This window comes from Paenibacillus sp. GL_099_B, assembly GCF_057835695.1.
Genome location: NZ_CM174430.1, coordinates 1,499,458 through 1,614,800, shown reverse-complemented (window position 1 = coordinate 1,614,800; position 115,343 = coordinate 1,499,458). Strand labels below are relative to the sequence as shown.

The window sequence follows — 115,343 nt, the reverse complement described above, 5'->3', positions numbered from 1 at the left end:
GAAAAGCCGCACCTACCGATGCACCGGACGATACGCCCAGGGTAAACGGATCAGCCAGAGGGTTACGAAGAACCCCCTGGAATCCAGTTCCGGCAATCGCCAGCGATGCACCTACAAGCACGGCAAGCAGTACACGTGGGAATCTGACCTTCCATATAATCTGTTCTGCTGCTGTATTCCAGTCAGGAACAATCCAGTCGCCCAGCCAGGGAATGCGATGAAGCAAGATGCCCGCAATGTCCCGAACAGGCAGGGCAACCGAACCGATGCCCGTGCAGATCAGCACGGTTAACACAAGCAGTACAATTCCGGCCGTTCCGTACACTGCCAGCTTTTTACTCATTTGAACAGATCAGGGTAGATCGCTTTGGCTACTTCTTTCAGACCTTGGGTTACCCGTGGTCCCGGACGGCTCAGCAGGTTGGCATCCAAACCAATGACTGCATCATTTTTCACAGCCGTGATTTGATCCCATCCGCTGCGTGCTTTGATGATTTGATCCAATGTTTTGTTATCTTCCACTACATCGTTCGCATACAGAATGACGTCTGGATTAGAAGCAATAATGTTCTCTTCATTAATCTGGTTCCAGCCAGTCAAGTCAGAAGCTACGTTGTTTCCTCCGGCCAATGTGATCAATTCATCCATGAATTCGCCTTTACCCACAGTCCAGCCTGGGGAGAACTCAACATATACTTTTTTCTTTTCTTCCGGTTTAACTGCCTTCACAGCTTCAGTTACATCAGTCACATCCTGTTTCATCTGGGTGGTGATCTCCTGTGCTTTTTCCTGATGATCCGTGATTTTACCAAATGTTTCAATGTTATTCATCACATCATCCACTGATTTAGGATCTGTTTTGAAAATGGTAATGCCCAGATCGCGCAGTTTCTTAACAGACTCTTCGCTCATCGAGATACCTGTAAATACGATATCTGCTTCAGCCGCAATGATAGACTCTTCATTAGGCTTTGTTATGCCGCCCATTTTTGGTTTCTTTGTTGCTGCTTCCGGATAGTCGTCATAGTCGGATACCCCTACGATCTGCTCGTCCAATCCGAGTGCGAACAGGGATTCCGTTTCAGCTGGAGATACAGATACGATTTTGGCTGGTGCTTTGTCAAAGGTAAATGATTCACCCGTAGCATCTGTAACCGTGAGTGGATATTGTGTTTTGAGATCTGTCTGCGCCTGTTCCTGGGATTGCTCCTGTGCAGGTTGCGAGGTTCCTGTGCCCTCGTTCGTTGTTGTTGTACCACATCCGGCCAACGTCAGTGCCAGCATCGCTGCGCTCAGCAGTGACGCTACGCCTTTCCATGTCTTGAAATTCATTGTGTTCATTCTCCCCTTCTCTATCCATTCTAGTGAGTAGTGCTCCTGTCCCAATTCCGCTTGAATTTGTGTTCCGAAAAAATAAAATCCCCAATCCTTGGGTCAGGATCAGGGATGACGTCTCGCATGTGGCGATCTATGCATGGTCAGCTTGGCGCTGTATATGCACAGAGAACTGCCCGAAACGCTGTCCTTTCCTCGAAGGAACACCGGTTTGTACGTCCAGGGCAGGTAACCTGACTTACAGGAATTCATCCTGATTTACAGTGGCGGGACCGTGCCGGATTTACACCGGCTTCCCTATTTCACCCGTTTGCCGTTCATGGCCTCATATGAACCCATGAAACATTGCTGCATGCACGCGGGACCCTTGGTCGCTAATATTGTTCAACCATTCAAGTGAGCATCTTGCATCCTTGCTAGAGCTTGTTGAGCCTCCATCAATGACGCACTTGCTAAGTCACACTTCTGTTGTGATTATAGGTTATATTGTACATCCTTACAACCCGATTTACGGAAAAGTCAATCTGGTTCCAACCCAGCTATCCCCATCGCCATCAAGCCGGATCTTTATCGCTTGTCCTGGTACCACCTGCGTATCCCAGAAATCTTGATTCGGAATGAGACGTGACACCATATAACGAATAACACCGCCATGGGTAATTACGGCTACCTTTGGCGCGTTTAAGCTGCGAGAGTGCAGTATTGGTGAAAAGGACATCAGACTCTCTTCCATAAATGAATCAATACGCTCTGCAAATGCTGTCCAAGGCTCGCCATTCGGTGGCGTTACCTCCTGCGGCGCATCGATCCAGTCTCGATACTGTGGATTGTCCTTTAGTTCATCGTAGGTCAACCCCTCCCACTGACCAAAATCGATCTCCCTTAGTCGGGCATCAAGCTTGGCTTGTCCAGTTTGGGGTGATGCAATGTGTGTAAGTGTCTGCTGACAACGCAGCAGATCACTGCAATACAGGGCTTCGCATGTGATATTGCTGAACTCTTCGCGCAGCGAAGATAGCTCCTGCTTTGCTTCAGGCAACAGTCCGATGTCAGTATGCCCAAGATACCTTTTTTCCAAGTTCCACGCCGTTGTACCATGCCGTATCAAAATAATCTCACGGCTTTGCATGCCACCATGTCCAGCTTCTATCTCCATAACAGTGCACCTCCAGCAGACCATATCCCTAAGGTGACCAACCAACATAATAAAACAAAAGAACCTGCCGACCAGAACATAAGCCGTGTTGTTCGTAAAATATCTTCTGCTTCCATCCGCCTTGTAGGCTCGCCCATATATGCGCGAAATGAAGCCACACCGTGATATACGTTATGTCCACCAAGTCTTATGCCCAGCGCTCCGGCCACCGCTGACTCGGGAAAACCGCTATTCGGGCTTGGGTGAAGTCTTGCATCTCGGGACACCATGCGTGCTGCCCCTCTGGCATCCAGCTTCATGAACCAGGCTCCAATAATCAACAGCAAAGCGGTAAGCCGTGCGGGAATCCAGTTGGCCCAATCATCCAGACGGGCTGATGCCCAGCCGAGGTGAAGATATTTTCCATTTTTATAACCCACCATGGAATCCAGTGTATTCACCGCCCGATAGGCCATGGCAAGTGGTGCACCACCAATCAGGGCATAAAACAGTGGAGAGACGATGGCATCCACGATATTCTCTGCAACAGTCTCCACCGTTCCCCGCACAATTTCCGGTTCATCCAGATGAGCCGTATCACGCCCTACAATCATACCAAGTGAACGTCTCGCCGCAGGCCAATCCTGTTGACTCAGATGGCGGTAGACTTCATTGCCCGCATCCTTCAAACCTTTGGAAGCAATGGTGGTTGCGATCAGCGCCACTTCAGCCACAACCGCAACAGCCGGATGAATAAGACCCAGCACATAGATTAATCCCCAAGTCAGTGCAAAAGAACCGCCTGCAATCAAAAGGGGAAATAATACGCCAGCTCTTTTGAGAGCCTGGTTCGAGTCCACTCGCGACCTTATCGCCCGCTCAAGTGCAGAGATGGCCTTTCCCATGCCAATCACCGGATGAGGAATCCAGCGTGGATCTCCGATACAGCGATCCAATATGTATGCTCCTACAATAATCCAGGCTCCAGCTATTCCCGTCCAGATCGGCCAGGTAGCCCATTGATGCAGCAGAGATGTCATTGCTTGTTATTCCTCTCTTTCCACTCCTGCGCAGCTTGCAGGCTTTCCGTTATCGTGTCATACACCAGCCTGCCGATAGCTGCACCCATGACCGTAGCCGTCCCGGCATAACTGATGAGCGGTTTATTTACTTCAGCCTGACTTACCGCGAGCACGATGGCATCCGTTGTTGTTCCGGTTGCGGTCAGACCATTCTCTGAATCCACCACACCGAAATCAGCTAACGCAGCGGCCTTCGCCTCTACCGCAGTCTGAATGGCATTCACCATCGCTCCAGCAGTCATACGCCCATTTATCCACAACATGATATTGATCGTACCGGGAGTATAGGTTGAAGCCGAAACCTTCCCTATTTTCTGGGACACCGTCCCATTGCTCATCTCATTTCCCGCAGCATCGAACACCGTTCTTGCAGAACCTGCCCTCGCAGCATTGGATACTCCTGCTGTAGTGCAACAAAGTAATCCGAACTCATCGCTTTCATATTCCTGGATCGCTGTATGCTCCAATCGAACCGCAGTCAGAAGACCGGCACATTGATCCTGCTGCTCCTGCCATTCACTCAACAGATCGGCAATATCACGTGGTGGATCGTCACAGCGATAATGTCTGTCCACATAGATGTTAAATATACGATCCAGTTCAATCATGCCGCCCCCATACACGGCACTGGAAAGTGCTGTTACAACAGAAGGGCTGGATGCTTTAATATGCCGTTCATGTGCAGAGACGAATAATCCCGGCCACACAGAAGATCTGTATTCGTTCTGGTCCTTTTGTACATGGGAGTAATAATTATAGAATGGCAGTGCCATCGTCGTGTCCCCCTGCCTCTAATCCCGTTGTCGGATTAGTCTCAATTACATTTCCTATTATTTCTAGTAAACGTCCGTTAGCCTCTGCGTCCTTGACCGCAAAACGTACATGTCGTTCCCCAAGTCCGGGGTACATCGCGCAGCTTCGGATCAGTATACCGCGTTCACCGAGAGCAGCCTGCATGGATGTAGCTGTCCACGGTTCTGGCAGAGCTGCCAATATAAAGTTCGCTTCCCCTCGCGTCACCTTACACCCCAAAGCCTCTAGGCCTTCCGTTAAACTCTCCCGCTCGTGTGACACCAGTGCCAATGTCTCCTGTTCAAAAGTTTCCCCGCTGCGCAGACAGGCTTCTCCTGCGATCAGTGCCAGCCCGTTCACACTCCAGGTGACCTGTTTCTCTGTCATGGCACGAATCAGTTCGGGACGACCCAACGCATAACCCAGACGCAGTCCCGGAATCGCATAAAACTTGGTCATGGAGCGAATGATGATCACTTGCGGATACTCTTTCAAGCTGGGCGCAAGCGATTGCCGCTGAGATTCAGGAATAAAATCGATAAATGCCTCATCGACAACCAATATCGTGCCTGTTGTCTCCGCTTTACGAGCAAGCCGTTGCAGAACTTCCACCGGATACTGTACCCCATTGGGGTTATTGGGCTGTCCAAGGAAAAGCAAGTCCACCCGCTCCATCAGCTTTTCGATATCTTTCGGTTCTGCTCGCCAGTCCAGTTCTTCCCGTCCTTGAACATGATGGACTTCTGCTCCAAATTGTCTGGATAATGCACTGTACTCCGAAAAACCGGGCTCTACCGTACCTACTCTACGAGGCGCGATTCCAAGTAAGATTAAAGCCATGCTTTCCGCCGCCCCATTACCCACAGATATGTGATCCGGGGTTAAACCCAGTCGGTCACTGAGCAGCATTTTGAACGCCCGATGGCCCGGATCCGGGTAACGAAGTACCGTATGCAATCCTTGCTCCAGAGCCTCCAGCACTTCCCGAGGTGGACCCAGAGGATTAATATTCGCGCTAAAATCGAGAAAATCCGCAGGATTCCCTCCAAAACGTGCCGCGGCCGTCTCCACATCACCGCCATGTCCGAAAACTTCAATTAAACCGGTCATTCTGTCCGTCATCCTTTCTGCATGTCCTTTTTATTATGGATGTCGTGGCAGGCAGGGGTCAATCCTGATTTGACTATTCAAGCCCTTTGCGGCTTCAATTTCTTTGTGTCCTTTCGACAATTCGTTTACAATAGAGAAGGAATTTCGATTCCGTAAAGCATCACTACATAAGGGATATACATCCCTCACATACATTAATGGAGGAATGACCATGCTGTTTGTTGATAACCAGGGCATTACAGATCCTTCTGTAAACCTCGCCATTGAGGAATACATTCTGAAGCATCTGCCGATGGATGACAGTTACTTGCTGTTTTACATCAACCGCCCGTCCATTATTATCGGAAAACACCAGAATACCATTGAAGAGATCAACATTGAGTATGTTCAGGATAACGGTGTTCAAGTCGTACGTCGTCTTTCGGGAGGCGGAGCCGTTTATCACGATCTGGGCAACCTCAATTTCAGCTTTATTACCAAGGATGACGGACAATCCTTCCACAACTTCCGCAAATTCACGCAGCCTGTGGTGGAAGCCTTGCAAGAGCTTGGTGTCAATGCCGAACTGACGGGACGTAACGATCTGCAAGTCGGAGAGAAGAAAATTTCGGGCAACGCCCAATTCTCTACGCGTGGCCGTATGTTCAGTCACGGCACATTGATGTTCAACCTGAACCTCGACCACGTGCAGGCTTCACTCAACGTTAATCCGGAGAAGTTCAAATCCAAGAGCACCAAATCCGTACGCAGCCGTGTTGCCAATATTCGTGATCTGATCGACAGCAATCTGACCCTTGAACAATTCCGGGACGAGCTGTTGCGTCACATTTTCCGTATGGAGCCACAAGACGTTCCTCAATATGAACTCACAGAGAAAGACTGGGACAAGATCAACGAAATCTCTGCTGAGCGTTATAACAATTGGGACTGGAACTACGGGCTTTCCCCGGAAAGCAATGTGAAGCATACACGTAAATTCCCTGTCGGCATCATTGATCTGCGCATGAATATCAAAGATGCGCGCATTGAAGATATCAAAATCTTTGGTGACTTCTTTGGCGTAGGCGATGTGGCGGATATCGAAGACATGCTGCGAGGCAAGCGTTACGAGGAATCTGAGGTGCGTACTGCACTTGAGGGTCTGGATGTAAAACATTACTTCGGTAACCTGGAGCTGGAGGACTTTATTGGCCTCATTTTCCTGGAGGAGTAGGTATATAAGTTCAACCCAAGAAAGTTTACACCTGCCACTCCAATGACAGAATAACCTTCCGATCGCTGTTATCCCCAGATTTTTTTGATTCCCTTCTTCAAAGGAAAAATCCGGGGATAAAGGCGAACGCTCCGCTTCTTCAGGTTTTTTCTGTCCTCTCCGTTCTCGTGTAAAAAGTTTAGTTGAACTGATATAGATTAAGTTGGGTATAGATACAGATAAAAAGGAGAGAAACACAGATGACCTACAAATTAATCGCAATTGACATTGATGATACTCTGATTAACGACAACAAGGAAGTAACGCCTGCAACACAGACTGCCCTGGAACAAGCGGTAGCTCATGGTGTCGTTGTAACACTGGCAACTGGACGTGCTTACGCTTCTGCCCAAGCACTCGCTCGCCAAACGAAGCTGAACGTGCCAATCATTACGTATCAAGGCGCTTTGGTGAAAAACTTGCTGGACGAAAAAGTACTCTACGAGCGCTACGTTCCACAGGACGCTTCCCGCAAATTGTACGACTACTGCCTGGAGCATAATCTGCACCTGCAAACGTACATTGACGACAAACTGTACGCTCGTGAAGAAAACGACAAGCTGCGTGACTACGCCAAACTGAATGGTACTCAGTACCACATTGAACCGGATTTCATCAAAGTCATCGAGCAAAAAACACCGAAGCTGCTCATCATTGATGAGCCGGATTACTTGGATGAGGTTGCGGTTGCCCTGCGCGAACTGCTCGGATCAGAAGTACACATCACCAAGTCCAAGCCATACTTCCTTGAGATCATGCACCGCGAGGGAACGAAAGGCCATGCACTAACCTTCCTGGCAGATCACTTCGGTCACCAATTGAGCGAGTGCATTGCCATCGGGGATTCCTGGAATGACCATGAGATGCTGGAAGTCGCTGGTCTTGGTGTAGCGATGGGGAATGCCATCCCTGCTCTGAAAGAGCTGGCAGATTACATTACCGCGAGCAATAACGAAGACGGCGTGAAGCAAGTGATCGAGAAGTTTGTGCTGAACGCAGAGTAAGCTTTTAAGAGGTCAAGTCCAAATAAAACGTGTTATTTCAAAAACAAAATTATACAGCCCTGCACAGTGATGAATCGCTTGTGCCAGGGCTGTTTCTGTAATAAAACTGTTAATTATTCTGATTACCATACTTCTCGTCAAATTCGCGGTTCCGCTCACTGATCTCCTTCATTAATCTCCCTTTGGATAAATCCGCCAATGGCCTAGGGAGCAGGAGCGTAACTCCTGTAATAAATAAAAGAATGGCCAAGACAAGTCCAATGATGCCACCCGTTTCAAAAGCGGCTTGCAGATAACGGCCCCATTGATTGGACCAGATCGTTACGTCCGGTAAATGAATAATGGTCCCAATATGGATAATGCCATACAGCACAATTCCCGCAAACAATAAAACAGCACCGATTCCCTGTCTATTCAAATGGATGTCTCGCCTCATTCCTGCGCAGAATATATATTCCCTATTTTACCATGGATTTGGAAGTCTGACTCAAAGAAGTTGTGCGTTTGCCTCTCTTGATCCACCCCATCACTTTCTCATTCATCGTCAGCAAACCCGAGACAATTAGAGCAACTCCCAACCAGGTAATCCAGCTTACATGCTCATTGTAGAGAACCGCCCCAAGCCCAACCGCAATCGGAGGGGAGATGTACAACCAGGTCGCCGGGAATAACGGGTTGGTACGAGACATGATCCAGTAGAACAAGCTGTGCCCGACCATCGAACCGATTACCGTCAGATAGATCAGGGATGATACCGCTGGCATCCAATCCAGTCCAGTAGTGTTCCATGATTCCGTCACCGCCGAAAGCGCGGATAACAGCAATCCTCCGTACATCATTTGCACCGCATTGATCGCTACAGGATTAGCCTCCTTAAACTGATTAATGACCTTTTTGGAGTACAACGCACCTGCCGAGTAACAGACTTCACCCACCAATACGGCAATACAGCCCCAAAGCCACAGGGAACTACCACCAATCGATACACCCGGCAACACGACGAGGATAACTCCAGCAAAACCGATCAGGCATCCCGCAATCATGCGTGCAGACGTTTTTTGACGCAACAACGCTGTCTGCATCACCATAATCATCAGTGGACCTGTTGCTGACAGAATCGCACCAACACCCGAACTCACATATTGTTCAGCCCAATACAAAGTCGCAAAGGTCCCGAACGTCAATCCGGCCCCCGTCAAAAGCATCTCTTTCCGCCATAATAAAGACAGGTTCACTTTCCCTTTCATCCACATCCATGCAAACATTAGAGCACCTGCAATGATAAAGCGTAGTCCGGCCGACAGAAAAGGCGGCATGCCTGCCTCCACGCCAATTTTAATCGCTAGAAACGTTGTTCCAAAAATAAGACACATTACGGTAAATGCTACTGCAACCATGCTAGCCCCTCCTTCATCTGTTCTCCATCATATAGCACTGTCTACAGAACAGAATGAATAAAACAGAACAGTTTGTTCCCGTTTGCTGTTACAATGGAGTTCAAAAGGAGCGTGAGCCGGGTGGGCAAAGCCATGTTGATGACAGATAACAGCCTGAAACTATATGAGCAAGTGGTACATTATCTGGTTGTACGGATCGAAGCCGGAGAGTGGAAAGAGCATGAGAAACTGCCGTCCGTGCGGAGCCTGTCCGAGCTGCTCGGTGTACATCGCCTTACCGTTTTTAAGGCCTATCAGGAATTAAAGGAACGGGGGAACGTTTACGTCAAGGATAAGTCCGGTTATTATGTCAGTCCTGCTGACCCTTCTCCCGTGACAGATCAGGCCGATGACCCGGCAGTGTCTGCCTGGCTGCATTGGGATTCACTTGCCCGCGTGCAATCCCTTGAGGCGGAATACCAATTTTCCAAATCATTGATCGACCCCGCCTTGCTGCCAAACCGATATTGGGGAGAATTGATGCGGGATTTGCTGGATCTATATCCCCGTCTGCTTGGCACATATTCCACGATTCAGGGAGATCTGGAGCTGCGTAGTGCCTTGGCAAGCCATCTGACGACAAGGGAACGTTTCTACATCTCGGCAGATGAAGTACTGATTACTTCAGGTGCACAGCAGGCCATTGATGTGATCTCCCGAAGTCTCGTCAGACCCGGTGACCGTGTGCTCATGGAGAGGCCAACGTACGGCCCTGCGATGGAAATTTTCCGCAAACAGGGTGCCAAGTTAATTTTTACGGATATTCATCCTGATGGCTACGATCTGGAACAGATTGAACGCCTGATGAAGCAGGAAAAGCCGAGAGTGTTTTATATGACGCCGACCTTCCAAAATCCTACGGGTATCAACATCCCGACCGAGCAACGCAAACAATTACCTGAGCTGGCGGAACAGTATGGATGTTTCCTGGTGGAAGATGACAGTACCTATGATATCTATTTCAAGGAAAAACCTCCCGCGCCGATCTTCACATACGATACTACAGGGCATACACTCTATATTCGCAGCTATAGCAAATATGTCGTACCGGGTCTGCGGATTGCCGCCATTATGTGCCGTCCTCGATTTATGCCAGGATTACAGGCCGTAAAAGCACTGACAGATAACGGATCACCTCTGCTGAACCAGAAGCTTTTCCTTCGTTATTTCCAGTCCCCACGCATGCACCAGCACCTCTCCAAGCTGCGTACCGCTATTCAGCTACGGATGGAAGTGATGGAACAGTGCCTTCAACAAACTGATTGGACGTGGACTCGTCCTGAGGGTGGACTTAACATCTGGGCGGAGCTTCCGGAAGGTGTAGATACGGGGCGCTTGCTTCACCGATGCATGGAGCATTCCGTCGCTTTTGTGCCGGGAACGGTATTCGATCCTTCCGATGCAAACGCCAGTCGCAAACTGCGTCTCTCCTTCTCCTATGCTCACGAGCAGCAAATCCGGGAAGGCATGAGCAGGCTGATTGCGTTGGCTAAACATATAGAATAATCCTTTTAAATGATCCTTTTGCAATAATCCGCATTTGCAGATTAACGATAGCTTGTCTGGCAGGTTGCAGATTTTAAATCTTCTGTAACACAAAAAGTCGCCGTATGGCGACTTTTTGGGCTGCTGCTGTTCTCGACTGGCAAGTAAGTTAGAAAGTTGTTTTTTTTATTGAAATCCTTCTTCATTCATCCTATAGGTCTTTCCTTGCAAACAGACGGACCGTTACAAAATAGGAGGCAATGAACAACAGAAGAATGCAAACTGAAACAAATACATAAACCGAAGCACGAGCCATTCCGTTCTCGCCTGCCATATTCATGAGCGAGGCAACAGGTTGCGCTAAAATAATAAGAACGATCATGAAAACCGTATTAATTATTCCCGCTCCCTTTTTACTAAGGGCGTAAAAAAGAGGCATATAGATCGAAATTAAAACCAGCACCATTCCAACCGAAATCAGGATGTCCAGTACCGATAAGTCCGGCTTGTTCAGTTCGGGAAAAAGAAAGTTAACCAGCCAGTGAGCGCCTGACGAAGCGAAAACTCCAAAAAGCGTATAGAGAATGGCAGACAGATACTTCGCTTGCACAATGTTTCTGCGGCTAAGCGGGAGTGTGACAAGAAATTTATGATTATGGTTTTTGATATCAATCATGGTTGCAAGCATAATCGAACCGAAAGCGGTATAGATCCCTACAAAATACATCGACATTTCCACTGTCGGGATAAATGCGACACTGAATACAACAAAATAAAAAAGGATGGACCATAGCGAGCTTTTCAAAGCGATATAATCTTTGCGAAGCAAGTTAAGCATGATGCCGTTCCCCCTTGGCCGTAAAATAGATAAGGTCTTCGAGGGAGGGTCTATGTAAAAGAGCATAATTGCCAAATAATCGTTCTGCCTCCGCCCTGTTATCTGCCAAGCCTTCAAAACCAACCGCTGTCTCACGGATTCCGACGAATGGCCTTCTCGTGTCCGCATCAAGCAGCTTCATGTCCCCTTTTACTATCGTGTACCTTTCAAGCACATCATCCTTTGCTTCATTAAACACAATCTTTCCTTTATTAATGAATGTAATATAATCTGCTATACGCTCCAAATCCGTCGTGATATGAGTCGAGAAAATAATGGATCGAGTTTCGTCCTGTATCATATCTGCAAGCAGGTCAAGCAGTTCTCTCCGAAACACAGGATCAAGCCCGGATGTAGGCTCATCCATGATGAGTAGCTCAGCATCGTGAGATAAAGCGATAGCCAGTGAAAATTTTATTTTCATGCCTTTGGACAGTTCTTCAATCTTCTTTTTGGAAGACAATTCGAATTGCTCCAGGTAGTTGTTAAATTGCTTTTCATCCCATTTCTTATAAAAAGGAGCAATCATGCTTTTCATTTCACGTATCGTAAGATGCTCATAATAGAAACATTCATCTGAAACAATGCCAATGCGTTCTTTAACGTTAACTTCCTGAGCAGGCATCTCTTTTCCCAATGTCTTGATGCTCCCGGAGTCAGGACGAATCAATCCGGTGATCAGGCTGATCAGTGTGCTTTTCCCCGCCCCGTTCGGGCCGATAAGTCCGGTAATATAACCTTGTTTTACATCCAACGTTATCTGATCCAGCTTGAATAAGGGGTACGTTTTTGATAGGTTGCGCAACTCAATTGCGTTCATCATGCGTCTTCCTCCTCCACTAGCAATATAAAATGCTTAACTACATCTTGAACACTCATGCCCAGTTCCTTGCTCTCACGAAGGATATCGAGCATTTTATCTTCGATTCGTTTCAGCCGCTGTTCCCGAATAAACTCCTGATTGGCCCCGGAAACGAAGCAGCCTTTGCCTACGACAGAATCAATCAGTTTCTCTTTCTCCAGTTCTTCATAGACACGTTTGGTTGTAATTACACTGACCTGCAGATCCTTCGCAAGTTGACGGATGGAGGGGATACTCTCCCCTGCAACCAGTTCCCCGCTTAAAATGCTCTGTCTAATCTGGGTCAGAATCTGCATGTAGATGGGATCGCTTGATGCGTTTGATATTAGTATGTTAATGTTCTCTCACCTCACTGGTTTCAACAACCCAATCCATGTATAGTGTATATATATAATATACACACTATACATGGATTTAGTCAATATTCGTAGATTTTTTTCCAATCCAGATAAGACAGCAAAAGCCCGAAAAGTCGACTGACCTTCCGGGCTACTTTGTTGTTCATTTTTCTTGCTTTTCTTTAGTCGTGTTTCTTGGCACGTATTGTACCTTTTTTTCTTACGTACTGGATATCACCTTATCCACAAGACCATACTCGACGGCTTCTGCAGCGGTCAGGAAGTAATCTCTGTCGGTATCCTTTTCAATCCGCTCCATCGGCTGTCCCGTATGATCGGCAAGTAGCTTGTTGAGCCGTTGACGGTGCTGGATAATCCGGTTGGCGTGAATCAGCATATCCGAGGCCTGCCCCCGTGTTCCGCCAAGCGGCTGGTGAATCATGATTTCACTGTTTGGCAACGCCAGCCGTTTTCCTTTTGTTCCACCAACCAGCAAGATCGTACCGAAGCTGGCCGCCATGCCTGTGCAAATCGTAGAAATGTCAGGCTTCACGAATTGCATCGTGTCATAGATGGAGAATCCGGCAGTCACGGAACCACCAGGACTGTTGATATACATCTGAATATCCTTCTCCGGGTCCTCTGCGGTCAGAAACAACAACTGGGCCACAATGGCATTGGCCATCTGATCCTCAATTTCGCCAGATACCATAATGATCCGATCTTTCAGCAAACGAGAATAGATATCATAGCTCCGCTCTCCGCGGGCTGTCTGTTCAACAACATAAGGTACCACGTTCATGCATTTTGCCTCCCCGGTTTACGCAACCATGCTGACCGTATATCCTCCCCCATACGACATAGAATTCGTACCGGAGCTTGAATAACTGTACATCACTGGTTGCATCGATTGAGACGGCAGAGTCTGCTGCAAAATCGTTCCCGCCACAGCCATCGGATCATCAGTCTGATTCAGGCATAGATCAATTAAACGGGCTGTATCACCGCTGCGGAACGCCAGTAAATAACTGCGCAGTTCCTCCCGATTTTGCAGATGCTCTTCCAATTGATTGGTCTGATCAGGATCCGTTTCGTTCAGGCTGTGCCTCACTTTCGCCAGAGCAGAGCGGGCACGACTCAGGGCAGCTTTGACCGCCCCTTCCGTCGTGTCCAACAGTTCAGCAGTCTCTACCGTCGTGTATCCCATCAAATCACGTAACATATATATCGCTCGCTGCCACGGTGGCAGTTCATCCACAAGGATTTGAACAGCGGACTCGACTTCCTCGAATCGCTCTTCTTCCTCACATTCTTGCATAAATGGCTTCATGCTTTCCAATTTGCTTGCCAAGTTCTCACGCTTCCGTATGGCGTCAATCCAGGTGTTGCGTGCAACACGGATGAGATAGGCTTCCCAGTTCATGTCCTCTGTCATTCCCGTTCTTCGGGTAGCTGAAAAAGATAATGCTTTAACACATGTATCCTGGACCAGATCCTCCGTCTCCCAGACTGAACCAGTCAATGACATGCAGTAGGCGTACAACGAGCCCAGCAGGTTCGGAAGCGCAGCTTCAATCGTTTGCTCTAACGTATATCCGGTTTGAACACCGGAATGGCTATATGGTTCAACCTGTTTATCATCATGTGGTCTGTTGATTCTGCAATCCACGGACTTCACAAAGGCCATGTTTGGGGCCCCCCTTTGTTGGTTCCTGATTGACCTTGCTTCAATTCACTTGCTGTAATTGCCATACACTATGTAAACGAAGAACCTCCGGCAAAGGATACGCTCTTCTGAATTTATTTTTAGCATTGTTGTCCTATTCTCCCAGCTTCACCTTCAGACCGGTAAGTGCCAGCGTAATCCCCTGATCCAGATCATAATTCTTGCGCACATCGACGTCGTGAGACATATGTGTAAAATAGGTCTGACCCGGCTTCAAATCCTGCAACAGCGCCTGCGCCTCAACCATATCGTACACCGAGCGTGTGGAAAATTTCGCAAGTTCATGAACAAAGCTCGTTCCAAGTACCAGCAGATCGAGCCCATACAACGGCTGCTTCTCCGAATCCTTCAGATCAATAGCATCCGAGCAATACGCCCAGGTGTATCCTTCACGCTCCAATCGATACGCATACGAATAGCCATTATGACCGTGGCAAACTTTCCAGGAGTGCACCTTCCATCCACCAAGCTCGATATCCGCATCCGTTTCCAGGAAATTCATATGACGACCGAGCCATGGAAATTGACTTTGAATAGTCTCGATCACCTCCCGTGGTGCATACAACTGCCCTTTTACACCCAACCATCGACACGTATCTGCCCATTCGGGCAAGCCTCCAATATGATCAAAATGCGCATGAGTGATCAGCAGCGTCTGCACCATCCGCATCCCCTGGTCTTCCATCTGTGATCTCCAGTCCGGTCCGCAGTCAATCATGAAAGGCTCGTGCTCACCATCACTATGAATCAAAACAGCAGCACGTTTGCGGCGGTTGATCCCCGTAAGCCGAGCTTCTGTGCAAACGTCACAATCACAATACACCCGCGGAACACCCATCGCATCCCCGGTTCCCAGAAATGTTAGCTGATTCATTATGAAAGTCCCCTCTCTATCCCGGAAGCAATGCATCCCAAATTCATGTTCCATCCGATTAATGATATGTAAATTGTAATCTGCCACCTCTATTTTTGCAAAAAAAAGACCATCCCACCGCAGTTATTCACTGCAAACGGGACAGTCTATTGTTTCATTAAACCAAAGCCCGCAGCTTCAACGTCAGCTCTTGGCCCTCAGGTACATCTTTGGATTCGGTAATCACCCAGTTTGATGCAAGGCGTTTTGCCAGCACATCTGCCTGCTCCTGTTTTAATTTCAACCCGGTTACGATGCCTTCGCCCACAGTGAAGTCTTTCTCCGGCTGTAATCCGAAGGACTTTTGCAAGTAGATGCCGAGACCACCACGAGTGTTAAAGGTAATCCGGTAGCCGTCTTTAACCGCACCTTCCAGATTCTCGCCATGCTCGTCCGCATAGGAGAAAAGATCATCATATCTGTAGTGATCTTCAGACACGGCATCAAAAGCAGCCACATCTTTGGCTTGTATCGCTTCCAATAAAGCTGCATCCGACATGCCTTTGCTACGAGCCTGTTCCAGCCGAATGGCTGTATTTTGGGACAACTTAAACTCAGCGCTCATCCAACTCACACCTTCCTGTCACTATATATCATTATTCCATTGATATTCCTAATCCATTATATCCTGTCTCGATAGCCGGATACAAAGTGTCCTGGTGAAACTTCCATCCACTCCGGTTCTTCATCCCGTCCTCGAGCGGATGGGTCGGTATCCCCACTGTAGATTGGTGGCATAACGTTCCGTACCGTTGGATCAGGTACAGGTATTGCCGCCAACAATGCCTGGGTGTACGGATGTACCGGATTACGGTACAGTTCTTCTGTTGGTGCTACTTCTACCAGCTTACCGCGATACATCACACCGATTCGGTTCGAGATGTGACGTACCATCGACAGATCATGGGCAATGAACAAATAGGTCAGTCCCAGCTCTGCCTGCAAATCTTCAAGCATATTGACCACCTGTGCCTGTACAGACACATCCAGGGCGGACAACGGCTCATCACACAAAATGAACTCCGGGTTCACCGACAATGCACGGGCAATGCTGATCCGCTGACGCTGCCCTCCACTGAATTCATGTGGATAACGCTCCGCGTGCTCTGGCTTCAGGCCCACACGGTTCATCAGGTCAAGCGCCCGCCCCTTCATCTCTGTCTTGGAAGCATAATTATGAATTTCCATGGGTTCACTAATAATCTGCAGGACATTCATACCCGGATTTAGTGAAGAATAGGGGTCCTGAAAAATCGTCTGCATCCGTTTGCGGAATGGCTTCAACTGGCGTTCATTCATCTTCGCAACGTCCTGTCCGCCAAACATAATGCTTCCATCCGTCACATCATAGAGTCTCACGATGCTTCGTCCAGTTGTTGATTTGCCACAGCCGGATTCACCGACCAGTCCGAACGTTTCTCCCTTGTGAATATGAAAACTGACGTTATCCACGGCTTTCACGACGTCTTTGCCTTTGCCAGCACCACGTACCGGAAAATGTTTTTTCAGGCCACGCACGTCCAGCAGCACTTCACGCTGATCGGTTCCTGTACTCATTGCTCCACCTCCTCTGACGATGCTCCTGTTTGTAGTTGTTGTTGTTCCCGACCCTCATCGTCCAGCAACCAGCATAGCGCTCGATGACCAGGTGCAGTCTCGGTATACGCAGGCATCTGTTTGCATACTTCCATGGCGTGTGGGCAACGTTCCATAAACGGACATCCAGTTGGTGGATGAAGCAGATTAGGCGGTGTACCTTCAATGGTTGCCAGCCGCTGGCGTCCACCTTCCTCGCCGTGCTTCGGAATGGAGCGCAGCAATCCCTGAGTATACGGATGCTGCGGATGAGCGAAAATACGCTCCACTGGCCCCTCCTCCATTATGAGTCCACCGTACATCACAATCACTCGGGTACAGACCTGAGCAACGACACCAAGGTCATGCGTAATCATTAGAATGGAAGTCTGCGTGGACTCTTTCAGCTCCTGCATCAGCTGCAAAATCTGTGCCTGAATGGTCACATCCAGCGCTGTCGTCGGTTCATCCGCGATCAATAACTCCGGCTTGCAGGACAGAGCCATGGCGATCATTACCCGCTGTCTCATGCCTCCGCTGAACTCGTGTGGATATTGGTCAATCCGTTCTTCCGGAGAAGGAATGCCCACTTGCCGCAGCAACTCAATCGCTTCCTTGCGTGCAGCCGACTTGTCCATTTTCCGGTGACGACGAATGACCTCTGTCATCTGTTTGCCTACACGAACCACTGGATTAAGTGATGTCATCGGATCCTGGAAAATCATCGAGATGCGGTTGCCCCGGATTTTGCGCAGCTCCTTGTCCGACTTGGTCAGCAGATCCTCTCCACGGAACAGAATCTGACCATCCGTAATCCGGCCCGGGGACTGGATTAGCCGAATCAGCGAACGGGCGGTAACACTTTTGCCACTACCGGACTCGCCGACCAGTCCAACCACTTCGCCTTCTTTTAACGTAAAACTCACTCCCCGGACGGACTGTACCTCACCTTCCCGGGTTGCAAAGGACGTTTTCAGTTGTTTGACCGATAATAAATCTGTCATTTTGTATTCACCCCGCTGTTTACATGATATGGGTTGTCGACTATATAAGTTAAAAGATTAATTTCACACTGGATCACTACGCGATCAGAACAACTTCTATATTCCAAAAACATTTGGCAGTAAACAATTATCTATCGCTTATTCGCTTTAGGCTCGAAGGCTACGCGGAACACATCCCCCAAGAAGTTAAACGACAGCACCGTCAGCAAAATAAACAGTCCCGGGAAAATCGCCATATATGGCGCTTCACTAATAAAGCCCTGCGCATCGTTCAACATGCTGCCCCAAGAAGAGCTCGGTTGTTTAACACCAAGTCCGAGGAAGCTTAGCGACGATTCCATTAGGATCGCACTCGCGATGTTGATGGTTGCTGCGACAATAATGGTTGGAATAATGTTGGGAATGATGTGCTTCATTATGATCCGTCCAGGCTTTTGACCCGATACACGCGCATACAGTACGTATTCCCGTTGCTTGACTGACATTGCTTCAGCCCTGACAATCCGGGCAATATTCATCCAGCTCAGCACCCCAATAATGACAATAATCGTACCGATCCCCGGCTTAAGATATGCGTTCAGGATCAGCATCAGGAAGAAGGATGGAATCGACATGAGCACATCAACAATACGCATCAACGTATTATCTACCCAGCCGCCAAAATAACCACTAACCGTACCTACAAGTGTTCCCACAATAACGGCGATTGCCATCGAGAGGAAACCTACGGCGAGAGACACCCGTCCCCCGTATAAAGCCCGAGCCAAATAATCCCGTCCGTAATCATCCGTACCAAACCAATGATCTGCACTTGGCTGTTGAAGCCGCTCCATCACTACAATTTCATTAGGATCATGTGGAGACAGAAACGCAAACAGGGATGCGAGCACAAAGATGCCCAATATGATGACAGCCGCAAGGCCCAGTTTCTGCTGTCGGAACTGCGTCCGTAAATTACGCCAGCGCATTGAATTCATTTTTGTCTCACCCCGTTGTCTTGATTCGTGGATCTACCACGCCATATAAGATATCAGCTACCAGGTTTCCGACGACCAGCAGCACAGAGGACATCATCGTAATGCCCATAATAATCGGATAATCTAGGCCATGAACGGCCGAAATCCCGAGAGATCCCATTCCCGGCCATGAGAAAACGGACTCCGTAATAAACGCTCCCGCAATCAGCTCCGGCAAAGACATACCGAGAATGGTGATTACAGGCAGCAGTACATTTTTGAGTACATGACGAAGCAGTACCGTTCCTTTGGTTGCGCCGTAGGCATACTGGATTTGAACATAGTCCTCTTCCAGTTGACTGATTGTATTCGAGCGAATATACCGCATGTACACGGACACGTTCATGAAGGTCAATACTGTACATGGCAAAATGCCATGTTTGATAATATCCCAAGCGGAGTCCATACCAACCGTTCGCATACCCATACTTGGCAACCAGTGCAGCTCTACTGCAAAGAAATAGATCAGCATCATACCGAACCAGAAGCTAGGAATCGATATCCCGATATACGAGATTAAGCTGAGTCCACGGTCAAACAGACTGTTCTGACGCGAACCCGCAATCATGCTCAGCGGAATGGAAATCAGCAAAGACAATAATAGCGATGCTCCCATTAAACCAAACGTAGCGGGCAATCGTTCAATAATCATTTCGGCAACCGGGCGATGGTTCACCAGTGAATACCCAAGGTCGCCAGACAGTACATTTTTGAGCCATACGACATATTGCACGTACATCGGTTGATCGAGACCGAGGTTTTGCCGAATACGCTCCACATCTTCTGCACCCATATTCGGGGTAACAAATGAAAGCACCGGATCGCCCGGCGCCAGCTTGATCAAGGTGAACGATACGATGGAGATTACAAAAAGAAGAGGGATCGCTTGTGCGATCCTTCGGACAATATAGTTGTTCACATGGGCACCTCCGAATCAACGCCGGCCTCGCGGCCGGCGTTATTGGCTTGTAACTTATTTTTTAAAGATTTTGGACAGATCTTCAAGCATCACGACTGGTTTCGGATTTGCATCTTCAACACCGCCGTATGTGTTATCCACAGCCACTACAGCTTTCGTGTAGGCGATTGGATATACAGTCATTTCGTTTGCTACAGTTTGTTGGATTTGTTTGTACAAATCGCCACGTTTCGTTTCGTCAATTTGAACGGCTGCTTCATTCCACAGCTTGTCAAAATCGGCATTTTTATAATGGGAGTAGTTATATGCCGCATCGCTCAAGAAGAGAGATTTATAAGCATCTGGCTCATAACCCATGATGTATCCACCAAAGGACAATTCAAAGTCTGTATTGTTCATGTCCAATGTACGGTTACCGTAAGCCGTTCCATCCATCGGCAGCAATTCTACTTCAATGCCCACGTCTTTCAGCTTTTGCTGAATGTACAGCGCTTGGCTTGTTTGCGGTTTGTTAGTGTTCGTGTAAGCAAGACGCAATTTCAGGTTGCTAACGCCTGCATCAGCCAGCAATTGTTTTGCTTTTTCCACGTTGTAGTCGTATTTCTCGACATCGTCCGTTTGGTACAGCGTGTCCGGTGTCAGAATCGACGGAGCCGGCTCAGCAAAATCAGCTGAAGAATACGAAGCGGTGATCAGTTCATTTTTATCCAAAGCATAAGCGATGGCTTGACGAACTTCTTTCTTTTGCATCGAAGGCACGTTCAGGTTGAACACCATGTATTGCAAGCGGCCTTCCGGATAAGTCAGCATGTTGAATTTGCCTGTGTCGTTCAATTTGTTGTAATCCTGTGTGTCGACCATACGCATTTGAATCTCGCCGTTTTGCAAAGCCAGGTTCGCTGCATTTGGATCTTTCGCTACACGATATGTCACGCTATCCAGATGAGCTTTGCCTGCAAAGTAGTCATCAAAACGTTCCAGTGTTACGTATTCGCCCGGACGGTATTCCTTGAACTTGAATGGACCGGAACCGATCGGGTTGTTGTTTTTGTCGCTTTTCTCAATATCGGCTTCGCCTTCGAAAATGTGTTTAGGGATTGGAGAGAAAGAAACCAATGCTCCTTCAAAAGCAGCAGATACTTCCGGCAATTTGAATTCTACCGTCAGGTCATCGACCTTGGTTACTTTAACCGGTTTGCCATCAAAAACATATTGACTACGGGAAGAACTGTGCTGTTTCTCATCAAGGATGCTATCCATTGTAAACACAATATCATCCGCTGTCAGAGGCTGTCCGTCATGCCATTTCAGACCGTCTTTCAGCTTCAATGTATACGTCAGGTGATCATCAGAGAAGCTGTCGCTTTCTGCGAGCACATACGTTTTTTTGCCATCATTCACGTTGAACAGTGGAGCATATAAAGATTGATCAATCGTCAACGTTACACGGTCACCCGCATAGATTGGATTCATCACTTTAGGATCATCCTGAACGGCAATAATGATGCTTCCGCCATCTTTCGGTTGCCCATCATCCGTTGTCGCTGTATTTTCTGCGGTATTAGACGAAGAACTTGTTCCGTCACCGCTGCTTCCGCATGCACTCATGATTGCTACAACCAGAACCAGCATCAATGACAGCCACATTTTTTTCGATTTCATTATGATATTTCCCCTCGCTGTAATTTAACGTTCTGTTAGATAGTATAGGCAAGGGATCGACAAATTGCAACGATTTTTTCCAACTTAACCTATCGGGTTTAAATGAAATAACATTATTGTCTAGAAATGAAAAAAACCTCCAGATCACATTGCATCGTGAATGAAGGTTTGAATGACAATTAATCTACTGAAATTCAATAACAGGATGATGCTCTTACGGGCTTACAACCCGGCCAATACCTGGTACCATACGCCTCGTTTGGAATACAGTGTACTGCGTACCTTGTCCCATCCGCCGAGATAGTTAATATCGAACAGACCTTCAGGCGTTGGGAACGAGGACTTCGTCTCTGCAAACACATCCGGGTCTACCGAACGGAAACCATGCTTGGCAAAAATGCGCTGTGCTTCCGGTGTTCTTAGATAGGCTACAAAAGCCTCCGCCAATTCACGATTGCCATGCTTGTCTGCATATTTGTCCACAACAACCGCCGGATTCTCAATCAGGATCGTGTTTTTGGGAACCACAATGTCATAATTTACACCCTTGGCAATCCGGGCAAGCAATTCATTTTCATACGTGACGATAACGTCTCCCACGCCATATTCGAAAGCCGCCATGGAGGATCGACCACTCTTATCCAGTGACTCGACATTCTCATGTACTTTTTCCAAAAAGGCTTTAGCCACGGCAGGATCTTTCTTCCCTTGCTCCTTCTCAGATAACTTCAACCCTGCACCATAGATGGCATTAATGTCCCACTGTGCTCCGCCTGACGTCTTGGGATTAGGATAAAGCACCTTAACACCCGGCTTGGTCAAATCTTCAAAATCGCGAATACCCAGCGGGTTGCCTGCTCTTGTACCCAGAACAACGATCGAGCGGGTGATCATGCCATCATTCGGTGCCTGTTTCCAATTGGAGCTGACCAGATCGGCTTTGACCAGCTTATCGATATCACTTTCCATCGCCAGAAGTGCAACATCAGCTTCGAATCCACCAACAATGGCTCTTGCTTGTGTCCCGGAGGCTTCATAGGATTCTTGAAAGTGAACCGTCTGTCCAGTCTTGGCTTTCCATTCCTCCTGGAATTTGGGCAATAATTCTCCGACGGCGTCTTTGGCTACACTGTAAGCACCGATAACCAATGTATTGGATTGGTCGTCTGTCGAGGTTCCGTTCTGTCCACTCGCATCCTCCTGCCTGCTACATCCAACGGTCATGCAGACGAGCAGAAGCATGAGGACAACATATAAAGGGGTGATTTTCTTCTTCCTCGTCTGCATGGGCAGCACCTCTCTCCAAAATTCTAGAACATTTCTGAACCAAATGATCTTCTGATTAGATGATGACCGGCATTGGATCTTCCTTCAATCGGTTCTCAACAACCCAGCTATCGTTATCATTGAACAGATATGCCCGATGCACGAGCACTCGAATCTGTTGACCGACTTGCAGGGTTGTTTTCTCCAGGGAACGATACGTAATAAGTTTATGGCCCTCAACTTCCACTTCCACCATCCATTCACTTCCGCGGAAATGAAGGTGTTTGACGATACCCTTTTCAGTAGCGGACAGCATGCTAAACTCGTTTTTCAAACCGATCTCGATATACTCAGGCCGGATCAGCGCACGTGTGCGCTCCCCTTCCACCGCATGTTCGAAGCCCTTAAGCTGTGAAGCATCCTCCACGACGGTGGATTCCCCGATAAATGTGGCAACAAAAGGCGTCTCTGGATTTTTGTAAATATCCCATGGCGTGCCCTTCTGCTCCAACTGCCCTTGGCTGATAATCATGATTTCGTCGGCAACTTCAATCGCTTCATCCTGGTCATGGGTTACAAAAATCGAAGTGATGCCTACACGTTCAATTAGCTCTCTCAGCCATGAACGCAATTCCTGCCGGATCTTGGCATCAATGGCGGCAAACGGTTCATCCAGCAGCAGCAGCTGTGGCTCAGGGGCCAAGGCTCTGGCAAAAGCGACACGCTGCCGCTGTCCACCAGACAACTGATGTGGATAACGCTGTTCGAAACCTTTCAGCCCCGTCAATTCCACCAGCTCCATGACCCGATCGCGGACCTGGGCTTTGGGTGTCTTTTTGACCTTGAGTCCAAAGGCGATATTATCAAATACCGTCATATGTTTGAACAAAGCATAGTTCTGAAATACAAATCCGATTCCCCGCTCCTGCGGAGGCAGATGGTTTACGACTTTTCCGTGAAAACGAATCTCCCCGGAACCCGGATTCTCCAGCCCTGCCAGCATACGCAGAATGGATGTTTTCCCACCTCCGCTGGGTCCCAGCAAACCGATTAGATGGCCTTTGGCAATATCGAACGAGACATCTTTTACCGCATGAAAATCACCGAAATGTTTGTTCAGATCACGGACTTCCACATGCATCTCAATGCACTTCCTTTCGCTTCTTGGCCCATTCCATCATAAGCAGCAGCCCGACGGAAAAAGTAACCAGTACCAATGCCACACCATTAGCGGCAGCAACGTTAAAATTCTCTACATCCTGATATACAAGCGTTGTGGCCGTCTGCGTTTTGTTCATAATGTTACCCGATACAACCAGCACTGCACCGAATTCCCCAAGTGAACGGGCAACAGTCAACACAAGACCGTACACAACCGCCCAGCGGATGGAAGGCCAGGTAACACTCCAGAACGTTCTCCAGCCGTATGCACCAAGCGTTGACGCAGCCTCTTCCTGCTGAGATCCAAGCTCCTGCAAGACAGGCATTACTTCTCGAACCATCAGTGGAAAAGTGACAAACAACGTTGCAATGACCATGCCCGGGAAGGCATACACCACATTGAATCCAATTCCTTCAAAAAAAGCGCCCATAATGCTGTTGGGACCCAGCAGTAGTACAATCATCAATCCGCCAATGACGGGCGATACGGCATAGGGCAGATCCACGATGCTGTTCAGCAGCCCTTTCACCCGGTCACTCAGCCATCCGGCACGAACCAGATAAATAGCCATCATAACGCCAAACAATGTATTTAACAGCGTGACAACAAGTACAACAAGTCCTGTCATCATCAAGGCATGCAGCGCCTCAGGGCGCAACAGCCCCTCCAGGAATCCTCCTGCCCCGTCTTCAAATGCACCAATAAAAATACGTCCAAGCGGGATGATCAGCAGTACAATGAACACCGCAAACGTCAGTCCGATTAATAGTCGCCTCATCGTCTTCTCCCCCGCATCTGCACCAGATTAATGAGCCAGAGGATCAGGAAGGAGAGTGTTAAGAGCAGTACGGAAACGGCCGCGGCACCGGTTGGATTGTCACTTTCGATCTCTCCGTAAATAAATACGGAAGCCGTCAATGTTCTTCCCGGAATATTGCCTGCCACCAGCACAACAGCCCCAAATTCGGCCAGTGCTCTGGAGAATGCGAGCATTCCCCCACTAATCATACCAGGAGCCATGGACGGAAGAATGACCTGCCTGAATGTGCGCGCCTTCGATGCTCCCATCGTGTAGGATGCCTCTTCCTCTGAAGAATCGATCTCCTCGAGCAAAGGCTGCACCGCACGAATGACAAAAGGAAACGTAACAAAGGTCATCGCGATCACAATCGCAGGCTGGTGAAACACAATTTCAACCCCCATGGATTCCGCCAGTTTGCCAATGGCACTAATCGGGCCCAGGAGCAGCATAATCATCAGGCCACCAACGGCTGTTGGCAGAGCAAAAGGAAGATCTACCAGACTGTTAAGGAATGACCTCCCAAAAAAGCGATAACGTGTCAGCACCCAGGCAATCATGGTCCCCAAAATGACGTTAATCACCGTGGCTATAACGGCCAGTCGGATCGTTAACAGCACAGCTTTCCATGCAATCGGGTCCATAATGCTTTGGATAAAGTTACTCCATCCTTCAGAAAAGGAATTGACGTACACACCGATGATTGGAAGTACAATGAGTACGATAAAATATAGCAATACGGTACTGCGGAATCCCCAAGTCCATCCCTTGTGACGAAGAACGGTATTCATTGCTGCATTCCCTCCCAGCCTCCGGTTCTATGTCCGGTCGGCAGTCTTCCTGCTTTGGTACAACCATTTTCCTAAGTTGGATTTTATGACTTTAATATTATTCCCATTAGTCTACTTGGTTTTTACTTATCTGATACTTTACCAGTTTGCAGTGCTAATCGTCAATGCTTTTATTGAATAAAATCGGCGTACATATGAGATGGATTCATATGTAATTACACTGCCTGCTACATGGCCAGAACAACCTTCCGATCGCTGTTATATCCAGATTTCTTTGATCCTCTTTATTTAAGTGGTTTGTTTGGTACGTAGTGGTTAAGGTACAATTTAGGGGACAAATTTGGAGCAAAAGGAGTGGAGTAATATGTTATATACGAAGAATTTATCGACATCCCGACGGGATGAGATGAAGGATATTACGCGGGAAGTGGAACAGGCTGTCCGTGACAGCGGTGTGCAGAATGGGACTGTATTGATTTATTGTCCACATACGACAGCAGGCATTGCGATTAATGAAAATGCAGACCCGGATGTCAAACATGACGTACTGCTTCGTCTGAACGAAGTGTATCCTTGGGAACATCCCGAATATCGGCATGCTGAGGGGAATACGGCTTCTCACTTGAAATCAATCACAACCGGACCATCACAAACGGTGATTATACATGAAGGCAGATTACTGCTTGGCAGATGGCAGGGCATCTATTTTTGCGAATTTGATGGTCCTCGTCAACGGGAATATTTCCTTAAAATCATGGAAGGTTAGCTCCATTTCAACCCCATTTCTAATGATGATTCGCCATCAATCGAAATAAAAAACAAACAGGCGGTCCACCCTATTTTAGGGATGTAACCCGCCTGTCATGGTCTTCTTCCCGCAAAAACTTTCGCGAGACAACGTTATAAAGAATTAATGTTATGACAATTCACCGCCCTGAAGTGTGGAGTGCGACAAAAGCGCCTTATTGGACGCCAGGCTGGTGTTGGAGATTACGGCAGAGTACTTTGACATGAGATAACGCAGCCGATTCAATCTCTGCAAAGGTTAAACGGTCCTGAATATAATATGATATGAATCCGTGCATGGACAAAAATAGCGTACGTGGTACACATTGAATATCCTCTTCCGTACAGCCCTCTTCATTCATGTATTGCCGAATAATGGAGGCGAACAATTCAAAGCATCTTCCTTGCTCCGTACGACAATACGATAGCAATTCCTCATCCCGAATCATGAACATGATCTCGTACTGATACGGATTCTCCAAACCAAAACGAATAAACTCCATCATGATATGTTCTACCTTGCTCACGCCGCCCATGACTGGCCTGACCATGGCTTGCAGCAGCAAATGCCCCAGATGATTGAAATCTTCAACCACGATGGCATAAAACAGCTCTGCCTTTTCCTTAAAATGATAATACAGCGACCCATGACTATAGCCCAGATGCTGGCCGATGCTTCGCATCGAAATGGCACGGTATCCTTTGGTAATAAAAAGATGCCTTGCCGCCTCCAGTATCCGCTCCCTCGACAACTCCTGTTCGACTGCTCTTCTAGCCATATATTTTATTCCCCTTCAATAAAATAAAGCCGCTGTCCCTCCGTGATCCGGGATTGCCCTTGCGTCAAATCTGTGATCCAGGCCACAAATGCCTCGGTTTCACTATCCGGCGGAAGACAAGTCAACGTAACCTTATCGGTGAACCCAGTTTCACCTGTACGGACTTCCCGGCTCCTTAATTCATTTTCCACTTTGCCCAGCCATGTATAATCCAGTTCAACAAACACTTCACGATGGAGCACTTTGGTAATCGCTTCCCCGGCTTCTATGGCTGCAACTGCTCCATCCGTATAAGCACGAATTAACCCACCTGCTCCAAGCATAATTCCCCCAAAGTAACGTGTAACAACGATAGCCACATTTTTCAATTGCTGATTTTTGATGACTTCAAGAATCGGTTTCCCCGCGGTTCCGCTTGGTTCGCCATCATCGGATTGCTTCTGGATCTCATCCCGCTCACCAATCATGTACGCGGAGCAGTTATGAGTAGCATTCCAATGTTTTTTCTTGATTTCATCAATAAAAGCGTTGGCTTCTTCTTCCGTCGTGACCTGCATAATATGACCGATAAATCGCGACTTTTTGATTACAATTTCCAGATTGCCCGGTCCTCGAACCGTGCGATAACGTTCAATCATCCCTATCCAACTTTCCACCAATTTGATCCATTTTACAAGAAAGCAGTTCCCCGCGCGCACGCGGACGAACTGCCTTTGTTTAACATCCGGGAAACCATTGCTTCACAATGACTCCCCGAATGTAATTACATTACCTTATTTAACTATATGAGCAGACCGATGAATTATTCGGAAAGTCTCGCTTCCAGCGCTGCTTTCTCTTCTTCAAAGCCTGGTTTGCCCAGCAAAGCGAACATATTTTTCTTGTAAGCTTCCACGCCTGGTTGGTCAAATGGATTGACTCCCAGCAGGTAACCACTAATGCCGCATGCTTTTTCAAAGAAGTATACCAGATATCCGAAAGAATATGGAGACATATCTGGAATGTTCACAATCAAGTTTGGTACTTGACCATCTGTGTGTGCAAGCAGTGTTCCTTGGAACGCTTTTTTGTTAACAAAGTCCATCGTTTTACCTTCAAGGAAATTCAGACCATCCAGATCATCCGGATCTGCTTGGATCGAAATATGCTCCGATACTTCAGCAACCTGAATCACAGTTTCGAAGATGTTCCGGCTACCCTCTTGAATGAATTGACCCATGGAGTGCAAGTCAGTCGAGAAATCAACGGATGCAGGATAAATCCCTTTGTAGTCTTTACCTTCACTCTCTCCGTAAAGCTGTTTCCACCATTCGGATACAAAGTGCAGGGATGGCTCGTAGTTGACGAGGATTTCTGTTCCTTTACCTTTGCGATACAGTGCGTTACGAACAGCTGCATATTGATACGCTTCATTCTCAGCTACGTTCGGGTTGCTGTATTCTTTGGAAGCGTCAGCCGCACCTTGCATCATTTCTTCGATGCTGATGCCAGCTGCTGCGATTGGCAGCAAACCTACAGCCGTCAGAACGGAGTAACGTCCACCTACATCATCCGGGATAATGAAGGATTCATAGCCTTCTTCATTCGCCAGTTTTTTCAGTGCGCCGCGCTCTTTATCTGTTGTAGCATAGATACGTTTGCGAGCTTCTTCTTTACCATATTTTTTCTCCAGTGCTGCACGGAAGATACGGAAAGCAATCGCTGGCTCCGTTGTTGTACCGGATTTGGAGATAACGTTAACGGAGAAGTCTTTACCTTCAACCAGATCCAGCAAATGAGTTACATACGTGGAGCTGATGTTGTTTCCTGCAAAGTAGATTTCAGGCGTTTTGCGTTTGTCTTTAGGCAGATTGTTGTAGAAAGAGTGCGTAAGCATCTCAATCGCTGCACGTGCACCAAGGTATGATCCACCAATACCGATGACGATCAGTACTTCAGAATCGCTTTGGATTTTAGCAGCCGCTTTTTGAATACGGGAGAACTCTTCTTTGTCATAAGCGGTAGGCAGGTCAATCCAGCCCAGATAATCCGATCCGGTTCCCGTTCCGTTGTGGAGCTGCTCGTGAGCCAAACGAATCGGTTCAGCGAAATAGTCCACTTCATGCTGATTGACGAATTGCAGGGCAGTGCTGTAGTCAAACTTCACTTTTTTTGCCATGATCTATAAAACCTCCTGATATCGGTAGCGTATTTTTTTCCGTTTTCCATTCTAAAACAACTTAGCCTAAGGATACTTCAAATCCACAGGGCTGACAAGCTTGCAGCCCGAACTTTGTCGTTAGAGTTTAAGAAGCAAAAAGGGTTAACCGAATCCGCGAGTTGCGGTTCTGGTTACCCTTCTTGTATTATTCCGCCGGGTACGAACAGCAGTAGTCGGTAACGCTGCGTATCTCCAGTTTAAATTTGGATTCGGCAGGCACGTGGAACGTAGCTTGACCTTGAATCTCTTGCCAATCTTCTTCTCCAGGAAGTAATACTCTCAGATCGCCGGACAGAATTTCCATAATCTCACGGGAATCTGTACCGAACTCATAACTGCCTGGAAGCATAATACCCAGAGTCACCTTGCTGCCATCCCCCAAAATAACTGTTCTGCTAGTTACCTGACCCTCATAATAAATGTTGGCCTCTTTCACTACACTGACTTGATCAAACTGTGACATGCGTACCCGCTCCCCCTGAAGTTAATCAAAACAAAAGGCAAAACAGATCAGGGCGGTTGCCCGCCCATTAAATCTGCCGGAAATCACTTGCTGCTAGGCAGGACAGAAATTAAACTGTACCTCCTGCAGCATTTTTCAAGCTATTACAGCAATGCTTTTACGCGATTAACCACGTTTTCCACAGTGAAGCCATACTCTTGGATAACACGGTCTCCAGGCGCGGATGCACCAAATGTGCTGATTCCGAGAATGTCGCCGTGATCGCCGACATATTTTTCCCAACCCATTGGGTGAGCCATTTCAATCGCCAGACGAGCTTTAACATTCGGAAGCAGGACGGATTCTTTGTATGCTTTGTCCTGTTTCTCGAACAGATCCCAGCTCGGCATGCTGATTACGCGAACTTGGATGCCTTGTTCAGCAAGTGCTGCTTGGGCTTTGACAGCCAGTTGCACTTCGGAACCTGTAGCGATAATTTGGGCAACGGCTTTGCCTTCTTTTGCATCAGAGACAACATACGCACCACGTTTCACGTTTTCACGGGAACCTTCCACGGTACCTTCCAGAATAGGCAGGTTTTGACGAGTGAGTACGAGTGCAACCGGATTGCTCTTGTTCTCAAGCGCATAAGCCCATGCTGCAGAAGTTTCATTACCGTCAGCCGGACGAATAACTGTCAGGTTAGGAATGATACGCAGGGATGCCAATTGCTCGATTGGTTCGTGAGTAGGACCGTCTTCACCAACAGCGATACTGTCGTGAGTCAGGACGTAAGTTACAGGCAGACCCATCAGTGCAGCCAAACGAACAGCTGGACGCAGGTAGTCTGTAAATACGAAGAATGTACCTCCGAATACTTTCACACCACTGTGCAGTGCCATACCGTTCATTGCTCCAGCCATACCGAATTCACGGATACCGAAGTAGATGTTGCGACCGGAGTAATCTTCAGGTGAGAAGTTCTCCAGATTGTTCAAGTGAGTCATTGTGGAGCTCTCAAGGTCAGCAGATCCACCTGTCAGTTGTGGCACGTTATGAGCCAAACCGTTCAGTGCATTACCGGATGCTACACGAGTGGATACAGCTTTGTCTGTTGCTGCATATTTAGGCAGATCGCGATCCCAACCTTCTGGAAGGTCGCCATTGATTGCCGTTTCGAATTGAGCTGCCAGCTCAGGGAATGCTTTTTTGTACTCAGCAAATTTCTCGTCCCATGCTTTGTTAGCAGAGATACCACGATCTTTCACTTGTGCAAAGTGTTCGCGAACTTCAGTTGGAACGTGGAAATCTTCCTGGTAAACCCATTTGTAAAACTCTTTAGTCAATTTGGCTTCGTCTGCACCCAGTGGAGATCCGTGAGTACCGCCGTGGCCGCCTTTACCTTGTTTGTTCGGGCTACCGTAACCAATTACAGTTTTAACTTCAATCAGTGTAGGACGAAGCGTATCTGCTTGACCTTCTTCAATTGCTTTTTGGATTGCAGGCAGATCGTTACCATCTTCAACGCGCAGCACTTGCCAGCCATAAGCTTCAAAACGCTTCGCGATGCTTTCAGAAGAAGACAGGTTCAATTTACCATCCAAAGTGATGTCATTGGAGTCGAACAACATGATCAATTTGCCCAGGTGCAAACGTCCAGCCAGGGAAGCTGATTCATGGGATACGCCTTCCATCAAGTCACCGTCACCACAGATTGCGTAAGTGTGGTGGTCAATTACGTTGAATTTGTCTTTATTATATGTTGCGCCCAGTTGAGCTTCAGCCATAGCCATACCTACAGCCATTGCAATACCTTGGCCCAGTGGTCCAGTTGTTGCGTCAACGCCTGCAGTATGTCCGAATTCCGGGTGACCCGGAGTTTTGCTTCCCCATTGGCGGAACTGTTTCAATTGTTCCATAGGCAGGTCATACCCGCTCAGGTGAAGCAAGCTGTACAGCAACATGGAGCCATGTCCCGCGGACAGAACAAAACGGTCCCGGTTAACCCAAGTTGGGTGGTCCGGGTTATGTGTCATCGTTTTTGCAAAAAGTTGGTACCCCATTGGAGCGGAGCCCATAGGCATTCCCGGGTGTCCGGAATTTGCCTTCTCGATTGCATCAATCGCCAGTGTACGTACGGTAGTGATCGACAGGTTGTCGATGGTGTTGTTCTCTTCCTTTTGAATCGCTTCGTTCTTGTCAGTCATGGTTTGTCCTCCTCATGTCTTTAGATAAGTCGGGTTGCGCAAGCGAATCCCTCTCATCATACAAGCAAACCGAATTTCACAATAAGTGAATCCGCTTGAGTGTTTCATTTTGACTTATTCACTTTTGTATTGTATCACTTGGCGTGAAGGTTTTCCATAACCTTCTTTTAGAAGATCGGGAAAATTCGGCTGTTTATGACGAGGGATTTGTTTCCAGTTGCGCAAAAAGAGTGTCATACTGAGCATTTCAGCATATCTTCTAGCTCAGCCAGCATCGCAAATCCATCGGATGAAGTATAACCTTTAAGCGGAAAACCATACTCTTTTTAGATATCGAAGTTGATTTTGCATATAATGGTCCTTGATCATGATTGGAAAAATCGGACTTTTGTGCACATCAGGCTGTACTTCATATGGAAAGGAGGATTCGCATATGCCGGAACATTTGGCTAAGTCACCAAAGTCGCTAAAGCACATATTACCCTGGAAAGCCGGGGTTTTAACAGGTCTTACATCCGGACTTTTGCTCGGGTTCTTTTTAAAGGCTATTCAGACTTACACTGGTGTAAAAGTCTATACCTTGCTGCTGAACATTGATTTTGTTCCATGGCTTCCGCCCACGCTACCTGAGTTCATTGAATTTGGGCTGCATCTTATCGTTTCCATAATGATTGGCATCTTCTACATATGGTGGATTCAGCGTTCAGGTCATCCGATATCCAAAGGCGTTCTGATCGGCGCGCTCTCTTCCCTGCTGTATATCCCACTCTCCCAGCTGTCGAGCCGTGTGCCTGATCTATATAATATAAAAGCGATACTTTACTGGCTGGCAGGGCATCTGTTATTTGGCATGGTCGTTGGTTGGTGCGGTCATGTATGGAAGCACAGCCAAAAAGGCGATCCCCCATTCAAACACTAGTAGGGAATCGCCTTTTCTTTTTTTTCGGAATAGAACTGAACTGTATCTTTCCGAATCAACCTTGCGCAGTATTAAAGCATTAGCTTAAAACACAACGGTTTTATTTTCATGAACCAGTACACGGTCTTCAACATGCCATTTGACCGCACGGGCAAGAACTACACGCTCAATGGTACGTCCGATGCGTTTCAACTCGGTTACATCATCCCCGTGGCTTACACGCTGAACGTCCTGCTCAATGATCGGTCCGCCATCCAGCTCTTCCGTAACATAGTGAGCCGTCGCACCGATAATTTTAACACCACGGTTGTACGCTTGGGCATATGGTTTACCACCGACAAAGGCAGGCAGAAACGAGTGATGAATGTTAATAATACGATTGCGGTAATGCTCAATGAACATCGGGGAAATGATCTGCATGTAACGGGCAAGAATAATTACATCAATATCATTGCCAATGACGTCCAACTGACGTTGTTCCGCTTCCTTCTTCGTATCTGCTGTAACAGGAATATGGTGATAAGGAATGCCAAATGATTCTACATAGTCCTTCATATCCAGATGATTGCTCACAACAAGTGAGATGTCTGCATCCAGATCGCCAGCTTGCCATTGCCACAACAGCTCGACCAGACAGTGATCCTCCTTGGATACAAAGATAGCAAGTTTCTTCTTGCGGCTAACCGCAGAAAGACTCCAATCCATTTTGAAACGGTTTGCCACTTCTTCAAAATCAGCTTCCAGCTTGGGCAGGTTCACCGATAATTGTGGAAGATCGAACTCGATCCGCATAAAAAACATGCCGCCAGCCGGGTCCATTGTGTATTGGTCCGACTGTACAATGTTTGCACCATGCTGGTGCAAGAAATGGGATACTGCGGCAACAATTCCCGGTCCATCCGGACAGGAAATGAGCATCCGCGCCCGATCGGCGCGGTTTTTAACATCAGGACGTACTTGTTTAGCGTGAATCTCCATCGGGTTATTCTTCCTCCTTCAACTAGGCCGTGACAAAAATTTCTTTGCCTGCAAGCCAGGCGATCAAACGATGATTCAGTTGTTCTTCATTCAAATGTGGGAACAATGCGGCTTCAGCCACGAGGTCATACAGACGTTCCAACGGCTCACGTGGATCGGCTTTCTTCGCTTTGGCATCATTTTTGAGCAGCGTCCAGATATCCAGAACATATGAACGAGACTCAATCTCTTTTCCTTTGAAGAAATGATGCAGTTGTTCCACTTCTGTCAGGAATTCGGGACCAAATCGACCAGCAACATCCCCGCGAAGCAATGCAATCTCTGCTTCATACATAGGACGCTGAGTTTTGGCCTCTTTGCCGATCCAAGGCGTTTCCAAAATAAACGGACGGCCCTTAAGAGCTTCGTGATGCACGATGCGGTTAATTGCCTCAAAACCAATCCAGCCAGAGCCAATCGGTGTATGACGGTCTTTGTGCGCACCCACAGGGTTCTTACTATCATTAATATGCATTACGGCAATGCGGTTAAGCCCTACCGTACGATCAAATTGTTCAAGAACACCGTCCAGGTCGTTCACGATATCATAACCTGCATCGTGAATGTGACATGTATCCATACATACAGTAAGGCGTTCATTGTGTGTAACCTTCTCCATGATCTGAGCAATCTCTTCGAAGCTGCGGCCCATCTCAGTTCCTTTGCCAGCCATCGTTTCCAGAGCGATATTAACATCCGTCTCTTTCACACCATCTAGCACTTCATTCAAGCCTTCAGCAATACGTCCGATGCCGTAGTGAGCATCCTTGTCCGTAAATGCGCCGGGATGCAGCACGATATTTTTGACACCAATCGCATGTGTACGACGAATCTCTTCCTGAAGGAAACTGACGGCCAGCTCATACGTGTTTTCTTTGTATGATCCGAGGTTAATAATGTATGGCGCATGGACAACGATATCTTCCATTCCGCCCTCTTGCATCGCAAGCTTGCCTTCCTCAATAAACATGGACTCAATAGGCTTGCGGCGGGTATTTTGCGGTGCACCCGTATATATCATAAACGAACTAGAACCGTACGAGGACGCTTCCTTCGTTGCACTCAATAATCCCTTGTCCGAAAAGGACACATGGGAGCCGATTTTAAGCATCATTAATCCCCCTTTTTCTGAATTATCCCTTATTCTAACGCGATTATCGAAATAAATCTAGAAATGCGCTATAATTCGGGATATAGGCTATTTTTTACAGCTGTAATTTGGAACATGGGGGGCGGAATCCGTCTTTCCGTGAAAATCAATAAACCGAGGTGACTCCGCAATGATTTTCGGCTCCTACGCTTTGACGTTGACAAGTAGTTCCCCCAGCAATTGGTTTATGAACACGATTGCATTCTGGACAGTTCTTTTGCTTGGAAGTATGTGTGTTGGCGGATTTTTTATGATGCGCAAGTTTTTGAAAGTGCTTCCGAAGGCAGACGGGAAGTCGAAACTCGATTGGCAGAATCACTGGGTTGAAACCAGCCGTCATTTATGGACAGATGAAGCAAAAGCTTTCCTCGATCAACTTGTAGAACCCGTTCCCGGACCATTTCGAGATATCGCCAAACATTCCATTGCAGCAGAGATCGGCAAAATTGCGTTCGAAAATAATGCGCCTGAAGTATCCAGAGATCATTGCATTAAAGGATACATTATAGCCACACCGAAGCGGGATAATAAGTTTCTGGTGAAATTTTTGGAGAAGAACCAAATTGATTATTCGCCTTATAAACATTTGATGAATAAATAGATCAATGAATTCAGACGAACATGTATTTGGCTTACATATGTGCAAACATGCTCCGTCAGGTAAGTCATTCCCAGCAAGGCAGTGCTTACCGTCGGGGCTGTTTGTCGATTCGATAATACATGTCAGTACAGTCAACATAACAAGGGGGTCGCCAAGATGAAGATTGCGATTTGCGGAGGTACCGGTTTTGTCGGAGGAGCAATCGTTGATTACTGGCTTCAGGCAGGCCATCATGTGAAAGTTATTACACGCAAACTGCCGAATTTACATAATCCCAGCCAAAACCTTACTTATATCTCATGGGAACAGGTAGAGGAACAGCCTCATTTGCTGGAGGGAATGGATGCCTTGGTGAATCTCGCCGGAGAAACGTTGAATCAACGTTGGACAACCAAAGCGAAACTGGAGATTGTTGAATCAAGAGTGACTACTGTAGCACGCGTAGCCAAATTGATAGATTCACTGGAACACAAACCGGAGGTGGTCGTACAGGCATCTGCCATGGCAATCTATGGCACCTCTCCTACAGAAACATTTGATGAGAACAGTCCTCAAAAATCGGTGAATTTCCCATCCCGCGTTTCTCAACAATGGGAAATTGCTGCTGATGCCATCAAACATGTGAGACTCGTGAAAATCCGCGTTAGCCTCGTGCTTGGTCATAAAAAAGGTGCTTTTCCATTAATGAAACTGCCTTATATGCTTGGTGTTGGGGGCAGGGTGGGAAGTGGCAAACAGTGGACCAGTTGGATTCATATTATGGATATTGTGCGTTTGATTGATTTCACGATCCAAAATAAAGAAATCTCCGGTCCAGTGAACGCCTCTTCGCCCACCCCAGTTACCAACGATGAATTCGGACGTACGGTAGGCAAAGTGTATCATCGTCCGCACTGGTTCCCCGTACCCGGAATTCTGATCAAAACACTGGTCGGTGAACTCTCTGTCGTGCTGCTTCAGGGACAGCGGGTTATCCCGCAAAAAGCGTTGGATCACGGATTTCAGTTCACCTTCCCTACATTAATCGATGCATTGGAAGATCTAAAACACCGGGGTCTATCCGACTGATCGATACGTGTAAACAGACTCAGCCAACGCAAAGGTATCTCCATCTTCCAGTGGATATTCTTTGTATGGAGCAAGAACATCGCCTTTGAGAATGGTTCCATTCACAGAACCCAAATCCTTAATGACATAGCCCGATTTGTTCCGGCTCAATTCCACATGAGCACGGGACACACCGGTTGCTGAATCTACCCACTGGACCATGTCCGCAGATCGGCCAATAACAAACGATGCTCCACGGATATCCATCCGTTCATTTTTGTCCCCTGTTGCTGATCTGCGTTCAAGATAAAAAGAAGGTGCAACTGGACCTGCTCCTGTAATGCTTCCGCCAGCAACACTTTGCAAGTTTACAGTTGCATCAGCCGCCGCATGATGACGAACAAGTTCCGATGTTGCAGCCACGGATTCGACAGCATGCTGAACAAAAGGTTCATCAGATACTTCGGATGGTATATGTAGATTTTGAAAGCGAGAATTCCCTGCTACAGATGACCTAGATTCAAAAGAGTGCCTCCGTCCTGATTCAGAACTTTGCATATCACCAGAGCTCTGTTGACTCGTGTAACCTTGTGCATAGGCGTTACCTTCTGGTGACTTTTCAGATGCATTCCAACGCCAGCTCTCCTGAAACATCTCTTCTTCGCTTTCTTTCTGCTTATCTTTGCCTCTTCCCAAGCCAAAAAAAGCAGATCTCCTATTGGTAGAGCCCTCTTGTAATTCGCCATCTGTATATTCTTCATTCGGCATCTTTTTGCTTAGCAGATTGGATTTCGAATTTTTGAATTTCCCTTTGGTCACCCATGCCCAACCCGCGATCCCAAGCAACCCAGCACTTAATGCTGTAGATAGAATCATTTGTGTCTGCCCTGATTGTTCCATATAGATGAATCTCCATACCAGCGCCATGGCAATCATACAGCCCAGAATGATATAGGTCGTTTTGGAAGAATCCTGCTTCTTGTCCTTCTCATCCTTTTCCATATCATCGTCCTGTATTGAATCAAAAGTTTGGCGCTGTGACGGATTTTCAATACCTTTCGCTTGCAATGAGGACTCTATCGGTGAACGTCTGCCTGAAAATCCTGAAAAGGGTTTGTTAAGTGGTTTATCATCCTCCGCAGTATGTATCCTAGGTTGATGATTTGATTTCAACTGCTGCCCAGCTTCGCCATTTCGATCCAACTGACGATACTGATCTTGCCCACTTCTATTAGAAAACGGATCATTTCCCTGCTCTGGAACTGCAGAAAGTGGCATTCCAAAATGATGATCAGTTGTGCCGGATGACCCACGTGAAGACATAAACGATGCCTGGCCTGAACCACTCTGCTCATCTGCATATAATTCAAGCAAAAGTTCACGCAGTTGTCTGATATCCCATTGTTCAACGTTGCATAGCTGGAGGACACGCTGAATTCCTTCGCCCTGAAGTTCCTGAACATGGGCCATTAGCCTAATAACCAGTTCCCGGAATTGCTGAGGGGTCGGATCGACCTCAACTGCATCGACAATCGGGATGTATACCAAACCAAGTTCTCCCAGTTCAAGTGAACCATTTATGAATATGTACTCTTCCTGAATCTGTAATTTACGTGAATCCAACATATATTGTCTACATTCCGTAAACGTATCTGCCAGCTGAAACAATAGACCATATAACACACGCAGCTTGATTTTTCCTGACTTCAACATTTGAGGTAACATCTTATATCCCGAAATATCATATTGTAACGTTACATTTCGGTCTACCTCTCTAATATGAACGGGAAGAAGACGGGGAATTTGATTGGAAGACAGCATGCCCATCTGCACACGGCTCAGTTCGTCCATTCGCAGCCCTTCCGCTTTCTCCAAAACCATAAACGATCCGCCGTTTCGAATGAAATCTCTCGTTAATCCATACATGCCAATCCTCTCTTTCCATTGCTTAGTTAAGTCATGTAGATATAGGCGCTAATGAATCCCGGTAATACGGCCAGCATAAAAGGAAACTTCAGTGTCTTTTCCTGATTAACCAGTTTGAGCGAACCGAGCATGAAGAAACCGGCAAGATTCCCTGCCATGCCACGAATCCGCTTCGCTGAATCCCTGCGGAACAATAGAATGACTAATCCAATTGCCCCTGCATACAAAACGGAGTAAATAATAACGTGAACGCCAAAGGCCAGCCCTGTCCAAGCTCCAATTCCTCCAAACAATTTAACATCTCCCGCGCCCACTGCCCCTATCAGATACATTAAGAATAAGACACCAAACCCCATCGCGAATCCAGCTGCGGAGAACAGAAACCCCTCCCATCCTCCCCAGATAATATGGACCAGCACTCCCGCGACAGTCACTGGTAAAGTCAAACGATTTGGAATTTTCATCGAACGAACATCTGTAACAAAAGCTGCAATCACATAAAGACCACAGGCCAGGTAAAACCACTCCACCTCCATCATCTCCTTCCTTATTTTCTGGAAGCCACATTAAACTCGGTCACCGTCTTGGCACCATCCGCAGTCTCTACAACAAATGTCCATGTGCCCTCCGTTGTACGTGTACCAACAAACCAATTCCACTCAATCACACCATTTTCATCGGCAGTCGCCCACCCGATATGTTTGGCTGAACTTTCACCGGACTTGTAAAATATCGTTAAGTTCGCTGTAGCTCCAGGCTCCACTTTGACCTTAATTGATGCATTATTGCCTATGTATGCTGGCTCCGGCTTGGATAACACGGTTACTGTTCCTGCAGAATCCGCTTCTCCTCCATTACCATTGGAGCCTTCTCCGGTATCTCCGATCCATACCCGTTCTGCCGCAGCCGCTTGAATGCGTAAAGATTTCCCTAGAAAGGGGACCTTAACAGGCAATTCATAGCTCAATTCAAGCCGAAAGTAAGGGTTCGTTTTATTTTTGAGATCAGGTATGGAAATACCGTTAACATGCACACGCTCTACATCCAATACAGAAGTATTAATAAAAGGCTGAAGCAGCGGTTTAACAGTCGGATCAAGTACTGTCTCAAGAACGGATGTCTTGATCTCCTGTAATGGTTGTTCACCTCTGGCAGCGGCAGCACGTACCCAATCGCTTAGCGGCTCTGGTAGCGAAGAGGCATACTCTTCGGCCCATTCCGTTAGTGACAGCTCCGGTATTTTCCATCCACCCTCCGAGCCTCCACTACCTGCGGAATCAGAGGGGCTGAATACAAGGGAGACCGGATATATTTTCGTGGATAACTGCTTTACTGCTTCTCCTGCCGTGCTCTGCAACGCTGTTGATACTAACGTCATCTGTACGATGTAAATGAGGAACATGACAAAGAACAGGAATACAGGCAAAACCAGTGAGGCTTCCAAAACGATGCTGCCCTGTTCTCTTTTTGGAGAATGCACCTTCTGGATAGAACGTATCTGCTTAGTCAGAGATTTCAATCTTTCCAGTCTGTTTATTCGTGTTAGTCGATTGTGCAAAGATGCCAAAACTTTTTCCTGCTGATGCTGCTTATCCATAATCCCTCCACCGAAACGACCCGGATTATTCAATAGGAATAATCGGCCTTCCGATCAATGAAAAATCGCCCATCTTCTACCTGGTCTGCACTACCCATGACTGCACCTATACTTCTAGTGACTCCCGGTAAGAACCATAATTTGATACTACTGCGCATATTTCCCGAAGCGTATGTCTGCTTCTCATCTGGATTCACGCCGGTATTCAATCGGATCAAAGCCAACATTCTGGACATTTTGCGTTCATTGTTGCTATGCATTAATAGGAACAAACGGAGATGGTCCCTGTATGTAAGTTTGACTTTGATATATTTGGACAATTCCACACTGCCGTCTTTGGCCAGTTTCACCATATCTGCTATAGCGTTTGTAATTCCGTATAAAATTGCAGCAGATAATACAAGTAGTGGATTCCCAAGCTTGCTATTCTCAATTAATCCTTCTGCAGTTCGAATCGCCAGACGCATGCCAAAGATCTCCGCATATGCAGCGGCAATGTTCCCAGAAGGATTATGAAAACCATAGACGATGTACTCCAGTTCCTGATTCTCCAGTTTGAACACTTCACCAGCATCTCCACTACCTTCAGTCCAGCCCAACAACTGTCCAAAATCCATTGAGTTGAAATACGCCAGTGCATACTCATTCTGGAACAATTCATCGCCAAGGCTATCCAGCAAATTGGACATCCCGCCGAACAAACTGTCCATTCCGTTCATGGCTTCACCACCGGAGTCATACGGATCGCCAGCAATCTCTGCCTTTTTGGCTTCCTCACGACTAGCTTTGTTAAAAGCGATGTTGGTGTTGTAGTACTCTTCCAGTTGCTTGAAGGCTTCCATTGAGCCGGAGCTTCCCTTTTCAATTTGTGATAATATGCGTTTAACATCCTTCAACTTCCCTTTGGATTCCTTGTCATTCGCTTTGCGCTGGGCATCAGATCCGCGACCGCTCTCCAACAGCTGTTTGCTTTGAAGAATGACATTGGAGGGTCCACTTCTCACGTAAGTGTCCATGTATCGTTCCGTGACCTGGCTAGCCTGTCTAACCGCTGGTTTAATGGAAACACCACTCATTACCGTAACAGTGCGAAGCTGCGTATTAAGCTCCATACTTTCATTGCTGACATTGGTAAAATCCGAATTTTGTGAGCGTACACGTGCATTTAACTGATCGAATAGTGTGTCGGCTCTTACAAGTTCCGAAGCAAGGGAGCGTGTACTCTTGGCTTCGCTTCCCGATCCGGTAGACGGAGGGCTCGTCCCAGGCAGCGTTGAGTTGCCTACTTTTTCATAACTGGCATTCTGTGAACGGTTCTCCCCTTCAGCGATTACCCGCTTCATTTCCTCATTGATCTTGCGAGCTTCTTCAATCTTGGCTTGTGCTTCCTCCAGTTTCGTCTGGTGAGCCTGCAGTGCTGGCTGTATGATCATGCTTATGCCTATCGCCACATTCCCTACGCCTGTTCGATAACGAGCCAGCTCTAGCATGTACTGTTGCTCGTTGAATGGCAGTCCCTCATCCATTTGTTTTTTATTTAGATAATCCGCATAACGCGCCGCTACTTCGGCAGCTGTCTCAGGCGTCTCTCTTAACATTTCATCGTAAATGGCAGAGGAAGGCGGATTCATGATCAGTGCGGGCAAACCCTTCAGCTTATCGGCAGATTCCGTCTGATTGGCGATTGCTTCGTCCAGCAATTCCTCACGTTTGTCATACAGTTTTTGCAATTTTTTGAGCAGATCCACAGTATGAGCAGCTTCTTTCATCTCTTCTGACATCGGCTTAAAACGATTGACCACTTCCAGGGTAAAATCAACCGGCGCTCGATATTTCATATCCTCCTGAATCTGGCGATTAAAAATATCGTATCTGCCCAATTCACGCTCCATGCTTAGTGAAGTTGTATCCCACTGGATATCCAAAATTGGAAATCCATCTTTCACAGCTGAAGGCTTCACACTATCATTCAACACTTTGGCCATGATAGCCTCACCACTGCTGTCACCGTATCCAAATAGACCGTATTCCCGCAGGGACGGATCATATGCTGACATCACAGATCTCATCGCCGCATGCGTCATTCGTTCTGCCTGTACTTTGAAAGCAGCAATACGTGCATAATCAATGAATATGGAAACAAACATAAAAATTCCAGCCAAAATCAAGATCAAGAACACGGTTACGGCTCCTGATTCACCGTCTTTTTTTCTGAACAGTGCTTCCTCCTCCTTTCCTCATTTTTTGGTTTTGCCAAAATGCTGTACAACCTGTCCCGCTTCAGCGGCAGTACTGGCTGCGGCCCCGCCCTTGCCTTTAAACTTGGCTGCATAATAACGGACCAGATCCACGGTTCGGATGAATTCCGTCGGCTCTACAACTGCAGATGACCCTTGTGTTAGTACACTGTTACCTGAATCAAACAAAAAAGAAGGCAGCGGTAAAGAAATCACCTGCTCCAGCTTAGTCGTTACTTTTCGCTGGATCAGCGAGTTCTGATATTCAATTGTTCCGTTCATGCCAGAAGGCATGCCTTGTGCGGCTTGGGACAGTTTCTTTTCCGATAGACTTCCGCCTTCCCCTGCGGGTACTGACACAATAACCTCATTGTCCGCTCCCGCCCAACCAAACATTGCTCCGAGCAATCGATCATCAGTCAGTCTCCAGTACAGGTTGTCATATTCCCCAGCCACAACTTCACCCGTCGTCGCCTGCTTGTGGCTGTTGTCCCAACTGTAGGCGGCACGTTCAGAGGCTGCATAGGCATGTTGGTTCAGAAATGTCTTTTGATACATATACATGGAGAAAAATAAAAGCAACACGAGAATAAACAACACAATAGGGAAGACCAGGGAGGCTTCAATGGTGAAGCTCCCTTCTTCCTTTTTGAATTTGTTATTCGAAGAACTCATTACTTTTGTCGCTAACTTGACCAAGCAACCTGGTTACCAACGTTTTAATTTGATCTTTGAATATCAATGCAATAATGATAATAACGCCAATAATCAGAATCAGCTCCAACGTACCAAGCCCGTCCTCTTCCTTCCAAAATCCAGTTACTTTGCTTTTCATCAATTCCAGCATCCCAATTCCTCCTACATATTCATCATCATAAAAGCAGGTGCTCCGATCATCACCACAATCGAAAAAAAGATCAGTACCATCGGAAACACCAGTTTGGAAGAAGCTTGTTCTCCCTTAGCCCGACTAACGGCCTTACGTTTCTCCCACAACACATGGGACAGATCCCGCAGGGCCAATACAAAGTCACCTCCCCCTCGCCGGAAATTCAGCAGCATTGTTGTTGTAAATATCGTAACTTCCTGCACACCACAGCGGCGACTGAACTGTTCAAAGGATTGTTGAAACGAGTAACCGTTGTTCCAGTCGTCCACTGTCTTTCGTAGCTCATTATAGAGGGGGTGATCCCGTTCTCTCTGACTGGCTACACAGTGAACAATGGCACGCTGTACCGTTTCTCCCGCACCAACCAGCAAGACAATTCGGTTCAATAACTCCGGCAGCTCCATGAGTATATCCTGATCTCTTCGCTGTACTTTGGTGTTAAGGTCTTTGTAAAGGGCGAAGGGCAGTGCAACACCCAGTGCCAATCCACCTACCATACCGCCAAGCCCCATGTCCCCAACGAGCGACAAAAGGCAGCCTACGAGCAACATCAGCCATGAGTAAGTCAGCATTTCAGCACAGTAGAGCATCGTTTTCTCTCCACTGTGCTGTATGCCATACATTTTCTGAATGGCATGCTGCATGCGGAACATGAGCACAGGCAACCTACGGCCCACCTCGAACTTGTCCAGTAAATACAAAAAGGGTCCATGCAGCTTCTTCAGACGTAATCCTTCCATATCCAGTTTGCGCAAATGTCGGTAGGTCTGCCCTCGGGTTCGATCCAGCACCAGCCACCCTGCTCCGAGCACCCCTCCGAAAATAACGGGAAGCAGCATCGTGTCAGCTCCTTATACTTTGATATCCATAATGCGTGTAATCCACAAATAACAGCAGGCAAGTAACGCCAATGCCCCGCTGGAGATCATATATCCCATCCCGCTGTATAACGGCTCCATAAAATCCTTTGCCGTAAAGTTCAGAAAAATTAGAAAAATAAATGGAGCGGCAAACATCACTTTGGATTCAAACTTCTTCTGTGCCACTGCTACCATGATGTCCTGCTGAATATCCAGCTTCTCACCAATGACCGCAGAGGTTCGCCTCACCACTTCGACCAGATCTCCACCCGTTCGCTTACAAGTGATGAACACATCGGCAAAGTTTGTGATATCCTCAATTTTGGCCCGATCCGAGAAGTCTTGCAGCGCCTCTTCAATGGGCTGGCCATACTCCATCCGCGTCCTCAAAATGGTGAATTCACGAATGAGATCTGTATCCGCCTCAGGATTCAGCATGCGCAGATCCTCTACTGATTCCTTAAATCCATTCTCTACCGATTTTCCCGCAGCCAGCGCGGAGGACAACGCATATAATGCCTGCTTAAAATGTAAACTGAGAGTCATTCTTCTTCGTTCCAGCAGTACTTTGGTCCAGTGTTTTGGTACCAATATACACCCCGCAGCCAATATCAATCCGGCCAACCAGTGATGATAGAACAGAATACCGACACCAAAGAACAACAAACCACTAATCAGCATGCAGACAATCCGCTGTCTCCGGGATAGCACATATACGGTGTAGTCCGTTAACGCCTGCCTGGCCTCACCCAACTTCATCACCTACCAATAAAATCATCTAATTTACGTTGTTATCCGATTCATCTTACTCATCACTATTGCGTTCTATGTACTCGTTCAGCCATTCCCCTAGCCCTGCTATCTGGATTTTATCAACTTGTCTCAGCGTTCCAACTTGAACGAGTCCGCCAATAATCTTGCCTTCTTTTTCTTCGATTTCCTGGAAACGAAACAGTGGATTGAGCAGTACTTCTCCGTCCTGCATGCCAATCACTTCGCTAATCTCGGTCACCCGACGTGAACGGTCGCGCAGCCTGGATAAATGTACAAAGATATCAATGGCCGAGCTGATTTGCTGCCGAACAACTGCAATGGGAAGATCCGATCCGCTGAGCACCATGGTTTCCAATCTGCTGATCATATCGGAGATCGTATTTGCGTGTCCCGTGGACAACGAGCCATCATGTCCAGTGTTCATGGCCTGCAACATATCTATTTAAAGGTAAAAAAATACGACCTCCAGTTTATAATTTCTACTGTAGATCGTATTTTTTAATCAGTTCCAAATATACTCATGCCTGTAAAGCAATTCAAATTTATCTTGATCATTTTTCTTGTCGAATATGTAACTTACAATGTCACTCTTTAAACAATTCTCTAGGAATATAATTGTATTAACATTAGCAAATGTTACTGATTTACCTACAGCTTTATATATAGCTCCTAGATCATCTAAAAATAAATTAGGATCAGTCACCCTCGTTGAATACTTTATCGAATTAATGTGACCTCCTCCATTTCTAAATTCTTTTAGAACAATATCCAAAACACTATTATCAATGATGTGGTAGTTATCAAGATTGAAAAATTTGTAATCATAATCTCTTGCGTATGCAATATATTTTTGAAGGTTTGAAATTTTGCTTTTATAATCAACATCATAAATTTGAATATGTTGGATGTTCCTAGAGTCACATAGTTTATATGAGTTATTCTCGTGATAAGATATTACCTTATCAGAATATCTAGTTTCATTTAATAGTGCATTATTAAACCTAGTTTTATTTGTACTGACATCACCGAAGATTACAATGTTATTTTGATTTTCAATAATTTCATGAAGAATTTCCATTAAATGTGTTGCTCTATCTTGAAGAATTACTGTTTTGTAAGATGCAATAAATTCTTGTAGGGTCAACCCCTGATGTTGAGAAGTTTCAATTTGTACATAAGGTTTAGTAGTCATGGTAAAATGCGAAAGAGTAAAGTTCCCAATAAAAGAAACCTCCACCCCCTCATTTCCATCACTTTTTGTTTTTTTTATGAATGCGATGACTGATTGAATATCATATAAATTCTCATTTATAATTTGTGTTCTAATGCCGTATTTCACCTCAGCCATGAGGAAGTCTTTGCGTACATCAATTAGAAGAACTTTCTCTGTGACTAGCATACCAATGAAACCAAGACCTAACGAATAAAACTCAAATCTTTCACAAAATATTTTTAAATGATCTACATTAATAAAAGTCTCTCCTATATTTTTTAGCCAACTTTTTAAAGTTACTATGCTAAACTTCGGATGATTTTTTTGATATTCCTTAAATTGTTTCCTCTCTTTGTGGTATTTTCCTATTAGAGATTGATAATCTACTACTTCTAATAATGTAATCAATTTCTTTTCAACAATATCATCAGAATATCGATCAATATAATTAGAATATGTTTTTATAATTTTTTTTAATTGCTTAACCGTAATTTTGTTATAATTTAAATAATTCAATTCTTTTTTTTGTAGTGTTTCGATGATTGAATTTTTTACACATGATTCAAAAAATTCATCTGCTAATTTATGTAGAATTGGCATAAAAAACTCACTTTCCACTCTCAATTCCATCTTATTATCTATAAAATTTTCAAGTGATAGCACAGTTCTTTTTTTAGTTTCTTCTATTGACTCTACTTTACTCAAAGCTTCAAACTCAAAGTTTAATTTCTCTGAGAATTCTTCCAATATGACATGAGTGTTTATATACATATACTTTTCTTCTTCAACTTCTGCATTCATAATTTTACTCGCTAACATGGAGTATCCATTTCTTTTCTCTTTACTCAGCGAATTTCTAAAATCATCTATAGCTTGTTTAAAATGAGAGTCAACAGTTCTATTATGCCTCAACAAGCACTCAATAATGTAGGCTATTCTTATTTGGGAATCACAATTTTTATAAAAATCATCCATTTTAGTGTTTGAATGCAAAAATATACTTGTGCCATTATATCCGTTAACATAAAAATTATATATTGTTTTACATATTTCAGGACTGAACTTATGAAAATCATCTTTATAAAATTTCACTTCTCTTAAATTGAATGTTCCATCTTTAAAAAAACAAGTAACATCCGAACCGCATTCAAGTCCTATTGAATCTTCATCACTTGTTAACTGTAATAACTGTTCTACTGCAACATATATCTGTTTGTAATATCCTGCGATTGAAGCATGTGCATCAGTATTTAACTCCATATGGCTCAACTCCCTATATATATTTTGTCGTTACTTCCTCAGTAAGCTGAACTTTTGTACATGATCATTGATAATATCTAATTGATCCCAATTCATAAATTTCCAATTTATTGTTCTAATTGTTTGTTCTTCATCTCCTTGCCCTGGTATCCACAACGTTGAAACAGAGATGCTACTAATAAATTTTCTTAAAATTATATTATCTAAATTATCAAGGTCAATCTCACTGAGACTTTTCATAAAATTTTTATACTCGATATGAACTAACTCTACCTCCTTTTCAATATTATTATATCTGTCAATTTCACTCTTAAGTCTTTCTATTTCAAATTTAATTAAAGAATTTCTATCTCCGAATTCTTCATCATCAATTATCCCCTTAGACACTAACCTAAAATTAGTCTCTTTTTCGGCTTGTATTTCTAACAGTTTCAATCTTGCCTCAGCAGTAAGATTCTTAAAATCCTCCGATTCATATTTAGATTCCAGTAGTAGCTTGAAATTAAATTCATGATCTTTTGTATTTGAAATAAAGTCAATCAACTCTTCTTTTATCCATTGTAAAAGTTCCTGCTCTCGTTGAAGATTTCTATATTTGCAGGTGGTCTCCCCATACAGTTCGTGGTTCCGACAATAATAATAGTGGTGAGTTGTTCGGGTCGTTTTCTGTACTTTCTTTCTCATACTCCCCCCACAATTTGAGCAATAGATCAAATTAGAAAACAAATGTGCACTTGAATATCTTGTATCTACACCTTTTTCAGAGTCATTAACTTTAGGTCTTTTGTTTCTTTCAATTTCAACCAGCTTAAATATTTCATCAGATATGATTCTTAGTGATTCATCTTCAAATTTAATTTGATTTTCCTCAGGTATCTTCTCAACTAAGCCCAAGTTAATATTAGATTTCCTTGTTCTATGCAAAGTTGTGTGTCCCGTGTATACACTGTTATTTAAAATTCCAGCTATATGACTCCCCGTCCATCTCCCTCCACGTTTACCTGGAACCCTAAGTTCAATTTCAAGAATTTTGGCAATTTTATTAACACCATATCCCTGATATAAATACATATCAAATATTTTCAAAACAATATCTTTTTCAGATTCATCAATAACTAATCGTCCTTCTTTAATGACATATCCGTAAGGCTCACGCCCAGACCAAATCCCTTTACGGGCAGCTTCTTTTTTGGCCCACTGAACTGAATCAGATTTCGCTCTACTTTCTTCCTCAGCCAGAGAGGCGAACAGCTGAATCCTTATTTTATCTGAACCATTCAAAGAGAAGGCTTTAATATCTTCAAACCACACTCCGACACCCAGACTCTCCAATTCATCTATAGTTATAAGCATATCTTTAACATTTCGTCCAAATCGGGCAACAGACTTTGTAATAATCACATTAAAAAGTCCCAATTTAGCGTCTCTAAGCATTTGCTGAAACGCTCTGCGATACTTGGCAGACTTAGCGCCACTGAATCCTTCATCTATGTACCCTTTGAATGGTTCACTTTCTTGATTTCTACGGCAAAAAATCCCCGAATCGGCAAGTAACATATTTTTTTGATTCGCATACTCTATTAATCCAGAAGTCTGGTTTTTTATTGAATTAACTTGTTCATCTCGATCCGAACTAACACGACAGTAAATTGTACACATAGCTTTAGAATTTTTCAAAACAAGACCTCCACTTAAAAATAATACGATATATATTAAAAGGTTATCACAACTTAAAAATCAAGCCTACTATAAGTTCATTGGATAAGAAAAAACTCCTCAAAATGAGGAGTTAGTTAAACCTGGATTTAATAACAATAGATTTCGTTTATTTTCTTCTCTTCACTTACATATTTTTCAATTTCCATGCAAAATTCAGACTATGTATCTACTTTTTCAGTGGGGAATCTTACTTTAATATAATCGCCATTCTTTCATAAGTGAAATTTCTTCTAATAGTTAGCGTGCCACCGTCTGAGTTATTAAGTGTAGCTACTGGGAACGAACCTGAATAGCTTAAGTCCTCAGGATTTTCATATTCTTCTATTGCTGTTTTTCCTAACGTTACGCTTTCTGATTGGAGCAAATAAAGGGAGTTACCTACCTGATGAAATCTTCCTGTGTCAGACTTTGAATAGGGTAAGCCCAGATGTTTAAATGCCGCAGCCTTAGTGTCAAATCGTCGAAAAGTTTGTTGTTTCGATGGATCAGTTGTATTTACTACAGTAAATAGATAGTGAGGAAAGCTAGTTGCTTTAGCGCAATTCCTCGCATTCGTCAATACTTGTATATTATCTAAGCTATATCCGTCTTTTTCATTAATCCTGTCTATAGTTGGCCTGAAAGAATGCTTAAACTCATTTTTCATGTACTCTTCTGTGACTTCTTTCCAAGACAACCAGAACCCTTTCTTCTTATCTAAAATAGCTAAAAAAGTTTCCTCTTCATTCTTCCAACTACATTCAACATACTTGTACATGCCAGAGTTGTATTTACAATTAGTTATCCTACTATATAGACTGCCGTGGAGTAGAAATGCACTGAATTTCTCATTTTCGGCTATTATACTATCTCCATAACATCTTTCTGCGAATGCCAATGCGCGTAACTTATAGTCAACGTAATTTTGATCACCATATATATTAATCCACTCTTCTAATACTTCATCTGCTATGAGACGTTTTGCCAAATATGTTCTCTTCCTTTCTTTATGAAATATTAATTTCAAAACAATTTTGAGTCCGCGAAAACTTTATCAATTCTCCAATCCAATGTAATCCTTTAGATTTTCACAAAAACACGGGACTAATTAACCAGCTTCTAATAAATACTTCTCCCTCACCTAGTAATTTCGAATTATGTAACCACTAAATCTGAGGTATTTAAAGTTGCAAAATCCTACATTAACACAACATATAGTAAGAACAAATGTTTGACATACCTATATGTTGTTAAGTATTCTATACTTGTACCAATATTCCCCATATAATGAGGAGGTGAAATGAATGGCTAAAACTAGTACTCGAAAAGTATCATCTGCCAAGATGTCTACTAAAGCCTCTTCTGTTCTTCGAAGTGGCTCATCTAGCAAAACTGCTAAATCTTTGGCAGGATCTGTGCTTGCACAATCTCGTGCAGGACGTAAATAAACCAAATTCGAAAGGGGTCATTCAGATGGCTAAAAAGATTAAAATCAACTTGTCTGGTTCGAAAACTCAAATCAAAAACCAACTTAAAAGAGCAGAGAGAGAAATCACAAGAGACATTGAGAAACAACTGGAGCGTCAACTCAACAAGTTAAGATAGTACTCTTCATAACCTTTTATCTCCTCCAGATGCCGGATAACATCTGGAGGAAACCTTACAAACTCTTTATTTCGAATAAAGTTTTTAACAATGACTTGCCACTACTAATCACATATTGATTAGACTATCCCCTTCTTCAATGGTAGTGTCACTTCCCAAATGGGTATGAATGGTCGATCCTTGTACAGAAATTAATTTACCGTTCAGTGTTACCCTTGCACCATTGCCTGTTGTAATTCGTCCCTGTCCACTTCCACTTGTACCAGGACTAATAGAAATGATTGAACCGCCACTATTTTTAGGTGAAGGGGATGGATCAGCTATCCATTGTTCTGTCGTGGCGTCGCCCACACATGCAACAGGAACACTATTCACTGTAAATTTGTTACTGTTTGAAGCTACAGCACCAGTAACTTTAGCTCCAGTACTGTGAGTAGTTGTAGTGTATAGGGGAAAGCCGTCTTCATCGCGTCCATACATATAACGCTCAACGTATAAAACGTGACCACTTTTATTGGAATCCGTTAAACGTGAACCTTGTAATGCTACTTTAGCTATATAAATCTTCCTTTCTTTTACATGAATTTCAGATAACGTTGTTCATATGAACCCTGTTCTGCGTAATCAATTACTTTTTTTCCCTCGTCATCGCTAATCGTGATATCAGGTTTCATATCAATGATTTCACCAAAATAAAATTTGCTTTTTTCCAAAATACTGAACATCAGCGCTGTTTTCCCCTTATTGTCTTGAACATCGGGATCGAGGGCATTACGATTAATTGCTTTAAACGCTTCATAATTGTCCTCTTCGATTACGAAGATTAACAACGTTTTCCCAGAGTCACTATCCTGTGCGTTCACATCAAGTGTCCCATTGTTTAGAGCTGTACGAATTTTTGTAGCATCCAATTTTCCGTCTGTGCTATAAGTCTCTTTCAAATTCTTCACTTTTTTACTTGTTGTTGTACTGGTGTTAGGAATGGTGGTGGTTCCAGTTGAACCATTGTTTGTTGTTATGTTGCTAGTCGTTACTCCTTCTTTCAAGGACACCTGGGAGCTTGTTACTGATTCAACAGAATAGCCAAGAGCATTAGCAGTGTCACGCACAGGCAGATACAGCCGACCATTTACGTTCAGTGGTGATTCGGAAAGTTTTGCTTGAGATCCGTCAACTACTAGTTTTACATTAGACTGTGTTGCTTTTAAGTAAGTTGCTGCCCCTACTGCTGTGCCTGCTGTTAGGGTTACCCCTACCACAGCTCCAAGCATGAATGTAGGTAATCTTGACGCTAGTTTCTTCATAATATGTACCCCTCCGATAGAATAGTTATGGTATAGCTATTCTTATAAAAAACTATACCATACCTATCGGTTGATTAGGGTTTAGTGCTTAGATTTTAGTTTGTGAAGAAGTTGAATCCTTTACCATGGAAATTAAACGTTCCATCTGCTGTAATCTCCATATAACCATTGGTGTTCCCCACCTTAACGGGACCACCATCAGCCATTGCCGTCAACTCCTTGGTTGTAATGAAAATACGTCCATTTTCTGAATTCATATCAATTCCATCATCCGATAAGTCAACACTCCGAATTCGTCCATTGTTAGATGCCTTGTAAACTTGCTTGTATCCACCATTGTACTTTGTGTTAACCATTCTAGCTCGATCATTAGCTCCACCATCACCTGTACCAATTTTCTCAACTGGCTGAGCCGCATCGCCAGAGCCATCAAAGGTAATCTCACGCTTGATCTTCATGTTCTCCTCAGGAAGTCCATATGAGTAGGCAATGATACCTGTATCTTCAGTAGTCAGGATACGTTTCTCACTGTCTTGCCAGTATAGTAGTCGATCACGGGAATCTTTCGCTTGTTCTTTGGATGCGACTTGCACTGTAATATATCTAGTACGATTATCTTGGATATCAATGTAATCAATATATTCTCCAACATCTGCGTCCTTACCTATCGTTTTGAGTCGATTAACAGTCAAATTGTTAATATATCCGTCATCGGCAAGGATTGTATTAACTTCTAGCATCTCAGCTACTAATTTACCCACATTGATAATGTCCAGTTTATCCATATCCATATATCCAGCCTCTGTATCAATAATAACGTCTCCCGCTGGGCCAATAAATTTACCTTTATGCGCTACCAAGTTCCCGAAAAGGTCTACACTAAACGGTGCATCATGGAAATTCTCAGATCCAGCCCACATCCCAATGCGGGGAAAAATCTTGAACACTCCTGTACCATCACGTAAGGTAAGGGATGATCCTTCAATTTGTGCATGTGCCTCAATCATTTTTTTAATGTTCTCGGTGTTGTCATAGACTCCTCTATCACCCGGATACCACTGGAATGGTTTTTCTTCAATTTTCTCAACAAGAATCTTGCGAATGCCCTGTTTTGCTAGAACGTACAGTTCCAAATTTCCACCAATTTTCTCACTGCTTGCATTAGCATATGTATTTCTGTAAGCTTCAAAAACGTCATTTGCTGTTTCTGTTTGATCTATGAAATATTCATTATCATATTTACAGTTCACACCAGCATTGTAGTATGCGACCTTATCATGAGCCTTAATCTTCTTAATCTCAAATTCACTTCTTTGATCCAGCTCATATAACACAGGAGAACCATTTTCAAATTTTGCGACAACTGTCATATTTACTATTTTGCCGCTATCAGCTATTTCTTTTACACCCGGTCGTTTAAGATAGTAGCGCTCAAACCAATACTTTATGGTTTCCTTCAATGTATTGATGCTTCTGTCTTCCTTAGTCTTGAACTCATCGATGATGATTTTTGATAAATCTGCATCCCCCGATGAAAAAATAATCATATCATCAACATGATGAATCTTCTCTCCTTTGTTATGTAGACGGTATGATATACCGTTCAATTTAGAAGAAATAGCCGTATCAGCACCCATATATAGAAAATCTTTGTTAAACATAACCTGACAATAACTCAATTAAACAACTCCCTTTTTAGTTTTTATAAATTCAGTGAACTTGTTTCGATAGATCTCATATATTTCGTAGGCTTCTGGTGTTTGAGCAAGACATTCCATTTCAAGGAACATTTTCACAATGTGAATAACAACGTCTTCGTTTTCTCCCTCAGTAGAAATGTAGGCATTCTCTAGAGCAAGATCATTGTAATCTTTAATGAATGCGCGCTTGTCTTTCATAGAGAGCCTATCTCCAACTTCATTTGATTCGAGAATGATTAAATTCCCGTATTCGTCTCTCTCAGCATGTAGCATAGTAAGACTCTCGATTTCCTTATTCCATTTGTCATTCAATGGAGACAGTATCTCGTTTAAAAATCGGTTCTTCATTCTTTCACCTTGAGCATTCATCTTAAGGTTGAGGATATACTTCCCCAACCATGGAATGTGATAATTAGGTATTTTCAAAACTATTTACACTCCCTGTAACTTTGACTTAGAACTCAATAACAAGCGCTTTAACCTCATTTCCTTTACATACATATTTTCCTTCTACACGCATTTCAAAATCTTTTTCAATTGCCATCAAAATTTGCTCAACTTGTTCTTTGCTATATGTATCTGCTCTATTTTCATATGCTCTATTATCTTTTAACAGAAATTTAACTTTCATATTCACATATTCCTCTTCTACTATGTATTATTTTCGTCTATAAATATTCTCCTAGTTAAACTAGATAAAACTCGTCTACTACTCTTCTTCCTTCGCGTTGCCCTTGTTACTTTTCCTTAGATCACTTCCAGCCCAGCCGCTGCATCAACTTGTACCATCTATATCTAACCTTCCACGTATCTCATCCCTCCCGTTCAATTGTGTTCCAAAGTGTCTGCCTTGAAATTCGTTTACTTTGTGTAGTCAGTTTAATTCAGAGAAATAAAAACGTAAACGTGAATTTCTATAAAAATTTGCATTCAGATATTCCTACATTCATCACTCACCTCCCTTCAATGAGTATCAAAATTTGTCAACTAAATGAGCATCTAAAAGCACCACATAGAGTTAACTATTCTTTAGTCTAATGATACAGGGTGCTTTAAAACGACAATTTAGTTGACAAGCAATAGTACTAATATTTATGAATAGTAATCATCTATTTTGTCTCTTCAATACATTGGATACATATTGTCTCGAACAGTTCATTAACTCAGCAATCTTAGCGTTTGATAAACTTGTATCACTTTGCTTTAACTTTCTAATTATTGAAGCCTTATCGTCTTTATCTTCTTCCAAATCTACTATCTGATGATACACAGAACCTTTAATATGTAATGGAATATTTAATTTTTTTCTCAATTCTTTGTTAACCCTTGCTTTCAAATATCCTGCTTTAACCAATATTACAGGCATATATGCTGACAGTTTCCTCAATAGAAATGTATGCAACCAACTTTGAAATCCTTCATCATGGTCATCTACTTCTAATAGATCCAGTTCCGACTCTCTATTCGTTTTAAACTTGAAATTGTCTTTGTACATTTGCTTGTAATCAATATTCCCACTTCTCAGAAGTTCAACTATCTCTGAATCACATGTCCAACCCTTAGTTTCCATTTTCTCATTAACCTTTTGGTGAATTAAGTTCGAAAGTCTCTGATTCATCTCAGAAATGTCCTCCTCTACACGTTCAGGGAAAACACGATTTGTTTCCTCCACTCCACATAGACCAAGAAGCTGTTCCCTTTTAAAACTCGAAATCGTCAAATGGTTAGAATAAAAAAATTTACTCATCTCTTCAGCAAGCATAAGTCGCTCTGTATCCATGCTCACGATCTCGTAATATCTAGCCAAATTTCTAAATGTCTCTCCATTTCTAAATGAACTCTTTTGGTACTCCTTTACTTTCTTTTGCATCTCATCAGGCAACTCATCTATACCAATTGTGTTGAGCAGATACATGAAGATCATAATAATTACTTTAGTATTGGCCTTGTTAATGTTCTGTGCGCTTGAGTCATGATTTAATACTTCTTCAATCACTTTTCGAATTGGCGCAAACACTATTGCGTTGGTATTCTTGACCTCTAGACTTTTCATTGTCGCAAGTTGGGGTAACTTTCTCCTTGCAACTTCATGTATCTGAATTAGAAGACTAAGTGTACCCTTTGTTCGTAAAAACTTACTCAAAAATGGGTAGTTGTTATGTAAATCTACGTCATACTTGAACCGTTCAAGAAATTCGATATTAAAATCAATCAACTGTTCCTGATCCATTTGCCATTCTGTTTTGACCTCAGCAATATTGTATAGTTGCTTTAAAAAATCAAATGCTTTATGTATAGGTAATCTTGTCATTCGTTCTATTACTTGCACGATATCATAATGGACACCACATCTACTCGAATGGCATTTGTAAAACCACTTGTCTTCATACTTGTAGATGTTTCCACTGCTTGAATTACTACTATTGTGAAAGATACAAAGAAAACGATCAGATTCTATCCCCAGTAATTGTTTTAAATTCTGTCTTTTTAAAAATTGTCTGATATCATTGCGATCAATGTAACAAAGCTCAGGCTGGTTATCTACACCTAACCTACTTTTTAATTCTGGTAATCCCTCAAACCCACGGCTTATCAGTGAGATGTTTCCAATATCCATGTTCGAGTAATCTATACCTATTCTAGCTGGAAGTCCCTTCTTAGAAGGAAGTAACTTGTTACTGTATGTAGGTGCTTTGTTCCGATTGACACATAACTGTGAGTCCACCTTAATGATTACTCTTTCAATTGTTTCTTTAAGACGTACAATAAGTTCTGCTGCATCATACCTAATGTCTCTTTTAAATGTTCTAAGCTTTATCGTGAATGGATCATTAGGTTCTTTTAAATGCAGTGTATTGGGCACCCTTAATAATCTTGCTGGATTCTTGACTGCGGCATCAGCATTGAATATGTATATCAGTAATCCTTCTATTGTTTCAAATTCATGTCTTTGAGCTCCAGTTTCAAGTAAATAATACACATGATAGCCATTCTTCGTTTCTACAACAGCACTCGGTGGAATCCCCCATTCTTCCAACTCAATTATGCGCTCATTAAATAACTGCTTGTAACTGGATTTTTGTTCGTTATTTAAAGAGCTAAACCCTTCTTTAACTAACTCTTGCAAATCATTTCGCGTTCCTGTGAAGCCTGATGCAACAATTTCATGCTCCAGTTCATCTTTTATGTCCATATCTACAAAACACGCCCGAAAGTCTGTTATCTCTTCATTTTTATAACCTCCACCGTTAGGTAGATAAAATATTCCATAGCCTTGTTCATTCCATTCTTCGAATTCTTTAATAGCTTCTTTGCTATAATATTTCATTTTACTCTTGTACACTTTACTATGTTTTTTTCCTTCTAATATGTACTCAAAATTAATCTTTCCACTCCCAAATCCGGTTTCAAAGAACTCCCTGATCTTTTCATTATTCAAAAAGATATATTTCTCCCTTCTATGTTTTAAAAGATATTCGATTATCAAAGAGCAATTATTAGTAATAGTTACTCAACATCCTTAAAAAACGGATCTTCCTTGAATCCTAGAACATGATCTGGAGGCAATAACTTGTGCTTATAAAGTAATTCTTCCAATTCCAACGTAAAACTATTTTCTGATGGGATACCAAATGCAAGCCGATTTTTATTTTCGAATATGTAAAGTAGTGTTTTGATTGCTTTCACTTCGTTTGAATTATCTTCGACTGTTATTCCATTGTTTGAATTTTCATAATATATATCCTTTTCAAGAAAATCGCATAAAGAACTTACCAAGTTAAAATGGCTTGTTAAAGTAAATTCACTGGTTATTGACTCGTCATAAAGAACGCCTCGCAATCGTAAAATTACCTTCTGTATTCCAAGTTCCTCTTGCTTGGCTCGAATATCTCCCTCATGCGGATCAAACTTTTCGAAAACTTCATGCTCAATACCATCCTCATCAGTAATTTGTATAGGTATTTCCAAGGTGTCTCTTTTAGACAGTCTGTTGAGATAATTGAGTTCTATTTCTATTTTTTCTACTTCGGTTAATTCTTTTTGAAAAAAATACTTTTCCAATTTAAATAATCTAGCCAAGTCATCAATTTTAGAAGAAGGAATTTTTCTCTTCCCTCTGATCCAATCACTTACTGTTTGAGGCGTAATCCCTAATCTCTTGGCTACATCCGTATAGCTCCCTCCAAATATTTTCGTTATGTACTCTAACCCAATGCTCAATTTGTTTCTTCCTCTCTGCTTATGACCTAAATACAATATATCAAATCATAATCAATAAGTCAATAAATTAAGACTTAATTTTAAGTCAATATTAAAATTTGTTTATAAAATATTTTTTGGGTATTTAACCCATAATTTATTTTTTATTGATATAAAAATTACAAATATCAAACAGTTTCCCAAAACACTTTAAGCTGTCCTCAAAGAAAGTAACTATATAGTTAAAGTATGGCTTTTCTAATTTAATGTATAAACGCTCCAATATTTTCAAGTAGATGATTAAACACGTTTTCGGGTATATTAGTCATCTACTTGGCTCCATCTTTCATGACTCAGTAAAGTAATCCAAAGGGTTAACCCACAGCTGTCATAAAATCAGGTAGTAATTGATCTTATTAAGGTGGTCATTATGAGATATAAGAAAAGGTATGGATATAAGATTATTTCACGTTATCCAGACGAAGACCTTGCAGTTCCAGAAGAAGTTATGGAGACGCAAATCCTCAATTGGATGGAGCATGTTCTACTGAGTTATTCAAGTGAGAACCAAATAGAAAACAGTCAAAATTCGGAGGATTGATTTTTTGATGAGAGTACTCAAAGATCATGAAAAGCTAACCAGGGAAGATATTGTAGCCTTGATCGATAAGATTAAAGCTATTGTTTATACACGAGTATCATCTGATATACAAGTGGATAACTACTCACTTGGATCACAGACACAAATATGCGTAAAGGAAGCAAAAGAGAAGTTTGATATCAACGAAGATGAGATTGTTGTTTTACGAGAAGAGGCAGAGTCTGGAGATAATCCTAACCGTCCAATGCTCAATTACATCTTATTTCTCCTTGAAAAAGGAATAGGGAACAAAGTCATCTTCTTGCATCCTGATAGACTGAGTAGACACTTGCATTTACAACAACAGATCACACATAAGATATGGGAACTTGGATGCGACCTTCATTTCGTCGAATTTGATCTACAAAAAGGCAATGCAGAATCGATGTTAAATTACAACATTCAAGGTTCTATTGCTCAGTACAATAAAGCTAAGATTCTTGCTAACACGAAGCGTGGAAGAAGAGCTATGGTCGCTGACAACAAAATTCCTGGAATAAACAAAATCTATGGTTATGACTATGATAAAGACTTACATACATTAGTGGAAAATAAACTTGAAAAAGAAGGGTATTTAAGTATGGTAAAACTGGTGTTAGGAGGCTCAACTTGTTCTGAAGTTGCTGAATATTTGGCTACTAGAAAATATCCCCCTCCCAAAGGAGATAAATGGTATCAGACAACAATTAGTCGTATATTAAGAAATGAGTCATACATGGGAACCTTTTACTATGGGAAGACAGAAGTTGTGCGCTCCTATGGGAAGAAAAAACAATTATCAAAGCCCAGAGATGAATGGCATGTAATTGATATTCCTCCATATATAAATGAAGTAACATTTGAGAATTTACAGAAAGTCCTTGATAGCAATACTAAGAACGGAGGTATGCCATCAGAATATAACTTATTGAGAAGTATCGTAAGATGTGGAAGGTGTGGAGCAGCCGTTTCGGCTGGAGTTACAAGTGTAACCCAAAGTAGGGCTCTTAAGTACTATTCATGTACGCGAAAAGCAACAAAATCATTCAGTGTTGAAACCGGTGAACCCAATTCAACTTGCAGAGGAGCTAATTTTCGTGTCGATATAATTGACTCTATTGTATGGAATGAACTGTCTAAGTTAATCTTTAGTCCAGAAACATTAATTGATAAATTATTAAAACGATTATCAGATAAGAGTACAATCAATGAAATGGAACTTAGAAAAAACTCTATCATTAAAGAAATTACAGAAAAATACAAGTCCAAAGAACGATATATTGACCTTTATGCTAATGGGTTTATTACAACCAAAGAGCAGTTATCAAGTAAACTGCTATCAGTTGAGAATGAAATTGCTGTATTTCAGCAAGAACTATCAGCATTGAATGAAAACTTAGGTCTGAACAGTGGACAAAATGATGTACAATTGAGATTACCGTTGCTAGAGAAATATCAAAAAATTATCAAGAATGAATTGCAAATGATAGACATGAGAAAAATAGTTGGCATACTTGTCAATAAAATAGTCTTACATGATGATAAACATATTGAGATATTCTACAAATTCACCTCTAAGAGTCATTTAATTAGAAGTGATACCTACGTCTCTGATTCAGTCAACTTCGATAAGCTTAAGTGGGTAGTTGAATCCCCCCCTCCTAAATGGGAGAATATTGAATACCTATACCCTGACATGCTAAAAATGTACAACGAAGACTTGCTTAGTTTTGAGCAAATTGCAGAAGCCACTGAGACTGACTGGTGGACGATTAAGCAAATGTTTAAGGCTAAGGAAGCCTTGCTGCTATCAACTAAAGAAAGAGGCATTAAAAGACGAGCTCGTGACTTTGAGAAGGTATACAATCTTCACTATGTTGATGGACTAGCCTTCACTAAGATATATAAAGAACATGGCTTGAGTCCGACTTACTGTAAACAGGTGCTTGAAGAAAACATGTATAAGTTAAAAAAATGAAAAAATCCCCCTATTAGTCCTCTTAAAAGGATTTTTTAATCCCCTCATACCTATGGAGGGCTATTTTGTGTAGATGGGATCGCGTTATGGTGTCGGTTTTATCCAATAGAATTTCCCTGATTCAAATACAACTCTCGTGTCGAAGTGGAAGTGCTAGGCCACTATTCTGTAAAATGGACACTATTTCAAATTTAAAATATCCCCCATGTATCTATGTATCGTCAATGCAATAACTTAGTGATCAATTGACAAGTGCTAGTAGATATTTTTCCAGAAATCATTACTTTCTGGGTGCAAATGTGCCCCTATACCTTTATGTGAAAATAATTGACTATAGAAAACCTACACTCTTTAGTACCCTAGCCTTAATGGTTGGGCTTATTTCTACCCTCTCTACTCCACCACCACACCAAAAAGTAAAGTAAATACTTTACATACTGATAAGTAAAGTGTATATTTGACTTATGAGCAGGAGGTGAATACATGACCTCGAAAGAGCATGAGGATATCATAAACTTGATACACTCATTAGCAAACCAAGATAAATACGTCTTGCGAATACATGCAAGGCAACGAATGGATGAAAGAGGTTTAACGGATGAAGATGTAAAGGACATTCTTACAAACGTTAACCAAATCTTACGGATGGATGAAGAAAATCCGGATGGAATTACAACTTATAAAATCGAAGGAGGCTTACATAACCACAGGTTGGCGATAAAGTTCAACCTACCTGAACTTATTATTATCATTACTGTTATGGATAGGCACTCATAGTGCTTATCCTTCCTAGAAGAATCATTTAGTACATTAGAGAATCATTTAGTACATTAGAGAATCATTTAGTACATTAGAGAACATTTAGTACATTAGAGAACATTTAGTACATTAGAGAACATTTAGTACATTAGAGAATCATTTAGTACATTAGAGAACATTTAGTACATTAGAGAACATTTAGTACATTAGAGAACATTTAGTACATGAGGAGGATTATTTAGTTATATGAGTAGTATTCTAAGTAAATGTGTAATGTGTGGGTCGGAGGATCTGTCTGAGATTACTTATACAATGGAACATAAAGAGCTCAATAAAATACTGGTAATAGAAAATATTCCTGCAATTCAATGTAACCAATGTAATGAAATATACTTAACTCCTATAGCAAATAGATACATTGATAAACAATTACGCATATTCCGTTCAGGCGGCTTTAATAATCGTGCTAAAGAAGTTAGTAAGAATAAAGGGATAACTCAAGAGGAGTTAGGGAATAGAATTGGAGTCACAAAACAAAGAATTAATCAAATTTTAAAAGATAATAATTTAGATGCTCAAACAATGATTAAAGTTGCTTCCGCAATAGGCGAGCCAGTTGATAGTGTGTTTGAATTTAAAACCATACATCAAGAAAACGATAAGTTCTATTTAAAGTAAGGGACTCTAAATGAGTCCTTTTTTTCTCTACAGCAAAAGACGATTTCATTTCACCCCATCATAATAAACTTGATCTTGTTTAGGATTAATTCCCGAATAACAAAAGGCCTAAGCACATGGCTTAGGCTAGTGACTGCTCATACTCTTTAACTCTACGATACCAAGAATTAGGCTTCATCTCTGCCCTTCGCATAGCTTCTACCGCTGTGATACTGCCTTGTTTCCATTCTGTGTATGCTTGCTTAAACTCCTCGTTTATAGCTTGCTTAGGTCTACCGAACACTACACCATCATTCTTGGCAGCCGCTATTCCCTCAGCCTGTCTATCGTTTATCTTTTCCCGTTCTCGTTCAGCCATATATGATAGCAGTTCCAATACAATACTTGATATCACTTTCTCTAATCCATTCTTGTATTGCCGTGTGTCAAGGATAGGCATGTCCAGAATAACAATGTGAGCGCCTATGTTATGGGTAATATCTTGCCATTCATTTTTTATCTCTTGAGCGTTACGTCCAAGCCTGTCCAACTCTTTAACGAATAGAATGTCCCCTTTACGAAGCACATTCTTCATAGCTTGATAATATGGTCTCTCAAAGTTCTTTCCGCTCTGTTTGTCTATGAAGAAATCGCGATCCAGGATACCAAGATCTTTCATTGCTTCTAATTGTCTTGATTCATTCTGATCTTTAGTTGAAACTCTTATGTACCCGTAATGTCTAATTTCACTCATAAGACTAACCATCCTTTGCTATGTCATTAGGTTTATTATAGCAAAAGTGTTTCAAAATGTATATCAATATTTTTGGAATATTTCATATATATTCTTAGATAATTTGACATATATCATAAATACTTTTGACACACTCTTAAAGAGTATTTCAAAAAGTATACTTTTAGCCACACCTTTTCAATCATAGGAACGTACTAATATGGTACTGAAACACATTGTGAAATTTTGTAGTCCCTTGGGACAGTGTGAGCCTGTCTTAGAAATTCGTCTCTGTAACCGGATTCTGACTGAAGCGGACAAATTACAATCACATAAATCATGATTCCAATCGTGTACGATACAACAACTATCCATTTATGCTGTTAAATCAACGTTTTAACTTCTTTGTCAGGTCAATTTATCCTATATCGTAAGCGCAATCGTAGAATGACCATCAACACCCTAAAAAGCTATTCGTAGCAACGATTTTAACAAATTAGAAAATTTTGTAAGTTTACGATTGAAATATCAAAAAATGTAGGTAGGACAAGGGATTTCAGCGTATTTTAAAATATCAATCGTATAGTAACAGGATTATTTAAAATGATGACTTATTTAAGCAATATTTTGATTTTTTTCACGCATCTAAACAAAGTAGAACTTGATAATTGAAATTCAATAAGAAAATGAATTTATTCTTCTTCAACATTAACATTCATGTAGTCAGCCAACATTACTAGCATATCTGTTCTAACCCTGCTCATTAGTGGATTCATTTGATGTTGATATTTGCGGATTGAGTAGGAAATAAACAAATTGTCCTTGGTTCTTCTCTGTTCAATAATTTTAATGTATTGTTCTCGTAAAGCCTTCTTCAACTCATATATATCAGCGGTTATTCTATCTTGTAATGCGCTCAAATAGAATTTCAATTCTTTTTTTAAGATGACGTTGCTCTCATCTATTCTCTTCTTGTCTTCCTCTATTACATCTAAAAGTAATGGCATTTCGGCGTATTTTTTCACCAACTCCAACTCTTCAGCACTTTGTTTCATTATTCGAATATTCCTCCTTTTAGTCTAACCGCAACCAGTTTCGGTATATCAATCCACTCGTAATCGTCTTCCCATTCAACTCTTATTTTCTTCCCTATTTCATTAATATTTGAAATTATTCCGCTGACCAGTCTTATCGAATTCAAATCAAAAACTTCAAATTCAGCCTCTTCTGTATATCTATATGATATTCCTATGTTTTGATAAATATTTTCCAACTCATCTTCGTGTAAAAGAGGTTTAGTTAAATCATTATCTTTTGAACGATGTTCAATGATTCTCTCTTTATGCTGTGGAAGCATCATGCGACTCGATTCCCATATTCCATTTGCCTCAAGTTTTTTACTCATTTATAGTGACCTCCAATTTTATTTGATCTGTCTATGGCCTGCCCAGCAGAGGTAATAGAACTTGCTCTAAGTATGGCAATGTCACCATAACGATCCTTTATGTCATCCATGACCTTATCAATCGCACGTTTTTGTTCCTGATCATCAAATAAAGACAGTTGATATGTCTCGGCATTGGAGAGGTTGGACAGAGATATTCCAACTCGTCTTACAGGTTGACCGTCCCAGTGTTGACGAAAAATACGTTTAGCTATATTGCATACATCTACAGTTATATTGGTTGGATCTTGCAGTTTAACTTGTCTGTGAAATCCAGTTGGGTGATCAAAGTCAGCTCCCGATAAACTCATTGTAACTACACTACCCATTAATCCCTTTTTACGTGTACGTCTACACACTTCTGTACATATATCTTGAATGACTACTTCAATCTCCCAAGCTTCTGTATAATCCCTAGGCAGCGTCATACCGTTCCCAATATCCTTTTGTACACTATGAGTATTAATTGTTACTGGAGAGTCATCCAGTCCATTTGCTACTCTCCAAATAACCTCTCCGTTTACGCCCCATTTGCTTCTCAATTTTGACAGAGGAGTATTCGCAAGCTGTCTTATTGTTCGAATGCCCATTTTCCATAAATGTTTATCCATCCTAGACCCAATACCCCACATATCACGAATTGGTTTATCGCCTATATGCTCATGGAGCTCTTCTTTTCTTAGAAAGAATACTCCACCATCAACTTTCTTTGCGATCATGTCACAGCAAAGCTTACTCATCACTTTGTTGGTCGAAATGCCTGCTCTGGCATACACTCCCGTAGCATTGTAAATCTTGTCTTGGATCTGCCTTGCTAAATCAATTGGGTCATTTCCAAAAAGATGTAGAGATCCGGTCACGTCCGCGAAAAGCTCATCGATGCTATAGGGTTCAACTAAGTCAGTAAACTCCTCAATAATGGACATAATTTGCGTAGATACTTCAATATATTCTTGCATATGTGGCCTTACAATAATCAACTCAGGACACTTTTGAAGTGACTGCCATAATGGTTCAGCGGTTGACACGCCTTTTGCTTTAGCTAAAGGACATGCAGCAAGTATTATTCCCGAACGTCTTGCTGGATCTCCTGCAACTGCCAATGGTTTGTTTTTATATTGTGGCATTTTAGCCTTTTCAACACTGGCATAAAACGACTGCATGTCAATTAACATGATTGTCCGCTCTTTCTTCGCCATTACTATCACTCCCATAATCAAATAAGAACATTTGTTTGTATCAGTATTATAAACCGAACATGCGTTCTTTATGCAACAGGGAATTTTTGTAGTCCGTATCATTGAAAAAGTTATATAATACATTAGGTATTCTATTTCACATAACAAGGGAGTATTAAAATGAAGGACAAGTTAAAGGGGCTAGTGATCGGTATACTGATCGGATCAACCATTACAGGAGCAACGGCTTTTGCAGCTACTACTACACCAATTAAAGCAGTAATTCAGAAAGTCAGTCTCTATGTAGATGGTACTAAGAAGTCCACAACTGATGCAATAACGTACAAGAACACTACATATGTACCAGTTAGAAGTATGAGTAATGCAATTGGTGAGAAGGTTTCATTAAAAGGGGATAATCTTTATATTGGCAAGCAGCCAACTGTAAAAGTTAGCTTAGATAAAGCCTTTGACTTAGTTTACAACAAAATAAAGAAAGATGCGGATAAGTACAAACTTCATTTCATGGAGGATGGCACAAGTGAAGGGAGATATGTTATTCGTGCATATGAAAATTTCCCCGACCATATAGCTACATACGGATGGTATCATGTTGATATGAATACGGGTGCAGTATATTGGTATGATCTTGTCAATGATAAAATGATAAAGCTATAGGGTGGATTTCTCCACCCTTTCTTCTTGTAAAACTTGTCTTTTACCAACAATATTAAAACGAAAGGTTGATAACATGAATTTCTCGATTCGAGTATTACAGACAAATGCTAATTCTCAATTTGATCTACTAAAAATTTATTCTGAAGACATGGAAGAGTCAATAAAATCTCAAGCCACATTGTTTGCAAATCGAGTTAAAGGACTTGCAGCAAAATATGAGGGTGAAGATCAAACAATGGTATGGGACGAAAACCGTGAACGCTATTTTCAGCTACATAGCACGTATCCCAATTTACTGCGATCCTCAATCCTCTCTTCCGCATTAACTGAATTGGAAATGGTAATTAGAAAAATACGCAACGAGCTGATAGAGAATACAGATTTAAACATAGTTTCGCTCCAAAACAAACAGCTCAAAGGAGCAGAACTTCAGAAAGCTATACAAAGCATACTTAATGCGATCTCTGTTGAGCCTCGATTAAAATTAGAATGTTGGAGACAGCTACAGTTCATAATCGAGGTAAGAAATAGAGTCATCCATAGCGGTGGACAAATTCACCCAGTCGACTATAAAGACTTGTACATTACGATAATGGCCATTGAAGATATGAACGATAAACATATTGGACTAAGCTATTATCACGAAGTTGAACTATTAGAAAATTTCCCCACCTTTGTGTTAGATGTTTGCAATAGTATACTCAATCAAACTGTAGAAGAATTATTTAAATATCAAGATAAAAAAGGAGCACCTGAGTAATTGGGCGCTCCTTTTTTATTGAATTGTTCAATTCATTTAATATTTCTATTTAATATATGGCTTGTGTGATACTATACATGTTGAATCTCAAAATTTGGAGGGAAACATGCGAAATAATATTAGATATTTAGTTGGTTTATTTTCGGTTTTTTTATTCTTTTGTATTCTGGCTACTCCTACAAATGCAGCAAAAGGCAACACCCTTGATAATTCTTATGCACCAGAGGAAACAGCAGTGTTTTTGGATGGAAACATTAAAGTATTAAAGCAGAAAACTTATCTGGCTGATGACAACAATTTATATGTACCTGTAAAGTTACTAAATGACCTAGATAACATCAAAGTGAATTATAGTAATAGCATCAGCATAAGCTCTAACAAAGGTAGCTTTAATCTCGATAAGTCAAATTCTCAGATATATCAAAATACAACTTACATATCTTTAAAAATGTTTTTGAGTATTACGGGTTATTCAGCTAAACACATTTCAGAAGGCTTTTCGGTTTTTATTTGGAGTAATAAAGACGGTCAAACTAAGTCTAATAAAATCATCAACAACTTTACCAAGATTCCTGAAGGGGTTAAATACTATCTTGGTTCAAAAGTGTTTATGTACGATACCAACAAAACAGGATGGGTTATTGATCTTAAATACAGTGGATATTTGACTTATGTCACTATTCTCCTGAATGATGGAAAAACAATCGAAGAAACAATTCTTGAATCAGAGCCTGACTCCTTCTGTTTCTTTTTCCAGTATGAATTAATTAAGAGCGGATTCAAGGGGAAATACTACTGGGCAAATTCCAATAAACTTCCTTCTTCGAGTCCATTACATAATATCGAGAAAGTGTATTTTACTTCTTTAGATATTAAAGATGGAAACCTTGTAATTAGTGCTAATCGAGCAAATGGGAACAAGGTGACTCTAAAATTGCTTCTGCACGGATATCCATCGTCAGATATCTACAACTTCTTTTATTCTACAAATCCAAAAACGAGTTATCCAAACTGGTCTAAAAAAGCGTGGGACAATATTGCTAACAATAGTATCTCTATCGGCATGACGACAGAACAGGTACTTATGTCATGGGGCAATCCAAGCGATATAAGCACTTACAACGGTTCAAGGGTTGCAACTGAACTATGGTCATATGAGTATGACTATCTCTACTTTTATAACGGAATATTGGATTCTATTTCTACATTTTGAGTGGTCTATTAGACCACTTTTTTCATTTGAAATATGTATTTGATGCCTCTTCTTAAAGTGTAGACTAGTAGCCTGTCTTTGCTCCTTACTGACTAAACATTCTTTTTCAGATCTCAATAAATCCTGGTCGAACTTTAGATCTATTTCAAGGTGAACACATGCAATTTATTTGCGTGTTAATTATGAAAAAATGAAAAAGGATTCTATGTGAATTGGACTACTCAACAGAAGAACGAGAACTCAGATGACGAATTAAAACTATGAGAAATCAAAGTTACATTCTATCCTCTGTCCTTATAAATTTAATTTAATTTGATAACTGCCGATATAAACTTTATAAATAAGAAAGCGGTGGTTGAATGATCGAAGGTCTAAAAGAAAACTGGTTACAATTTTTGATTCCTACTTTTTCACCCTTGGTTATTATTTCAGGTATACTTTTGCTATTAGCAAACAAACATGAGAGAATTTTGTTTACTCCCAGAAGAGCACTTTATCGACAACTAACCAAAGTACTTATCTTATCAATACTCGTAACTATAATAGGTTGTTTTCTTATAAACTTAACAGCCTTTTTTCTAAATAAAGAAGATATTATAGATAGTTATTTTGATCTATTCCTTCTCTTTATCGTTTACCTTTCATTAATGCCAATAAATCTCAGATTTGCTGAGAAGAACGACATAACATACCACTGGGTTTATCTTAAGAAATATCATTACGTTCCCTTACTGATACATAAAGTGACATTTAACAATAAATTGATGCTTAAATCTTTGACATCTTCTCAAGATAAATATGATCAAGGATTTATTATCATTGAAGAAACTGCAATCCTAAACAATGAAAAAATTCACTTTATTGGACCAAAAAAAAAGAATCCATTCTGCGTAAATCGTCCAAAAAAAGAGGATCTATTATCGGCGGTTGAACAAAACAAGCCAACAACTCTTGGAGATGGTTGCCACTAGGCCTTTCATTATTATTAAGCTGATTTTTTTACTTCACATTGCTTATCTCCTAACTGTTTATTCTTTTTCAAATTCTTTAATTAATTTGACTTATCTTATCTACTTCATTATCCAAATACTATACGTAGACTCTTCTGAAGGAAAAATACTCTAATGAAGAATATACAAACACAACAAAAACCCGCCATTTAATTTGGTGGGTTTTGTTATTTAAACTATGTGAAATCAACATTTCATGTTATCCCTAAAAGTCTGAATAACATCCTTGATCATTCTTTTCTTATCTTCGTTGCTTGATAGTTTTAATCCTCTCCCAGCCGCTGCATAGAAATGATGAAGCAGTACAACACGTCGATTTCCCCAATAGTAAAGAGAATAAGCCTTATCTGCTTTGTAATCCTTAACGAGTTCCAAGGACCCTAATTGCTGATTTCTTGATACCATCTCAAGCAGAATATCACAAGAGTTACTACCATTACAGACAATCCAGCCATCTTTTGAAAGTGATTTATGTATCGTATCAAAGAGTAAAGTTAGATAATTTTTAAATTCAGGAATTGTATTAAAGAGCTTTTCAACATCTGAACTGTGTGGTTTAAACCTATGCGAGTGAAAAGGAATAAATTCTGCAGCGCAAAAATTCTCAAGTGATTTAATAACTTTTGCGCTTGTTTCTTCCTTAGTTAAACCCTGTTTAAAATCCAACCAACTTGTATATTCCCCTTCAATTAGAGATGTCGCCAATGGTGTCATTTCCCTATAATACCTACCAATCGGCACGGCAACATGTTTAAATATACCTTCCGAGTTATAGAATCTTGAATATTCCTCCCAAGTGGATAAAGCAGCTTCTTTCTCCTTGACGGTTTTGTTGGTACTCTTAGTGTCTAAATGAGGATTCAATCCCAGAGTTACAAATTTAATCTCTTTTCCTCCAGAGGCGAAAGGTACTGGAGCAATCATTTGTCCCATATACTCACTAACCAATAATGTTTCATTTTTTAAGCGAAGCGCTAAATTGAATCTGTTCACTATTTCACTGAAGTCAGAGCTCTGAATATTTATGTCACCAGTTAAGTTGTCGTCTTTAGTAAAACAAGAAATTAGATTTAGGAATTGCTTTTCCACATGGATACCCCCTATCAAAATAGATCAAACTTGCATTTTACTCGAAAACAATTATGACCAACCCAATGCATTGTTCCTTAAAAAGGCAAGCTTATCATCCACTCTCTTCATATGTTGAGACAAATTTTTTGAATAGAATATATGAGATTCGGTAAGAACATTGGTTTTGTTTTGTGTCATGCCTGTAGCTTTACTTTTATTTGAATTAATTAACATGATGGAGTTCAATTCTAATCTAGTCAGTTGTGTTACAACATTACCCTTTGAATACTTTGGAGCCCAAATAACGAATTGTATTTGTTTTGCATTTAAACTGTGTATTATTCCCCTTAACTCTTGCCCAAGATTTTGATTTTTATAATAGGGATCAATAAACACTAGGTCAGGTTTGTAGTTTTCTTTTAGCATAATATCTAGATCGTCATAGCCATCGGAATCACAAATGTACTTCAAGTTCATATGATCTCTATAACGTTCATTTAATTCTATATGTTTATTTTGATTAAGCTTTTCCCTTATTTGCATATCAAAATCTACTTCAAATTTATTTAACAATTCCAGAACTAAACTCCACGAAGATTTATAGAGCAGTTTTTTACTTTTGTCGTCTATTTGTTTCATCTGTAGCAATAAATATGGGTGTTGCCAGACTTCATTATCCCATTCAAGTTTATCACGATTCATTATTATTCTAGTAATCCCCCTATTTGCTTCAAAATAGGAAGTTTCTTTGTATGTCTTTATGTTAACATTATATTTTTCCAACGAACCATGCGTTTCAAAATAAGAAAATTTCTCTCTATTGAATGCTTCTGTTTCTACTAAACTTTCTACCAGTTCGAGCAGTACACAGTGCTTCCAAACATCAGCAAAATTCCCTGCACCTTTTGCCAATTGTCTTCCTCCATTCTCAAAACTCCAAATAAACCATGCCTTTTATTCAAACTATTTCTTATTTTGAATCCTATAAACCTCATATCCTTGTTGGACTAAATCATGTATCGGAATATTGTAACTCCAAGATGAAGAATCTCCTGTATTTTTATAACCACATTTCTTACTGAATTCAGAGGAGTTTATGGTTTCAGTTACTCCACACCCATTAGAGGTTGACTGGGATATCCTTGAGCTATATCTATTCGCTTTTTCTTCCAGATCTTCAATATTCATAGGGTTGTTTAGATTATTCATAATTTCATAAATTAGTCTAAGTTGACTATACGAAGCTAAGAAATCAGGTTCAGCTAACAGAGAAACTGATTGAATTTTATTATTATAGATACCACCATAATCATAATCATCATATGTATAAACAAACATATAATTCCAGTTATTTAGTCGATACATGTATACTCCCCTAGAAGTGTTTTCCTCTTCTGTACCATTAAAGTTGATAACAGTCTTTAATTTTGCGATAAACTCATCTTTATCAAAGAGTAATTTATCTAGTTCAGCCTTATCAAAATTTTTCACAGTATTGGAGTCTTGTATTTTTCTTGTTACATAGTTACATCCATGAATAACAGATCCAAATATCATTAAAACTACCACTAACAGAAATAATCCAGAAAGATTTGAAGATTTATTCATTAATTATGCTCACTCCCATGCGACCGCTAACAACCTTGCTGTATCTCCAATTGTATCTCATTGTTTAACCAGAATACCTATTCACCGTTATCGGATAATGGTATATCTCAATATCCTCTTCAATGAACCCTCTACGCTGAGCCGCTAACAGTGTCTCGTACATGTTCTGTCAGCCTACAGGATTATCAGTATGTATGTATATCTTATCCGCTCTCAATCCGTGTTCACAGAAGTACTTAACTAAGTCATATCCATTGGGTAGCTCTTTACCATCCACATCTTCACCCAGACCATGGTCTAATGTAAGAATATCCACCTCTCTAGTCTCAAGTATATGTATGGCTTCATAATATGTACGAGCGACCACGAAACCTTCTGGACAGTCTCTGAGGTCGTCTACGTAAAGGTTGATCTTATCTGTCATGGTCGCACATCCTTCACATATACAATGTTTATGTCAGTATCTCTATTTCACCTTTTTGAATGAAATGTCTGTAATCACGTACATACTGCTTATTGTCTGCAGCATCATAAAAATACTCTAAGTCTTCGTCTTTTGAGTCTTTTTCTACATAAATCACAGACTTAAAACCTACATATAAAGTCTTGTCCTTTATATCTCTCACTATTGCAATAATTTTATCTGTTTCATCTTCGTCTCTTCTTGGCATAATTTATACTCCTTCCATTTAAAGAACATCTTTCATCTACCAATAGGTCGCATCCTCAATGTTCAATTCAAAGACCGAACAAAACAAATTATAAATATGTTTTGCTGCATCATCATCTCCACAAAATTCTGGAGATTGTGCTACTGTTATAAAATCCCAAGGATAATTCTTTAGATAAGTTAATATCTTCACGATCTCGTTATCACTTTTCAAAATCTGTCCAGAATACATATGTGTTCCTAGATTGAAGTAGTCTAAATCAAGGTCAAGAACTTTTGTTCTGCCTTTCAGTAAACTATTTAACTTTCCTGATTCAATTTGACTCTTAAATGCACTAAAACTTGTAAACTGAGCACCTCTGTATTCTCTCCCCATTATGGTTTGATTCCCCTCATGGAAAGCATCTGGAACATTTTCATTTGAAAGGAAAATTATATTATTGAATAATCCCTTAGCAAAAGCAGGGGCTAGAAATTCATCAATAGCGGTCTTTGAAGCATAGTCATGAGAATCTTGTAGTGAATCTACCTTATCCCAACCGTTGCCAACAATTTCAAGTTGATCAAATAAATCGTCTAAATGTGCATCGACGTGGATTAATGAGGACTCTTTGTTGATATACTTTAGACTTTTTGCAATGTCCCAAGCATAATAAGCCCAATTGTGGTCTCGCATGATGTAAACGCGTTTCTCAGGGAAGCAAATTCGATTCATAAGCAGCAACCTCCCTTTCCTTTTGAAATGCCATTTGATCAGATGTCTTCCAAAGTTTAAAAATTGTATTGTGGCAGTTTAACCTCGCCTTTCCCACTATCCCATCCAAGAGTGAACATCGTATATTGATCTCGTTCTACAGGATGTCCACTGTCAACTGTATGAATATTAAGTAAAATCCAACCCTCGCTAATGTATGTATTGGCCTCATTGAAAAATGAGGTCTGATGTAGTTGAGCGATTCTCTCCAAATTTCTATTATCTTTCTCCACATATGCCACTCCATTTCAATTTAAAATTATGAAACAGTCATTTTAGAAAGAATTATTACTACGAACCATCTTTGTAAATACATGAAAGACTAAACTGCTCTCGGGAATTGTAACTGTATTGATAAACTTATAGGCGCTGATATCCTTTTTTATCTCATGACCAGTGCCATATACGAGAACTTCCACAATTTTTTCACCATCATATTTGGGATCAACTAGTGCATAAACAACTACGTCCCCCGCAACGTAAACTGCTGATAAAATCTCCGAATCGAAGGGCAGTATAATGGTTTGAACCTCAGTTGCGTCAAGTTTATATTTGTAAATTGTCTTCATATTATACTTTCACTCCTTAATGGTTTGTATAAAATAGTTATTTCACTTTGTAACTTGTCTTTACTTCAGCCCTGGTCAAATGAATTAAGTCATTACGAATCTCCTTTTCATACCATTTAATGTAACTTTTTATTTCCCCTTCTACAAAATTATTTACAATTTGCTCTATAGTTCTCAATACAATCCCAATAAGTATAGACGCTGTTTCTGGAATACTATCATAATGACGAACATGTGGAAGTACCAAAGCTTTCTCATCCCCATGAGCCACTCTCTTCAATGAGCTTCCTCCATGAGAATAATTTGAGTAGGCCTTATATACAACTTCGTAATATATCTCCTGATCAAGATGCTCAGCTAAGTCTCTTACTGTCTTTAGCGAAGGATTTATAACTGTGTACCATTGCTGGAGTCTGCTGTAACCTCTCTTCACTTCATCATACCGTTCATTCATTGACATATATGGTTCTCGCTTTAACATATTATCCAAGTTGTCAATTAACTTTTGAAAATCTACCCTTGTTACATCAACACCAATTTCAGCATGTAATTCTCTTAGTTTTACTCCATCACTACTTTGATTCATAAATTTTCTATATTCTTTTATTCTTCCTCTAACATCCGCTACTTGATAGGCTACACATTTCTCGTTAAAATCGTCTTCCATCATATATTGCAAATTAAATGAAAGCTCTAAGACTGAACGCACTAAAGGTTTCAATCCATCGCTGTGACCATGTTTAACTAGTATCGCTGCACTATCAATCAGGCTCAAAAACTGAACAAATAAAGTTTGAAAACCCGAGTGAATTTCAGTGAATTTTTGTGGTTCCTTAATCTTGTCAATTAACAATGAACCATAGTTAACTACTTCATCTATCATTCGTCCAGAATTGTGAAGAAGAGCCTTAATTTTATTATTTTCAAAATCTCTATTCACAATTAAATCATTATAGCGCATAAATGTTCCCCTCACTTCTCTATAGAATAAACCTTTTAGATGGTTTCATTTCAACTCACTGTCGTATGCATTTGCAAAAGTAATTCCCACAACCTGAATTTGATCATAACTCTGAAACTCTGCACGAGACTCAATTAATCCATGCACAACATTTGCTGATCTCTGTGCCAGTTCATCTTCATTTAACTTAGTATCAGAATTAATTCTCACGTTCCTGTTTATGTAATCCTCCGTGTCATCCTTACTAGCATACAGATTAACCACAACTGTATATGAGTATCGAGCACCCTTGCTTTGTTCTTTAACATTTTCAGGCATCTGATAATATTTCAACTCTCTAACCTCACTTTCTATGAAATTCATTAATATCTACTTAAATATCTACTTACCGAACAACAATTGTTTAGCTCCCTCTTCTAACAGAGATTTAACAATTGAAAACGATAAACTGAATAGTTCAACTCCTTTTCTTTTCGCTATCTCTTTAGCGCTTTTAACTACTGCTTCGTTTCTTGCAGCATCTAAGAAATCATGTCCTTCCCAACTAATTTTAATTGGTCTATACGCTTCTCCACTAGTAGTAGTTATCTTATTTGCCTCAATTAAGCCATAATCCTTTGTTAAACCAACGTTATACCAAAGATGCTCGTCCTCTATTTCTGAGAAATATCTATCAAAATTCTCTCTCCAACCTTCCTCTATACATTTCAGGATTTCAATTATCAACTCCATGTCTCTTTTCATAAACAATCACCTTCCAATCAAATATTTTTTTCACTGTATCTTATACAACATAACATCTTCTGAAAAAACTCTTTGTATTAATCTCCATACCTTTACATTTGTAGTATTTCTAATATTAGTAAGTACAGCCATGAAGGTTGATGCCACAGTGAATAAAGTCATCTTAGTCTCAGTACCAACATAGCCCTTTTTCTCATAATAGTTTTGCAAGGTCATGGTTTTAGCAAACAATTCAACATTAGGATGTTCTCTTTTGAATTTTTCAACGGCTTCTTCTCTGTATCGGTAGAAATCAGTTGAATTCGTATAATTTAGTATCATAACTGGTGAATGATGCAGATAATATCTTTCTTGTTTTTTGTTGTAACTAAAAAGATATTGATTATTCAATCGATTTTTCTTGTTTCTCCAGTATCCGATTAAGAGGGCTATCTGAAGTGGTGGGACTAGGTTATAAATAATCACTATTAAAAACATAAGGAGCGAAAGCAGAAAACCAGCAACTTTAATAAAACATTCTCTTAGTCTTTTCATATTCTCCTCTATTATCTATCGACTTTAACTGGGGTATATAACGCTTAATGGTAGTCATATCTCATTTAGCTCTCTGACTTTTTAAACCTTCATACCTTGGAAAGTACAGACAATGTAACAATGATTCAATCAAATTTAATGAGAACACTCCAAGCGCTTCATCAATTTCTATGTCTATTCGTTCAACATTATTTTTTATCCAGTTCCCCACGGATGAGCTCGTAAGTGATTGATCATTCATTGATGAATCCAATAGAATTGATTTGGCTAGATTGCTTCTAGAACTTTCTGCATAATAATGATGACTGTAAAATCTAGCCTGGCTGTTCTTCCCTACTTTGCCTATTTTCAAGTATTCATTTTGGTGCTTGAAGATGTAAATATACATTTTTCCTTCTACCATTTTACACGTATGGGGCCTGCCTCTATTTATAACTGTGATTTGCTCATCTGTTGGAAATATATTTACCTCTCTTAACATTCTGATCAAGAAGGGTTGAACTTCAGTGATAATATCCATGAAATCACATCCTGTAAAATTTTCGTTTTACCATAATAATTTCTACGCCTACGCTAAGCCAAGGCCACTCAATACTTCCCTTAATTCTTTGGGACATTCGATTCTGACACCTCTCTCATAACTAACCCAAAATTGAATTAATCCCAATTGATCCAGGGAAGTAGATACATCACTAATCAATTTTCTTATCCTTGGAATATCGGGGTTGGCCAATACCAAGAAAGTCGTTTTAGATTTAATTTCAAGCTGCTTCATAAGATAAAATATTTGGGCACTTGCATGTACTTTAAGCTGTCCACTATCAAACACACTCTCTGTCTGATTGTTTTTTCTAGACCCCTTTGACTCAATAATAAATGAATACCCTTTCATTTCAGCATGAACATCGTACCCTTGCTCTCTGTCTATTGCTACCCTTAAAATGTTTGCTCCCTTACCTCTAAGAAACTCAGCAACCGCAAGATTTACTTCGTTCTCTGTCATAGAAAAAGTATCTGAAGTTTTATTTATTTGTGTAGGCAATCAACCCAACTCCCTAGAGTTATAATGAAAAGCAAATCATGCCGATAAATCTTTGACGATACACTGGTATCCGTCAATTTCCAATAAATTTCTCATGCTTCCCGGCATTGATAGTGCATGAAGAATCCCAACAACAATAATTGCCCAACCCAAGTTATGTGGACTGCATTCGTTATTTAATGCTCTATGAAAGGCTGCATCCCGACCAGAATCAATAGACGGATTTGTTTTTACAGAAGCAGACTGAGTACTTCTAATCACCTTAGACAGCAGCTTTAGAAAATTCTCATTTTCATCAATTTCCTGTGCCCAATTCTTTAAATTTTGAAATCTGAACTTGTAAAAATCTTCAAGAGATGAATTATCAGCTTCTCTTTCTTGATCTAACCATAAAATTGGCAATTCTCCGAACACCTCTTTATGAGCATCACCTTCATATCCTAACGATAAAGTAAGTGCTTCAATCTGCATTTCAGTTAGAACAGGCCATTCGCTCCGTACTTTTTTATCAAATTCTATGCGCTGATCTTTCACCAGGTTAAAATATTCCTCTTTCCATTCCGAAGCAATAAAATCTGGCGGCATTTGTTCGTGTCTTGCAATGTCTTTCATCCATTCAATAAGCTCTGTTCTGGAAAGTGGATCATTGTGATTAATACCAGCAATATAAATTCGCACTAACTCACCTTCTTCTTATGAAAGACTCATTTCTTATATTAATTCATGAGAAATTATTATCAAAACAATCTTTAGATTCACATTTAATTTTGTACCATTGATAACCATACTCAGTTATGTTTGAATGAATCAATAATGTGTTTCCACATCGAATACAATTTTTTTCTGTTAGATTACCTCCTTTATACTCTTCCAGATATGCTTCTGCTAGTTCTATCTCTTCAATTATTGTTGCAAGAGCATTATCACTTATATCGAAAGGTTTCTTATGCCCTCTTTTTGCGTCAATTGAACGAGAAAAAGCTCCAAATCCACCAACCAGCTCATGATGATGCGTGCTAATCCGCCCACCACCTATTTCGAATAATTTTATCATGGGTTCATAAATGTCTGGAAACTGAAGTGCAATATCGTTGCCACTATCAAGCAGATTACACCATCGTAGATAGTGCATGCTTAATAATTTCATAAGATAAAAATCAATTTCTTTGTAGTTCGGAGCTGTAACCAATAGCTCGTCCCATTCATTATCGGCCATTTTATAGCCTAATAACAAATCCATTCCCACATAGATACTTGTAACTTCTTTGGAGATGAACTGTAAATATACACCTACTCTTCGGTAATACTCAGCAATCAACCTAGCATCTGCTTCATATTCACCTCTAGACCTTACCTCTTCGTATCTTTTATTGGAGATTCCAATGTATTGATTCGCGTCAATATTCTTAATTCTCTCAACAGCTAGTTCGTAATAACTCATGAATTTAATATCCTCTTTCTTGCAGAATCATTTATCGTTAATTTTGATTTCTTAAATTTCGCTCCTGAACGATCTATTCAGAAATCATAAGATATTCCAGTAAAAGAAATGTTTTATGTAATTCATTTATTCACTATTTGTATTGGTTGACTCACTATACCTTGATTCTATGGTGCTAATAATATTTTGATATACTCCATATTGTTCATCTTGCCATTCTTGCAAAGTGTTGTAGTTATAAAACTCCTCCGTGACCAAAAGCGAGTCTAGTATTCTAGTTTTCTTCCTCAAATTTGATGGTAATATATGAAGGTTTCTATATAATATTGGCCTTACATGTTGTTTATAGTTTTCGCCATTTAGTTCTCCTAGACCATGATCATTTATTGAAGTAATGGTGTATTCACCATCAGCTTTAAGGACTTCATTATATACTCTAAATTCCTCCTCCTTCTTGTCCTGGAGTCTTTTCATTTCTATGTCCTCAAGATTCCAAATCCTTATCTTATTGTCGCTACGCTCCTTAAGCTTTGTAGATACCACTGTTCCGAAAGTAGCTAAAGCAGAGCCACCAAGTGTACCAAAAACTGCTATCCAAGCAGAATCCATAGCCCTTTCTCCCTTCTATGTAAAAGTATTATTTCACTTAGATAAATAATGGTAAAACTGTGCATACTACACCTACATAACTACCACAATTATACAACAACAAGTTACCATCTACTATGTTTGAAGAAAACTATACAAATAGGAATAGACTCATCCACATGGACAAGTCATACGATACACATTTTCACCGTCATAATTACAGTCGATTCGTGGTTTGGGTAACAGATATAGCGGAGCAGAAGTGTTCAGTGGTGGTCAACTTGACTACTACTCATTCTATCCTTGAGATTTCAATTTTAGCTATACTTAATGTCTACATAAGAAAAGCACCCCAATGGATGCTTTTAGTGTACGCCCTACTATTCTATTTTTTCAACCATACTAAATTAATTGTTCTTTAATTAAATTCAATAAGTCAGCAGGAGTATTTTCGGATATTTGATAATAGGTCAAATAAATGGCAACAATTGCAAGTATAATGGTGACAATTGTTAGCATCACTGTTTTACGCTGTATTGAGAAGTTAGTTTGGAGAGTCAATATTTCCACTGTGCTATCTAGTGTCTTTACTAATGATTCGGAATGCTTGAAAGTTTCATTAATAAGATACAGTGTATTATTGACTATAAATTCATGAAAAGGAGTACTAATGATTTCAGTATTTGTTGGTGTCCATTCAAATGAAGATCTTATTAATCTCCTTTTCAAACTATCTGGATTAAACTCATCTTTAATTCTGTTTAACATGTAACCTTTTCGTTCAATTGTCGATCTCAGATGAATTATATTCTTATAGTTAACTTTCTTATTGGATATTGATTTGAAAGTGCTAATTCTAAAATTAGCGATTTGCTCACTTATAAAGAGAGTGTATTTTCGTATAGCAAGTACGGGTAACACTTCTCTAATAAAATAGTCTCCTTCATAAATGATTTGAGATTCGATTGAAGAAAATTCAGATTCCGGATTATTTTCAGAATTGCAAGTTATTTTAATGGAGTCGTCCAAACTTCTGTCTAGTTCTGCTATTAGATTCCATTGATCGTGAACATAATTTTTATAACTTAAAACACTATGGGGTAATCCGATTGAATCCCAAAATAGATTTGAGCTATCTTCAGATCGATCTTCTTGTTTTATTTTATACAGTAATACACTTGGTGAAACAAGTTCATTCTCATGAAAAAAAGTAGGTAGATATTTGCTGATTTCAGAAAAAAACTTCCATTTCAGCTCTAAAATATGATCTTCCACAATTCTATTTTTTACTGTTTCGGGGAACTCAGTTGTACTACCCCAAAATTTGAATAGCCCTTTTAACTTTGGTCTTAATATTCTTTCTTCCTGAACATTCTTTTTTATAACATTATCGAATTCGGATAAATATAGCTTTGATGGATGTATTTGGAATATAAAAACAATGATTGAAGAAGAGACTTGCGAGGCTTGAATTTGAACATGCTCAATGTAATCGCCTATATCTGTATTTTCTTTGAATTTAATATTACCAAGCAGACTCCAACGTCTCCCATGAATATCCGTTGTTACTTTATTGTAAAATTCATCAATTTGATTGGGATCATTAAAATAGAATGGTGAGGGACGATATAGTGATATTAATTTCTTCATACCATCTTTCATATCTGCAAACTCTTCTACTGAAATTAATTCAGCTACTGTAACAGTCAGAAGTTCAACTTGAGTATCATCAGGAATTGAAACACTATCAGAACTGATTCCCGTCTCCCTTGTTCCCCAATAAATACTCGAAAGAAAATCATGATTATTTCTTTCTTTGAGCTTGAGGAGAGAAAGTTTTCCTGTTAGGTAACGTTGGAACTTATCTATTCGAGAAAACCTGTTCTTAGAATATGGGTTAGTTATTTTCAAAACATGCCTCCGTCTATATGTAACATATATATTAATGAATTATGGAACCATTCAGCAGCAGCAACATCTACATTTTGACATGCAACAAATGGTTAAGTTTGGTCATCCAGTTAGCATCGCTCCGCTTTTGCTTCTCTTGTACCCTCGTACTTACAAATGGTCAGTTTCATACTAATAAATTTTATCAACTCTACCATCTTTCACAACCACTTTAGATCCATCCTTGAAACTATAAGTATTCACTACGTGCTTTTCTGCCCTTCCTGCATTGTTCAATCTGTATCTGTGTGAATCAATTAGCGATGCCTCTCCCAAAATCGTGTAACTTATGTACCTCTCTGGCATTCCTACAAATGGAGAGCTTTTGCCATATACAGCTTTATCATTTTCCACTTCATCTAGTTTAAGTTTATTATTTTCCTCATTTAGTATAGTAATTTTTTTCTGAATATCTTGATTAATATAAACGTATGCTTCTTCAGGTATAGCCATTAATAATCGTAATGCTTTATCAAGATCACCTTTTTCATAGTATTCGTTTGATTTTCTTATTTGACCAGAAATAGCTTGTTTCTTGTACTGTTCCTTCTTATAGAAAATGGGAGTCGTCACCAAATCCAAAAAATAATATGCTTTCATGTACTCCCTTTTCTCTAAATAGCTAGTTGATACGCTATAGAATATATACTGTTCACGGAAATAAGACGTATGCGGTAATAGTATAATCAAAATTATTACTACAAGAAGTAACAATTTCACTCCGAGTGACTTCCTTTTCTTTGTATTGTTTAATGTCAAAGTACAGTTCAAACCCTTTCATATTAATAATCATTTTTTTAAAGTTGATGTATGGGTTGACCTAAGAATTCAGAAGAGTCAGAATTAGTTATCTTGAGGTAAGTGATTTCTTCTTATAGACTGAAACCTTCATAGGGCAATGCCCACTATTAATTTATGTAAACAATGCGCACATCAACCAGACCTCACTTTAACGAACTCACCTTGCTACCACAATTATACAACAACAGGTGTAAATCCACCTAGATTTATAAAACAAAACTTACTAACTCTCAAATGTTAATTGTCCATTTATGCTTTAATATAAAAAACACCCCGAAGGGTGCGAATATCTATTCGTACAAAGCCATGTTGATATATGACTTGTATTGCTGCTCTGATATTAAAATCCCTGCATAGGCTGAATCAAAACCCTTGGATGAATTTGTGAGGTAATTGTTGAAATCAGTGAAACTATTAGATCCGTAGTATTTATTTAAAGCAGCATCTGTTAATTTAAAATAATCAATTGCAGCAAAGTAATTGTTTAATACATCGTTGTATATCTGATTATTCTTCAAATCGTTTTGTATTGAATTATATGCGCTTATCGTTTCGTTTAATCGTTTATTCATGTTGCCTATAGTTACTGAAGGGTTTTGATTCAACCCAATACTCTGATATGCAAGACTATAACCGTTAGATATAGTCTTAAAGTTTCTCCCAAGTCGCTTAATCTCTTAAAGTTATTTGCTGTAGCTACGTATGTTTTAAGAGATAAAGAATCATTAGTCGCCGAAGCCTGTCCAACAGTTACATCCACAGTTTGATTCTTACCATCCCACGTATACCCTACCCCTAATTGCCCCAGCATACTAATTGGTATCATCGTCCGTCCATTGTAACTAATTGCTGGAACGTCAGGAGTCTTCAAAGCTACCCCATTAGATGTGATTCTTATGATCTAATTTCCCTTATATGTTCCCCACACATTAGCAGCGCTTACCGCCCCTGCAAATAACATACTTACCATAACTACTGTTAGAATCTTCTTCTTCATTCTCGTATCCCCTTATTTATATCCGTATTGGTTACGGTTCTCACTCAGTTATGTAGACATTGTTATTATATCACCAGTATGTCATCTAAAGTGATTACAAAGTGGAAAATTATCCACCTTGCAGTTTTGCTGAGACTATGGCAGTTTAGACGAGTCGTATTCCCATTTTAGGACTTCTGAATTCGGTTATAACGAAACGCTACCTCTAAAACTCACTCGTGAAATGAGAGTCAGCTAGAAAGAGGAATTTTCCGTTCTCACAACTCAACGGCGAATCACCTGTTAGTTTCGGATGTAACGAATCGTGAGTTCCATCTACGGTCGTGAATTATCATGTGATTGATCCCGACCATATGTTCCTAGTCGAATAAGGTCTCTTTTCATGAGGCGAACTTAACGTTTTATTTCAAAGGAAAAGTATCACTTCAAAGGGAATCGTTCACTCTAGGACACCATGTCCCATAGACCATTCCGAGAACAAACTCAATATGGTTTCACACTGTGTTAAACAGTTGTACAGTGCGTACAAGGCTTGTTCACTATGAACACTCGGAACACTCGTGTCTAAATTGGACACAACGTCACCGGCAGTTTAGGGGCTACTGAACTTACCGCAATTTCGCGGAAAAGTATTGTTCATGTTATTGCTTGAATTGGATCAATATTAGGTGATATTCCAATATACACAACAATGTGCATAAACAGATTCCGAACAAAAAAAGGACAGCGCAGTTTTGCACCATCCTCATACATAGCATTCAATTTTCATGTTCATTCGTTTCTGTTTCCTGATCAATGTTAACTCTTCACGTATTTCTATCCTACGTTCAACTGTTAAGTCTAACCTAGATCCTTCATTAACCAAGTCTTGATACAAACTATCCAATTCAGTTGTAATGGTATTCTTATGTCTTCGATTGATAAACTTCTTTTCATTGATTGCCTTTGCACTCTCCTGATTATTTAACTTTCTATCCCACTGATACGGAACATCCCTGTACTCCAAATTCATTATCGTTTCAAACAGTGTTTCTGCATAAAACATCCAACTTATATCTCCTTCTTATGCCGCTGGAAACAATGTATCTTCAAGAATCTCTGTGTACATCGTTTCCAGAACAAAGGATTGTCTATTATAATTTTGTCTCAATTTTTTATCCATAACCTTCATTAACACTGTCCATTGTGGCTGTCTTGCACGATCCAGTAATGCTAATGTGAGCATAGCACATGGTGAAGGATATCTGAAGAATACATCAACTGCTTCACGTTGCATCTAAAACGTATCTAGTGTCCAGTAAGATTGCTCTTGCTCTGATAAGTTGTAATGCTCTTCTTCATAACGCTTGTAACGATACTCTTTAATTAGGTTCTTGATAAATTGTATTGGTTTCATATGTTTATCCCCTTTTCGTCACAAACTGTGCTTACTTCAAAACTCACGTACTACCTTATAAATGTGAATCAAATCGTCATTTCACAGATTTTTATGTATCATTTTGTTGTAATCAGATTGATAAGATATTTTTACGTTACAACGTTATCCGTTCGAGTAAAATGTTACTGACAAAATTGAATTTACTTATACAACGCTGTTAACGCCCTGTTAAGATGAATTGAGTAATCCTTTTGTTTAAGTTTAACCAACTCTTTTAGATCGATGTTCCATTGCTGGATACGCTCTTCATGAGCAGGGACAATACTATGTTTAAAATATTGTCGTAATGCTTGAATTGGATTTAACAAGTACATATCAAGAAACGACTCATCTGACATTGGATTAAGACAAAGTTGCTCTTTTCTCATTTCGTTTAGAAGATCGAAAACTTGGTGCCCATTGGGATCAAATGGAACACGCATCATGAACTCATAGCGCAACTCTTCAGTAACCAAGATAGCCTTAAAATTGTCGATAAGAGCAATAGCCTTTTTACTTACGTTGCAATCAACGATAACCTCTTCAATTGTCCATGTTGGTCTAATATACTCGGTTGTCATAGCAAATGGCTCCTTTACTGGTAAAATGGATGTTTTCCTCATGAGTGTCATATGTATCATTCGTTCAGAAGTTTTATTATATAACTACTGTAGTTATACATTAGGGTAAATTCGGTTGATTGTCAACATAATTCTAACTACAGAAGTTATAAAAAAATTATCATAATTATCCTCTAAAATAATTGTTTTCATAACTTTAATTAGTTATAATTTCTTTAAAACTTTTTCGCAAAGGGGATAAAAGATGATATTTAAGTTGGATAAAATAATCGATAAGCTGGGGGTCACTCGAAATAAATTGGCTATTTTAGCAGATGTTCGTCCCAATACTATTAATGATTTAACAAATGGATCAACAAAACGTATAGAGATTGAAACACTTGAAAAGCTTCTTAAAGCGCTGAACGATCTTTCTTCCATAAGAGGATTAGGTATCACTTTTAATGTTCAGGATATATTTGAATTTGAACTAGAAGAAGATTTTCAGATTCAGGACAGTTTTTTAGCTTACAATACCTATAGTCGCATAAAGAAGGCTTTATTCGAACGTGTTGTACTCACCAATATTACTGGTTTAGAAAAGACAAATCTTCTAGAATTAATAACATTGTTTGAAAATAACATTCACAATGGGGTTTATCAATCTCTTGATAGAACGTCTGATCGGCACTTAAAACAAATAAATACAATTCTCTACAAAGAACGAGAATTATTATTAACCTACGGGTTAGTTGAATTACAAGATGGAATGTATTCCGGGAGTTATTTCAAATTTTCTGCCAGAGGTATAAAATTTATGACAATGCTCAAGAAAAATTAACATCAGAATAAAGTCTATGCCCCTTCTCTCCACCCCAGAGTTGGGGCTATTATTCTTCATATAATGTTCAGCTTGTCAAGAGTCTGAATTTTAGCTTTTTGCAACTTGAAGAAGCCTACACCATGAAATTTGCAATCATTTTTTCTTTTTCCTCTAAAGTAACTATTATGAAAAATTCAATCCTCTTCTCTGAAACATACCACACCCTCTAAAATCAATTCTAAGGACTTCACCAAACTTTCAAAGCTGATAATTACTAATGATTAAAATAAGCCGTAGAAGCCAGATGTGAACTCTAAAATAATGGATTATAACCCCTTCAAGCGAGAGCTTTTCTAAAATACCCTTTTTATATATTTGGCCTGCAACATATCCAGCGCTTCTGCCCCCCTCACCTCACCAATGACAATCCGATTTGGACGCATCCGCAAGGATGACTTGATCAGATCCCGAATGGATATTTGCCCCTTGCCCTCGGTATTGGCATTACGCGTCTCCAGCGATACCAGGTTGGGTACCGTGACAATCTGCAATTCAGCAGAGTCCTCAATCGTGATGATCCGTTCATCCGCAGGGATAAACTGAGATAATGCATTTAGGAAAGTAGTTTTCCCCGACCCGGTTCCGCCGCCGATAAAAATGTTGTATTTGCTGCGTACCAACTGCTGCAGCAATTCTGCCGCTTCCTCATGCAGGGCACCTTTACCAATCAGATCGGACATCTTCATCGGTTCACTCGGGAATTTCCGAATCGTCATGGTCGGACCCTTCAACGCAATCGGAGGCAGTACGATATTGACTCGAGAGCCGTCTTTCAACCTTGCATCAACGATTGGAGAAGACTCATTCACAATCCGGTTCACCCCGGATACAATCATTTGGATAATGTCTTCCAGTCGTTCCCTGGACTCGAACTCCAGCGTGATCTGTCTGACTTCTCCTTCTTGCTCAACGAAAATCTCCCGGTGGCTGTTGATCATAATCTCCGTAATTTCGGGATGATCAACCAATGGTTGCAGAATATCCAGCCCTCGAAAGGAGTCAAATAACCGTTGCACCAGCGTATGACGCTCCCCGGAGGTCAGATCATCCAGTTTCGGATCAGAGAGCACTTTACGCTCAATTCCCTGCCAGAGTTCTTCGTCTCCCGCAGACGACGTTAAATCGAGGCCAGCCCTGACCTCGCGACGCATGATCTGAAACTGCTCTTCACGGTCCAGTATCATCTTGGATGAATCCATCATAGCGACCAACCATCACCCTTCTGGATTCGTCCCGTCTGCTTCAGTTCTTCTTCTCCATCCTGTACGATCATGGCGCATAGTCTCTTCACTTCGCGTTGAAAGATCGGTGAGCTAAGCATCACTTCCTCCTGACTCAGCTGTTTCCACGAAGGGATATACGGCAGCACAGCATCTAGATGCAAATCGGGTCTTGGCAGGGCATTGATGACGCTGTCCCGATACTTGTTCACAATGAAACGGGCACGATCCAGTACACTTTCATGCAGATCCGGCCACGTACGCTCCATATGCTGCATCCATTGACCCCAGCGGTGCATAGAAGAGATGTCATCCTCAACCAGCCACACGAATGCATCGGCAGCATCGAAAATCCCCTCACTTCGTCCATCCCAACCTGAATCCCCATCCAGAATGAGCACATCATATTGCCCGCAGTCCGCCAAATAACGGATCAGGTTCTTCGTATCTTCACGGGACATTTGCAGCAATTCCTTTCGATTCGATAACGGCCAGAATACATCCGACTTCAGCGCTTCGTGACGAAGTACATATCCGTCTACCCCTTTAGAGGAAGAATGTGCTTGTCCTTGTTTACCTGATTCCTTCTTGCCCACCTTCAAATCGTAAAGCAGACGTGACAGCCCTGTTTCTACGTCAGATATACGCTGTCCACTTCTAGACAGACCCTTTTCCAGAAACGGCATCGAGCTATCCAGCGTCTCTAGATTGAGATACAGAACAGCATATCCTGCAAGCCCCAGTTGCTTCGCCATATGCATCGCCACGGCAGTTTTGCCACTCCCGCCGGAAGCTGATACAACTCCAATAGAAAGCGTCTCCTGTCCTGGACGATGGGCCTTCTTCCGACGCGGCTGCCGACAAGCATTGAGAACAGTGTCCATCAGTGTAGGCAAAGGTTGATACTTCATCAGCCGTTTTTCCTCATCCACTTCTTCCAATCCTTCACTAAGCATCAGCCATGGAATACCCGAGGTTTCGCCACCGTTACCCAGCCAATTGTTCAGAAACTCCGGTTCCGCAATCACTAGATCCGGCAGTTCCCTGCCTTCCTGTTCATTCATGTGATCCCTGAACGGTTCCCATTGTGAAAAGGCGGTAAATCGTATACCAGAGCCGGAAGGACTCCCTTGTACAAAATCAAGCCAGGCGCTGATATACTCTCTGTCTTTGGAAGCCAGCACTGCCTTAAGAACAATCAATTCTTCTTCCCTCCCTGCAAAAAAAGCACAAAAAAGCACCGTCCAATAACCGCAAGAATATGCAGTGTATGGACGGTGCTTCCGTCACGTGCTATGAATGTATGGATAATATAGCATACAATTTCTGGGGGAGCAAGGGATTTATTCAAACGCAAATCACTCAAGAATGATAAGGTGCATCGAACTCAACAATATTGCGGTCAGGATCAAGCACAAAAATCTGTGCAAACCCGGCAACACTATCTGGTCTTGCCTCATACTCAATTCCCTGCTGTTCCAGCCAGGCCAAAGTCTCCTTGTAACTCTTCACCCAGATCGCAAAATGTCCATCTGTTGTATCGATCCCTGCCTCACGAAGAGTGTGTCCCTGCGGGTGCTGTAACAGATGAAGCTGTTGACTACCAAGGGCATACCAGGTGCCTGTGGAGTTGAAAGGCGGACGTTCAATCTCCTGCATACGAAGCAAACCGGAATAGAATTCCTTCGCAACCTCCAGATCACGTACAGCCAGACTCACATGGTGTATATGTGCATATTCAATCATTTCTTTGACCTCCTGCCTGAAATAGCCTTCCTTCAACTTCCCATCAACTCTAAATTCAATCGCTTACACGACTATACTATAACACCTCGGACTCTGACCACAACGCATACAAAAAAAAGAAAAACACCCCTGATTCAAATCCGCCGAACCTGTCGGTTCACACAAATTCATATCAGAAGTGCCTTCTCCAGAAGATCCACATCATAGTTGCTTTAACCAGGCTAACTTCTCATCAGAGAGAATCACACCTGCTTATCCGCACGCTTTTTATTTAGCACTATCCAATGCTTCTTGCGGGATCTTGATCTCTTCCACGCCATTATGGTTGGAGAACGTGCTGGTCATTTTCATGTCCATCGAGATTTTCTGTCCCTCCTGCTCCATATCCATGACCATGTTGACATCCGTACTTGCAGGCAGGTAAGTTTCTTTGTTGATCATATATTTCATTTTCATGCTGGTAATATTCATTTGATCAAGCATCGCTTGAGTTTGGGCATCCGATCCGTTTTGCTCCATGACCGCTTTGGCCAGCTCCTTCACGTTATCACCGGACACATCAGCGTTAATGACATAGTTGTCGCCTTCTTCCGTAATTTTGGTGTCTTCGTCAATCTTTTTGAATTGCTCCAGCTCACCTTCCGGATTCATGCTTGCCTGCATCTGCTCAATCAGCGGTTTCGTTTGTTCGTCAGGGATTTTGACCCATTGGTCCCCCACCTGCGAATAAATCTTATCCGAAGTGATGTACTGCTTCACGTTCTGCGCTTCCTGTCCGGACATTTCCATTTTCATCTCCTGATAGATCATCATCGGATCTTTGATGATATCCATCTTCAGCGATGTTTTCACCTGTTGATCCTGAGACTGCTCGCCAGCCACCAGTTTCAAATTTTGATCGATATTGGCTTCCGTAGTGAAGCTTTTCATGTCTTTAGTCGCTGCATTCGTTTTCTCAATTAACTCGTCCAATGTAGGGATCTTTGTCTCCTGCTCCGCAGTTGTATTCCCCTCGTTAGACGTTTCGTTTCCAGCTGGCGGCGTTGCTGTACTGTTATCTGCATCGCTTCCGCAAGCTGTCATGCTTACTGCTAATAATGCCCCAATAATTAATGTAGTCCACTTCTTCAAGTTATTTGCCTCCCAAAATAGAATTGATCCGTACTCATTACCCAATTATTTCCGTTATTAATCAATCGTCACCGATAAAATATGTCACACTTCAGCCTTTCAAAGGAAGCGATCCTTAATTTCAGGTGTAGGCAGCATGCACGCTTCATCTTTACCGAACCAGCGATATCGGTTGCGAGCTACCGTGTTATATATGGCATTTCGAATAAATTTCGGTACAATAATCAACACATACAATAATGGATAGGGGAATTTCAATCCTTTGGCCAGACGCAGCGCTGCGGTTGAACGTGTATAATATTTTCCATCCTCAATGAGTACAAAAGTATCCATGCTGTCTGTGGACAGATTGCCCTTCTCCAGCAATTTTTTCGCTACATCCGATTGAAGTGATGCAAAATGATACTTCCCCTCGGGGTCACGCTTGATAATCCACTTCGTTAATCCTTGGCAGAAATGACAGACTCCGTCCACAAGCACAATCGGGTGTCCCTGATGCTGATCTGTTTGATTTGCTGTCATAATCGTGGCCTCCTCATGTGTGCTATTAGTGTAACTTACCCGTTTTGAGCCAACCCGGTCGCTTTTTTTACATTTTATTTAAGTGTAACGGAAAATAGAAAAAGAGCGCAGGCTCTATGCCCACGCTCGTATCTGTTTTGGCAATTACTCGGCAATTGCCTTTTCCATCCATTGGTCGTCGATCATCTGTTGATGCAGGTCACCAGCCCACTGGTCCATGCATTTGCAAATGAAATCTTTGCGACATACCGGACAAGGTGTTTTCTGTAGACGGCTGATATTGGTCAGCTTCCATTCCGGGGAATGGGAGTAGAATACACGGCATTGTGTACCGTCTACCAATTTCATTTTAAATTCATACAATCCGTCTTCCTTGTTGCCACTAGCTAATTCTAAATTTGCAATACGCGGTCTATAAGACATGAATATCACCTGTTAATTCAAATTTGGTTCATGCAATGACACTTCTTAGTACTAAATCATATTAAAGAAATTTTAGTTCGATGTCAACTCAATGCACATTTACCCGCCAAATAGAATATCAAGAATGGTGCCCACCTGACCCTGTTTTTTCCCTTTCAACACATCCGGATCGAATACTTCAACATATCCACAGGAAGAACAGGCGACGAAGAGATAATGATTATGCTGAATATCAAACATTTTGCTAAGTCCCGCTCCTGACATGGATACTTCCTTAATATTGCAATCCGTACCCCTGCATTTGGTACATACAAATCGTCGTTCTATCATCTCTTCAATACTCATTGTCGTTCCCCCTTATTCGAATGCATGACTTCAAGCAAGAGTAGATTATGTAAAATAGTACGCTGTTCAACATGCAATCTCCTGCATCTCATCTGTATTATAAAATACAAAACCCTGCCGAAGGCCAGCAGGGTCTTGTACTCGAACATTAGGTATCCAAAGATACCCTGCTCTATATGTTCCCTTTACTCCTACGAGTCAGGTCTTAAACTACATTAAGTACCACATCTATATTGCCGCGGGTTGCTTTGGAGTAAGGACAGAAATCATGTGCCTTGCGGGCAAGATCCTCTGCTTGACTGTGATCCACGCCAGGCATGCTTACATCCAAACGTACAGACAGTTGGAAACCATCATCCGCCGGATCTTTCCCGATGGATACATTACTTGTTACCACCACATTCTCCAACTTCACGCCCGCTTTGCGTGCCACATTGGCAAGAGCACTTTCATAACATGCACCGTACCCCGCTGCAAAAAGCTGCTCAGGATTGGTCCCTTCACCACCGGAGCCTCCAAGTTCTTTTGGCATTTTCAGATCATGCTTGAGCACTCCATCCGATGAAGCCACCGAACCTGTACGTCCACCTTTGACTGTCGCTGTTGCTGTATATAAAGCTTCCATTACGAATCTCTCCTTCACCTTTAAGTTTTTTGTTGCCTACAATTCAATTTAAACTTCTGGCTCATTTTGAAACGTTGTTGGTCCTTATTCAGCTTTTACATCTTTATCTTTTTCATGCATTGGGGATGAATACAGGTAATTTATCCAGGGTTGGGTAATATACTAAGGCACAATTCACTCTCCGGTAAATTTTGTCCTCATACACAAAAGTTGCACTAGACAAAAATAATTGAAGGAGTACAATGTAAGTATCAACATAAACGTTTAGACATATCAAAAGTAGTTTAATTACGCTTTTGATTTTGGTTTTAAAGTTCAAATTTAATCAAAGGAATGACACCGTTCCTCTTCATATAGAATATCAATACTTCAAAGTCGGGTGATTATATTATGAGTAAAAAGAATCCGTTCAATGCTCCTTCAAATGAGCCATTGGCTGCGGGCATGGCCCCATCTCTCGGGGAAGCCCACAGCTCCATGAAGGTGCCTCAGAACGCTGCTTGGTGGAAAAAGTTCCTAGCTTTTGTTGGACCAGGTTACCTCGTTGCCGTTGGATATATGGATCCCGGGAACTGGGCAACTGATATTGCGGGTGGTTCACAATTCGGTTATACGTTATTGTCCGTTATTCTGATTTCGAACCTGATGGCTGTTGTATTGCAGTCTCTCGCTGGCAAGCTCGGGATTGTCACAGGACGGGATTTGGCGCAAGCCTGCCGCGAACGGTTCAGCATGCCTGTTGTAATAGTGTTATGGATTTTGTGTGAGCTTGCGATTGCAGCCACCGACCTTGCCGAGGTTATTGGTTCAGCCATTGCGCTCAAGCTGTTGTTCAACATTCCCATGTTATACGGCGTCATTATTACCGCTGTCGATGTACTGGTCATTCTTTTACTGCAAAATAAAGGCTTTCGCGCATTGGAATCCCTCGTTATTGTGCTGATGGCGACCATCGCCCTCTGCTTCGGGATTGACCTGTTTCTCGCTAAACCGGATATGGGCGGCGTCATGCATGGTTTTGTACCAAATGTCGAGATTTTGCAAAATCCAGCTATGCTCTACATTGCCATCGGGATTATTGGGGCAACGGTTATGCCACATAATCTCTATCTGCATTCTTCCATCGTGCAGACCCGTCAGATTGAACAGACGCCCAAAGGGAAAAAAGAAGCGATTCTGTATTCCACCATGGATTCAACCATCGCTTTAACGCTAGCCTTGTTCATCAATGCAGCCATCCTGATTGTGTCTGCTGCCGTGTTCCATAGTGTAGGCATGACCCAGGTCGCGGAAATTACAGATGCATACCATCTGCTGACACCTCTGCTGGGAACCACCATCGCCAGCATTCTGTTCGGTGTAGCCCTGCTGGCTTCAGGCCAGAACTCAACTCTCACCGGCACGTTGTCCGGACAGATTGTAATGGAAGGCTTCCTGAACATTCGTATTCCGGCGTGGCTTCGTCGACTGGTTACACGTCTGATTGCAATCATCCCGGCCGTTATCGTAACAGCTATTGCCGGAGAGCACGGAACAGAAGAACTGCTGATTCTGAGCCAGGTTGTGCTGTCGCTGCAGCTGCCCTTTGCCGTCATTCCACTGGTAATGTTTACGAGTGACAAAAAAAGCATGGGAGCTTTTGCCAACAAGCTGTGGCTCAAAATCATCTCCTGGATCATTGCCGGAGTTATCGTTGTCCTGAATGTGTATCTGATTATCCAGACCATTCTGTTGTTCTAGGTTAAATGGAACTACGCGGTATTTTGTCTAACTCAAAAAGGCTGATCAACTCAAGTAACGTATCCCTTGAGACGATCAGCCTTTTATATGTTTGAGCAGCAGTCTAATCCATACCGATTAGTTCTTAAATACTGCTCTTATTTAGTTGTCTGAATTTTGAGTTACCATTAACAATGGAAGAAGCTCCTCCAGTGATTCAATAGTCCAATCTGGACGCTCTGCATCCGCAAGCTCCGGCTGGAACCTGCCATAACCCTGCAAAATCCGGATCGTGTGCATACCCAGCTTCTTAGCCGGAATAATATCATTATCAATCCTGTCGCCGATCATGACCGCTTCCTCAGGTTTACATCCCGCCTGTTTCAACGCTACAGCATACAATTCAGGATCAGGCTTGGACACTCCTTCTTCAGCCGAACAGGCCAGCACATCCACATACTTGCGCAAGCCGTAGCTATCCAGCCGATTTTCCGTCCCCGGGCTCTGATTGGCAATGATACCAATCTTATAATGCTGCGACAACGTCTGGAGAACAGTGTCAGCTGACGCGAAGGGGTGCTCAAGCTCTTTGCGAAACTTCAGCTTCTCCTGTATCTGTTCCCGGTGCCCCTCATCGCTAATAAGGGTACGAATAGCCAATTTCATCGGCCATTGCTCGTAATTTCGGTAGGAGGCGGCAAATATATCTCGTACCGTCTGCATCTCCACCTGATAACCAAGCGCACAAGCTTCACGAACGAACTGACCGATAATATCATCTACCGGCTCCCATTCGTCCACGAGCGTATCCCCCACATCAAAGAACAACCATTGTATTCCACGTACATCCGGCACGCCTATTCCTCCTCGTTAGCCACAGGAAATTCATATCCCCATTTCCCAAACCATAAAAAAGAAGACCCACCATCATGCATGAGTCTCCTCAAGATTCCGTTTATTTATGATTTCAATTATAACAGGCAGCTGACACTGGATCAATCACAGGAATAGTACTAGCCACTAGCCATTAAGCAGAAACCCAACTTCCCCATTCAAGGAATATACAATACGGTCTGCTCCCATTCCCCGATAGATCCCTTTGGGATGGCTTTGTTCCGTAATGACACACAGGGACTTGGATGTCCAAGAGCGGCAGATCTGCAAATATCGACAGGTCAGGTTTAGGCTATTTTCAAAAATAAAAACATTGCCGACACTGTCTTGCGGCAAAAACCATTTCTGAGCTGCAGCCGTGTTCATGCGAATGACATGCTCCACACCGATTCTCCGGAGCCTGCGCTCTTCCCCTGCACTGTTGGTCAGAACGGCAAACGGCATTTTTTTGTACATCAGCAATTTGATAAATTTACGTCCTGCTTCATTTGGAGCAGTCACTAAGATCATCTCTTTATCCATCATTCGTTCCTCCCTTGGCGTGAAAAGACAACAAAAAAGAAGCGTGGGGGACCAAGGCCTCCCGGACGCTTCTTCAATAATCCATAGCAAAAAGACACTATGAACCAGCGTACGGCTTGTTGCCTCTCCCTTTAACGCTTACGAGGTTAGCTGACGGATTCGGGCGCGAGAGTCGCCCTATTTCCGGCTGTCACCGGAAAATTCACCCCATGGATGCCTACTGTCCTGGACAGTTCATCCTGTTGGTTCCCCCGTTTCCCACCCATGAATGAATGGAAACTCAGCGATTAAAACATCGTTCCTTTATAATCATTAATCAGAGCGATATTATCGTTTGTTTCGTTTTTCATGTAAAATTTAATTAGAATTGGAATTACGATATGAATCATACACCCGTGCCATATTGGTGTAAAGTCTGCGCAGATCACCGAATCGACGGATTTTTGCCATTTCACATCAATAATAGCGCTTACAACACATCCATTCTCTACCCATCTCTTCAAAGCTCTCTAATTCTCTCTTTAGCGAAATTCAGGTAGCAAATCAGTCACAGATCATACACGACAGCTTCAAATTGAGTTAAAAAATCAATATTAATTTTGCAATATTTAATTGCAATCAATATAATAGAAGATAGAAGAATATGAAATGGAGGAGATTTTCATGTCAGTCTACGACTACAAAGTAAACACCCTTCGCGGTCAGGAAGTTGAAATGTCCAACTATAGTGACAAAGTACTGCTTATCGTGAATACAGCAAGCCAATGCGGCCTCACACCTCAATTCAAAGGTCTGCAAGAACTTCAGGACAAGTTTAAAGACTCCCCATTTGAAGTTCTTGGTTTTCCAAGCAACCAGTTTGCACAGGAAAAAGGCTCTTCTGATGATATTGCCGAGTTCTGTCAGATGAACTATGGTGTTAGCTTCCCGATGTTTGAGAAGATCGATGTGAATGGTTCAAGCGCTCATCCTCTATTCCAGCACCTTACCAAAGAAGCGCCAGGCGTACTCGGCTCCAAAGCCATCAAATGGAACTTCACCAAATTCCTTGTGGATCAGAACGGACGTGTTCTGAAACGGTATGCTCCCAAAACAACACCTGATAAAATTGAAGCGGACATCAAAGAATTGCTTAAATAACAAGTGAAGGCCATCCGACCCCGGTAGACAGAATGAACATGTATTCAGGGGAAACGGGTGACCTTTTTTTGTCTGGACCCATCTTTATTGTAAAAAAGCATAAAAAAAGAAGCTCCCCATACGGGAAGCTTCTTCTTAATCGTTCTTATGATGCGGTCGAGAGGACTCGAACCTCCACGGGTATACACCCACTACCCCCTCAAGATAGCGTGTCTGCCATTCCACCACGACCGCATGTCATAAATAATCGGCAACAGAATTGATTATACCCGGTTCATGTTTAAAAGTAAAGCATTTTTCTTAATATCATTTTAACTGCGCTTTTCTCTTCCATAAATCGTATAATCTCGTCATTTTCTCCTACGAAGTGCATATGATTAAATTTGATCTCGTTTGTATACCCGATTAGGCTGATCACTCTACTTTATTAGTATTTCCATCCTTCACATCCTCTTAGCTCAACATAACTCATTAAGTTATATAAAATAACATTGAATAGATTTAATATTTAAAAAACCAAGAAACTATTGACAAAAAGCGGATATTTATGTGAATATATATATCATATAATTCGGATTTACAAACATAAAGCGAATCAAAATGGAGTATAAATGTTATTTAATATTACATTTAACGAACGTAGGAGGCGAAAGATTGTGAACCGTGGGAATAAGCTGCTCGATTATGTCAAACTGCTTGATTCCTCTATCCAGGTCGGAGGGTTCACCCATTCCTTCGGTATGGATGCCCATATCGCTGAAGGTACCATTCGTAGTGCTGAAGATCTCGAATCATTCATGCGCTGTCAATTGCACCCCAGCATCGTGCGTTTGGAAGGTATGGCGATTAAAGGTATATACACCGCCGCAGATCACAATGACGCATGGCGTACAGCCCTCATCGACAAGCTTGTCCATGTCCAGCGGACCCCAGTCAATCTCAGAGAACATGCCTCCACAATGGGCAAACGACTGATTAAGCTGGCTCGTGCACTCCACCCCTGGATTGATTTTAGCCTTCTCGAACAAACCCTGGCTAAGTATGAATCCGTTGGCTGCCTCTCCACCGTTCACGCCTGGATTAACCACCACCTCGAAATCCCTGTCGAGGAGGCGGTCCTTGGTTATCTGCATTCAGCCATGAGTGCCTGCATAACTGAAGCCTCCAAAGCGATTCCCCTTAACACCGATACAACCCAGGACCTGTTGGTTCGCCTGGCCGCAGACCTGGAGCATGAATGGCATACCGTCAGCGCCTCTGCTGCGGATGGACTGGTACAACCAACCTCAATGTCCACGAAAACGTTGTTCCCAAGCTTTCACATGCTTGGAGCAGGGCTTCACGCATACAGAGCCTAATTCCCATCCCCTTTTTCTTCATACAACCCACCTCCTCACACAGTAAAATATAAAAACACGCCGCAACCTCATTGCTGGCGTGTTTTTTATGTCAATTATTTTGTATATTTAACGTATTTACGCCATTTAACATATTAAAATACACTTATTTCCGTCTTTTTTAATTGTTAGATGACGCAAATACGTATATAATAAAACATACAGCTCGCATATCTATATATTTTACACCAAGAATAACCAGCTGAACACTACATTCCAACGAGGGGTGAACCCTTTTGAACAAAAAGAAACCTGTGACTCCTTTCGGATGGGCCATTAAACGCCGACTAACCGAACTCCAGGTCGACCAAAAGACATTTTGTGAACAGTATGGCATTCCGCCATATCGTCTGTCCAATCTCATTCACGGCACACGCAAAGCAACCCGGTTCAGGAACCAGGTCGCAGACATTTTGGAAATTCCAGATGATTTAAGATAAGATTTCTGCCAAGGAGGAGCTCATTTCATGAGATACTTAATATCCGATCTGGAGAGATTATCGTTCCAGTCCATGCAACACCAGCTTATCATCGTCGACCACAACTGGATCATTCGAAGCTGCAACACCGCTTGGCAACATGGACTCGGGCAATCGCTTCCCAAACCAAGCGTATCAGGCCCCTCCAGAACAGCACCTGTACCACCTCATTACCTTCATCTTGTAGAGGGGTGGACATTACGCGAGGAAAAAGCAAAGAATGCGAAGATTGTTCAGGAGTTGAAAAGTATCACTGCACCTTTTAAAGACAGTTATACATACGACATCTCCGTTCAAACTGCCCACAACGAACAGCGGTGGTTCCGCCTGGAACTCACCCCATTGATTCAGGCCGACCCATCCCTGCTGTCTGATCTCGCATTGATTGCACATACGGATGTTACCGAACAGAAACAGACAGAGCGCCAATTGAAGAAGGCCCTGTCCGAAGTGCGAACCTTGCGTGGACTGCTTCCCATCTGCGCTGTCTGCAAACAGATTAAGGATGAACAGGACAGCTGGAACTCTGTTGAGAGTTATTTGGAGAAGCACACCCATGCCGAATTCACCCATGATATCTGCCCGGATTGCATCCGAAGACTTTATCCGAAGTACTCCAACATTCTGGACAAGCGCTCCTGAACTCATCCTACGCCATGAACCTAAGCTACACAGACAGATGGTGCTCAAACTGCGACATATCCAATTCTCGCGGTGTTCCTTGCAGTGCAATTGCTCCTTTGTCCATTACATAGATATAATCTGCAGCACCGCGTACAAAATCAATGCTTTGCTCCACCAGTAAGATGGAGATTTCACCCTTTTCCTTAATTTGCAAAATGACCTGCCGGATATCCTCTACGATGGAAGGTTGGATGCCTTCTGTCGGTTCATCCAGAAGCAATAATCCAGGCCGGGAAGCCAGCGCGCGGGCAAATGCCAGCTGCTGTTGCTGCCCGCCACTCAGATCGCCACCCTGCCGTCCATACATCGTGGCAAGCACCGGAAACATCGCCAGCACATCCTCTGGGAACGTCTTTACCCCTGCGCCACTGGTCTCCAGACCCAGCAGCAGATTTTCCTTTACCGTAAGCTGCGGGAAGATTTCCCGTCCCTGCGGCACATATCCAATCCCCGACCTGGCCCGCTTGGCCGGATCGTGGGTGGATAATTCCTGACCTTTCCACTGAATACTTCCTTTGCGCGTTTTAAGAAGCCCCATCAATGTCTTCATCAAGGTGGTTTTCCCTACACCATTACGTCCCATCAGGCATACCACCTGACCTGGCTGGACATCCAGATTCACACCGCGCAGCACATTGCTCTCTCCATAACCGGACTCAATTCGTTGCAGCGACAGCATGGTCATCCCTCCTTTTGCCCAGGTACACTTCAGCCACTCTCGGATCTTCCTGTACTTCCGCCATCGTACCTTCCTTCAGAAGCTTGCCTTCATGCATCACCGTCACTTTGGCTGCATACTCGCGAACAAACTCCATATCATGCTCCACTACCACAACAGACCTTTCTCGCGCAATCTCCTGCAGTAGGCGACCCGTCTTGTGTGTTTCTTCGTCCGTCATCCCCGCTGCCGGTTCATCCAGCAGCAATACACGGGGTTCCTGCAGGAGCAGCATACCAATCTCAAGCCACTGCTTTTCCCCATGTGATAGTGCCCCTGCACGTGCATCCACACGGTCCTGCAAACCAATCTGGAGCGTAATCCGCTCCATGGCCGGACTTATTTTCGCATACCGCTGAATGCCTAGAGCATGTAACGGAGAACGACGAGTCTCCGCAGCAAGCGTCAGGTTCTCCTGCACAGTCAGACCAGCAAAGATCGATGGAGCCTGGAACTTGCGCCCTACCCCTTTTCGAACAATCTGGTGCTCCTTCAGACGTGTCAGATCCGTACCATCCGCCATCTTCACTGTACCGGACAAGGGCTTGGTTTTGCCGCAAATCACATCCAGCATCGTTGTTTTTCCCGCACCATTGGGCCCAATCAGAAAATGCAGATCATGTTCATGCAGCTTCAGATTCATGCCTTTGACCGCAACAAAACCACCAAACGCCACCGTAATTTCCTCAGCGACCAGGACTACCGGAATGTCAGTAGACTTTTGGTTTTTCCTGACTGACTGGAACATGCACAACCTCTCCTCTCCGTTTCAGCAAGCGCACCACATGACGGTATACACCAACAAGCCCATTCGGCATGAACAAGACCACCGTTACAAAGAGCCCACCAATGACAAACAACCACCCTTCCGGATAAGCTTCACTGATGCCCGTTTTGGCTGTGTTCAGCACCACAGCTCCGATCACAGCACCAATTAGAGTTCCACGACCTCCCAAGGCAACCCATAACACCATTTCAATCGAAGGCACGATCCCCATCATGGAAGGTGAGATGATCCCTACCTGGAGCACAAATAACATACCAGCGATTCCCGCAAGCGCTCCGGAAAGGGCGAAGGCCAGCGTTTTGAACCCTGCCGGGTCATATCCAAGAAAGCGAACCCGATTCTCCCCATCCCGCGCAGCTTCTAGCACCTGACCGAACCTGCTGTTCACAACCCGGCGACAAAGCATATAGGCGAGCACCAGAACGGCAAGCGTTATATAGTAGAGAGCAATCGTTGTCCCTGCCGAATGAAGGGTAAAACCAAAGATCGCGTTATACCCCGTTATACCGTTGGTCCCTCCCGTCCATTCCTGTTTGCCTACAAACAACGTTACTATAATGAGGACTAAAGCTTGGGTCAGGATTGTAAAATACACACCGGTGATCCGGTTACGGAACGTGAACCACCCCAGGGCAAAGGCCAGCAATGCCGGAAGGGCAATGCCTAGCAATAACGCCACCGGAAATGACCTGAACGGTTCCCAGAACCACGGCAGACCGCTAAGACCACTCCATCCCATAAAGTCTGGAAGTGTTGTACCACTAGCCTGGAGCTTCAGATACATCGCCATGGCGTACCCACCAAGTCCGAAGAATACGCCATGCCCCAGACTAAGTACTCCTCCATATCCCCAGATCAGATCAAGACCGATCGCCAGAATGGCCAGGGCCAGGAATTTCGCCAACAGACTAAGCCGGAATTCCGTGGAAATGAGTGGAGCCAGACACATCATGATCAGGACAACCGCCCAGATGATCTTCATTTTCAGACTACCCGTCTTGAGAAGCGCCGACATCATATAACCCCCTTCTTCGCATTAATCCAGACTCCGGGTCCGCATGGCAACGAGCCCGCGCGGCTTCCATTGCAGAAAAGCTACAATACAGACAAATACCAGCACCTTGCCAATGGAGGCGGAAGTATACGTTTCGAATAACGTATTAAACATGCCAATTCCGAGTGCACCACACACGGTTCCCACCAGTTTCCCGACACCGCCCAGTACAACCACCATGAACGCATCCACGATATAATACGTACCCAGCGAGGGTCCAATTGGGCCAATAAGTGTCAACGCACATCCGGCAATGCCGGCGATACCCGAACCAATAGCAAACGTCATGCCATCAACTCGTCTGGTAGAGATCCCGAGACAACCCGCCATACTCCGATTCTGCATCACAGCCCTCATCCGTCTCCCGGATGAAGTCCGATAGATGTACAAATACATACACAGCAGTACAACCGCAACCAGCGCGATAATGAAAAGACGTTTATACGGAAAGACAATATCGTCCGCGATGGTCAGACCTCCGTTAAGCCAAGCCGGACTGGATACCCCTACATTTGGCGCCCCAAATATCGTTCGAGCCAATTGTTGCAGCATCATGCCTACGCCCCATGTAGCAAGCAGACTGTCGAGCGGCCTCCCATATAGATGCCTGATCAGCACCACTTCCAGCAACCAGCCTATAAGAGCCGCCACACCAAAGGCGATAGGCAGAGCCACAATAAAATAGACATCAAACCACGCTTGCGGAGCATACGAAATGAACAGGTTTTGCGTCACATACGTAGCGTAAGCGCCGATCATGATCAATTCACCATGAGCCATGTTAATGACATTCATCAATCCAAATGTAACCGCGAGTCCCAACGCAATCAGCAGCAGGATGGAACTGATGCTTAACCCATTGAACATTTGCAGGACAAACATATCCATCGCCTTTCCCTCCTCATGCTGTGAACATCTGAAATTTTATACAAGATACCACTCATATTTCGCATCAACGCTTTACTGTGATGTTGTAAGAGGGTGTGTTGTCTCACCCTCGTCTGTTATTCAGCAGTTTTGACGTGAGATGCCCATGCTATTTGGTACTGAGGGAAGCACCCCATTCGTACGTTTTCAGATACGGATCAGGTTTGACTGGTGCGCCGGAGTTCCACAATTCCTTGAATTGTCCATCTTCCTGCACTTCGCCAATCCGCACCGTTTTGTAGATATGCTGGTTCTCTCCGTCCACCGTCACTTTTCCTTCCGGTGCATCGAATTCCAGACCTTTGGCGGCCTCCTTCACCTTTTCAACATCGGTTGATCCGGCTTTTTCCACGGTTGCTTTCCACAGATAAACTGCCACATATCCCGCTTCAATCGGATCGGCCGTCACCCGGTCAGCTCCATATTTTTCTTTATATTTCTCTACAAATGTTTTATTTTCAGGTGTATCTGTTGTCTGATAATAGTTCCAGGAGGCCAAATGCCCTTTCAGTACATCCGCACCAATCCCCCGAATTTCTTCCTCCGCCACACTCACTGACAGAGTTGTCAACTGTTCGGAAGAGATCCCGGCATCCTTCAATTGTTTGAAAAACGCAACATTACTGTCTCCATTCAGTGTGTTGTATACAATATCCGGCTTGGCAGCCTTGATTTTGCTGATAATCGTACTGTAATCCGTGTGCCCCAGCGGTGTATATTCTTCGCCTACCACTTCGCCACCCTCAGCCGCAAGCTGGGCCTTAATGACCTGATTGGCCGTTTTCGGAAAAACATAATCCGAACCCAGCAGGTAAAACTTCTTGCCCCTGTTCTCCAGCAACCAAGTTACGGACGGTACGATCTGTTGATTCGTTGTGGCTCCTGTGTAAAAAATGTTTGGTGATGATTCCAATCCTTCATATTGCACTGGGTAAAACAACAGACCCTTGTTCTGCTCAAACACCGGAAGCATCGCTTTCCTACTCGCAGAGGTCCATCCACCGAATACAGCGGCTACTTTATCCTGCTGCAGCAACTTTCCAGCCTTCTCCGCAAATGTAGGCCAATCGGAAGCACCGTCCTCAATCACAGGCTCGATCTGTTTACCCAGAACTCCGCCCGCTGCATTGATCTCTTCAATGGCAAGCATCTCCGCATCCTTAACGGACACTTCACTGATCGCCATCGTTCCACTTAGGGAGTGAAGAACACCTACTTTAATCGTATCTCCGGATGAAGCTGGTTCTCCCGCCCCACCGGAACTCGACGCCTCAGGCGGCGTGCCACCTTCCACACATCCTGTCAACGCAATGACTGCACCGAGCAAAACACTCCATAACTTGACCGACCTCTTCTTCAATAGCCTACACTCCCTTTTTTTAGTCTATTGACGAACATTAAGGTCATATATGTCCGAAATGTTCGTTGATCCAAATTATGGAGTCTTACACTCACCGTGTCAATAATGCTTACACAATTTTATTTTATGCATACTTTTTTCATGCATGCTGCTAATATAATTGGAACCATATTGACAAAGGGTCCACCCTGTGTGAGTATATTTAACATATAACATGATCCATGACGACATAGACTATCTAAGGGAAAGGTCGGATTACCTTGCACTGGACTGAGCAGGAAAAAGAAAAACTCCTGATTACCGTGGCTGCTAACCTCGCCCGCGAACGCAGAGGACGCGGACTTAAACTGAATGTTCCTGAAGCTATCGCATTATTGACCTCCGAGCTCATGGAACGTGCACGCGACGGCATGAGTGTTGCAGAGTTGATGAGATACGGCGGCACGATCCTGACACGCGAAGACTGCATGGAAGGTGTACCCGATATGATCCCTGAGGTACAGGTGGAAGCCACTTTTCCTGACGGAACAAAACTGGTCACTGTCCATGAACCTATACGCTGAGAAAGGCAGGAGAACTCCATGATCCCTGGTGAATATCGCTTAAAACAGGATGATGAAATCGTCTGTCATCCCGATCGCTCAACCGTGCGTCTGATTATACTAAACCGCGGCGATCGTCCCGTTCAGGTCGGTTCTCACGTTCACTTCTATGAAGTCAATGCTGCGCTGGACTTTGATCGCCCTTCCGCTTTTGGGCACCGCCTGCATATTCCGGCAGGCACCGCTGTTCGTTTTGAACCTGGTGAAGAAAAACCGGTCGAACTCACCACATTTGGTGGCAAACGTCAGATTTATGGATTTAACGGATTAACCGAAGGATCGGCAGATCAGCCACCTGATCCACAGAAACTGGAAACATTTCTGAAGGCATTTGCTCCCCCTATGCAGGACGGAGGGGAACCTTTATGAAACGAATGAGCCGCGAACAATACGCGTCCATGTTTGGACCCACAACCGGGGATGCCGTCAGACTGGCGGATACAGAACTATGGGCAGAGATTGAGCATGATTATGCTGTCTATGGGGATGAAAGCAAATTCGGCGGTGGCAAAGTTATTCGGGACGGGATGGGCCAGTCCACATCTGCCCTTCGCAGTGATGGAACGCCTGATACAGTCATCACCAACGCCATCATCATCGATCATTGGGGGATTGTAAAAGCGGACATCGGTATTCGCGATGGCCTCATCTGCGCAATCGGCAAATCCGGCAACCCGGATACGATGGATGGAGTCGATCCCGCGCTGGTTATTGGCGCATCGACCGAAATCATTGCCGGGGAAGGCATGATTGTGACCGCAGGAGGCATTGATACCCATATTCATTTTATTTGTCCACAACAGATTCAAACGGCATTATCTTCAGGAGTAACAACCATGATCGGCGGCGGTACAGGACCCGCAACCGGAACCAAAGCCACCACCTGTACACCTGGAGCCTGGCACATCCACCGGATGCTGGAGTCCGCAGAAGCATTTCCCATGAATATCGGTTATCTCGGCAAAGGCAACAGTTCCAGCACCGCTCCACTAATTGAACAGATTGAAGCCGGTGTCATTGGACTGAAGCTGCATGAAGATTGGGGCACAACGCCAAGCGCTATCGATGCCTGTCTGACCGCAGCCGGAGAACATGATGTTCAGGTAGCCATTCATACCGATACGCTGAACGAGACCGGATTTCTCGAAAATACGCTCGCGGCCATTAACGGACGCACGATTCATACCTACCACACAGAAGGTGCTGGCGGCGGACACGCGCCGGATATTATTCGCGCTGCCGGAGAGTCTTACGTCATCCCCTCTTCAACCAACCCAACACGTCCTTACACACGCAATACTGTAGAAGAACATCTTGATATGCTGATGGTTTGTCACCATCTGGATCCGTCCATCCCTGAAGACGTTGCCTTTGCCGATTCGCGGATTCGGCCCGAAACGATCGCGGCCGAAGACATTTTGCATGATCTTGGTGTATTCAGCATCATCAGTTCCGATTCGCAGGCGATGGGTCGTGTTGGCGAAGTCATTATTCGCACCTGGCAAACCGCCGACAAGATGAAAAAGCAGCGTGGCAAACTTGAACTGACCTCAGGCTCCCCGTCTGATAACGATCGAATCAAAAGGTATGTCGCCAAATATACAATCAATCCGGCTATCGCTCACGGAATAGGCCATCTCGTTGGTTCCGTGGAGGTTGGCAAGTTGGCCGACCTGATCGTCTGGAACCCGGCCTATTTCGGGGTAAAGCCCGAGATGGTCATCAAGGGCGGCATGATCACCTTCGCCCAGATGGGTGACCCCAACGCTTCGATCCCTACGCCGCAGCCCGTATTCGGAAGGCCGATGTTCGGTGCTTACGGCGGCGCACTCGCCAAAGGGTCGATCACTTTTGTCTCCCAAGCCGCAGCAGATGCGGGAATTAAGGAGGCGCTAGGTTTGAACAAGCGCGTGGAACCCGTCAAAGGCTGCCGTTCGGTGAGCAAAAAAGACATGATTCACAACGACGTGACGCCCAGCATTGAAGTCGATCCTGAAACTTATGAGGTACGGGCTGATGGCGAGCTTCTCACCTGCGAGCCCGCGGATGAGCTGCCGATGGCACAACGCTATTTCATGTTTTGACAAAGGGGGCCACGCATGATGATGCACAGCGGCACGAAGTTACTCCGTTATGTTCAACTGCTGGATTCTGCCCTGCCCATTGGCGGGTTCTCCCACTCGTTCGGTCTGGAGGCATACACTCATGATGGCAGGATACGGACCACCGCCCAACTCGAACAATTCATTCGCGGCCAGCTTCATTCCAGCCTCGTACGGCTCGATGGTCTCGCCATCAAAGGTGTCTACCAGGCCATTGAGCAACAAAAGGCCGCCCTTCTAGCCCTTTACGACAAACGTGTACACGCCCAGCGAACCCCCAGGGAACTGCGGGAAAGCGGGTACAAGATGGGGAAGCGATTACTCAAACTCGCGAGATCACTTTACCCGTGGATGGACTTTTCTCTAATCGATGAAGCCGTTCAGGAACATGGTGCTTTTTGTGGCATTACAACGATTCACGGCTACATCAATTATCAACTGGAAATTGGACTGGACGAAGCCGTCACCGGACATCTGTACACTTCTGTTAATGCTTATGTAAATAGCGCCTTGCGTCTTCTGCCCATTGGGCAAACCGAAGCACAGATGCTGATCCAGAAACTTTTGAATGATATCGACTCTGAATGGTCTCAATTCCGGAATAACGACCCGGAAGACATGCACAGCTTCGGTATTGCCCAGGAAATCTATGCTATGCGGCACGAGAGCCTGCCAGCCCGTCTGTTCATGTCCTAACTACATTAATTCAAAACCAAGGAGGAATTTGTTATGTGTGGAGGAGCTAATCATACGCATCATGCGGAATGGGAACGTAAGGTATTTGATCGGAGTCGACCAATGCGAATCGGAATCGGTGGGCCGGTAGGTTCAGGAAAAACGGCCCTAGTAGAGAAGCTGTCCAAGGCACTGCGTACACGCTACAGCCTGGCCGTTATTACCAATGATATATACACGAAGGAAGATGCCGAGATTTTGCTGCGTCAGAATGCGCTCGCACCGGAACGTATTATCGGTGTAGAGACGGGAGGATGCCCACATACCGCTATTCGCGAGGATGCCTCAATGAATTTCGAAGCCGTTGATGAGTTGATTGAACGCTTCCCGGACCTACAACTGATCTTTATCGAAAGCGGCGGCGACAATCTCTCGGCTGCATTCAGCCCGGAACTGGCGGACGTATTCATTTACATTATTGATGTGGCTCAGGGGGAAAAACTACCTCGCAAAGGTGGTCCGGGTATTACCCGTTCTGACCTCCTGCTCATTAACAAGACTGACCTTGCCCCTTATGTTGGCGCAAGCCTGCAAGTAATGAAGGATGATACTGAACGGGTACGCGAAGGACGGCCGTATGTGATGTCGAACCTGATGAGCGGTGAAGGGGTATCCGAAATCGTCCATTGGCTTGAACATCAATATATGGATGACGATGCTTCCGCTGCGCATCTGCATACACACACCCATGAGCACGGAACGACTCATAGCCACTAATTCCTCTTCCTCTTTACATGGAGTTGAACATGGACTGAATCGCAGCACTGGAGAGGCCGTGATACGCCGCAGCGAGCTTCGGGCTACTTTCGCCCTCCAAGGCGGGCGCACCGTCATGACTGATCGGTATTACAGCGCCCCTCTCCGGTTCAGCCGATCCTTTCGACCTCCGGGTGGCGGAGATGAATTATGTGTATACACTTCAGACGTCTCTCCAGGCGTACTGAACGGTGACCATTATCGATCCGAATGGCAATTGGGCCAGAACACTCACTTAATGCTAAGCAGCACATCAGCCACGAGGCTTCATCCCACACCTACTATTCCGTCATCTGTGAACCATCACTTTCGGCTGGAGCAAGGAGCGGTGCTGGAGTACTTCCCTGAATGCGTTATTCCGTTTAAAGGTAGCTCATCCTCACTCACCACGACCTTCGAGTTGGGTGAACAAGCAATACTTGCGTATGCGGATATCTGGTCCGCTGGACGGATTCATCGGGGAGAAGTCTTTCAGTTCAAGCGATATCGCAGTCTGACAGAAATCTGGCAAGGGAAGCAATTGGCCGTATGGGATCGCTTCGGGCTCGAACCAGAATCGGACGATCCAAAATCACCCGCAGCGTTGTTAGACTACACCCATACTGCGGCTTTATGGATGATCGCCCCTGGATTGGGCGCAGCACAGTTGGAGTCCGTACGGTCCATTTTGCCCCCAGATGGTCGCATGCTTGCCGGAGCTAGCTTGCTCGCTACAGGCGGGATTGGTGTTCGTTTGCTCGGAATGGCTGCCTGGGAACTTCAGGAGCAATGCCTTCAGATCTGGAACACCCTTCGCTCCGATCTTTTGGGTAAACCTAGCCTCACATTCCGCAAGTGAAGTCTACACGTCTATCAGACTAACAACTTTCGGAATCGCATGTTCATGTTGCAACGAGTTCCAAAGAAAAAACCTCTGAACCACTCTCCGACGGGTTTCGGATGTATTCAGAGGTTTTTTTATAATATACGCAGATAATCCAGCCAAGTTGTAGCTTTCGCTAACTTGTACTATAACAGCTCGTCTCCTTTGGGCTTATCTTCTCCCTTGTAACGAAAGCCGCCTGAATCCCTGCTTTCCTTGGATTTGCGATAACGGGTAAATTCAATATATTCACTGATAAAAGACTGTTCCACAGTCGATAATTCGCTTTCTTGGCAATTCAATTGCCTCAACACGTCAAAAAAATAATCCTCCCGTTTTTCCCGTACCATCGCCTCCTTGGATGGACGCCCAATCATGAGCCAGTCAAGGCTCACATCAAAAAACGAAGCAATCTCAATTAGTTTATTCGTACTCGGAATAGATTTACCGCGTTTCCAGTCACCCAGATTGCCCGTGCTGATCTTCAGCTGTTGGCAGAAAGCCTTCTTGGTCATTCCTCGTTCGGCAATTAGGTGTTCAATTCGCTCATAGATCGACTGCATACAGAACCGCCTTCCAACCGTAATAATCAATACATGTACCTAAATTATACCACAACCTTCCTGAATCCTCAGCCTTTTAATCCCAGGAATACGTTCTGGTATTTCTCATAACACAAAGATAGACTCCCATGAATAATCATGAGAGTCTATCTTATAACGTTTGTTGCTGTGATGCGGTCGAGAGGACTCGAACCTCCACGGGTATACACCCACTACCCCCTCAAGATAGCGTGTCTGCCATTCCACCACGACCGCATATTCAATTGTAAAAATGGTGAGCCATGAAGGGCTCGAACCTTCGACACCCTGATTAAAAGTCAGGTGCTCTACCAACTGAGCTAATGGCTCTTGCTGTAACTTCACCGGATGTGCCATGCGTAACTCTTTTGTTTAGGAGCTATGACTTTTTGAGGATTCCTCATCAGGATTGTACATCCCTGAGGTGGTGAAGATAATGACCCGTAGGGGATTCGAACCCCTGTTACCTCCGTGAAAGGGAGGTGTCTTAACCCCTTGACCAACGGGCCTTGTAAACAAGTTGTCTTTCTTGGCGACAAGAATGAGTATATCATAGGCCAACTTAAATGTGCAACACTTTTTTTCAAACTTTTTTATGCACTCCTTTTCACCCTTCTCCATGAGGTCAAGAGCGTGCTCACGCCTGAAATGTCTTTCACAAATTTATCACCGTAATCATCGCAATTTGTTAAATTGATATCAAAAAACTTAAATATACTTACATTCACTTATAATATTGCAAATATCATTATTAGTACTTATAATTAACCTAGCAGTTATATACACGGTCAGATACGTATAAGGAGGCGGCACGTTTGTTTCAGGAAGAACGAATGCAGCTGATTATTGAACATTTGCGTAAACACAATCGCATCTCTGCTGATGATATTGTATCCCTCTTTGACGTTTCCCGGGACACAGCACGAAGGGATCTGATCAAGCTTGAAGAACAGGATGCCATTATCCGAACGCGCGGCGGTGCAATTCTCCCCGTTCCACCAGATGAGCACCGATCCTATAAAGATCGTTTGCTCCACATTTCCGATGAAAAAAGAGCTATTGGCAAGCTAGCCGCTGCTATCGTCCGCCAAGGCGAACACATTATTCTGGATTCTTCCACTACAGTGCAGACTTGTGCCGAAAATCTAAACGGCAAGTCCTGTACCGTCATCACCAATTCCATTTATTCAGCTGAACTTCTCTCCAATCATACCGCTGTCGAGATTCGTTTGCTGGGCGGCAAAGTCGATAAGGAGCAACGTTACGTCTATGGTACTTCAGTGATTGAAACTCTTTCCCATTATTATGTAGACAAAGCCTTTATCGGCATTGGCGGAATTACGATGGACGGCTTCAGTGCCTCTGAAGAAGAAGGAAAGATCAAGCACAAAATGATGCAGGCTGCGAAACAGGTTATTGTACTCGCTGACCATTCCAAGTTTGATAGGCGTTATGGTTATCGTTTTGCGGACTGGTCACTCGTTGATATGTTAATTACAGATCAATGGCCTTCCCAAGATTGGCGAACCTTTCTGGCCGAACAACAAGTCGAGATTCTCATTCCTGAACCTACAATTGAAAAGGAGTTGTAACATATGAAATTATTTGCTACCGATTTAGATGGAACCCTATTGAACAGAGACAGTCAGATCAGCCCGGAAAACGCAGCTGCAATCCATAAGGCGCAACAAGAAGGATTGAAGATTACGATTGCTACAGGCCGGGTCTATTCCGACGTATTAACTATAAGCAGCGAAGGCGGAATTAACACGCCAGTCATTGGCTCCAACGGAGCTACCATCCACGATGTCAACGGTGAACGCCTATTCCATCTCCCACTTGAGCGTGAAACGGCCGCATCCGTCATGCAGTGGCTGGAGGATCATCATTGCTACTACGAGGCCTCCACACAACAGGGTATTTACGCTCCTATAAGCAGCCACGAGGCGATGCTCGCTGAGATGGATCGCATCCTGGGTTCGAGTCCTGGGGAGGATATTGAACGCCTTATTCGAGCTGTTAAAAAGCACTATGACAAGAAAGACTATCACCGCGTAAACTCCCATCAGGAAATCCCTTCCGAAGCTTACATTTACAATATTATGGCCTTTTCAATGGATCCGGCTCAATTGCAGCAGGGACGCGAATACTTTGCTTCTCGCTCCGATGTAGCCATGGTGGTGTCCTCTGAACACAACTTCGAAATGCAGCATCCTGATGTATCCAAAGGTAACGCCTTAAGCAAACTGGCAGCTCATCTGAACATTTCCATGGAAGATACAGCAGCCATTGGTGATAACTTCAACGATGTATCCATGCTGAAAATGGCAGGACTCGGTATTGCCATGGGCAATGCTGAACCGGAGATTAAGGCGCTTGCCAAGGCTATCTCCTTGACCAATGTGGAGCATGGTGTCGCACATGCCATTCAGTGTGTTCTTGAAGGCAAGCCCGTTTCCCGGCCGGAGACCGTCGTTGAAGGCGGTCAGTAATCGATTGTCGTGATAGCTTGGCATTGCGCGACATAACGAACTAGCGATAGCCTGGGCTCACCTCATATCAACGGATCGAACGTGAGGCACATCCTGCAATAAAACAATTAATTGCTCGGCACGATATGATCCAGGCAGTTGCAGAGTGAATTCAAGTACAGTCTCCTCCCCGGAGTCTGTGCTTATTTGCTGTTCTGTTTTGAACCCAACCACCGAGATTTTCTCCTGTCCCAGCAAAGCCAATACGGTTTTGAGGGTGTCCCCTTCCTTTAGCAGTCGAATGGTCAGCGTCTCTGTTCTCGCGGACACCAACCAGCGTGTCGGCCGATGCAGCAGCATCTGTGCCACTACAATAAGCAGCGTTACCCCAGCCCCAGTCCAATATAATCCCGAACCCACAGCCAGTCCCATTCCTGCAGTCGCCCAGATTCCCGCCGCTGTCGTCAATCCCCGGACCGTGTGGCGCTGTGTGAAGATCATCCCGGCTCCAATGAAGCCAACCCCACTGACCACCTGTGCGGCAATCCTGGATGGGTCAAGCGAGAGATTCGCCCAGCCTGCCTGATCCTGAAAGCCATACTTAGATACAATCATCATCAATGCTGCACCCACCGCAACAACAAAGTGTGTACGTATCCCCGCTTCCTTCATTCGGTTCTTGCGCTCATATCCGATCAACACGCCGCATATACCAGCTATGAGTACACGCATTAAGTATTCCATTTCCATGTTCATCACCTCTCTTATGTATATGCTTACATGTATCTTTCTTTACTATTTACCCAATCCCTGCCTAATAAAATAACCGAATTCTTTGATTACTCGCATGAAATCTCAATGGAGCCTCAATATAGATAGAAAGAAGCGGCACCCCAACCGACCCCACTTCATATATTCTGGATTACTTATTGGTTGTCTATGCTATACAGACCATATACATCACTTCTCTGCCCGAAAACTCTCCCCACGCCTTTCTCCAAGTCCATAATAATGTCGGAAATTATAAATTAAAGGATTCCACTTCTCTGGGTTAATCTTGTTCAAACCTGATATCAGTCGGGCATGTGCGTGTACCTTCAACGCTTTCACTTCCACAATCGCCATGAAAGGCGTATGTTCGGGAATACGAATGTGTTGTACCGCGGCTTCAATCTGGAGCGGACACTCCGCTATTTTATCCGGCTCAACTTGAATTGAACCTTGGGGCGTTAGTCCAGAGACGGCAAATTTATCATCGCAAAACTCAAACCCCATCTTCCTTTTCTCTTCAGGAACGGGATATATTCCGGTATAACGACCCAGTCCCTCAACCTGCTCCCACATGGATGCATCCGGCAGATTAATCACACATTCGGGATGACGACTCAGGTTCTCAAAGGCTTTGCCCTGAATACCGACCCCAAGTACCAGGCAGTCGCCCAGTGCCCAGGATGAAGAAAGCGGAGACAGGTTTGTCGTCCCATCTCCGTTTAACGTGCTCAGCAACAGTACTGGTGTGCCATAGTACAAAATACTTGGAGTTATCACCTCGTGCTGTATCAATTCGCTGGTCAAGCCCCGTTGATGCTCTGGTCCAAACTCTTCTTGCGTTCTATCATTGGTATGCAATGTTTCTTCCTCCATTCTTCAATCCATCCCTTCCATTCTCTTGGGTTCTAATTCATGCATGATTGAATTGTAATACACCAATAGTTAAGGTATCATCGAAGTATGAATACATATCCGAATATTTCTGTTATTGCATCGTTAATTGCTGATCCCAGTCGTGCTATTTTTTTGGAAGCTTTGTTGGATGGTCGTGCCCTTCCTGCCGGCGAACTTGCTTACATGGCGGGTGTTACTCCTCAAACGGCAAGCAGTCATCTCGCCAAGCTGGTCGAAGGCGGGCTGCTCGTCGTTGAACAGCAAGGACGACATCGATACTATCGTCTCGCAGGCAAAGAGGTTGCTTTTCTGATTGAGACGATGGGTAGTATCGCCGCACCAGTACAAGTGAGATCCCTCAAACAGTCCAACCAGCTCCAACATCTAAGCTTTGCTCGAACCTGTTATGGGCATCTTGCCGGAAAATTGGGGATATCGTTGTGTGAAGCTTTATTGCGGGAAGGTTATCTTGAAGAGCCTGAGGATGAGCAGGCCAAGGATTACCACATTACAGAGAAAGGGATTCAATGGTTCACTTCTTTTGGCATTATCCTTGATGGGAAAGCCGGATCACGCCGCGCTGTGGCTCGCAAATGTTTGGATTGGAGTGAACGTCGTCACCATATCTCCGGAGTACTGGGAGACGAACTGGGACGCCGCTTGTCTGAATTGGACTGGACCCGTCAGAAGGCAGGCAGCCGTTCGGTTGAAGTCACGGAAGCTGGCAAGAAGGGTTTGTACGAGGAATTGGGCATTTCATTATAGGGACGCAATCGGACATTCTTGTACATTGACAAAATGAAGATACATCAAAAATCCCCCTCTTCAGTAACCGTTAACGGATACTGAAGAGGGGGATTTTGTTTTGTTTGATTCAGAACGGAGAGAGAGGGATACTCTCACTTCATTCGAGACTGCGATGTATTCCTTCCGAAGCGTATGCTTCGACGAACCTTTAGGGTTCTCATCCCTTATACAGAGATGTATATCAGAACGGAGAGAGAGGGATTCGAACCCTCGCACCGCTTACGCAGTCTAACCCCTTAGCAGAGGGTCCCCTTATAGCCACTTGGGTATCTCTCCAAGAATGGCTCCCCGAACAGGGCTCGAACCTGTGACAACTCGATTAACAGTCGAGTGCTCTACCAACTGAGCTATCAGGGAATATTGATCTTGAATAACCTAAATTTATCATGATTAATATTCCAAGTCAACATGCCTCCGGTGACTTTCTTTATAAGCTTCAGATACTCCCATAAATGCTCACCAGGGAGCATATTGCATATAGTCTTGTGGTCTTGTGGTAAGAAGTGTTGGTTCCAAAAAACGTTCACTTCAGATGGTATGAATCCCCAACTTGCCCGCACATCGACCACAGCGGTACCGCTTCGGATCAACTTTACGTTTACGCAAATATTCCGTGCCACAGCTCTTGCATACCAGCTTATAGCGATACGGTAATGGCTTTCTGCCCTTTCCATCCGGAAGGGATTGACAGAACCGCGAACCGCCCACCTTCTGCAACAAGGCCTTGAATTCAGGATCACGGTGTTGGTAGCCGCGTCCACGAATGTGAAGATGGTAGTGACATAGTTCATGCTTGATGATTTTCTCAACCTCTTCCCGCCCATAGGCTTCGAGCTGATGAGGATTAATCTCTATTCGGTGACTCTTGAGCATATAACGCCCACCTGTAGTGGTCAGACGACGGTTAAACAGCGCCTCGTGAGTGAACGGAACACCGAAATGATCCAGTGACACCTGCTCAATCCAATGCTGCAATTCCTCATTTTCCATCGGTTCTCCCTCCTTTCACAACCTTTGGGCCATTTGTTTTTCCGCCATAATACTTGAATTTTAACCGTTTCGTAGGCTACACTGTCAAGTAGAATGTATGAGGGGAGATTATTACTCGTTATGCCTACAATGCGCTACGTCATCCTGCAGCAGGAACAGCAATTGCAGTTTGTGGAAATGCCTGCCGATTACGCTTATCAACTCAGTGCGCTCAACCTGCGCCTGCACAAAGAAATTGACAAACTTACCGCAGCAGATGTACCTGTTCTGCCTTGGGCAATCGCCGAATGTGACAATCTTGATCTTCTGGACGAGCAACTCTCCATCATCGGAGGCCTTGATTATATCAATGCGCTTGAACAAAGCTTCGCAGCACTAAGAGAGAGTGAATATCCTTTGATTTCCCTGCTCACTGAGATCCGAGCCCTTCAGGCTCAATTAGAGCAATGGTATGAAGAAGAGATGGAATCACTCTAATCCACTTATGGACTTATTATTAATGCAGGAT

General features: G+C 42.9%; 124 protein-coding genes, 6 tRNA genes, 3 pseudogenes and 2 riboswitches (1 of these 135 running past the window's edge). Of the genes and pseudogenes, 32 read left to right on the top strand and 101 right to left on the bottom strand.

The features are described 5' to 3' along the window. The 6 genes from AC3ITG_RS07385 to cobD all read right to left on the bottom strand — a co-directional run. On the bottom strand, positions 1-343 hold the 5' end (the start) of the coding sequence (locus tag AC3ITG_RS07385) for a FecCD family ABC transporter permease (protein WP_064639927.1). The gene continues 704 nt to the left of window position 1, outside the view; the window shows 343 of its 1,047 coding nt (coding positions 1-343); the start codon lies at positions 341-343; the stop codon falls past the left edge of the window. Then, positions 340-1,341, bottom strand: coding sequence for an ABC transporter substrate-binding protein (locus AC3ITG_RS07380; protein WP_489253303.1), 1,002 nt, complete (start codon positions 1,339-1,341; stop codon positions 340-342). The genes AC3ITG_RS07385 and AC3ITG_RS07380 overlap by 4 nt, the downstream gene beginning before the upstream one ends. A 200-nt stretch (positions 1,342-1,541) precedes the next feature. Continuing rightward, a riboswitch (cobalamin riboswitch) is annotated at positions 1,542-1,689 on the bottom strand. Between the two features lie 154 nt (positions 1,690-1,843). Further along, entirely contained in the window at positions 1,844-2,491 is a 648-nt protein-coding gene (locus AC3ITG_RS07375; RefSeq protein WP_489253302.1) for a histidine phosphatase family protein, read from the bottom strand. Continuing rightward, positions 2,482-3,510 (bottom strand): adenosylcobinamide-phosphate synthase CbiB, encoded by a 1,029-nt coding sequence (gene cbiB / locus AC3ITG_RS07370; protein WP_489253301.1) that lies wholly within the window; start codon positions 3,508-3,510, stop codon positions 2,482-2,484. Before cbiB ends, AC3ITG_RS07375 begins: the two co-directional genes overlap by 10 nt. Further along, the gene (locus AC3ITG_RS07365) at positions 3,507-4,325 is read right to left on the bottom strand and encodes an adenosylcobinamide amidohydrolase (RefSeq protein WP_413376267.1); all 819 of its coding nucleotides are present in this window, start codon (positions 4,323-4,325) and stop codon (positions 3,507-3,509) included. The genes cbiB and AC3ITG_RS07365 overlap by 4 nt, the downstream gene beginning before the upstream one ends. Further along, complete coding sequence (gene cobD / locus AC3ITG_RS07360; RefSeq protein WP_489253300.1) at positions 4,306-5,454, bottom strand: threonine-phosphate decarboxylase CobD; 1,149 nt, start codon at positions 5,452-5,454, stop codon at positions 4,306-4,308. The genes AC3ITG_RS07365 and cobD overlap by 20 nt, the downstream gene beginning before the upstream one ends. A 211-nt stretch (positions 5,455-5,665) precedes the next feature. Between cobD and lplA the strand changes: the two genes are divergently transcribed. Beyond that, positions 5,666-6,667 (top strand): lipoate--protein ligase, encoded by a 1,002-nt coding sequence (gene lplA / locus AC3ITG_RS07355; RefSeq protein WP_489253299.1) that lies wholly within the window; start codon positions 5,666-5,668, stop codon positions 6,665-6,667. 239 nt (positions 6,668-6,906) lie between these two features. Next, positions 6,907-7,710, top strand: a complete 804-nt coding sequence (locus tag AC3ITG_RS07350) for a Cof-type HAD-IIB family hydrolase (RefSeq protein ID WP_076291747.1) — start codon at positions 6,907-6,909, stop codon at positions 7,708-7,710. A 109-nt stretch (positions 7,711-7,819) separates the two neighbouring features. On the opposite strand, the gene AC3ITG_RS07345 is transcribed toward AC3ITG_RS07350, so the two are convergent. Continuing rightward, the gene (locus tag AC3ITG_RS07345; protein ID WP_489253298.1) at positions 7,820-8,128 is read right to left on the bottom strand and encodes a hypothetical protein; all 309 of its coding nucleotides are present in this window, start codon (positions 8,126-8,128) and stop codon (positions 7,820-7,822) included. A gap of 40 nt (positions 8,129-8,168) precedes the next feature. Next, positions 8,169-9,107, bottom strand: a complete 939-nt coding sequence (locus AC3ITG_RS07340; RefSeq protein ID WP_489253297.1) for a DMT family transporter — start codon at positions 9,105-9,107, stop codon at positions 8,169-8,171. 120 nt (positions 9,108-9,227) lie between these two features. Here AC3ITG_RS07340 and AC3ITG_RS07335 point away from each other — a divergent pair, with 120 nt between their 5' ends. Further along, a complete protein-coding gene (locus AC3ITG_RS07335) occupies positions 9,228-10,652 on the top strand; it encodes an aminotransferase-like domain-containing protein (protein WP_489253296.1) in 1,425 nt (474 codons plus the stop codon). 190 nt (positions 10,653-10,842) lie between these two features. Here AC3ITG_RS07335 and AC3ITG_RS07330 read toward each other — a convergent pair whose 3' ends face one another. From AC3ITG_RS07330 to cysT, 16 genes are all read right to left on the bottom strand, one after another. Continuing rightward, a complete protein-coding gene (locus AC3ITG_RS07330) occupies positions 10,843-11,469 on the bottom strand; it encodes an ABC-2 transporter permease (protein WP_076291743.1) in 627 nt (208 codons plus the stop codon). Then, the gene (locus tag AC3ITG_RS07325) at positions 11,462-12,328 is read right to left on the bottom strand and encodes an ABC transporter ATP-binding protein (protein WP_489254436.1); all 867 of its coding nucleotides are present in this window, start codon (positions 12,326-12,328) and stop codon (positions 11,462-11,464) included. The genes AC3ITG_RS07330 and AC3ITG_RS07325 overlap by 8 nt, the downstream gene beginning before the upstream one ends. Next, the gene (locus AC3ITG_RS07320) at positions 12,328-12,666 is read right to left on the bottom strand and encodes a GntR family transcriptional regulator (protein ID WP_489253295.1); all 339 of its coding nucleotides are present in this window, start codon (positions 12,664-12,666) and stop codon (positions 12,328-12,330) included. Before AC3ITG_RS07320 ends, AC3ITG_RS07325 begins: the two co-directional genes overlap by 1 nt. 262 nt (positions 12,667-12,928) lie before the next feature. Continuing rightward, the gene (clpP, locus tag AC3ITG_RS07315) at positions 12,929-13,510 is read right to left on the bottom strand and encodes an ATP-dependent Clp endopeptidase proteolytic subunit ClpP (protein WP_062326868.1); all 582 of its coding nucleotides are present in this window, start codon (positions 13,508-13,510) and stop codon (positions 12,929-12,931) included. Between the two features lie 18 nt (positions 13,511-13,528). Continuing rightward, positions 13,529-14,395, bottom strand: coding sequence for an RNA polymerase sigma factor (locus AC3ITG_RS07310; RefSeq protein ID WP_489253294.1), 867 nt, complete (start codon positions 14,393-14,395; stop codon positions 13,529-13,531). 133 nt (positions 14,396-14,528) lie between these two features. Then, positions 14,529-15,308: an MBL fold metallo-hydrolase gene (locus AC3ITG_RS07305; RefSeq protein ID WP_489253293.1), complete on the bottom strand. Its 780-nt coding sequence runs from the start codon at positions 15,306-15,308 to the stop codon at positions 14,529-14,531. Between the two features lie 157 nt (positions 15,309-15,465). Then, positions 15,466-15,912: a hypothetical protein gene (locus AC3ITG_RS07300; protein ID WP_489253292.1), complete on the bottom strand. Its 447-nt coding sequence runs from the start codon at positions 15,910-15,912 to the stop codon at positions 15,466-15,468. Positions 15,913-15,968: 56 nt separating this feature from the next. After that, on the bottom strand, positions 15,969-16,904 hold the full coding sequence (locus tag AC3ITG_RS07295; protein ID WP_163756555.1) for an ABC transporter ATP-binding protein: 936 nt from the start codon (positions 16,902-16,904) through the stop codon (positions 15,969-15,971). Beyond that, positions 16,901-17,926 (bottom strand): ABC transporter ATP-binding protein, encoded by a 1,026-nt coding sequence (locus AC3ITG_RS07290; RefSeq protein WP_489253291.1) that lies wholly within the window; start codon positions 17,924-17,926, stop codon positions 16,901-16,903. Before AC3ITG_RS07290 ends, AC3ITG_RS07295 begins: the two co-directional genes overlap by 4 nt. Before the next feature lie 131 nt (positions 17,927-18,057). Next, the gene (locus tag AC3ITG_RS07285) at positions 18,058-18,903 is read right to left on the bottom strand and encodes an ABC transporter permease (protein WP_413376242.1); all 846 of its coding nucleotides are present in this window, start codon (positions 18,901-18,903) and stop codon (positions 18,058-18,060) included. A gap of 7 nt (positions 18,904-18,910) precedes the next feature. Beyond that, positions 18,911-19,861: an ABC transporter permease gene (locus tag AC3ITG_RS07280; RefSeq protein WP_062326882.1), complete on the bottom strand. Its 951-nt coding sequence runs from the start codon at positions 19,859-19,861 to the stop codon at positions 18,911-18,913. Between the two features lie 54 nt (positions 19,862-19,915). Further along, positions 19,916-21,523 carry an ABC transporter substrate-binding protein gene (locus AC3ITG_RS07275; RefSeq protein WP_465115666.1) on the bottom strand — a complete coding sequence of 536 codons (1,608 nt, stop codon included), beginning with the start codon at positions 21,521-21,523 and terminating at the stop codon, positions 19,916-19,918. A gap of 222 nt (positions 21,524-21,745) precedes the next feature. Further along, positions 21,746-22,810, bottom strand: a complete 1,065-nt coding sequence (locus tag AC3ITG_RS07270; protein ID WP_413376238.1) for a sulfate ABC transporter substrate-binding protein — start codon at positions 22,808-22,810, stop codon at positions 21,746-21,748. 55 nt (positions 22,811-22,865) lie between these two features. Next, positions 22,866-23,930, bottom strand: coding sequence for a sulfate/molybdate ABC transporter ATP-binding protein (locus AC3ITG_RS07265; RefSeq protein ID WP_489253290.1), 1,065 nt, complete (start codon positions 23,928-23,930; stop codon positions 22,866-22,868). Position 23,931: 1 nt separating this feature from the next. Further along, on the bottom strand, positions 23,932-24,729 hold the full coding sequence (locus AC3ITG_RS07260) for a sulfate ABC transporter permease subunit (protein WP_053781724.1): 798 nt from the start codon (positions 24,727-24,729) through the stop codon (positions 23,932-23,934). After that, positions 24,726-25,541, bottom strand: a complete 816-nt coding sequence (gene cysT, locus AC3ITG_RS07255; protein WP_413376234.1) for a sulfate ABC transporter permease subunit CysT — start codon at positions 25,539-25,541, stop codon at positions 24,726-24,728. Before cysT ends, AC3ITG_RS07260 begins: the two co-directional genes overlap by 4 nt. 364 nt (positions 25,542-25,905) lie before the next feature. Here cysT and AC3ITG_RS07250 point away from each other — a divergent pair, with 364 nt between their 5' ends. Continuing rightward, the gene (locus AC3ITG_RS07250; RefSeq protein ID WP_489253289.1) at positions 25,906-26,307 is read left to right on the top strand and encodes a secondary thiamine-phosphate synthase enzyme YjbQ; all 402 of its coding nucleotides are present in this window, start codon (positions 25,906-25,908) and stop codon (positions 26,305-26,307) included. 196 nt (positions 26,308-26,503) lie between these two features. Here the strand turns inward: AC3ITG_RS07250 and AC3ITG_RS07245 are convergent, their stop codons facing one another. The 5 genes from AC3ITG_RS07245 to tkt form a co-directional block, all read right to left on the bottom strand. Next, positions 26,504-27,106, bottom strand: coding sequence for a TetR/AcrR family transcriptional regulator (locus tag AC3ITG_RS07245; protein ID WP_063564400.1), 603 nt, complete (start codon positions 27,104-27,106; stop codon positions 26,504-26,506). Between the two features lie 5 nt (positions 27,107-27,111). After that, positions 27,112-27,744: a YigZ family protein gene (locus tag AC3ITG_RS07240; RefSeq protein ID WP_413376229.1), complete on the bottom strand. Its 633-nt coding sequence runs from the start codon at positions 27,742-27,744 to the stop codon at positions 27,112-27,114. A 164-nt stretch (positions 27,745-27,908) separates the two neighbouring features. After that, entirely contained in the window at positions 27,909-29,264 is a 1,356-nt protein-coding gene (locus tag AC3ITG_RS07235) for a glucose-6-phosphate isomerase (protein ID WP_063564402.1), read from the bottom strand. Between the two features lie 187 nt (positions 29,265-29,451). Continuing rightward, positions 29,452-29,769, bottom strand: a complete 318-nt coding sequence (gene ppnP, locus AC3ITG_RS07230; RefSeq protein WP_053781719.1) for a pyrimidine/purine nucleoside phosphorylase — start codon at positions 29,767-29,769, stop codon at positions 29,452-29,454. A 143-nt stretch (positions 29,770-29,912) separates the two neighbouring features. After that, positions 29,913-31,955: a transketolase gene (gene tkt / locus AC3ITG_RS07225; protein ID WP_489253288.1), complete on the bottom strand. Its 2,043-nt coding sequence runs from the start codon at positions 31,953-31,955 to the stop codon at positions 29,913-29,915. A 433-nt stretch (positions 31,956-32,388) separates the two neighbouring features. Here tkt and AC3ITG_RS07220 point away from each other — a divergent pair, with 433 nt between their 5' ends. Then, positions 32,389-32,874 (top strand): hypothetical protein, encoded by a 486-nt coding sequence (locus tag AC3ITG_RS07220; RefSeq protein ID WP_489253287.1) that lies wholly within the window; start codon positions 32,389-32,391, stop codon positions 32,872-32,874. A gap of 84 nt (positions 32,875-32,958) precedes the next feature. Here the strand turns inward: AC3ITG_RS07220 and purU are convergent, their stop codons facing one another. Both purU and AC3ITG_RS07210 read right to left on the bottom strand, forming a co-directional pair. Next, the gene (gene purU / locus AC3ITG_RS07215) at positions 32,959-33,852 is read right to left on the bottom strand and encodes a formyltetrahydrofolate deformylase (protein WP_489253286.1); all 894 of its coding nucleotides are present in this window, start codon (positions 33,850-33,852) and stop codon (positions 32,959-32,961) included. A gap of 22 nt (positions 33,853-33,874) precedes the next feature. After that, the gene (locus tag AC3ITG_RS07210; protein WP_489254435.1) at positions 33,875-35,002 is read right to left on the bottom strand and encodes a deoxyribonuclease IV; all 1,128 of its coding nucleotides are present in this window, start codon (positions 35,000-35,002) and stop codon (positions 33,875-33,877) included. Positions 35,003-35,171: 169 nt separating this feature from the next. Between AC3ITG_RS07210 and AC3ITG_RS07205 the strand changes: the two genes are divergently transcribed. Further along, a complete protein-coding gene (locus AC3ITG_RS07205; RefSeq protein ID WP_285075126.1) occupies positions 35,172-35,642 on the top strand; it encodes a DUF2621 domain-containing protein in 471 nt (156 codons plus the stop codon). A 156-nt stretch (positions 35,643-35,798) separates the two neighbouring features. Then, the gene (locus AC3ITG_RS07200; RefSeq protein WP_489253285.1) at positions 35,799-36,710 is read left to right on the top strand and encodes a TIGR01777 family oxidoreductase; all 912 of its coding nucleotides are present in this window, start codon (positions 35,799-35,801) and stop codon (positions 36,708-36,710) included. On the opposite strand, the gene AC3ITG_RS07195 is transcribed toward AC3ITG_RS07200, so the two are convergent. The 12 genes and pseudogenes from AC3ITG_RS07195 to AC3ITG_RS07140 form a co-directional block, all read right to left on the bottom strand. Continuing rightward, entirely contained in the window at positions 36,699-38,615 is a 1,917-nt protein-coding gene (locus AC3ITG_RS07195) for a DUF6382 domain-containing protein (RefSeq protein ID WP_489253284.1), read from the bottom strand. The two genes, AC3ITG_RS07200 and AC3ITG_RS07195, sit on opposite strands and share 12 nt — an antisense overlap. Positions 38,616-38,641: 26 nt before the next feature. Then, on the bottom strand, positions 38,642-39,151 hold the full coding sequence (locus AC3ITG_RS07190; RefSeq protein ID WP_489254434.1) for an A24 family peptidase: 510 nt from the start codon (positions 39,149-39,151) through the stop codon (positions 38,642-38,644). Positions 39,152-39,162: 11 nt separating this feature from the next. Next, entirely contained in the window at positions 39,163-40,212 is a 1,050-nt protein-coding gene (locus tag AC3ITG_RS07185; protein WP_489253283.1) for a TadE/TadG family type IV pilus assembly protein, read from the bottom strand. Positions 40,213-40,241: 29 nt separating this feature from the next. Further along, the gene (locus AC3ITG_RS07180) at positions 40,242-42,392 is read right to left on the bottom strand and encodes a hypothetical protein (protein ID WP_489253282.1); all 2,151 of its coding nucleotides are present in this window, start codon (positions 42,390-42,392) and stop codon (positions 40,242-40,244) included. A gap of 57 nt (positions 42,393-42,449) precedes the next feature. Beyond that, a complete protein-coding gene (locus tag AC3ITG_RS07175; RefSeq protein WP_489253281.1) occupies positions 42,450-43,124 on the bottom strand; it encodes a TadE/TadG family type IV pilus assembly protein in 675 nt (224 codons plus the stop codon). Next, the gene (locus AC3ITG_RS07170) at positions 43,108-43,296 is read right to left on the bottom strand and encodes a Flp1 family type IVb pilin (protein ID WP_489253280.1); all 189 of its coding nucleotides are present in this window, start codon (positions 43,294-43,296) and stop codon (positions 43,108-43,110) included. The genes AC3ITG_RS07175 and AC3ITG_RS07170 overlap by 17 nt, the downstream gene beginning before the upstream one ends. An 11-nt stretch (positions 43,297-43,307) precedes the next feature. Then, positions 43,308-44,177: a type II secretion system F family protein gene (locus AC3ITG_RS07165; protein ID WP_413376210.1), complete on the bottom strand. Its 870-nt coding sequence runs from the start codon at positions 44,175-44,177 to the stop codon at positions 43,308-43,310. Positions 44,178-44,189: 12 nt separating this feature from the next. Beyond that, positions 44,190-44,957, bottom strand: a complete 768-nt coding sequence (locus AC3ITG_RS07160) for a type II secretion system F family protein (RefSeq protein ID WP_489254433.1) — start codon at positions 44,955-44,957, stop codon at positions 44,190-44,192. Positions 44,958-45,003: 46 nt separating this feature from the next. Next, positions 45,004-45,414 (bottom strand): annotated as a pseudogene (locus tag AC3ITG_RS07155) (ATPase, T2SS/T4P/T4SS family); the annotation flags it as partial. A gap of 60 nt (positions 45,415-45,474) precedes the next feature. After that, positions 45,475-47,445 (bottom strand): hypothetical protein, encoded by a 1,971-nt coding sequence (locus AC3ITG_RS07150; RefSeq protein WP_489253279.1) that lies wholly within the window; start codon positions 47,443-47,445, stop codon positions 45,475-45,477. 30 nt (positions 47,446-47,475) lie between these two features. After that, positions 47,476-49,122, bottom strand: coding sequence for a recombinase family protein (locus tag AC3ITG_RS07145; RefSeq protein ID WP_489253278.1), 1,647 nt, complete (start codon positions 49,120-49,122; stop codon positions 47,476-47,478). A gap of 229 nt (positions 49,123-49,351) precedes the next feature. Beyond that, complete coding sequence (locus AC3ITG_RS07140) at positions 49,352-50,131, bottom strand: hypothetical protein (RefSeq protein WP_489253277.1); 780 nt, start codon at positions 50,129-50,131, stop codon at positions 49,352-49,354. Positions 50,132-50,447: 316 nt separating this feature from the next. Here AC3ITG_RS07140 and AC3ITG_RS07135 point away from each other — a divergent pair, with 316 nt between their 5' ends. Together AC3ITG_RS07135 and AC3ITG_RS07130 are read left to right on the top strand one after the other, a co-directional pair. Continuing rightward, positions 50,448-50,591, top strand: a complete 144-nt coding sequence (locus AC3ITG_RS07135; RefSeq protein WP_336761448.1) for a hypothetical protein — start codon at positions 50,448-50,450, stop codon at positions 50,589-50,591. Positions 50,592-50,616: 25 nt separating this feature from the next. Beyond that, entirely contained in the window at positions 50,617-50,748 is a 132-nt protein-coding gene (locus AC3ITG_RS07130) for a hypothetical protein (RefSeq protein ID WP_489253276.1), read from the top strand. A gap of 108 nt (positions 50,749-50,856) precedes the next feature. Here the strand turns inward: AC3ITG_RS07130 and AC3ITG_RS07125 are convergent, their stop codons facing one another. The 7 genes from AC3ITG_RS07125 to AC3ITG_RS07095 all read right to left on the bottom strand — a co-directional run bounded on the left by AC3ITG_RS07125 (position 50,857) and on the right by AC3ITG_RS07095 (position 57,973). Further along, positions 50,857-51,228, bottom strand: coding sequence for a hypothetical protein (locus AC3ITG_RS07125; RefSeq protein ID WP_489253275.1), 372 nt, complete (start codon positions 51,226-51,228; stop codon positions 50,857-50,859). A gap of 95 nt (positions 51,229-51,323) precedes the next feature. Further along, on the bottom strand, positions 51,324-52,052 hold the full coding sequence (locus tag AC3ITG_RS07120) for a stalk domain-containing protein (protein WP_489253274.1): 729 nt from the start codon (positions 52,050-52,052) through the stop codon (positions 51,324-51,326). A gap of 95 nt (positions 52,053-52,147) precedes the next feature. Beyond that, on the bottom strand, positions 52,148-53,731 hold the full coding sequence (locus AC3ITG_RS07115; RefSeq protein WP_489253273.1) for a hypothetical protein: 1,584 nt from the start codon (positions 53,729-53,731) through the stop codon (positions 52,148-52,150). Then, complete coding sequence (locus AC3ITG_RS07110) at positions 53,732-54,178, bottom strand: hypothetical protein (protein ID WP_489253272.1); 447 nt, start codon at positions 54,176-54,178, stop codon at positions 53,732-53,734. Between the two features lie 28 nt (positions 54,179-54,206). Beyond that, a complete protein-coding gene (locus AC3ITG_RS07105) occupies positions 54,207-54,383 on the bottom strand; it encodes a hypothetical protein (protein ID WP_489253271.1) in 177 nt (58 codons plus the stop codon). Between the two features lie 474 nt (positions 54,384-54,857). After that, positions 54,858-57,191 carry a hypothetical protein gene (locus AC3ITG_RS07100; RefSeq protein ID WP_489253270.1) on the bottom strand — a complete coding sequence of 778 codons (2,334 nt, stop codon included), beginning with the start codon at positions 57,189-57,191 and terminating at the stop codon, positions 54,858-54,860. A 68-nt stretch (positions 57,192-57,259) separates the two neighbouring features. Continuing rightward, positions 57,260-57,973 carry a helix-turn-helix domain-containing protein gene (locus AC3ITG_RS07095; protein WP_489253269.1) on the bottom strand — a complete coding sequence of 238 codons (714 nt, stop codon included), beginning with the start codon at positions 57,971-57,973 and terminating at the stop codon, positions 57,260-57,262. A 587-nt stretch (positions 57,974-58,560) separates the two neighbouring features. On the opposite strand from AC3ITG_RS07095, the gene AC3ITG_RS07090 reads away from it, so the two are divergent. From AC3ITG_RS07090 to AC3ITG_RS07080, 3 genes are all read left to right on the top strand, one after another. Then, a complete protein-coding gene (locus AC3ITG_RS07090) occupies positions 58,561-60,549 on the top strand; it encodes a recombinase family protein (RefSeq protein ID WP_489254432.1) in 1,989 nt (662 codons plus the stop codon). A gap of 483 nt (positions 60,550-61,032) precedes the next feature. Next, entirely contained in the window at positions 61,033-61,326 is a 294-nt protein-coding gene (locus AC3ITG_RS07085; RefSeq protein ID WP_489253268.1) for a DUF4258 domain-containing protein, read from the top strand. Positions 61,327-61,554: 228 nt separating this feature from the next. Then, positions 61,555-61,986 carry a YgiT-type zinc finger protein gene (locus AC3ITG_RS07080; RefSeq protein ID WP_489253267.1) on the top strand — a complete coding sequence of 144 codons (432 nt, stop codon included), beginning with the start codon at positions 61,555-61,557 and terminating at the stop codon, positions 61,984-61,986. Positions 61,987-62,107: 121 nt separating this feature from the next. Here the strand turns inward: AC3ITG_RS07080 and AC3ITG_RS07075 are convergent, their stop codons facing one another. The 4 genes from AC3ITG_RS07075 to AC3ITG_RS07060 all read right to left on the bottom strand — a co-directional run bounded on the left by AC3ITG_RS07075 (position 62,108) and on the right by AC3ITG_RS07060 (position 65,341). Continuing rightward, on the bottom strand, positions 62,108-62,719 hold the full coding sequence (locus AC3ITG_RS07075) for a recombinase family protein (RefSeq protein ID WP_489253266.1): 612 nt from the start codon (positions 62,717-62,719) through the stop codon (positions 62,108-62,110). Between the two features lie 671 nt (positions 62,720-63,390). After that, positions 63,391-63,753 (bottom strand): YhjD family protein, encoded by a 363-nt coding sequence (locus AC3ITG_RS07070; RefSeq protein WP_489253265.1) that lies wholly within the window; start codon positions 63,751-63,753, stop codon positions 63,391-63,393. Then, positions 63,753-64,103: a YolD-like family protein gene (locus AC3ITG_RS07065; protein ID WP_489253264.1), complete on the bottom strand. Its 351-nt coding sequence runs from the start codon at positions 64,101-64,103 to the stop codon at positions 63,753-63,755. Before AC3ITG_RS07065 ends, AC3ITG_RS07070 begins: the two co-directional genes overlap by 1 nt. Next, positions 64,100-65,341, bottom strand: coding sequence for a DNA polymerase IV (locus AC3ITG_RS07060; protein WP_489253263.1), 1,242 nt, complete (start codon positions 65,339-65,341; stop codon positions 64,100-64,102). Before AC3ITG_RS07060 ends, AC3ITG_RS07065 begins: the two co-directional genes overlap by 4 nt. A gap of 159 nt (positions 65,342-65,500) precedes the next feature. On the opposite strand from AC3ITG_RS07060, the gene AC3ITG_RS07055 reads away from it, so the two are divergent. From AC3ITG_RS07055 to AC3ITG_RS07040, 4 genes are all read left to right on the top strand, one after another. Further along, positions 65,501-65,998, top strand: coding sequence for a hypothetical protein (locus tag AC3ITG_RS07055; RefSeq protein WP_489253262.1), 498 nt, complete (start codon positions 65,501-65,503; stop codon positions 65,996-65,998). Positions 65,999-66,071: 73 nt separating this feature from the next. Further along, on the top strand, positions 66,072-66,758 hold the full coding sequence (locus AC3ITG_RS07050) for a hypothetical protein (RefSeq protein ID WP_489253261.1): 687 nt from the start codon (positions 66,072-66,074) through the stop codon (positions 66,756-66,758). Positions 66,759-66,864: 106 nt separating this feature from the next. Continuing rightward, a complete protein-coding gene (locus tag AC3ITG_RS07045; protein ID WP_489253260.1) occupies positions 66,865-67,971 on the top strand; it encodes a hypothetical protein in 1,107 nt (368 codons plus the stop codon). A 359-nt stretch (positions 67,972-68,330) separates the two neighbouring features. Further along, entirely contained in the window at positions 68,331-68,942 is a 612-nt protein-coding gene (locus tag AC3ITG_RS07040) for a hypothetical protein (RefSeq protein ID WP_489253259.1), read from the top strand. 225 nt (positions 68,943-69,167) lie between these two features. Here AC3ITG_RS07040 and AC3ITG_RS07035 read toward each other — a convergent pair whose 3' ends face one another. From AC3ITG_RS07035 to AC3ITG_RS06935, 21 genes are all read right to left on the bottom strand, one after another. Then, a complete protein-coding gene (locus tag AC3ITG_RS07035) occupies positions 69,168-70,070 on the bottom strand; it encodes a hypothetical protein (protein WP_489253258.1) in 903 nt (300 codons plus the stop codon). 51 nt (positions 70,071-70,121) lie between these two features. Continuing rightward, complete coding sequence (locus AC3ITG_RS07030; RefSeq protein WP_489253257.1) at positions 70,122-70,964, bottom strand: hypothetical protein; 843 nt, start codon at positions 70,962-70,964, stop codon at positions 70,122-70,124. Between the two features lie 51 nt (positions 70,965-71,015). After that, on the bottom strand, positions 71,016-71,660 hold the full coding sequence (locus AC3ITG_RS07025) for a hypothetical protein (RefSeq protein ID WP_489253256.1): 645 nt from the start codon (positions 71,658-71,660) through the stop codon (positions 71,016-71,018). A gap of 169 nt (positions 71,661-71,829) precedes the next feature. Next, complete coding sequence (locus tag AC3ITG_RS07020; protein ID WP_489253255.1) at positions 71,830-72,084, bottom strand: cyclic-phosphate processing receiver domain-containing protein; 255 nt, start codon at positions 72,082-72,084, stop codon at positions 71,830-71,832. A gap of 28 nt (positions 72,085-72,112) precedes the next feature. After that, on the bottom strand, positions 72,113-72,331 hold the full coding sequence (locus AC3ITG_RS07015) for a hypothetical protein (protein ID WP_489253254.1): 219 nt from the start codon (positions 72,329-72,331) through the stop codon (positions 72,113-72,115). Between the two features lie 36 nt (positions 72,332-72,367). Beyond that, the gene (locus AC3ITG_RS07010) at positions 72,368-73,045 is read right to left on the bottom strand and encodes a peptide arginase family protein (RefSeq protein ID WP_489253253.1); all 678 of its coding nucleotides are present in this window, start codon (positions 73,043-73,045) and stop codon (positions 72,368-72,370) included. A 314-nt stretch (positions 73,046-73,359) separates the two neighbouring features. After that, positions 73,360-73,653 (bottom strand): DUF7352 domain-containing protein, encoded by a 294-nt coding sequence (locus AC3ITG_RS07005; protein ID WP_489253252.1) that lies wholly within the window; start codon positions 73,651-73,653, stop codon positions 73,360-73,362. A 37-nt stretch (positions 73,654-73,690) separates the two neighbouring features. Then, the gene (locus AC3ITG_RS07000) at positions 73,691-74,614 is read right to left on the bottom strand and encodes a DUF5677 domain-containing protein (RefSeq protein WP_489253251.1); all 924 of its coding nucleotides are present in this window, start codon (positions 74,612-74,614) and stop codon (positions 73,691-73,693) included. Positions 74,615-74,659: 45 nt separating this feature from the next. After that, positions 74,660-74,947: a hypothetical protein gene (locus AC3ITG_RS06995; RefSeq protein WP_489253250.1), complete on the bottom strand. Its 288-nt coding sequence runs from the start codon at positions 74,945-74,947 to the stop codon at positions 74,660-74,662. A gap of 48 nt (positions 74,948-74,995) precedes the next feature. Next, positions 74,996-75,358 carry a DUF2513 domain-containing protein gene (locus AC3ITG_RS06990; protein WP_489253249.1) on the bottom strand — a complete coding sequence of 121 codons (363 nt, stop codon included), beginning with the start codon at positions 75,356-75,358 and terminating at the stop codon, positions 74,996-74,998. Between the two features lie 30 nt (positions 75,359-75,388). Further along, positions 75,389-75,892 (bottom strand): hypothetical protein, encoded by a 504-nt coding sequence (locus tag AC3ITG_RS06985; protein ID WP_489253248.1) that lies wholly within the window; start codon positions 75,890-75,892, stop codon positions 75,389-75,391. A 61-nt stretch (positions 75,893-75,953) separates the two neighbouring features. Beyond that, positions 75,954-76,412 (bottom strand): hypothetical protein, encoded by a 459-nt coding sequence (locus AC3ITG_RS06980; protein ID WP_489253247.1) that lies wholly within the window; start codon positions 76,410-76,412, stop codon positions 75,954-75,956. Positions 76,413-76,460: 48 nt separating this feature from the next. Next, positions 76,461-76,934: a hypothetical protein gene (locus tag AC3ITG_RS06975; protein ID WP_489253246.1), complete on the bottom strand. Its 474-nt coding sequence runs from the start codon at positions 76,932-76,934 to the stop codon at positions 76,461-76,463. A 36-nt stretch (positions 76,935-76,970) separates the two neighbouring features. Beyond that, positions 76,971-77,612, bottom strand: coding sequence for a hypothetical protein (locus tag AC3ITG_RS06970; protein WP_489253245.1), 642 nt, complete (start codon positions 77,610-77,612; stop codon positions 76,971-76,973). Positions 77,613-77,655: 43 nt separating this feature from the next. Continuing rightward, complete coding sequence (locus tag AC3ITG_RS06965) at positions 77,656-78,375, bottom strand: hypothetical protein (RefSeq protein ID WP_489253244.1); 720 nt, start codon at positions 78,373-78,375, stop codon at positions 77,656-77,658. 126 nt (positions 78,376-78,501) lie between these two features. After that, complete coding sequence (locus AC3ITG_RS06960; protein WP_489253243.1) at positions 78,502-78,984, bottom strand: hypothetical protein; 483 nt, start codon at positions 78,982-78,984, stop codon at positions 78,502-78,504. A gap of 381 nt (positions 78,985-79,365) precedes the next feature. After that, complete coding sequence (locus AC3ITG_RS06955; protein WP_489253242.1) at positions 79,366-80,874, bottom strand: hypothetical protein; 1,509 nt, start codon at positions 80,872-80,874, stop codon at positions 79,366-79,368. Positions 80,875-81,045: 171 nt separating this feature from the next. Next, entirely contained in the window at positions 81,046-81,513 is a 468-nt protein-coding gene (locus AC3ITG_RS06950; RefSeq protein ID WP_489253241.1) for a hypothetical protein, read from the bottom strand. A gap of 802 nt (positions 81,514-82,315) precedes the next feature. Beyond that, complete coding sequence (locus AC3ITG_RS06945) at positions 82,316-82,606, bottom strand: stalk domain-containing protein (protein WP_489254431.1); 291 nt, start codon at positions 82,604-82,606, stop codon at positions 82,316-82,318. Between the two features lie 850 nt (positions 82,607-83,456). Continuing rightward, entirely contained in the window at positions 83,457-83,756 is a 300-nt protein-coding gene (locus tag AC3ITG_RS06940; protein ID WP_489253240.1) for a hypothetical protein, read from the bottom strand. A gap of 533 nt (positions 83,757-84,289) precedes the next feature. Continuing rightward, entirely contained in the window at positions 84,290-84,709 is a 420-nt protein-coding gene (locus tag AC3ITG_RS06935) for a hypothetical protein (protein ID WP_489253239.1), read from the bottom strand. 244 nt (positions 84,710-84,953) lie between these two features. Between AC3ITG_RS06935 and AC3ITG_RS06930 the strand changes: the two genes are divergently transcribed. Next, positions 84,954-85,529 carry a helix-turn-helix domain-containing protein gene (locus AC3ITG_RS06930; protein WP_489253238.1) on the top strand — a complete coding sequence of 192 codons (576 nt, stop codon included), beginning with the start codon at positions 84,954-84,956 and terminating at the stop codon, positions 85,527-85,529. A 359-nt stretch (positions 85,530-85,888) separates the two neighbouring features. Here AC3ITG_RS06930 and AC3ITG_RS06925 read toward each other — a convergent pair. From AC3ITG_RS06925 to AC3ITG_RS06890, 8 genes and pseudogenes are all read right to left on the bottom strand, one after another. Further along, a pseudogene (locus AC3ITG_RS06925) lies at positions 85,889-86,755 on the bottom strand (TadA family conjugal transfer-associated ATPase); the annotation flags it as partial. A 14-nt stretch (positions 86,756-86,769) separates the two neighbouring features. After that, positions 86,770-87,993, bottom strand: coding sequence for a nucleotide-binding protein (locus AC3ITG_RS06920; protein WP_489253237.1), 1,224 nt, complete (start codon positions 87,991-87,993; stop codon positions 86,770-86,772). A gap of 160 nt (positions 87,994-88,153) precedes the next feature. Then, a complete protein-coding gene (locus tag AC3ITG_RS06915) occupies positions 88,154-88,537 on the bottom strand; it encodes a VOC family protein (RefSeq protein ID WP_489253236.1) in 384 nt (127 codons plus the stop codon). Positions 88,538-88,804: 267 nt separating this feature from the next. Continuing rightward, positions 88,805-89,668, bottom strand: a complete 864-nt coding sequence (locus tag AC3ITG_RS06910) for a DUF6612 family protein (protein ID WP_489253235.1) — start codon at positions 89,666-89,668, stop codon at positions 88,805-88,807. 99 nt (positions 89,669-89,767) lie between these two features. Continuing rightward, complete coding sequence (locus AC3ITG_RS06905; RefSeq protein ID WP_064639995.1) at positions 89,768-90,190, bottom strand: thiol-disulfide oxidoreductase DCC family protein; 423 nt, start codon at positions 90,188-90,190, stop codon at positions 89,768-89,770. A gap of 144 nt (positions 90,191-90,334) precedes the next feature. Next, complete coding sequence (locus AC3ITG_RS06900) at positions 90,335-90,613, bottom strand: hypothetical protein (RefSeq protein WP_024629327.1); 279 nt, start codon at positions 90,611-90,613, stop codon at positions 90,335-90,337. 99 nt (positions 90,614-90,712) lie between these two features. After that, positions 90,713-90,958 carry a zinc ribbon domain-containing protein gene (locus tag AC3ITG_RS06895; protein ID WP_024629326.1) on the bottom strand — a complete coding sequence of 82 codons (246 nt, stop codon included), beginning with the start codon at positions 90,956-90,958 and terminating at the stop codon, positions 90,713-90,715. A gap of 205 nt (positions 90,959-91,163) precedes the next feature. After that, the gene (locus AC3ITG_RS06890; RefSeq protein WP_063564421.1) at positions 91,164-91,583 is read right to left on the bottom strand and encodes an organic hydroperoxide resistance protein; all 420 of its coding nucleotides are present in this window, start codon (positions 91,581-91,583) and stop codon (positions 91,164-91,166) included. Between the two features lie 444 nt (positions 91,584-92,027). Between AC3ITG_RS06890 and AC3ITG_RS06885 the strand changes: the two genes are divergently transcribed. Then, positions 92,028-93,323 (top strand): Nramp family divalent metal transporter, encoded by a 1,296-nt coding sequence (locus AC3ITG_RS06885; protein WP_489254430.1) that lies wholly within the window; start codon positions 92,028-92,030, stop codon positions 93,321-93,323. Between the two features lie 141 nt (positions 93,324-93,464). Here AC3ITG_RS06885 and AC3ITG_RS06880 read toward each other — a convergent pair whose 3' ends face one another. Beyond that, complete coding sequence (locus tag AC3ITG_RS06880) at positions 93,465-94,157, bottom strand: HAD family hydrolase (protein WP_489253234.1); 693 nt, start codon at positions 94,155-94,157, stop codon at positions 93,465-93,467. 165 nt (positions 94,158-94,322) lie between these two features. Continuing rightward, positions 94,323-94,721, bottom strand: a complete 399-nt coding sequence (locus AC3ITG_RS06875) for an HAD family hydrolase (protein ID WP_413376201.1) — start codon at positions 94,719-94,721, stop codon at positions 94,323-94,325. 117 nt (positions 94,722-94,838) lie between these two features. Beyond that, positions 94,839-95,014: riboswitch (cyclic di-AMP (ydaO/yuaA leader) on the bottom strand. A 352-nt stretch (positions 95,015-95,366) separates the two neighbouring features. Between AC3ITG_RS06875 and AC3ITG_RS06870 the strand changes: the two are divergent. Next, positions 95,367-95,693: pseudogene (locus tag AC3ITG_RS06870) on the top strand (glutathione peroxidase); the annotation flags it as partial. 80 nt (positions 95,694-95,773) lie between these two features. Here the strand turns inward: AC3ITG_RS06870 and AC3ITG_RS06865 are convergent. Next, positions 95,774-95,872, bottom strand: a complete 99-nt coding sequence (locus tag AC3ITG_RS06865; RefSeq protein WP_420800378.1) for a hypothetical protein — start codon at positions 95,870-95,872, stop codon at positions 95,774-95,776. 137 nt (positions 95,873-96,009) lie between these two features. Next, a tRNA-Leu gene (locus AC3ITG_RS06860) sits at positions 96,010-96,092 on the bottom strand. A gap of 422 nt (positions 96,093-96,514) precedes the next feature. On the opposite strand from AC3ITG_RS06860, the gene AC3ITG_RS06855 reads away from it, so the two are divergent. From AC3ITG_RS06855 to AC3ITG_RS06845, 3 genes are all read left to right on the top strand, one after another. Then, a complete protein-coding gene (locus AC3ITG_RS06855) occupies positions 96,515-97,216 on the top strand; it encodes an urease accessory protein UreF (protein WP_413376199.1) in 702 nt (233 codons plus the stop codon). 275 nt (positions 97,217-97,491) lie between these two features. Continuing rightward, entirely contained in the window at positions 97,492-97,695 is a 204-nt protein-coding gene (locus AC3ITG_RS06850) for a hypothetical protein (protein ID WP_063564423.1), read from the top strand. Between the two features lie 27 nt (positions 97,696-97,722). Further along, positions 97,723-98,376 (top strand): nitrogen regulation protein NR(II), encoded by a 654-nt coding sequence (locus AC3ITG_RS06845; RefSeq protein ID WP_413376197.1) that lies wholly within the window; start codon positions 97,723-97,725, stop codon positions 98,374-98,376. A gap of 25 nt (positions 98,377-98,401) precedes the next feature. On the opposite strand, the gene urtE is transcribed toward AC3ITG_RS06845, so the two are convergent. From urtE to urtA, 5 genes are all read right to left on the bottom strand, one after another. Beyond that, positions 98,402-99,097, bottom strand: coding sequence for an urea ABC transporter ATP-binding subunit UrtE (gene urtE / locus AC3ITG_RS06840; protein WP_413376195.1), 696 nt, complete (start codon positions 99,095-99,097; stop codon positions 98,402-98,404). After that, the gene (gene urtD, locus AC3ITG_RS06835) at positions 99,075-99,884 is read right to left on the bottom strand and encodes an urea ABC transporter ATP-binding protein UrtD (RefSeq protein WP_413376193.1); all 810 of its coding nucleotides are present in this window, start codon (positions 99,882-99,884) and stop codon (positions 99,075-99,077) included. Before urtD ends, urtE begins: the two co-directional genes overlap by 23 nt. Then, positions 99,847-100,941 (bottom strand): urea ABC transporter permease subunit UrtC, encoded by a 1,095-nt coding sequence (gene urtC, locus AC3ITG_RS06830; protein WP_489253233.1) that lies wholly within the window; start codon positions 100,939-100,941, stop codon positions 99,847-99,849. The genes urtD and urtC overlap by 38 nt, the downstream gene beginning before the upstream one ends. A gap of 18 nt (positions 100,942-100,959) precedes the next feature. Next, on the bottom strand, positions 100,960-101,865 hold the full coding sequence (urtB, locus tag AC3ITG_RS06825) for an urea ABC transporter permease subunit UrtB (RefSeq protein WP_413376189.1): 906 nt from the start codon (positions 101,863-101,865) through the stop codon (positions 100,960-100,962). Between the two features lie 148 nt (positions 101,866-102,013). Then, complete coding sequence (gene urtA / locus AC3ITG_RS06820; protein ID WP_489253232.1) at positions 102,014-103,264, bottom strand: urea ABC transporter substrate-binding protein; 1,251 nt, start codon at positions 103,262-103,264, stop codon at positions 102,014-102,016. 260 nt (positions 103,265-103,524) lie between these two features. Here urtA and AC3ITG_RS06815 point away from each other — a divergent pair, with 260 nt between their 5' ends. From AC3ITG_RS06815 to AC3ITG_RS06790, 6 genes are read left to right on the top strand one after another with little or no spacing between them, the layout of a single operon-like run. Beyond that, positions 103,525-103,827: an urease subunit gamma gene (locus tag AC3ITG_RS06815; protein ID WP_076291707.1), complete on the top strand. Its 303-nt coding sequence runs from the start codon at positions 103,525-103,527 to the stop codon at positions 103,825-103,827. An 18-nt stretch (positions 103,828-103,845) separates the two neighbouring features. Beyond that, positions 103,846-104,235 (top strand): urease subunit beta, encoded by a 390-nt coding sequence (locus AC3ITG_RS06810; RefSeq protein ID WP_489253231.1) that lies wholly within the window; start codon positions 103,846-103,848, stop codon positions 104,233-104,235. After that, a complete protein-coding gene (gene ureC / locus AC3ITG_RS06805; RefSeq protein WP_489253230.1) occupies positions 104,232-105,950 on the top strand; it encodes an urease subunit alpha in 1,719 nt (572 codons plus the stop codon). The genes AC3ITG_RS06810 and ureC overlap by 4 nt, the downstream gene beginning before the upstream one ends. A gap of 15 nt (positions 105,951-105,965) precedes the next feature. Then, positions 105,966-106,664: an urease accessory protein UreF gene (locus AC3ITG_RS06800; protein WP_489253229.1), complete on the top strand. Its 699-nt coding sequence runs from the start codon at positions 105,966-105,968 to the stop codon at positions 106,662-106,664. A gap of 33 nt (positions 106,665-106,697) precedes the next feature. Continuing rightward, the gene (gene ureG / locus AC3ITG_RS06795) at positions 106,698-107,420 is read left to right on the top strand and encodes an urease accessory protein UreG (RefSeq protein WP_053781689.1); all 723 of its coding nucleotides are present in this window, start codon (positions 106,698-106,700) and stop codon (positions 107,418-107,420) included. Continuing rightward, the gene (locus AC3ITG_RS06790; RefSeq protein WP_489253228.1) at positions 107,353-108,297 is read left to right on the top strand and encodes an urease accessory protein UreD; all 945 of its coding nucleotides are present in this window, start codon (positions 107,353-107,355) and stop codon (positions 108,295-108,297) included. The genes ureG and AC3ITG_RS06790 overlap by 68 nt, the downstream gene beginning before the upstream one ends. A gap of 170 nt (positions 108,298-108,467) precedes the next feature. Here AC3ITG_RS06790 and AC3ITG_RS06785 read toward each other — a convergent pair whose 3' ends face one another. The 4 genes from AC3ITG_RS06785 to AC3ITG_RS06770 all read right to left on the bottom strand — a co-directional run bounded on the left by AC3ITG_RS06785 (position 108,468) and on the right by AC3ITG_RS06770 (position 109,411). Then, positions 108,468-108,884, bottom strand: coding sequence for a helix-turn-helix domain-containing protein (locus AC3ITG_RS06785; RefSeq protein ID WP_489253227.1), 417 nt, complete (start codon positions 108,882-108,884; stop codon positions 108,468-108,470). Between the two features lie 172 nt (positions 108,885-109,056). Continuing rightward, positions 109,057-109,139: transfer RNA gene (locus tag AC3ITG_RS06780), tRNA-Leu, on the bottom strand. Between the two features lie 17 nt (positions 109,140-109,156). Then, positions 109,157-109,232, bottom strand: a tRNA-Lys gene (locus tag AC3ITG_RS06775). A 107-nt stretch (positions 109,233-109,339) separates the two neighbouring features. Further along, positions 109,340-109,411: transfer RNA gene (locus tag AC3ITG_RS06770), tRNA-Glu, on the bottom strand. A gap of 306 nt (positions 109,412-109,717) precedes the next feature. Here AC3ITG_RS06770 and AC3ITG_RS06765 point away from each other — a divergent pair. Next, positions 109,718-110,494: a DeoR/GlpR family DNA-binding transcription regulator gene (locus AC3ITG_RS06765; protein ID WP_413376173.1), complete on the top strand. Its 777-nt coding sequence runs from the start codon at positions 109,718-109,720 to the stop codon at positions 110,492-110,494. Between the two features lie 3 nt (positions 110,495-110,497). After that, entirely contained in the window at positions 110,498-111,394 is an 897-nt protein-coding gene (locus AC3ITG_RS06760; RefSeq protein ID WP_413376171.1) for a Cof-type HAD-IIB family hydrolase, read from the top strand. A gap of 57 nt (positions 111,395-111,451) precedes the next feature. Here AC3ITG_RS06760 and AC3ITG_RS06755 read toward each other — a convergent pair whose 3' ends face one another. Beyond that, positions 111,452-112,123, bottom strand: coding sequence for an MgtC/SapB family protein (locus tag AC3ITG_RS06755; protein ID WP_079695276.1), 672 nt, complete (start codon positions 112,121-112,123; stop codon positions 111,452-111,454). A 210-nt stretch (positions 112,124-112,333) separates the two neighbouring features. After that, entirely contained in the window at positions 112,334-112,948 is a 615-nt protein-coding gene (locus AC3ITG_RS06750) for a flavin reductase family protein (RefSeq protein ID WP_489254429.1), read from the bottom strand. Positions 112,949-113,104: 156 nt separating this feature from the next. Between AC3ITG_RS06750 and AC3ITG_RS06745 the strand changes: the two genes are divergently transcribed. Then, positions 113,105-113,803, top strand: coding sequence for an ArsR/SmtB family transcription factor (locus tag AC3ITG_RS06745; protein ID WP_489253226.1), 699 nt, complete (start codon positions 113,105-113,107; stop codon positions 113,801-113,803). 229 nt (positions 113,804-114,032) lie between these two features. Here the strand turns inward: AC3ITG_RS06745 and AC3ITG_RS06740 are convergent. The 3 genes from AC3ITG_RS06740 to AC3ITG_RS06730 form a co-directional block, all read right to left on the bottom strand. Continuing rightward, positions 114,033-114,121: transfer RNA gene (locus AC3ITG_RS06740), tRNA-Ser, on the bottom strand. A gap of 5 nt (positions 114,122-114,126) precedes the next feature. Next, positions 114,127-114,202 (bottom strand) — tRNA-Asn (locus AC3ITG_RS06735). 171 nt (positions 114,203-114,373) lie between these two features. After that, positions 114,374-114,835, bottom strand: coding sequence for a SprT family protein (locus tag AC3ITG_RS06730; protein ID WP_489253225.1), 462 nt, complete (start codon positions 114,833-114,835; stop codon positions 114,374-114,376). Positions 114,836-114,955: 120 nt separating this feature from the next. Between AC3ITG_RS06730 and AC3ITG_RS06725 the strand changes: the two genes are divergently transcribed. Then, on the top strand, positions 114,956-115,312 hold the full coding sequence (locus AC3ITG_RS06725) for a hypothetical protein (RefSeq protein WP_024630711.1): 357 nt from the start codon (positions 114,956-114,958) through the stop codon (positions 115,310-115,312). The last annotated feature ends 31 nt before the right edge of the window (positions 115,313-115,343 follow it).

Excerpts from the sequence above, each read along its gene's own strand:
- AC3ITG_RS07380 (WP_489253303.1), bottom strand. The coding sequence starts at position 1,341 with ATGAACACAATGAATTTCAAGACATGGAAAGGCGTAGCGTCACTGCTG.
- AC3ITG_RS07375 (WP_489253302.1), bottom strand. The coding sequence starts at position 2,491 with ATGGAGATAGAAGCTGGACATGGTGGCATGCAAAGCCGTGAGATTATT.
- cbiB (WP_489253301.1), bottom strand. The coding sequence starts at position 3,510 with ATGACATCTCTGCTGCATCAATGGGCTACCTGGCCGATCTGGACGGGA.
- AC3ITG_RS07365 (WP_413376267.1), bottom strand. The coding sequence starts at position 4,325 with ATGGCACTGCCATTCTATAATTATTACTCCCATGTACAAAAGGACCAG.
- cobD (WP_489253300.1), bottom strand. The coding sequence starts at position 5,454 with ATGACCGGTTTAATTGAAGTTTTCGGACATGGCGGTGATGTGGAGACG.
- lplA (WP_489253299.1), top strand. The coding sequence starts at position 5,666 with ATGCTGTTTGTTGATAACCAGGGCATTACAGATCCTTCTGTAAACCTC.
- AC3ITG_RS07350 (WP_076291747.1), top strand. The coding sequence starts at position 6,907 with ATGACCTACAAATTAATCGCAATTGACATTGATGATACTCTGATTAAC.
- AC3ITG_RS07340 (WP_489253297.1), bottom strand. The coding sequence starts at position 9,107 with ATGGTTGCAGTAGCATTTACCGTAATGTGTCTTATTTTTGGAACAACG.
- AC3ITG_RS07330 (WP_076291743.1), bottom strand. The coding sequence starts at position 11,469 with ATGCTTAACTTGCTTCGCAAAGATTATATCGCTTTGAAAAGCTCGCTA.
- AC3ITG_RS07325 (WP_489254436.1), bottom strand. The coding sequence starts at position 12,328 with ATGAACGCAATTGAGTTGCGCAACCTATCAAAAACGTACCCCTTATTC.
- AC3ITG_RS07320 (WP_489253295.1), bottom strand. The coding sequence starts at position 12,666 with ATGCAGATTCTGACCCAGATTAGACAGAGCATTTTAAGCGGGGAACTG.
- clpP (WP_062326868.1), bottom strand. The coding sequence starts at position 13,510 with ATGAACGTGGTACCTTATGTTGTTGAACAGACAGCCCGCGGAGAGCGG.
- AC3ITG_RS07310 (WP_489253294.1), bottom strand. The coding sequence starts at position 14,395 with ATGGCCTTTGTGAAGTCCGTGGATTGCAGAATCAACAGACCACATGAT.
- AC3ITG_RS07305 (WP_489253293.1), bottom strand. The coding sequence starts at position 15,308 with ATGAATCAGCTAACATTTCTGGGAACCGGGGATGCGATGGGTGTTCCG.
- AC3ITG_RS07300 (WP_489253292.1), bottom strand. The coding sequence starts at position 15,912 with ATGAGCGCTGAGTTTAAGTTGTCCCAAAATACAGCCATTCGGCTGGAA.
- AC3ITG_RS07295 (WP_163756555.1), bottom strand. The coding sequence starts at position 16,904 with ATGAGTACAGGAACCGATCAGCGTGAAGTGCTGCTGGACGTGCGTGGC.
- AC3ITG_RS07290 (WP_489253291.1), bottom strand. The coding sequence starts at position 17,926 with ATGACAGATTTATTATCGGTCAAACAACTGAAAACGTCCTTTGCAACC.
- AC3ITG_RS07285 (WP_413376242.1), bottom strand. The coding sequence starts at position 18,903 with ATGAATTCAATGCGCTGGCGTAATTTACGGACGCAGTTCCGACAGCAG.
- AC3ITG_RS07275 (WP_465115666.1), bottom strand. The coding sequence starts at position 21,523 with ATGAAATCGAAAAAAATGTGGCTGTCATTGATGCTGGTTCTGGTTGTA.
- AC3ITG_RS07270 (WP_413376238.1), bottom strand. The coding sequence starts at position 22,810 with ATGCAGACGAGGAAGAAGAAAATCACCCCTTTATATGTTGTCCTCATG.
- AC3ITG_RS07265 (WP_489253290.1), bottom strand. The coding sequence starts at position 23,930 with ATGCATGTGGAAGTCCGTGATCTGAACAAACATTTCGGTGATTTTCAT.
- AC3ITG_RS07260 (WP_053781724.1), bottom strand. The coding sequence starts at position 24,729 with ATGAGGCGACTATTAATCGGACTGACGTTTGCGGTGTTCATTGTACTG.
- cysT (WP_413376234.1), bottom strand. The coding sequence starts at position 25,541 with ATGAATACCGTTCTTCGTCACAAGGGATGGACTTGGGGATTCCGCAGT.
- AC3ITG_RS07250 (WP_489253289.1), top strand. The coding sequence starts at position 25,906 with ATGTTATATACGAAGAATTTATCGACATCCCGACGGGATGAGATGAAG.
- AC3ITG_RS07245 (WP_063564400.1), bottom strand. The coding sequence starts at position 27,106 with ATGGCTAGAAGAGCAGTCGAACAGGAGTTGTCGAGGGAGCGGATACTG.
- AC3ITG_RS07240 (WP_413376229.1), bottom strand. The coding sequence starts at position 27,744 with ATGATTGAACGTTATCGCACGGTTCGAGGACCGGGCAATCTGGAAATT.
- AC3ITG_RS07235 (WP_063564402.1), bottom strand. The coding sequence starts at position 29,264 with ATGGCAAAAAAAGTGAAGTTTGACTACAGCACTGCCCTGCAATTCGTC.
- ppnP (WP_053781719.1), bottom strand. The coding sequence starts at position 29,769 with ATGTCACAGTTTGATCAAGTCAGTGTAGTGAAAGAGGCCAACATTTAT.
- tkt (WP_489253288.1), bottom strand. The coding sequence starts at position 31,955 with ATGACTGACAAGAACGAAGCGATTCAAAAGGAAGAGAACAACACCATC.
- AC3ITG_RS07220 (WP_489253287.1), top strand. The coding sequence starts at position 32,389 with ATGCCGGAACATTTGGCTAAGTCACCAAAGTCGCTAAAGCACATATTA.
- purU (WP_489253286.1), bottom strand. The coding sequence starts at position 33,852 with ATGGAGATTCACGCTAAACAAGTACGTCCTGATGTTAAAAACCGCGCC.
- AC3ITG_RS07210 (WP_489254435.1), bottom strand. The coding sequence starts at position 35,002 with ATGCTTAAAATCGGCTCCCATGTGTCCTTTTCGGACAAGGGATTATTG.
- AC3ITG_RS07205 (WP_285075126.1), top strand. The coding sequence starts at position 35,172 with ATGATTTTCGGCTCCTACGCTTTGACGTTGACAAGTAGTTCCCCCAGC.
- AC3ITG_RS07200 (WP_489253285.1), top strand. The coding sequence starts at position 35,799 with ATGAAGATTGCGATTTGCGGAGGTACCGGTTTTGTCGGAGGAGCAATC.
- AC3ITG_RS07195 (WP_489253284.1), bottom strand. The coding sequence starts at position 38,615 with ATGTATGGATTAACGAGAGATTTCATTCGAAACGGCGGATCGTTTATG.
- AC3ITG_RS07190 (WP_489254434.1), bottom strand. The coding sequence starts at position 39,151 with ATGGAGGTGGAGTGGTTTTACCTGGCCTGTGGTCTTTATGTGATTGCA.
- AC3ITG_RS07185 (WP_489253283.1), bottom strand. The coding sequence starts at position 40,212 with ATGGATAAGCAGCATCAGCAGGAAAAAGTTTTGGCATCTTTGCACAAT.
- AC3ITG_RS07175 (WP_489253281.1), bottom strand. The coding sequence starts at position 43,124 with ATGAGTTCTTCGAATAACAAATTCAAAAAGGAAGAAGGGAGCTTCACC.
- AC3ITG_RS07170 (WP_489253280.1), bottom strand. The coding sequence starts at position 43,296 with ATGCTGGAATTGATGAAAAGCAAAGTAACTGGATTTTGGAAGGAAGAG.
- AC3ITG_RS07165 (WP_413376210.1), bottom strand. The coding sequence starts at position 44,177 with ATGCTGCTTCCCGTTATTTTCGGAGGGGTGCTCGGAGCAGGGTGGCTG.
- AC3ITG_RS07160 (WP_489254433.1), bottom strand. The coding sequence starts at position 44,957 with ATGAAGTTGGGTGAGGCCAGGCAGGCGTTAACGGACTACACCGTATAT.
- AC3ITG_RS07150 (WP_489253279.1), bottom strand. The coding sequence starts at position 47,445 with ATGGAGTTAAATACTGATGCACATGCTTCAATCGCAGGATATTACAAA.
- AC3ITG_RS07135 (WP_336761448.1), top strand. The coding sequence starts at position 50,448 with ATGGCTAAAACTAGTACTCGAAAAGTATCATCTGCCAAGATGTCTACT.
- AC3ITG_RS07130 (WP_489253276.1), top strand. The coding sequence starts at position 50,617 with ATGGCTAAAAAGATTAAAATCAACTTGTCTGGTTCGAAAACTCAAATC.
- AC3ITG_RS07125 (WP_489253275.1), bottom strand. The coding sequence starts at position 51,228 with ATGTATGGACGCGATGAAGACGGCTTTCCCCTATACACTACAACTACT.
- AC3ITG_RS07120 (WP_489253274.1), bottom strand. The coding sequence starts at position 52,052 with ATGAAGAAACTAGCGTCAAGATTACCTACATTCATGCTTGGAGCTGTG.
- AC3ITG_RS07105 (WP_489253271.1), bottom strand. The coding sequence starts at position 54,383 with ATGAAAGTTAAATTTCTGTTAAAAGATAATAGAGCATATGAAAATAGA.
- AC3ITG_RS07090 (WP_489254432.1), top strand. The coding sequence starts at position 58,561 with ATGAGAGTACTCAAAGATCATGAAAAGCTAACCAGGGAAGATATTGTA.
- AC3ITG_RS07085 (WP_489253268.1), top strand. The coding sequence starts at position 61,033 with ATGACCTCGAAAGAGCATGAGGATATCATAAACTTGATACACTCATTA.
- AC3ITG_RS07080 (WP_489253267.1), top strand. The coding sequence starts at position 61,555 with ATGAGTAGTATTCTAAGTAAATGTGTAATGTGTGGGTCGGAGGATCTG.
- AC3ITG_RS07075 (WP_489253266.1), bottom strand. The coding sequence starts at position 62,719 with ATGAGTGAAATTAGACATTACGGGTACATAAGAGTTTCAACTAAAGAT.
- AC3ITG_RS07070 (WP_489253265.1), bottom strand. The coding sequence starts at position 63,753 with ATGAAACAAAGTGCTGAAGAGTTGGAGTTGGTGAAAAAATACGCCGAA.
- AC3ITG_RS07065 (WP_489253264.1), bottom strand. The coding sequence starts at position 64,103 with ATGAGTAAAAAACTTGAGGCAAATGGAATATGGGAATCGAGTCGCATG.
- AC3ITG_RS07060 (WP_489253263.1), bottom strand. The coding sequence starts at position 65,341 with ATGGCGAAGAAAGAGCGGACAATCATGTTAATTGACATGCAGTCGTTT.
- AC3ITG_RS07055 (WP_489253262.1), top strand. The coding sequence starts at position 65,501 with ATGAAGGACAAGTTAAAGGGGCTAGTGATCGGTATACTGATCGGATCA.
- AC3ITG_RS07050 (WP_489253261.1), top strand. The coding sequence starts at position 66,072 with ATGAATTTCTCGATTCGAGTATTACAGACAAATGCTAATTCTCAATTT.
- AC3ITG_RS07045 (WP_489253260.1), top strand. The coding sequence starts at position 66,865 with ATGCGAAATAATATTAGATATTTAGTTGGTTTATTTTCGGTTTTTTTA.
- AC3ITG_RS07040 (WP_489253259.1), top strand. The coding sequence starts at position 68,331 with ATGATCGAAGGTCTAAAAGAAAACTGGTTACAATTTTTGATTCCTACT.
- AC3ITG_RS07025 (WP_489253256.1), bottom strand. The coding sequence starts at position 71,660 with ATGAATAAATCTTCAAATCTTTCTGGATTATTTCTGTTAGTGGTAGTT.
- AC3ITG_RS07020 (WP_489253255.1), bottom strand. The coding sequence starts at position 72,084 with ATGACAGATAAGATCAACCTTTACGTAGACGACCTCAGAGACTGTCCA.
- AC3ITG_RS07015 (WP_489253254.1), bottom strand. The coding sequence starts at position 72,331 with ATGCCAAGAAGAGACGAAGATGAAACAGATAAAATTATTGCAATAGTG.
- AC3ITG_RS07010 (WP_489253253.1), bottom strand. The coding sequence starts at position 73,045 with ATGAATCGAATTTGCTTCCCTGAGAAACGCGTTTACATCATGCGAGAC.
- AC3ITG_RS07005 (WP_489253252.1), bottom strand. The coding sequence starts at position 73,653 with ATGAAGACAATTTACAAATATAAACTTGACGCAACTGAGGTTCAAACC.
- AC3ITG_RS07000 (WP_489253251.1), bottom strand. The coding sequence starts at position 74,614 with ATGCGCTATAATGATTTAATTGTGAATAGAGATTTTGAAAATAATAAA.
- AC3ITG_RS06990 (WP_489253249.1), bottom strand. The coding sequence starts at position 75,358 with ATGAAAAGAGACATGGAGTTGATAATTGAAATCCTGAAATGTATAGAG.
- AC3ITG_RS06985 (WP_489253248.1), bottom strand. The coding sequence starts at position 75,892 with ATGAAAAGACTAAGAGAATGTTTTATTAAAGTTGCTGGTTTTCTGCTT.
- AC3ITG_RS06980 (WP_489253247.1), bottom strand. The coding sequence starts at position 76,412 with ATGGATATTATCACTGAAGTTCAACCCTTCTTGATCAGAATGTTAAGA.
- AC3ITG_RS06965 (WP_489253244.1), bottom strand. The coding sequence starts at position 78,375 with ATGAGTTATTACGAACTAGCTGTTGAGAGAATTAAGAATATTGACGCG.
- AC3ITG_RS06960 (WP_489253243.1), bottom strand. The coding sequence starts at position 78,984 with ATGGATTCTGCTTGGATAGCAGTTTTTGGTACACTTGGTGGCTCTGCT.
- AC3ITG_RS06950 (WP_489253241.1), bottom strand. The coding sequence starts at position 81,513 with ATGAAAGCATATTATTTTTTGGATTTGGTGACGACTCCCATTTTCTAT.
- AC3ITG_RS06940 (WP_489253240.1), bottom strand. The coding sequence starts at position 83,756 with ATGTTTTATGCAGAAACACTGTTTGAAACGATAATGAATTTGGAGTAC.
- AC3ITG_RS06935 (WP_489253239.1), bottom strand. The coding sequence starts at position 84,709 with ATGACAACCGAGTATATTAGACCAACATGGACAATTGAAGAGGTTATC.
- AC3ITG_RS06930 (WP_489253238.1), top strand. The coding sequence starts at position 84,954 with ATGATATTTAAGTTGGATAAAATAATCGATAAGCTGGGGGTCACTCGA.
- AC3ITG_RS06915 (WP_489253236.1), bottom strand. The coding sequence starts at position 88,537 with ATGATTGAATATGCACATATACACCATGTGAGTCTGGCTGTACGTGAT.
- AC3ITG_RS06905 (WP_064639995.1), bottom strand. The coding sequence starts at position 90,190 with ATGACAGCAAATCAAACAGATCAGCATCAGGGACACCCGATTGTGCTT.
- AC3ITG_RS06900 (WP_024629327.1), bottom strand. The coding sequence starts at position 90,613 with ATGTCTTATAGACCGCGTATTGCAAATTTAGAATTAGCTAGTGGCAAC.
- AC3ITG_RS06895 (WP_024629326.1), bottom strand. The coding sequence starts at position 90,958 with ATGAGTATTGAAGAGATGATAGAACGACGATTTGTATGTACCAAATGC.
- AC3ITG_RS06890 (WP_063564421.1), bottom strand. The coding sequence starts at position 91,583 with ATGGAAGCTTTATATACAGCAACAGCGACAGTCAAAGGTGGACGTACA.
- AC3ITG_RS06885 (WP_489254430.1), top strand. The coding sequence starts at position 92,028 with ATGGCCCCATCTCTCGGGGAAGCCCACAGCTCCATGAAGGTGCCTCAG.
- AC3ITG_RS06875 (WP_413376201.1), bottom strand. The coding sequence starts at position 94,721 with ATGATGGATAAAGAGATGATCTTAGTGACTGCTCCAAATGAAGCAGGA.
- AC3ITG_RS06865 (WP_420800378.1), bottom strand. The coding sequence starts at position 95,872 with ATGGCCTTCACTTGTTATTTAAGCAATTCTTTGATGTCCGCTTCAATT.
- AC3ITG_RS06845 (WP_413376197.1), top strand. The coding sequence starts at position 97,723 with ATGAGATACTTAATATCCGATCTGGAGAGATTATCGTTCCAGTCCATG.
- urtE (WP_413376195.1), bottom strand. The coding sequence starts at position 99,097 with ATGCTGTCGCTGCAACGAATTGAGTCCGGTTATGGAGAGAGCAATGTG.
- urtD (WP_413376193.1), bottom strand. The coding sequence starts at position 99,884 with ATGTTCCAGTCAGTCAGGAAAAACCAAAAGTCTACTGACATTCCGGTA.
- urtC (WP_489253233.1), bottom strand. The coding sequence starts at position 100,941 with ATGATGTCGGCGCTTCTCAAGACGGGTAGTCTGAAAATGAAGATCATC.
- urtB (WP_413376189.1), bottom strand. The coding sequence starts at position 101,865 with ATGGATATGTTTGTCCTGCAAATGTTCAATGGGTTAAGCATCAGTTCC.
- AC3ITG_RS06810 (WP_489253231.1), top strand. The coding sequence starts at position 103,846 with ATGATCCCTGGTGAATATCGCTTAAAACAGGATGATGAAATCGTCTGT.
- ureC (WP_489253230.1), top strand. The coding sequence starts at position 104,232 with ATGAAACGAATGAGCCGCGAACAATACGCGTCCATGTTTGGACCCACA.
- AC3ITG_RS06800 (WP_489253229.1), top strand. The coding sequence starts at position 105,966 with ATGATGATGCACAGCGGCACGAAGTTACTCCGTTATGTTCAACTGCTG.
- ureG (WP_053781689.1), top strand. The coding sequence starts at position 106,698 with ATGTGTGGAGGAGCTAATCATACGCATCATGCGGAATGGGAACGTAAG.
- AC3ITG_RS06790 (WP_489253228.1), top strand. The coding sequence starts at position 107,353 with ATGACGATGCTTCCGCTGCGCATCTGCATACACACACCCATGAGCACG.
- AC3ITG_RS06785 (WP_489253227.1), bottom strand. The coding sequence starts at position 108,884 with ATGCAGTCGATCTATGAGCGAATTGAACACCTAATTGCCGAACGAGGA.
- AC3ITG_RS06760 (WP_413376171.1), top strand. The coding sequence starts at position 110,498 with ATGAAATTATTTGCTACCGATTTAGATGGAACCCTATTGAACAGAGAC.
- AC3ITG_RS06755 (WP_079695276.1), bottom strand. The coding sequence starts at position 112,123 with ATGGAAATGGAATACTTAATGCGTGTACTCATAGCTGGTATATGCGGC.
- AC3ITG_RS06745 (WP_489253226.1), top strand. The coding sequence starts at position 113,105 with ATGAATACATATCCGAATATTTCTGTTATTGCATCGTTAATTGCTGAT.
- AC3ITG_RS06730 (WP_489253225.1), bottom strand. The coding sequence starts at position 114,835 with ATGGAAAATGAGGAATTGCAGCATTGGATTGAGCAGGTGTCACTGGAT.
- AC3ITG_RS06725 (WP_024630711.1), top strand. The coding sequence starts at position 114,956 with ATGCCTACAATGCGCTACGTCATCCTGCAGCAGGAACAGCAATTGCAG.